At 69.7% G+C, this 113,177-nt stretch carries 92 protein-coding genes and 30 pseudogenes (2 of these 122 cut by a window edge); 60 read left to right on the forward strand and 62 right to left on the reverse strand.

The genetic code is table 11. The features are described from left to right. From HK415_RS26210 to typA, 14 genes and pseudogenes are all read left to right on the forward strand, one after another. On the forward strand, positions 1-450 hold the final stretch of the coding sequence (locus tag HK415_RS26210; protein ID WP_309246812.1) for a molybdopterin cofactor-binding domain-containing protein. 624 nt of this gene lie to the left of the window's left edge; 450 of the gene's 1,074 nt are visible here — the last part of the coding sequence; the start codon falls outside the window, past its left edge; the stop codon is at positions 448-450. A gap of 9 nt (positions 451-459) precedes the next feature. Continuing rightward, a pseudogene (locus tag HK415_RS26920) lies at positions 460-846 on the forward strand (SRPBCC family protein); the annotation flags it as partial. A gap of 204 nt (positions 847-1,050) precedes the next feature. Further along, complete coding sequence (locus tag HK415_RS26925) at positions 1,051-1,944, forward strand: AAA family ATPase (protein WP_171557707.1); 894 nt, start codon at positions 1,051-1,053, stop codon at positions 1,942-1,944. Continuing rightward, positions 1,938-2,420 carry a hypothetical protein gene (locus HK415_RS24680; protein WP_253261800.1) on the forward strand — a complete coding sequence of 161 codons (483 nt, stop codon included), beginning with the start codon at positions 1,938-1,940 and terminating at the stop codon, positions 2,418-2,420. The genes HK415_RS26925 and HK415_RS24680 overlap by 7 nt, the downstream gene beginning before the upstream one ends. Then, positions 2,420-2,914 (forward strand): annotated as a pseudogene (locus HK415_RS26930) (VWA domain-containing protein); the annotation flags it as partial. The gene HK415_RS24680 and the pseudogene HK415_RS26930, both read left to right, overlap by 1 nt. 59 nt (positions 2,915-2,973) lie before the next feature. Then, on the forward strand, positions 2,974-3,108 hold the full coding sequence (locus HK415_RS25870) for a hypothetical protein (protein ID WP_256373043.1): 135 nt from the start codon (positions 2,974-2,976) through the stop codon (positions 3,106-3,108). Then, positions 3,105-3,740, forward strand: a complete 636-nt coding sequence (locus HK415_RS07160; protein ID WP_171557709.1) for a nucleotidyltransferase family protein — start codon at positions 3,105-3,107, stop codon at positions 3,738-3,740. The genes HK415_RS25870 and HK415_RS07160 overlap by 4 nt, the downstream gene beginning before the upstream one ends. Position 3,741: 1 nt before the next feature. Beyond that, positions 3,742-4,311, forward strand: coding sequence for a hypothetical protein (locus tag HK415_RS07165; RefSeq protein WP_171557712.1), 570 nt, complete (start codon positions 3,742-3,744; stop codon positions 4,309-4,311). A gap of 162 nt (positions 4,312-4,473) precedes the next feature. Continuing rightward, positions 4,474-5,054, forward strand: a pseudogene (rimP, locus tag HK415_RS07170) (ribosome maturation factor RimP). Continuing rightward, complete coding sequence (nusA, locus tag HK415_RS07175) at positions 5,051-6,553, forward strand: transcription termination factor NusA (protein ID WP_171557714.1); 1,503 nt, start codon at positions 5,051-5,053, stop codon at positions 6,551-6,553. Before rimP ends, nusA begins: the two are co-directional and overlap by 4 nt. Before the next feature lie 19 nt (positions 6,554-6,572). Continuing rightward, positions 6,573-9,463: pseudogene (gene infB / locus HK415_RS07180) on the forward strand (translation initiation factor IF-2). Between the two features lie 2 nt (positions 9,464-9,465). Continuing rightward, a complete protein-coding gene (gene rbfA, locus HK415_RS07185) occupies positions 9,466-9,834 on the forward strand; it encodes a 30S ribosome-binding factor RbfA (RefSeq protein ID WP_171557716.1) in 369 nt (122 codons plus the stop codon). Between the two features lie 3 nt (positions 9,835-9,837). Then, the gene (truB, locus tag HK415_RS07190) at positions 9,838-10,791 is read left to right on the forward strand and encodes a tRNA pseudouridine(55) synthase TruB (RefSeq protein WP_171557719.1); all 954 of its coding nucleotides are present in this window, start codon (positions 9,838-9,840) and stop codon (positions 10,789-10,791) included. Beyond that, positions 10,788-12,614 (forward strand): translational GTPase TypA, encoded by a 1,827-nt coding sequence (typA, locus tag HK415_RS07195; protein ID WP_171557721.1) that lies wholly within the window; start codon positions 10,788-10,790, stop codon positions 12,612-12,614. The genes truB and typA overlap by 4 nt, the downstream gene beginning before the upstream one ends. Before the next feature lie 26 nt (positions 12,615-12,640). Here the strand turns inward: typA and HK415_RS07200 are convergent, their stop codons facing one another. Then, on the reverse strand, positions 12,641-13,063 hold the full coding sequence (locus HK415_RS07200) for a hypothetical protein (protein WP_171557723.1): 423 nt from the start codon (positions 13,061-13,063) through the stop codon (positions 12,641-12,643). An 85-nt stretch (positions 13,064-13,148) separates the two neighbouring features. Here HK415_RS07200 and HK415_RS07205 point away from each other — a divergent pair, with 85 nt between their 5' ends. Next, positions 13,149-14,021 (forward strand): DMT family transporter, encoded by an 873-nt coding sequence (locus HK415_RS07205; protein ID WP_309246612.1) that lies wholly within the window; start codon positions 13,149-13,151, stop codon positions 14,019-14,021. Next, a complete protein-coding gene (locus tag HK415_RS07210; protein WP_253261802.1) occupies positions 14,018-15,100 on the forward strand; it encodes an enoyl-CoA hydratase/isomerase family protein in 1,083 nt (360 codons plus the stop codon). Before HK415_RS07205 ends, HK415_RS07210 begins: the two co-directional genes overlap by 4 nt. 7 nt (positions 15,101-15,107) lie before the next feature. On the opposite strand, the gene HK415_RS07215 is transcribed toward HK415_RS07210, so the two are convergent. The 4 genes from HK415_RS07215 to smpB form a co-directional block, all read right to left on the reverse strand. Continuing rightward, a complete protein-coding gene (locus HK415_RS07215) occupies positions 15,108-15,923 on the reverse strand; it encodes an anti-sigma factor family protein (RefSeq protein ID WP_253261803.1) in 816 nt (271 codons plus the stop codon). Continuing rightward, a complete protein-coding gene (locus HK415_RS07220; protein ID WP_171557729.1) occupies positions 15,923-16,456 on the reverse strand; it encodes an RNA polymerase sigma factor in 534 nt (177 codons plus the stop codon). The genes HK415_RS07215 and HK415_RS07220 overlap by 1 nt, the downstream gene beginning before the upstream one ends. Before the next feature lie 61 nt (positions 16,457-16,517). Next, a complete protein-coding gene (locus HK415_RS07225; protein ID WP_171557732.1) occupies positions 16,518-16,886 on the reverse strand; it encodes a COG4315 family predicted lipoprotein in 369 nt (122 codons plus the stop codon). 80 nt (positions 16,887-16,966) lie between these two features. After that, on the reverse strand, positions 16,967-17,440 hold the full coding sequence (gene smpB, locus HK415_RS07230; RefSeq protein WP_171557734.1) for an SsrA-binding protein SmpB: 474 nt from the start codon (positions 17,438-17,440) through the stop codon (positions 16,967-16,969). A 60-nt stretch (positions 17,441-17,500) separates the two neighbouring features. Here smpB and HK415_RS07235 point away from each other — a divergent pair. Next, positions 17,501-17,940, forward strand: a pseudogene (locus HK415_RS07235) (type II toxin-antitoxin system RatA family toxin). A gap of 4 nt (positions 17,941-17,944) precedes the next feature. Beyond that, positions 17,945-18,271 (forward strand): RnfH family protein, encoded by a 327-nt coding sequence (locus HK415_RS07240; protein WP_171557737.1) that lies wholly within the window; start codon positions 17,945-17,947, stop codon positions 18,269-18,271. On the opposite strand, the gene HK415_RS07245 is transcribed toward HK415_RS07240, so the two are convergent. Then, positions 18,265-18,780, reverse strand: a complete 516-nt coding sequence (locus HK415_RS07245) for a DUF4124 domain-containing protein (protein ID WP_171557739.1) — start codon at positions 18,778-18,780, stop codon at positions 18,265-18,267. The two genes, HK415_RS07240 and HK415_RS07245, sit on opposite strands and share 7 nt — an antisense overlap. Positions 18,781-18,903: 123 nt before the next feature. Here HK415_RS07245 and guaB point away from each other — a divergent pair, with 123 nt between their 5' ends. From guaB to HK415_RS07285, 8 genes and pseudogenes are all read left to right on the forward strand, one after another. Next, the gene (gene guaB, locus HK415_RS07250) at positions 18,904-20,373 is read left to right on the forward strand and encodes an IMP dehydrogenase (protein WP_171557742.1); all 1,470 of its coding nucleotides are present in this window, start codon (positions 18,904-18,906) and stop codon (positions 20,371-20,373) included. A gap of 68 nt (positions 20,374-20,441) precedes the next feature. Further along, positions 20,442-20,711, forward strand: a complete 270-nt coding sequence (locus tag HK415_RS07255) for a type II toxin-antitoxin system Phd/YefM family antitoxin (protein WP_171557745.1) — start codon at positions 20,442-20,444, stop codon at positions 20,709-20,711. Then, positions 20,708-21,130, forward strand: a complete 423-nt coding sequence (locus HK415_RS07260; protein ID WP_171557747.1) for a type II toxin-antitoxin system VapC family toxin — start codon at positions 20,708-20,710, stop codon at positions 21,128-21,130. The genes HK415_RS07255 and HK415_RS07260 overlap by 4 nt, the downstream gene beginning before the upstream one ends. 8 nt (positions 21,131-21,138) lie before the next feature. Next, positions 21,139-22,752: a glutamine-hydrolyzing GMP synthase gene (guaA, locus tag HK415_RS07265; protein ID WP_171557749.1), complete on the forward strand. Its 1,614-nt coding sequence runs from the start codon at positions 21,139-21,141 to the stop codon at positions 22,750-22,752. Positions 22,753-22,953: 201 nt separating this feature from the next. Continuing rightward, positions 22,954-23,572, forward strand: a pseudogene (locus HK415_RS07270) (FMN-binding negative transcriptional regulator). Beyond that, on the forward strand, positions 23,572-23,787 hold the full coding sequence (locus HK415_RS07275; RefSeq protein WP_171557751.1) for a hypothetical protein: 216 nt from the start codon (positions 23,572-23,574) through the stop codon (positions 23,785-23,787). The pseudogene HK415_RS07270 and the gene HK415_RS07275 overlap by 1 nt, the downstream one beginning before the upstream one ends. Positions 23,788-23,816: 29 nt before the next feature. Beyond that, positions 23,817-25,171: pseudogene (gene tadA / locus HK415_RS07280) on the forward strand (tRNA adenosine(34) deaminase TadA). A 39-nt stretch (positions 25,172-25,210) separates the two neighbouring features. Beyond that, on the forward strand, positions 25,211-26,086 hold the full coding sequence (locus HK415_RS07285; RefSeq protein WP_171557752.1) for an LD-carboxypeptidase: 876 nt from the start codon (positions 25,211-25,213) through the stop codon (positions 26,084-26,086). Positions 26,087-26,146: 60 nt separating this feature from the next. Here the strand turns inward: HK415_RS07285 and HK415_RS07290 are convergent, their stop codons facing one another. Then, positions 26,147-26,491 carry a hypothetical protein gene (locus HK415_RS07290; protein WP_171557753.1) on the reverse strand — a complete coding sequence of 115 codons (345 nt, stop codon included), beginning with the start codon at positions 26,489-26,491 and terminating at the stop codon, positions 26,147-26,149. 265 nt (positions 26,492-26,756) lie between these two features. On the opposite strand from HK415_RS07290, the gene HK415_RS07295 reads away from it, so the two are divergent. After that, on the forward strand, positions 26,757-27,329 hold the full coding sequence (locus tag HK415_RS07295) for a hypothetical protein (protein WP_171557754.1): 573 nt from the start codon (positions 26,757-26,759) through the stop codon (positions 27,327-27,329). A gap of 15 nt (positions 27,330-27,344) precedes the next feature. Here the strand turns inward: HK415_RS07295 and HK415_RS07300 are convergent, their stop codons facing one another. Continuing rightward, entirely contained in the window at positions 27,345-27,794 is a 450-nt protein-coding gene (locus HK415_RS07300) for a universal stress protein (RefSeq protein ID WP_171557755.1), read from the reverse strand. 218 nt (positions 27,795-28,012) lie between these two features. Between HK415_RS07300 and HK415_RS07305 the strand changes: the two genes are divergently transcribed. The 4 genes from HK415_RS07305 to HK415_RS07320 are packed head-to-tail and all read left to right on the forward strand — an operon-like array spanning position 28,013 to position 30,518. Beyond that, complete coding sequence (locus tag HK415_RS07305) at positions 28,013-28,402, forward strand: response regulator (RefSeq protein ID WP_171557757.1); 390 nt, start codon at positions 28,013-28,015, stop codon at positions 28,400-28,402. A gap of 23 nt (positions 28,403-28,425) precedes the next feature. Continuing rightward, positions 28,426-29,217, forward strand: a complete 792-nt coding sequence (gene fnr, locus HK415_RS07310) for a fumarate/nitrate reduction transcriptional regulator Fnr (RefSeq protein ID WP_171557760.1) — start codon at positions 28,426-28,428, stop codon at positions 29,215-29,217. Between the two features lie 25 nt (positions 29,218-29,242). Beyond that, positions 29,243-30,160 carry a DnaJ C-terminal domain-containing protein gene (locus HK415_RS07315; protein ID WP_171557762.1) on the forward strand — a complete coding sequence of 306 codons (918 nt, stop codon included), beginning with the start codon at positions 29,243-29,245 and terminating at the stop codon, positions 30,158-30,160. After that, the gene (locus HK415_RS07320; protein ID WP_171557765.1) at positions 30,150-30,518 is read left to right on the forward strand and encodes a chaperone modulator CbpM; all 369 of its coding nucleotides are present in this window, start codon (positions 30,150-30,152) and stop codon (positions 30,516-30,518) included. The genes HK415_RS07315 and HK415_RS07320 overlap by 11 nt, the downstream gene beginning before the upstream one ends. 6 nt (positions 30,519-30,524) lie before the next feature. On the opposite strand, the gene HK415_RS07325 is transcribed toward HK415_RS07320, so the two are convergent. The 5 genes and pseudogenes from HK415_RS07325 to HK415_RS07340 all read right to left on the reverse strand — a co-directional run bounded on the left by HK415_RS07325 (position 30,525) and on the right by HK415_RS07340 (position 33,790). Continuing rightward, a complete protein-coding gene (locus HK415_RS07325) occupies positions 30,525-31,109 on the reverse strand; it encodes an NAD(P)H-dependent oxidoreductase (protein ID WP_171557768.1) in 585 nt (194 codons plus the stop codon). Further along, the gene (gene prs, locus HK415_RS07330) at positions 31,106-31,720 is read right to left on the reverse strand and encodes a ribose-phosphate diphosphokinase (RefSeq protein ID WP_444965406.1); all 615 of its coding nucleotides are present in this window, start codon (positions 31,718-31,720) and stop codon (positions 31,106-31,108) included. Before prs ends, HK415_RS07325 begins: the two co-directional genes overlap by 4 nt. A gap of 103 nt (positions 31,721-31,823) precedes the next feature. Next, positions 31,824-31,997: pseudogene (locus tag HK415_RS27435) on the reverse strand (ribose-phosphate pyrophosphokinase-like domain-containing protein); the annotation flags it as partial. Beyond that, a pseudogene (locus tag HK415_RS07335) lies at positions 31,994-33,516 on the reverse strand (thymidine phosphorylase family protein). The pseudogenes HK415_RS27435 and HK415_RS07335, both read right to left, overlap by 4 nt. Positions 33,517-33,547: 31 nt before the next feature. Continuing rightward, entirely contained in the window at positions 33,548-33,790 is a 243-nt protein-coding gene (locus HK415_RS07340; protein WP_309246813.1) for an HPF/RaiA family ribosome-associated protein, read from the reverse strand. Between the two features lie 264 nt (positions 33,791-34,054). On the opposite strand from HK415_RS07340, the gene HK415_RS07345 reads away from it, so the two are divergent. From HK415_RS07345 to HK415_RS07360, 4 genes are all read left to right on the forward strand, one after another. Continuing rightward, complete coding sequence (locus HK415_RS07345; protein WP_171563223.1) at positions 34,055-34,660, forward strand: phosphoribosyltransferase; 606 nt, start codon at positions 34,055-34,057, stop codon at positions 34,658-34,660. Further along, positions 34,657-35,616: an acetyltransferase gene (locus HK415_RS07350; RefSeq protein WP_171557773.1), complete on the forward strand. Its 960-nt coding sequence runs from the start codon at positions 34,657-34,659 to the stop codon at positions 35,614-35,616. Before HK415_RS07345 ends, HK415_RS07350 begins: the two co-directional genes overlap by 4 nt. A 67-nt stretch (positions 35,617-35,683) precedes the next feature. Further along, positions 35,684-36,565, forward strand: a complete 882-nt coding sequence (locus tag HK415_RS07355) for a hypothetical protein (protein WP_171557775.1) — start codon at positions 35,684-35,686, stop codon at positions 36,563-36,565. A 130-nt stretch (positions 36,566-36,695) separates the two neighbouring features. Then, a complete protein-coding gene (locus tag HK415_RS07360; protein ID WP_171557777.1) occupies positions 36,696-37,025 on the forward strand; it encodes a hypothetical protein in 330 nt (109 codons plus the stop codon). Positions 37,026-37,069: 44 nt separating this feature from the next. Here HK415_RS07360 and HK415_RS24690 read toward each other — a convergent pair whose 3' ends face one another. The 5 genes from HK415_RS24690 to HK415_RS07385 form a co-directional block, all read right to left on the reverse strand. Then, positions 37,070-37,390, reverse strand: coding sequence for a P-loop nucleotide/nucleoside kinase family protein (locus tag HK415_RS24690; RefSeq protein ID WP_309246814.1), 321 nt, complete (start codon positions 37,388-37,390; stop codon positions 37,070-37,072). Next, positions 37,285-37,941, reverse strand: coding sequence for a bifunctional aminoglycoside phosphotransferase/ATP-binding protein (locus tag HK415_RS24695; protein ID WP_309246613.1), 657 nt, complete (start codon positions 37,939-37,941; stop codon positions 37,285-37,287). Before HK415_RS24695 ends, HK415_RS24690 begins: the two co-directional genes overlap by 106 nt. A gap of 563 nt (positions 37,942-38,504) precedes the next feature. Continuing rightward, a complete protein-coding gene (locus HK415_RS07370) occupies positions 38,505-39,695 on the reverse strand; it encodes an efflux RND transporter periplasmic adaptor subunit (RefSeq protein ID WP_171557780.1) in 1,191 nt (396 codons plus the stop codon). 1,105 nt (positions 39,696-40,800) lie between these two features. Next, positions 40,801-42,066: an ABC transporter permease gene (locus HK415_RS26225; RefSeq protein ID WP_309246615.1), complete on the reverse strand. Its 1,266-nt coding sequence runs from the start codon at positions 42,064-42,066 to the stop codon at positions 40,801-40,803. Positions 42,067-42,070: 4 nt separating this feature from the next. Next, on the reverse strand, positions 42,071-42,805 hold the full coding sequence (locus HK415_RS07385) for an ABC transporter ATP-binding protein (RefSeq protein WP_171557784.1): 735 nt from the start codon (positions 42,803-42,805) through the stop codon (positions 42,071-42,073). 134 nt (positions 42,806-42,939) lie between these two features. On the opposite strand from HK415_RS07385, the gene HK415_RS07390 reads away from it, so the two are divergent. Together HK415_RS07390 and HK415_RS24700 are read left to right on the forward strand one after the other, a co-directional pair. After that, complete coding sequence (locus HK415_RS07390; protein WP_253261804.1) at positions 42,940-44,154, forward strand: PHA/PHB synthase family protein; 1,215 nt, start codon at positions 42,940-42,942, stop codon at positions 44,152-44,154. Then, positions 44,151-44,684: a polyhydroxyalkanoate synthase family protein gene (locus tag HK415_RS24700; protein ID WP_253261805.1), complete on the forward strand. Its 534-nt coding sequence runs from the start codon at positions 44,151-44,153 to the stop codon at positions 44,682-44,684. Before HK415_RS07390 ends, HK415_RS24700 begins: the two co-directional genes overlap by 4 nt. Here HK415_RS24700 and HK415_RS07395 read toward each other — a convergent pair. After that, positions 44,675-45,094, reverse strand: coding sequence for a phasin family protein (locus tag HK415_RS07395; protein ID WP_171557787.1), 420 nt, complete (start codon positions 45,092-45,094; stop codon positions 44,675-44,677). The genes HK415_RS24700 and HK415_RS07395 overlap by 10 nt on opposite strands. Before the next feature lie 26 nt (positions 45,095-45,120). Then, on the reverse strand, positions 45,121-45,501 hold the full coding sequence (locus tag HK415_RS07400) for a TraR/DksA family transcriptional regulator (protein WP_171557789.1): 381 nt from the start codon (positions 45,499-45,501) through the stop codon (positions 45,121-45,123). A 105-nt stretch (positions 45,502-45,606) separates the two neighbouring features. Between HK415_RS07400 and HK415_RS07405 the strand changes: the two are divergent. After that, a pseudogene (locus HK415_RS07405) lies at positions 45,607-47,658 on the forward strand (acetate--CoA ligase family protein); the annotation flags it as partial. Between the two features lie 131 nt (positions 47,659-47,789). Further along, positions 47,790-48,272: a GNAT family N-acetyltransferase gene (locus tag HK415_RS24705; RefSeq protein ID WP_309246616.1), complete on the forward strand. Its 483-nt coding sequence runs from the start codon at positions 47,790-47,792 to the stop codon at positions 48,270-48,272. A 16-nt stretch (positions 48,273-48,288) separates the two neighbouring features. On the opposite strand, the pseudogene gntR reads toward HK415_RS24705, so the two are convergent. Further along, positions 48,289-49,310, reverse strand: a pseudogene (gene gntR, locus HK415_RS07410) (HTH-type transcriptional regulator GntR). Positions 49,311-49,499: 189 nt separating this feature from the next. Between gntR and HK415_RS07415 the strand changes: the two are divergent. From HK415_RS07415 to HK415_RS07430, 4 genes and pseudogenes are all read left to right on the forward strand, one after another. After that, a complete protein-coding gene (locus HK415_RS07415; protein ID WP_171563227.1) occupies positions 49,500-49,982 on the forward strand; it encodes a gluconokinase in 483 nt (160 codons plus the stop codon). Next, a complete protein-coding gene (locus tag HK415_RS07420) occupies positions 49,979-50,479 on the forward strand; it encodes a TRAP transporter small permease subunit (protein ID WP_171557791.1) in 501 nt (166 codons plus the stop codon). Before HK415_RS07415 ends, HK415_RS07420 begins: the two co-directional genes overlap by 4 nt. A gap of 46 nt (positions 50,480-50,525) precedes the next feature. After that, positions 50,526-51,775, forward strand: a pseudogene (locus HK415_RS07425) (TRAP transporter large permease). A gap of 38 nt (positions 51,776-51,813) precedes the next feature. Beyond that, positions 51,814-52,836 (forward strand): TRAP transporter substrate-binding protein, encoded by a 1,023-nt coding sequence (locus HK415_RS07430; RefSeq protein ID WP_171557793.1) that lies wholly within the window; start codon positions 51,814-51,816, stop codon positions 52,834-52,836. A gap of 6 nt (positions 52,837-52,842) precedes the next feature. Here HK415_RS07430 and HK415_RS07435 read toward each other — a convergent pair whose 3' ends face one another. Continuing rightward, complete coding sequence (locus HK415_RS07435; RefSeq protein WP_216369750.1) at positions 52,843-53,871, reverse strand: RNA methyltransferase; 1,029 nt, start codon at positions 53,869-53,871, stop codon at positions 52,843-52,845. A gap of 115 nt (positions 53,872-53,986) precedes the next feature. Between HK415_RS07435 and HK415_RS07440 the strand changes: the two genes are divergently transcribed. Then, entirely contained in the window at positions 53,987-54,352 is a 366-nt protein-coding gene (locus HK415_RS07440; protein ID WP_171557795.1) for a hypothetical protein, read from the forward strand. Between the two features lie 34 nt (positions 54,353-54,386). On the opposite strand, the gene HK415_RS07445 is transcribed toward HK415_RS07440, so the two are convergent. The 6 genes and pseudogenes from HK415_RS07445 to mltG form a co-directional block, all read right to left on the reverse strand. Further along, entirely contained in the window at positions 54,387-54,998 is a 612-nt protein-coding gene (locus HK415_RS07445) for an ankyrin repeat domain-containing protein (protein WP_309246817.1), read from the reverse strand. 43 nt (positions 54,999-55,041) lie between these two features. Continuing rightward, a pseudogene (locus HK415_RS07450) lies at positions 55,042-55,849 on the reverse strand (TatD family hydrolase). A 69-nt stretch (positions 55,850-55,918) separates the two neighbouring features. Next, the gene (locus HK415_RS07455) at positions 55,919-56,281 is read right to left on the reverse strand and encodes a PilZ domain-containing protein (RefSeq protein ID WP_171557798.1); all 363 of its coding nucleotides are present in this window, start codon (positions 56,279-56,281) and stop codon (positions 55,919-55,921) included. Between the two features lie 2 nt (positions 56,282-56,283). Then, positions 56,284-57,272, reverse strand: a pseudogene (locus HK415_RS07460) (DNA polymerase III delta subunit-related protein). Beyond that, positions 57,269-57,909, reverse strand: a pseudogene (gene tmk, locus HK415_RS07465) (dTMP kinase). The pseudogenes HK415_RS07460 and tmk overlap by 4 nt, the downstream one beginning before the upstream one ends. Further along, positions 57,906-58,899: pseudogene (mltG, locus tag HK415_RS07470) on the reverse strand (endolytic transglycosylase MltG). Before mltG ends, tmk begins: the two co-directional pseudogenes overlap by 4 nt. A 46-nt stretch (positions 58,900-58,945) precedes the next feature. On the opposite strand from mltG, the gene ygfZ reads away from it, so the two are divergent. Continuing rightward, complete coding sequence (gene ygfZ / locus HK415_RS07475; RefSeq protein WP_171557801.1) at positions 58,946-59,851, forward strand: CAF17-like 4Fe-4S cluster assembly/insertion protein YgfZ; 906 nt, start codon at positions 58,946-58,948, stop codon at positions 59,849-59,851. Here ygfZ and HK415_RS07480 read toward each other — a convergent pair. From HK415_RS07480 to HK415_RS07490, 3 genes are read right to left on the reverse strand one after another with little or no spacing between them, the layout of a single operon-like run. Next, complete coding sequence (locus tag HK415_RS07480) at positions 59,848-61,890, reverse strand: O-antigen ligase family protein (RefSeq protein ID WP_171557803.1); 2,043 nt, start codon at positions 61,888-61,890, stop codon at positions 59,848-59,850. The two genes, ygfZ and HK415_RS07480, sit on opposite strands and share 4 nt — an antisense overlap. Before the next feature lie 5 nt (positions 61,891-61,895). Further along, a complete protein-coding gene (locus HK415_RS07485) occupies positions 61,896-62,765 on the reverse strand; it encodes a YbgC/FadM family acyl-CoA thioesterase (protein WP_171557806.1) in 870 nt (289 codons plus the stop codon). Next, complete coding sequence (locus HK415_RS07490) at positions 62,762-63,670, reverse strand: alpha/beta hydrolase (RefSeq protein WP_171557808.1); 909 nt, start codon at positions 63,668-63,670, stop codon at positions 62,762-62,764. The genes HK415_RS07485 and HK415_RS07490 overlap by 4 nt, the downstream gene beginning before the upstream one ends. 106 nt (positions 63,671-63,776) lie before the next feature. Here HK415_RS07490 and gbd point away from each other — a divergent pair, with 106 nt between their 5' ends. Further along, a complete protein-coding gene (gene gbd, locus HK415_RS07495) occupies positions 63,777-64,913 on the forward strand; it encodes a 4-hydroxybutyrate dehydrogenase (protein WP_171557811.1) in 1,137 nt (378 codons plus the stop codon). A gap of 39 nt (positions 64,914-64,952) precedes the next feature. On the opposite strand, the gene HK415_RS07500 is transcribed toward gbd, so the two are convergent. The 4 genes and pseudogenes from HK415_RS07500 to HK415_RS07515 all read right to left on the reverse strand — a co-directional run bounded on the left by HK415_RS07500 (position 64,953) and on the right by HK415_RS07515 (position 70,527). After that, positions 64,953-66,041 (reverse strand): phospholipase, encoded by a 1,089-nt coding sequence (locus HK415_RS07500; RefSeq protein ID WP_171557813.1) that lies wholly within the window; start codon positions 66,039-66,041, stop codon positions 64,953-64,955. Positions 66,042-66,076: 35 nt separating this feature from the next. Continuing rightward, a complete protein-coding gene (locus tag HK415_RS07505; protein WP_171557816.1) occupies positions 66,077-67,207 on the reverse strand; it encodes a serine/threonine-protein kinase in 1,131 nt (376 codons plus the stop codon). Then, positions 67,207-68,145 carry a PEGA domain-containing protein gene (locus tag HK415_RS07510; protein ID WP_171557818.1) on the reverse strand — a complete coding sequence of 313 codons (939 nt, stop codon included), beginning with the start codon at positions 68,143-68,145 and terminating at the stop codon, positions 67,207-67,209. The genes HK415_RS07505 and HK415_RS07510 overlap by 1 nt, the downstream gene beginning before the upstream one ends. Before the next feature lie 62 nt (positions 68,146-68,207). Then, positions 68,208-70,527: pseudogene (locus HK415_RS07515) on the reverse strand (Tex family protein). 130 nt (positions 70,528-70,657) lie between these two features. Here HK415_RS07515 and HK415_RS07520 point away from each other — a divergent pair. Together HK415_RS07520 and HK415_RS07525 are read left to right on the forward strand one after the other, a co-directional pair. Then, complete coding sequence (locus tag HK415_RS07520) at positions 70,658-70,825, forward strand: hypothetical protein (protein ID WP_171557821.1); 168 nt, start codon at positions 70,658-70,660, stop codon at positions 70,823-70,825. A 135-nt stretch (positions 70,826-70,960) separates the two neighbouring features. Continuing rightward, on the forward strand, positions 70,961-71,416 hold the full coding sequence (locus tag HK415_RS07525; protein WP_171557823.1) for a hypothetical protein: 456 nt from the start codon (positions 70,961-70,963) through the stop codon (positions 71,414-71,416). Between the two features lie 16 nt (positions 71,417-71,432). Here the strand turns inward: HK415_RS07525 and HK415_RS07530 are convergent, their stop codons facing one another. The 22 genes and pseudogenes from HK415_RS07530 to HK415_RS07630 all read right to left on the reverse strand — a co-directional run bounded on the left by HK415_RS07530 (position 71,433) and on the right by HK415_RS07630 (position 95,385). After that, complete coding sequence (locus tag HK415_RS07530; RefSeq protein ID WP_171557826.1) at positions 71,433-71,978, reverse strand: methylated-DNA--[protein]-cysteine S-methyltransferase; 546 nt, start codon at positions 71,976-71,978, stop codon at positions 71,433-71,435. Between the two features lie 8 nt (positions 71,979-71,986). Then, positions 71,987-72,939, reverse strand: a pseudogene (locus HK415_RS07535) (glutathione S-transferase family protein). 11 nt (positions 72,940-72,950) lie between these two features. Then, on the reverse strand, positions 72,951-74,591 hold the full coding sequence (locus tag HK415_RS07540; protein ID WP_171557828.1) for an isovaleryl-CoA dehydrogenase: 1,641 nt from the start codon (positions 74,589-74,591) through the stop codon (positions 72,951-72,953). 52 nt (positions 74,592-74,643) lie between these two features. Then, positions 74,644-75,660, reverse strand: a complete 1,017-nt coding sequence (locus HK415_RS07545) for an NADP-dependent oxidoreductase (RefSeq protein WP_171557831.1) — start codon at positions 75,658-75,660, stop codon at positions 74,644-74,646. Between the two features lie 9 nt (positions 75,661-75,669). Beyond that, complete coding sequence (locus tag HK415_RS07550) at positions 75,670-76,098, reverse strand: PaaI family thioesterase (RefSeq protein WP_171557833.1); 429 nt, start codon at positions 76,096-76,098, stop codon at positions 75,670-75,672. Positions 76,099-76,102: 4 nt separating this feature from the next. Further along, the gene (locus HK415_RS07555) at positions 76,103-76,894 is read right to left on the reverse strand and encodes an SDR family oxidoreductase (protein ID WP_171557835.1); all 792 of its coding nucleotides are present in this window, start codon (positions 76,892-76,894) and stop codon (positions 76,103-76,105) included. Continuing rightward, the gene (locus tag HK415_RS07560) at positions 76,891-77,136 is read right to left on the reverse strand and encodes a hypothetical protein (protein WP_171557837.1); all 246 of its coding nucleotides are present in this window, start codon (positions 77,134-77,136) and stop codon (positions 76,891-76,893) included. Before HK415_RS07560 ends, HK415_RS07555 begins: the two co-directional genes overlap by 4 nt. Next, positions 77,136-78,962, reverse strand: coding sequence for an acyl-CoA dehydrogenase (locus HK415_RS07565; protein WP_171557839.1), 1,827 nt, complete (start codon positions 78,960-78,962; stop codon positions 77,136-77,138). Before HK415_RS07565 ends, HK415_RS07560 begins: the two co-directional genes overlap by 1 nt. A gap of 97 nt (positions 78,963-79,059) precedes the next feature. Next, positions 79,060-80,234, reverse strand: a pseudogene (locus HK415_RS07570) (acetyl-CoA C-acyltransferase). A 29-nt stretch (positions 80,235-80,263) separates the two neighbouring features. Continuing rightward, on the reverse strand, positions 80,264-81,739 hold the full coding sequence (locus tag HK415_RS07575; protein ID WP_171557843.1) for a M20 family peptidase: 1,476 nt from the start codon (positions 81,737-81,739) through the stop codon (positions 80,264-80,266). 13 nt (positions 81,740-81,752) lie between these two features. Next, positions 81,753-83,852: pseudogene (locus HK415_RS07580) on the reverse strand (3-hydroxyacyl-CoA dehydrogenase NAD-binding domain-containing protein). A 114-nt stretch (positions 83,853-83,966) separates the two neighbouring features. Further along, positions 83,967-84,662 (reverse strand): ABC transporter ATP-binding protein, encoded by a 696-nt coding sequence (locus tag HK415_RS07585; protein ID WP_171557845.1) that lies wholly within the window; start codon positions 84,660-84,662, stop codon positions 83,967-83,969. Continuing rightward, a pseudogene (locus HK415_RS07590) lies at positions 84,662-85,484 on the reverse strand (ABC transporter ATP-binding protein). Before HK415_RS07590 ends, HK415_RS07585 begins: the two are co-directional and overlap by 1 nt. After that, the gene (locus tag HK415_RS07595) at positions 85,427-86,764 is read right to left on the reverse strand and encodes a branched-chain amino acid ABC transporter permease (RefSeq protein ID WP_171563231.1); all 1,338 of its coding nucleotides are present in this window, start codon (positions 86,762-86,764) and stop codon (positions 85,427-85,429) included. The pseudogene HK415_RS07590 and the gene HK415_RS07595 overlap by 58 nt, the downstream one beginning before the upstream one ends. A gap of 73 nt (positions 86,765-86,837) precedes the next feature. Then, a pseudogene (locus HK415_RS07600) lies at positions 86,838-87,784 on the reverse strand (branched-chain amino acid ABC transporter permease). 108 nt (positions 87,785-87,892) lie between these two features. Beyond that, the gene (locus HK415_RS07605; protein WP_171557847.1) at positions 87,893-89,122 is read right to left on the reverse strand and encodes a branched-chain amino acid ABC transporter substrate-binding protein; all 1,230 of its coding nucleotides are present in this window, start codon (positions 89,120-89,122) and stop codon (positions 87,893-87,895) included. Between the two features lie 154 nt (positions 89,123-89,276). Beyond that, positions 89,277-90,920, reverse strand: coding sequence for a 3-(methylthio)propionyl-CoA ligase (locus HK415_RS07610; RefSeq protein WP_171557850.1), 1,644 nt, complete (start codon positions 90,918-90,920; stop codon positions 89,277-89,279). 61 nt (positions 90,921-90,981) lie between these two features. After that, the gene (locus HK415_RS24710) at positions 90,982-91,479 is read right to left on the reverse strand and encodes an ATP-binding protein (protein WP_253262118.1); all 498 of its coding nucleotides are present in this window, start codon (positions 91,477-91,479) and stop codon (positions 90,982-90,984) included. A gap of 364 nt (positions 91,480-91,843) precedes the next feature. Then, positions 91,844-92,152 (reverse strand): annotated as a pseudogene (locus HK415_RS26935) (response regulator); the annotation flags it as partial. A 7-nt stretch (positions 92,153-92,159) separates the two neighbouring features. Then, the gene (locus tag HK415_RS07620) at positions 92,160-94,676 is read right to left on the reverse strand and encodes an ATP-binding response regulator (protein WP_171557852.1); all 2,517 of its coding nucleotides are present in this window, start codon (positions 94,674-94,676) and stop codon (positions 92,160-92,162) included. After that, positions 94,670-94,831 (reverse strand): hypothetical protein, encoded by a 162-nt coding sequence (locus tag HK415_RS07625; protein ID WP_171557854.1) that lies wholly within the window; start codon positions 94,829-94,831, stop codon positions 94,670-94,672. The genes HK415_RS07620 and HK415_RS07625 overlap by 7 nt, the downstream gene beginning before the upstream one ends. A 29-nt stretch (positions 94,832-94,860) precedes the next feature. After that, positions 94,861-95,385: a hypothetical protein gene (locus HK415_RS07630; protein WP_171557857.1), complete on the reverse strand. Its 525-nt coding sequence runs from the start codon at positions 95,383-95,385 to the stop codon at positions 94,861-94,863. Positions 95,386-95,508: 123 nt separating this feature from the next. Here HK415_RS07630 and HK415_RS07635 point away from each other — a divergent pair. From HK415_RS07635 to HK415_RS07655, 5 genes and pseudogenes are all read left to right on the forward strand, one after another. Next, a pseudogene (locus tag HK415_RS07635) lies at positions 95,509-96,998 on the forward strand (protein adenylyltransferase SelO). After that, positions 96,995-97,420: a peptide-methionine (R)-S-oxide reductase MsrB gene (gene msrB / locus HK415_RS07640; RefSeq protein WP_171557859.1), complete on the forward strand. Its 426-nt coding sequence runs from the start codon at positions 96,995-96,997 to the stop codon at positions 97,418-97,420. Before HK415_RS07635 ends, msrB begins: the two are co-directional and overlap by 4 nt. After that, a pseudogene (locus HK415_RS07645) lies at positions 97,420-97,972 on the forward strand (septation protein A). The gene msrB and the pseudogene HK415_RS07645 overlap by 1 nt, the downstream one beginning before the upstream one ends. Then, entirely contained in the window at positions 97,969-98,247 is a 279-nt protein-coding gene (locus HK415_RS07650; RefSeq protein WP_171557861.1) for a BolA family protein, read from the forward strand. The pseudogene HK415_RS07645 and the gene HK415_RS07650 overlap by 4 nt, the downstream one beginning before the upstream one ends. 35 nt (positions 98,248-98,282) lie before the next feature. Further along, positions 98,283-99,062, forward strand: a complete 780-nt coding sequence (locus HK415_RS07655; RefSeq protein WP_171557864.1) for a peptidylprolyl isomerase — start codon at positions 98,283-98,285, stop codon at positions 99,060-99,062. Positions 99,063-99,177: 115 nt separating this feature from the next. Here HK415_RS07655 and HK415_RS07660 read toward each other — a convergent pair whose 3' ends face one another. From HK415_RS07660 to HK415_RS07670, 3 genes are all read right to left on the reverse strand, one after another. Then, a complete protein-coding gene (locus HK415_RS07660; RefSeq protein ID WP_171557866.1) occupies positions 99,178-99,639 on the reverse strand; it encodes a hemerythrin domain-containing protein in 462 nt (153 codons plus the stop codon). A 27-nt stretch (positions 99,640-99,666) separates the two neighbouring features. Then, positions 99,667-102,096, reverse strand: a complete 2,430-nt coding sequence (locus HK415_RS07665) for a catalase (RefSeq protein ID WP_171557869.1) — start codon at positions 102,094-102,096, stop codon at positions 99,667-99,669. Between the two features lie 103 nt (positions 102,097-102,199). Next, positions 102,200-102,937, reverse strand: a complete 738-nt coding sequence (locus tag HK415_RS07670) for a heparan-alpha-glucosaminide N-acetyltransferase (protein ID WP_373684543.1) — start codon at positions 102,935-102,937, stop codon at positions 102,200-102,202. A 107-nt stretch (positions 102,938-103,044) separates the two neighbouring features. On the opposite strand from HK415_RS07670, the pseudogene HK415_RS07675 reads away from it, so the two are divergent. From HK415_RS07675 to HK415_RS07690, 4 genes and pseudogenes are all read left to right on the forward strand, one after another. Beyond that, positions 103,045-103,922, forward strand: a pseudogene (locus HK415_RS07675) (metal-dependent hydrolase). Next, positions 103,922-104,717 (forward strand): annotated as a pseudogene (locus HK415_RS07680) (ABC transporter substrate-binding protein). Before HK415_RS07675 ends, HK415_RS07680 begins: the two co-directional pseudogenes overlap by 1 nt. Then, entirely contained in the window at positions 104,615-105,769 is a 1,155-nt protein-coding gene (locus HK415_RS07685) for a Bug family tripartite tricarboxylate transporter substrate binding protein (protein WP_373684636.1), read from the forward strand. The pseudogene HK415_RS07680 and the gene HK415_RS07685 overlap by 103 nt, the downstream one beginning before the upstream one ends. Before the next feature lie 118 nt (positions 105,770-105,887). After that, positions 105,888-107,374, forward strand: a pseudogene (locus tag HK415_RS07690) (gamma-glutamyltransferase family protein). Between the two features lie 2 nt (positions 107,375-107,376). Here the strand turns inward: HK415_RS07690 and HK415_RS07695 are convergent. Beyond that, complete coding sequence (locus tag HK415_RS07695) at positions 107,377-108,351, reverse strand: Bug family tripartite tricarboxylate transporter substrate binding protein (RefSeq protein ID WP_171563235.1); 975 nt, start codon at positions 108,349-108,351, stop codon at positions 107,377-107,379. Between the two features lie 72 nt (positions 108,352-108,423). Between HK415_RS07695 and HK415_RS07700 the strand changes: the two are divergent. From HK415_RS07700 to HK415_RS07705, 3 genes and pseudogenes are all read left to right on the forward strand, one after another. After that, positions 108,424-110,456, forward strand: a pseudogene (locus HK415_RS07700) (peptidase U32 family protein). 45 nt (positions 110,457-110,501) lie between these two features. Further along, positions 110,502-111,311 carry an HAD-IC family P-type ATPase gene (locus HK415_RS27530; protein WP_507236448.1) on the forward strand — a complete coding sequence of 270 codons (810 nt, stop codon included), beginning with the start codon at positions 110,502-110,504 and terminating at the stop codon, positions 111,309-111,311. Then, positions 111,245-113,155: a cation-translocating P-type ATPase gene (locus HK415_RS07705; protein ID WP_507236460.1), complete on the forward strand. Its 1,911-nt coding sequence runs from the start codon at positions 111,245-111,247 to the stop codon at positions 113,153-113,155. Before HK415_RS27530 ends, HK415_RS07705 begins: the two co-directional genes overlap by 67 nt. Before the next feature lie 13 nt (positions 113,156-113,168). Here the strand turns inward: HK415_RS07705 and purL are convergent. Continuing rightward, a pseudogene (gene purL / locus HK415_RS07710) lies at positions 113,169-113,177 on the reverse strand (phosphoribosylformylglycinamidine synthase); it runs 3,958 nt beyond the window's last position.

Raw genomic sequence — 113,177 nt, forward strand, 5'->3', positions numbered from 1 at the left:
TATGTCTGCGTGGTGGACGTCGACAGGTTCACCGGCGAGGTCAAGGTGCGGCGCTTCTACGCGCTGGACGACTGCGGCACGCGCATCAACCCGATGATCATCGAAGGCCAGATCCACGGCGGCCTCACCGAGGCCTTCGCGGTGGCGTTGGGCCAGCAGGTCCCCTTCGACGAGAACGGCAACCACCTGGGCAACAGCCTGATGGACTACTTCCTGCCGACGGCGGTGGAAACGCCCAAGTGGGAGACCGACCACACCGTCACGCCGTCGCCGCACCACCCGCTGGGCGCCAAGGGGGTGGCCGAGTCGCCGCACGTGGGCGGCATCCCCTGCATCAGCAACGCGGTGGTCGATGCCTTCGCGCACCTGGGCGTGACCCACATGGACATGCCGCACAGCGCGTACCGCGTCTGGCAGCAGTGCCATGCGCTGGGGATCGACCGCCACTGAGGGAGGACCATGAAAGTCCAGCTGGAGAAGTCCTTTCCACTGCCGGCCACTGCGGACGCCGCCTGGGTGCTGCTGCAGGACGTCGAAGCGGTGGCCGGCTGCATGCCCGGCGCGCGCATCACCGAACGCGTCGACGAAAGCCACTACCGCGGCACGGTCACGGTGAAGCTGGGGCCGGCGAGCCTGGCCTTCCGGGGCGAGGTGGAGGTCAGGGAGGTCGATCCCGCCGCGCGCGCCCTGCGGCTGGTGGGACGCGGCACCGACACCACCGGCACCTCGGGCGCGGGGATGGACCTGCACGCGCGCATCGAGGCGGTGGATGCCGCCTCGTGCCGCCTGCAGGGCAACGCCGAGGTCTCCGTCAGCGGCAAGGCCGCGACCTTCGGCGGCCGCCTGATGCAGGGCGTGGCCGACCAGGTGCTGCAGCAGTTCGTCGCCAACTTCTCCGCCCGCCTGCCGACCGTGCAGGCGGGTGAGGCCGTCGTGGCAGAGTCCGCCGCGGCCTGGGTGCAGCCTCCCCCACGCTCAACGGGCTGGCGCTTCTCTGGGCGATGGTGCGCGACTGGTTCCACCAGCTGTTCGCGGCCAAGCGGGCGTGACATGGACGGCGGCCGGATGTCCGAACTCGCCGGCCTGCAGCACGCGCTGGCCGCGGCGGGCTACATCGCCGAGCCGGCGCTGGCCGCGGCGCTGCTGCTGATGCTGGATCTCGAGCGGCCGCTGCTGCTCGAAGGCGACGCCGGCGTCGGCAAGACCGAGGTGGCCAAGGCCCTGGCCACGGTGCGCGGCACCCGCCTGATCCGGCTGCAGTGCTACGAGGGCCTGGACGCGCATTCGGCGATGTACGAGTGGAACTACCAGCGCCAGCTGCTGGCCATCAAGCTGCTGGAGCAGGACGGCCGCAGCATCGCGCAGAAGGAGCAGGACATCTTCTCCGAGCGCTACCTCCTGAAGCGCCCGCTGCTGGAGGCGATCAGCTGCGAGCAGCCGCCGGTGCTGCTGATCGACGAGGTGGACCGCGCCGATGAGGCCTTCGAGGCCTACCTGCTGGAGCTGCTGTCGGACTTCCAGCTGTCGATCCCCGAGCTGGGAACGGTGCGTGCGACCAGCCGGCCGCTGGTGGTGATCACCTCCAACGGCACGCGCGAGCTGTCCGATGCGCTGCGCCGGCGCTGCCTCTATCAATACATCGACTACCCCGACCACGAGAAGGAACTGGCGATCGTGCGCATGAAGGCGCCGCAGGCAGCGCCCGGCTTCGCGCGCCAGATCGTCGCCTTCGTGCAATCCGTGCGGCAGATGGACCTGCAGAAGAAGCCGGGCATCGCCGAAACGCTGGACTGGACGGCGGCGCTGCTGCGCCTGGGCATCTCCGCCATCGACCGCGACGGCACCGAACGCATCCTGCAAACGCTGGGCGCGCTGATCAAGACGCGCGACGACCGCGCCGCCTTCCCGCGCGAAGCGGTCGCGCGACTGGCGGCCGCATGTTGAACACGGCCGTCATCCCCGCGGAGGCGGGGACCCAAGGCGTCCTTCCCTTCGAGAGCCGCGCCGGCGATCGCCTCGCCGGCTTCCCCCGCTTCCTGCGCGCCAACGGCTTCGGCGTGGGCGCCGGCGACGGCGCCGAAGTGCTGCGCGTGGCCGATGCGGTCGGCGTGCTGGACCCCTCCCTCCTGCGCTGGAGCCTCAAGGCCTTGCTGTGCGGGCGCTGCGATGAATGGCGGCGCTTCGACTCGCTGTTCGACGCCTGGTTCCTGCCCGCCAACCGCTGGGCAGCCCCCAGCGGCGAACCGTGGAGGCCCACCGTAGCGGGCAGGGCGCCCTGGCCCACGCCGCCGGACGCCACGCGGCCGACGATCGGGACACGCTGCGCCCGCGCGACGTCGCCAGCCGCGCCGAGTCGCTGGCCACGACGGACTTCCGCGCGCTCGACGACCGGGAGCACCTGCTGGATATCGAAGCCCTGATGCGCCGCTTCGCCCGGCGGCTGCACGCCATCCGCACGCGTCGCCAGGCGCCCGCGCGGCACGGCAACCGGCTGGCGCTGCCGGCCACCATCCGCCGCAGCGTCGCCACCGGCGGCGTGCCCTTCCACCTGTGCTGGCGGTCGCCGCGCCGGGTGCGGCCGCGGCTGGTGCTGCTGCTGGACGTGAGCCGCTCGATGGCGCCCTACAGCTTCTTCTACCTGCGCCTGGCGCGCGCCCTGGCCGCCGAGCTGGCGGACGTGCACAGCTTCATCTTCCACACGCGCATCACCGGCGTGTCGGAGGCTTTGCGCGACCCCGACCCCTGGCGCGCGCAGGAGCGGCTGCACCTGCTGGCGCAGGGCTGGGGCGGCGGCACGCGCATCGGCGAAAGCCTGGCGCAGTTCAATCGCGAGCATGCGCCGCGGCTGGTGCATTCGCGCACGGCGATCCTGGTCCTGAGCGACGGCTACGACACCGGCGACCACGCGCAGCTGGGGCAGGCCCTGGCGCAGCTGCGCCGGCGGGCCCGCCGCCTCGTCTGGCTGAACCCCTGGTGGGCCAGCCGGGCTACGCGCCGGTCAGCGCCGGCATGCAGGCCGCCTTGCCGCACCTGGACCTGCTGGCGCCCGGCGCCAGCCTCGCGGCGATCGCCGCCGTGCTGCCCGAACTCCTGGAGGCTCTCCGATGAACGCCGAACCTGCCTTCCGCTGCTCCGCCGTCGTCCTTGCCGCGGGCCAGTCGTCCCGCATGGGCGGCCCCAACAAGCTGCTGCTGCCGCTGGATGGCGAGCCGCTCGTTCGCCGCACCGTGCGGACCGTGCTCGAGTCCGGCGTGCAGGAGACCGTGGTGGTCACCGGGCACCAGGCCCGCGAGGTGACGCGCGCGGTCTTCGACCTGCCCGTGACCGTGCAGCCCAACCTGCGGCACGAGGACGGCCAGATGCGCTCGGTGGCTGCGGGCGTGGCGGCGCTGGCCCGTGCCACCGACGCGATCCTGGTGTGTCCCGGCGACATGCCGCTGCTGACCGCGGAGGACCTGCTGGCGCTCATCGCCGCCTACCGGGCGCACCCTGACGCGTCCATCGTGATTCCCAGGCACGAAGGCGCGCGCGGCAACCCCATCGTGTTCGCGGCAGCCTATGCCCCCGAAGTCGCGGCGGGCCGGCGCCTGATCGGCTGCCGCAAGCTGGCCCAGCAATATCCCGAGGAGACCTGGTACTTCGAGGCGTCCCACGACCGCTACACGACCGACCTCGACACGCCCGAGGACTACCGGCGCGTGTTGCAGCGGCTGGCCCTGCCGCAGGAAGCGGAGGCCTGAGATGGCCGGCAGCGCCTGGGCGGCCCTGGGCCTGGCCCTGATCCTGGCCGGCCTGTTCGCGCTTTCCCGGCTGCGGCCGGCGCGGGGCGGGCTGACCTCGCCGCAATGGATGCTGCTGCTGGGCGCGGTGGGCATGGCGGCGGGCATGGCGTGGGACGCCCGCCTGGGCGGCCTGGAGACCCTGGCGGCCCTGTGTTCCGGGCCCGTCGACCTGGGCGGCATGCTGGCCTTGCACCTGGCGCAGCTGCCGCTGGCGCACGCCGGCATGCTCGCCGGCGGGCTGGTGGTCGTGCCGCTGATGCCCCGCCTGCGGCGCGGCTGCCGCCGCCAGCTCTGCGCCCAGCTGGGCCAGAACCTGCTGTGCTCGGGCTGGATGGTCGTCGGCATGGCGGCCGGCTCGCTGGTGTTCCTGGAGTTGGCGGGCTGGGCGGGCGCGGTGCGGGAGCCGGCGGCGGTGCTGGCGGGCATGTTCGCCGGCATGGTATGGGGCATGGTTGCCAGCGTCAGCCTGGTGCAGGCCGTGATCCGCCTGAGCTACGGGCCGCCGGCCCGGCCGCGCGCAGGACCTTGAATCCGCGGCCGGCGGCGCCAAGTTGGACGAGGCCGGGGGCGCTTTCACCGCCGCGCAACGATCGGAGCATTGCGAAGCCATGCTTTGGCCGCTACAATACCGGCTTCACGACCAAACGGGCGGGTACCAACCGCCCGTTTTTTTGGCTGATCCATTCCCAACTTGGCACTGCAAGACATCGTCGCACAAACCGTCGCCGGACTCGGCTACGAGCTGGTGGAGCTCGAACGCACCGCCGGGGCACGCTGCGCGTGACGATCGACTTTCCGTGGGAGCCGGCGCAGGGCGAGGAAAAGCTGGTCAACGTCGAGGATTGCGAACGCGTCACGCGCCAGCTGCAGTACACGCTGGAAGTCGAGGAAGTCGACTACAAGCGGCTGGAAGTGTCGTCGCCGGGCATCGATCGCCCGTTGCGCAGCGAGAAGGATTTCGAGCGTTATGCCGGCGAGGTGGTGGACATCACGCTGAAGGCCCCGATGGGGGCGGCCGCGGCCGGCCAGGTCGCCGCCAACCGCCGCAAGTTCCGCGGCTCGCTCGAACGGGCGCCTGACGGAAAGGGCTGGCAGGTCACCTGGAGTGACGCGCCCGAGCCCAAGCCGGGCCAGAAGGTTTCGAAGAAGAAGGAGCCTGCACCGCTGCAGGCCCTGGGTTTCACGCTGGACGAACTGAAGGAAGCGCGTCTGGCACCCATTGTCGATTTCAAGGGGCGCAGACGCGCCGGGGTTCAGGAGCAAGGGAAATGAATCGCGAACTGTTGATGCTGGTGGACGCCATCTCGCGCGAGAAGAACGTCGAACGCGACGTCGTCTTCGGCGCGGTGGAAGCCGCGCTGGCGCAGGCGACCAAGAAGCTGTACCAGGGCGAGGTGGACATCCGCGTGGCGATCGACCGCGACACGGGCGACTACGAGACCTTCCGCCGCTGGCTGGTCGTGCCCGACGAGCAGGGCCTGCAGAACCCCGACGCCGAGGAACTGCTGATGGACGCCAAGGAGCGCGTGGCGGACGCCGAGGCCGGCGAGCACATCGAGGAAGGCATCGAGTCGCTGCCGATCGGCCGCATCGGCGCGATGGCGGCCAAGCAGGTGATCCTGCAGAAGATCCGCGACGCCGAGCGCGAGATGCTGCTGAACGACTTCATGTCGCGCGGCGACAAGATCTTCGTGGGCACCGTCAAGCGCATGGACAAGGGCGACATCATCGTCGAGAGCGGCCGCGTCGAAGGGCGCCTGCGCCGCGGCGAGATGATCCCCAAGGAAAACCTGCGCAACGGCGACCGCGTCCGCGCCATGATCATGGAAGTGGACCTGACGCTGCGCGGCGCGCCCATCATCCTGTCGCGCGCGGCCCCCGAGTTCATGATCGAGCTGTTCCGCCAGGAAGTGCCCGAGATCGAGCAGGGCCTGCTGGAGATCAAGAGCTGCGCCCGCGATCCCGGCAGCCGCGCCAAGATCGCCGTGGTCTCGCACGACAAGCGCGTCGACCCGATCGGCACCTGCGTCGGCGTGCGCGGTTCGCGCGTCAACGCCGTCACCAACGAGCTGGCCGGCGAGCGCGTCGACATCGTGCTGTGGTCGGAAGACCCCGCGCAGTTCGTGATCGGCGCCCTGGCGCCCGCCAACGTGTCTTCCATCGTCGTCGACGAGGAGAAGCACGCGATGGACGTGGTGGTGGACGAGGAGAACCTCGCCATCGCCATCGGCCGCGGCGGCCAGAACGTGCGCCTGGCTTCCGAGCTGACCGGCTGGAAGATCAACATCATGGACGCCAACGAGTCCGCCCAGAAGCAGGCCGAGGAGCAGTCCACGATCCGCGCCCTGTTCATGGAGAAGCTGGACGTCGACGAGGAGATCGCCGACATCCTGATCGTGGAAGGCTTCACCAGCCTGGAGGAAGTGGCCTACGTGCCCATCTCCGAGATGCTGGAGATCGAGTCCTTCGACGAGGACACGGTCAACGAACTGCGTTCGCGCGCCAAGGATGCGCTGCTGACGATGGAGATCGCCCGGGAAGAGAGCGTCGAGGAAGTCTCGCAGGACCTGCGCGACCTCGAAGGCCTGAACCCGCAGCTGATCGCCAAGCTGGCCGACGCCGGCGTGCATACGCGAGACGACCTGGCCGACCTGGCCGTCGACGAACTTACGGACATCACTGGCCAGTCCGCTGAAGAGGCCAAGACCCTGATCATGAAGGCGCGTGAACACTGGTTCACCTCCGCTGCGGCCACGGCCGCCCATGAGTGATGGGAGGAACTGAGAGCACATGTCTAGTACCACCGTCGCCGAGTTCGCCAACGAACTCAAGAAATCGACCGAGACGCTGCTGGAACAGCTGAAGAGCGCCGGCGTGGCCAAGTCCGCGCCGACCGATCCCCTCTCGGATGCGGACAAGCAGAAGCTGCTGGGTTATCTCCAGGCCAGCCACGGCACCGCCTCGCCCGAACGCAAGAAGATCACCCTGGTGAAGAAGTCCACCAGCGAGATCAAGCAGGCGGATTCGACGGGCAAGGCCCGCACGATCCAGGTGGAAGTGCGCAAGAAGCGCACCTTCATCAAGCGCGACGAGGGCTCCGACACGGCCGTCGTGGAGGCGCCGGAGACGGCCGCCTCGGCGCAGCAGTCCGCCGAGGAGGCCGAACTCGCCCGCCGCGAGGAGGAAGCCCGCCGCCAGGCCGAACTGATCCGCCGCCAGGAGGAAGAACTGGCCGCCAAGCGCCGCGAGCGCGAGGAGCAGGAAGCCCGCCAGCGCGCCGAGGAAGAAGCGCGTGCCGCCGCCGAGAAGGCCGCCGAGCAGCGCGCGGAAGCCTATTCCGCGGCCCAGGCCGGCGCCAGCGCCGCCAAGGCCGCCGAAGCGGAAGCCGCCCAGGCCGTGGCCAAGGCGCAGACCGAAGCCCGCGACAAGGCCGCCGCCGAAGCGCGCGAGAAGGCCGCCGCCGAATCGAAGGCCCGTGCCGACGAGGAAGCCGTGCGCGCCCGCGACCTGCAGGAACGCCGCCGCAAGGCCGAAGCCGAGGCCGCCGCCATCCGTTCCATGATGGCCACGCCCAAGAAGGTGCTGGTCGCCAAGAAGCCGGAAGAAGCCAAGCCGGTCGCCAAGGCGCCGGAACCCGGCAAGCCGGGCGTCAAGGGCACGCTGCACAAGCCGCCGGCACAGCCGCCGCGGCCGGGCGCGCCCGGCACCGCCGCGCCCGCCGCCCCCGGCGCCGGCAAGGAAGTGAAGTCCGCCAAGCTGTCCTCCAGCTGGGCGAACGATCCGGCCAAGAAGAAGGAAATCAAGACCCGCGGCGACACGTCCGGCGGCGTCGGCCGCAATTCGTGGCGCGGCGGCCCCCGTGGCGGCCGGCGCGACCACCGCGACCGCGACGACCACCACGCGCAGGCCGCGCCGGTGGAGCAGCGCGTCATCGAAGTGCACGTGCCGGAAACCATCACGGTGTCCGAGCTGGCGCACAAGATGGCCGTCAAGGCCTCCGAAGTGATCAAGGCGCTGATGAAGATGGGCCAGCTGGTCACCATCAACCAGTCGCTGGACCAGGACACGGCCATGATCGTGGTCGAGGAACTGGGCCACAAGGCGGTCACGGCCGCCCTGGACGACCCGGAAGCCTTCACCGAGGAAGACACCGCCGCGACCACGGCGGAGTCGCTGCCGCGCGCTCCCGTGGTGACCGTCATGGGCCACGTCGACCACGGCAAGACCTCGCTGCTGGACTACATCCGCCGCGCCAAGGTGGCGGCGGGCGAAGCCGGCGGCATCACGCAGCACATCGGCGCCTACCACGTGGAAACGCCGCGCGGGATGATCTCCTTCCTGGACACCCCGGGCCACGAGGCGTTCACCGCCATGCGTGCCCGCGGCGCCCAGGCGACCGACATCGTGATCCTGGTGGTGGCCGCGGACGACGGCGTCATGCCGCAGACCAAGGAAGCCATCAAGCACGCGAAGGCGGCCGGCGTTCCCATCGTCGTGGCCATCAACAAGATGGACAAGCCGGATGCCAACCAGGACCGCGTCCGCCAGGAACTGGTGGTCGAGGAAGTGGTGCCGGAAGAGTACGGCGGCGAGTCGCCGTTCGTGCCGGTGTCCGCCAAGACCGGCCAGGGCATCGACGACCTGCTGGAGCAGGTGCTGCTGCAGGCCGAAGTGCTGGAACTGAAGGCGCCGGTGGACGCGATGGCCAAGGGCCTCGTGATCGAGGCGCAGCTGGACAAGGGCCGCGGCCCGGTCGCCACCGTGCTGGTGCAGTCCGGCACGCTGAAGACCGGCGACGTGGTGCTGGCCGGCCAGACCTTCGGCCGCGTGCGCGCCATGCTGGACGAGAACGGCAAGAGCATCAAGTCGGCCGGTCCCTCCATCCCGGTGGAGATCCAGGGCCTGACGGAAGTGCCGCAGGCGGGCGACGAGTTCATGGTGATGGGCGACGAGCGCCGCGCGCGCGAGATCGCCACCTACCGTGCCGGCAAGTTCCGCAACACGAAGCTGGCCCGCCAGCAGGCCGCCAAGCTGGAGAACATGTTCTCCGACATGACGGCGGGCGCGGTCAAGACGGTGCCCATCATCATCAAGGCCGACGTGCAGGGTTCGCAGGAAGCGCTGGCGCAGTCGCTGCTGAAGCTGTCGACCGAAGAGGTCAAGGTGCAGTGGTGTATGCGGGCGTGGGCGGCATCAGCGAGTCCGACGTCAACCTGGCGATCGCCGCCAAGGGCGTGATCATCGGCTTCAACGTGCGTGCCGATGCCGGCGCGCGCAAGCTGGCCGAAGGCAACGGCATCGACATCCGCTACTACAACATCATCTACGACGCGGTCGACGAGCTGAAGGCCGCGATGTCGGGCATGCTGGCACCGGAGAAGCGCGAAGAGGTGATCGGCTCCGCCGAGATCCGCACGGTGTTCGTGGCCTCCAAGATCGGCACGGTGGCCGGTTGCATGGTCACCTCCGGCACCGTCACCCGCAGCGCGCATTTCCGCCTGCTGCGCGACAACGTGGTGATCTACACCGGCGAGCTCGAGTCGCTCAAGCGCCTCAAGGACGACGTGCGCGAAGTCAAGGAAGGCTTCGAGTGCGGCATCAAGCTGAAGAACTACAACGACATCAAGGAAGGCGACCAGCTCGAGTTCTTCGAAGTCAAGGAAATCGCCCGCACGCTGTAACGATGAAGCGCAAGGCAGCCACCCCCAACCGCGGCTTCAAGGTCGCCGACCAGATCCAGCGCGACCTGTCGGAGCTGATCGCGCGCGAGCTGAAGGACCCGCGGGTGGGGATGGTGACGATCAACGCCGTGGAGGTGACGCCGGACTATGCGCACGCCAAGGTGTTCTTCAGCATCCTGGTGGGCGACCCCGAGGAGACCACGGAGGCCCTGAACCAGGCCGCCGGCTTCCTGCGCAACCACCTGTTCAAGCGCCTGCACATCCACACCGTGCCGACGCTGCATTTCCAGTTCGACCGCACGACCGAGCGCGCGGCCGACATGAACGCCCTGATCGCCAAGGCCGTTTCCTCCCGTTCCAAGGAGGAGTAGGCTATGCAAGCGCCACGCACCAGGGTGCAGCGGCGCCCTGTGCATGGGGTGTTGCTGCTCGACAAGCCGCTGGGTCTCTCCAGCAACGACGCGCTGCAGAAGGCCAAGTGGCTGCTGCGCGCGGAAAAGGCCGGCCACACCGGCACGCTCGATCCCATGGCCACCGGCGTGCTGCCGCTGTGCTTCGGGGCGGCGACGAAATTCAGCCAGCTGCACCTGGATGCGGACAAGGCTTACGAGGCGGTGGCGCAGCTGGGCGTGCGGACGGCCTCGGCGGACAGTGAAGGCGAAGTGATCGCGCGGCGGGACGTGCCGGCGATCACGGCGGAAACGCTCGCCGAAGTGCAGCATCGGTTCACCGGCGCGATCGCGCAGGTGCCGCCGATGCACAGTGCATTGAAGAAGGACGGCAAGGCGCTGTACGAGTACGCGCGCGCCGGCATCGAGGTGGAGCGCGAGGCGCGCCAGGTCACGGTGTCCGGGCTGGAGCTGTCCCTGCTGGACGCCACGCGGCTGAAGATCGTCGCGCGCGTCAGCAAGGGAACCTACATCCGGACGCTCGGCGAGGACATCGGCCAGGCGCTGGGATGCGGCGCGCACCTGCTGTCGCTGCGAAGGATTGCCACCGGGCCCTTCGAGCTTCCGCAATGCATCACGCTGGCGGAACTCGAGGCCCTGGACGAGTCTGAGAGACAGGCGCGCCTGCTGCCCGTCGAGTCCCTGCTGCCCGGCCACGTGCGTGTCACGCTGGGGCCGGAAGATGCGGGGCGCTTCCTGAGCGGCCTGCGCCGCCGGGGCGGCTGGCGCGATGCAGAACAGGTTGCCGTGTTCGGGGAGTCGCCGCCGGCGCTCCTGGGCACCGCCCATGTGAAGGCCGGCGAACTGATCCCGTCGCGCCTGTTGAGCCCGATCGAAATCCAGCAAATCCTCGGGGTGCCCGAGCCAGAGAACGTATGACGCAAATCCGAAACATCGCCATCATCGCCCACGTCGACCACGGCAAGACCACCATGGTCGACCAGCTCCTGCGCCAGTCCGGCACCTTCGCCGAGCACGAGAAGGTGGTCGACACGGTCATGGACAACAACGCCATCGAGCGCGAGCGCGGCATCACCATCCTGGCCAAGAACTGCGCCGTGAGCTGGAAGGGCACGCACATCAACATCGTCGACACCCCCGGCCACGCGGACTTCGGCGGCGAGGTGGAGCGCGCGCTGTCGATGGTCGACGGCGTGGTGCTGCTGATCGACGCCCAGGAAGGCCCGATGCCGCAGACCCGCTTCGTCACCAAGAAGGCTCTGGCCCTGGGCCTGCGGCCCATCCTGGTGGTGAACAAGGTCGACAAGCCCGGCGCGAACCCCGACAAGGTGGTCAATGCCGCCTTCGACCTGTTCGACAAGCTCGGCGCCACCGACGACCAGCTGGACTTCCCGGTGGTCTACGCCTCCGGCATCAACGGCTGGTCCTCGCTGGAAGAGGGCGCGCCGGGCGAGCAGTGGGGCAAGGACATGTCGGCCCTGTTCGACACCATCCTGTCGCACGTGCCCGAGCACGAGGGCGACAAGGACGCGCCGCTGCAGCTGCAGATCTCCGCGCTGGACTACTCCAGCTTCGTCGGCCGCATCGGCGTGGGCCGCGTCAACGCCGGAACCATCCGCCCGATGATGGAAGTGATGGTCATGGAAGGCCCGGACGGCAAGGCCATCAAGGGCAAGGTCAACCAGGTGCTGACCTTCGAGGGCCTGACGCGCGTGCAGGTGAAGGAAGCCGGCCCCGGCGACATCGTCCTGATCAACGGCATCGAGGACATCGGCATCGGCGTGACCATCACCGATCCGCTCAATCCGCAGCCGCTGCCGATGCTGAAGATCGACGAGCCGACGCTGACGATGAACTTCTGCGTCAACACCAGCCCGCTGGCCGGCCGCGAAGGCAAGTACGTCACCAGCCGCCAGATCTGGGACCGCCTGCAGAAGGAACTGCAGTCCAACGTGGCGCTGCGCGTCAAGGAAACCGACGAAGAGGGCGTGTTCGAGGTGATGGGTCGCGGTGAACTGCACCTGACCATCCTGGTGGAGAACATGCGCCGCGAGGGCTACGAACTGGCCGTGTCCAAGCCGCGCGTGGTGTTCCGCACCGTCAACGGCGAGAAGCACGAGCCGATCGAGCTGGTCACGGCCGACATCGAGGACCAGCACCAGGGCGGCGTGATGCAGGCGCTGGGCGAGCGCAAGGGCGAACTGGTGAACATGGAACCGGACGGCCGCGGCCGCGTGCGCCTGGAATACCGCATCCCGGCACGGGGCCTGATCGGCTTCTCCAACGAGTTCATGAACCTCACGCGCGGCTCGGGCCTGATCTCCAACATCTTCGACGGCTACGAGCCCTTCAAGGGCGAGATCGCCAGCCGCAAGAACGGCGTGCTGATCTCCATGGACGACGGCGAGATCTTCACCTACGCGCTGGGCAAGCTGGACGATCGCGGCCGCATGTTCGTCAAGCCCAACGACCCGGTGTACGAAGGCATGATCGTCGGCATCCACAACCGCGACAACGACCTGGTGGTCAACGCCACCCGCACCAAGCAGCTGACCAACTTCCGCGTGTCCGGCAAGGAAGACGCGATCAAGGTCACGCCGCCGATCGACCTCACGCTGGAATACGGCGTGGAGTTCATCGAGGACGACGAGCTGGTGGAGATCACGCCCAAGTCGGTGCGCCTGCGCAAGCGCTTCCTGAAGGAGCACGATCGCAAGCGCGCCCTGCGCGAAGCGGCGTAAGGACGGGCGCTGCAGGGACCGGCGCTTCAGGGCGCCAGGTTTTCCCGTTCCTCGGCGGCGCGGGCCTTGGGGCCGCCGATCAGCAGCACCCGCTCGCCGGCGCGCCAGCGCCCCGTGGTGCTCTCGCTCGACTCGCGGGCGGAGCCGTCGCGCATGCGCACCGTGAATTCGTAGACCGGCAGGCCGGTCGCCGGATCGGTGTGCCGGATGCTCTCCACCGACCCGCAGGAAGCGCAGTCTTCCGCCGAGCGGGTCCGCGTGCCCGGAGCCACCACCGGGACACCCGCGGGCGCGACGACGATCGTGACGCCTTCCGGCCAGAGAACGAAGACGACCACGGCGACCGCCGCGACCACCGTGGTGAGGGCGGTGGCGGCGATGACCAGGGGCAGGGCCAGGCGGCTGCGCCGCGGCGGGGCGGCTGGGGAGGGGGCGATGTCGGGAACCATCCCGCAGGATGGGGCCTGCCGCAGCCCTTGTCTGTACGGCAGCGGACGCGTTGATAACATCCGGGCGAACGAAAACAAGAACGAAGTGAAACTCACCCACACCCAGGCCGTGTTCCTCATGGTCGCCGTGACCCTCATGTGGTCCATCGCCGGCGTGATCACGCGCCACCTCGAGCACGCGCGCAGCTTCGAAGTCACCTTCTGGCGCAGCTTCTTCACCATGCTGTCCCTGCTGGTGATCCTGCCCTTCTTCCAGGGCCGCGTCGTGTTCGCGAAGATCCGCGACGGCGGCTGGGCGCTGTGGCTGTCCGGCCTGTGCTGGAGCGTGATGTTCACCGCCTTCATGGTGGCGCTCACGCTCACCAGCGTCGCCAACGTGCTGGTGACCATGGCGCTCGGGCCCTTCCTCACCGCGCTGATCGCGCGCATCTTCATCGGCCACCGCATCCCGGCCCGCACCTGGGCGGCCATCCTGGTGGCCGGCGCCGGCATCGCCTGGATGTACGGCGCGCAGCTGGAAGGGGGCCAGCTGGCCGGCACGCTGGTGGCGCTGTTCGTGCCCCTGGCCAGCGGGGTGAACTGGACGATCACGCAGCGCGCGCACGCGCAGGGCCGCAACGTGGACCTGGTGCCCGCCGTGCTGGTGGGCGCGGTGATCTCCTCGCTCGTCACGCTGCCGCTGGCGATGCCGCTGCGCGCGTCCGCCCACGACGTCGGCCTGCTGGCGATCCTCGGCTTGGTGCAGCTCGCGATCCCGTGCGCGCTGGCGGTGGTCTGCGCCCGGGTGCTGAAGGCGCCCGAGATCGCGCTGCTGGCGCTGCTGGAGATCATCTTCGGCATCGTGCTGGCCTGGGTGGGCGCCAACGAGATTCCGAGCCAGACCGTGCTGGCGGGCGGCGCGCTGGTCCTGGGCGCGCTGGTGGTCAACGAACTGGTGGGATGGAGGCAGAGGGCATGAGCGACGTTGTTTCGGAAGTGCGCGGCAGCGCGGGATTGATCACCCTGAACCGGCCCAAGGCGCTCAATGCGCTGTCGCTCGGCATGATCCGCGACCTGACCGCGGCACTGCTCGCCTGGCGCGACGATCCGCGGGTGGAACGCGTCGGCGTGCGCGGCATGGGCAAGGAAGGCCCGTTCGGCGCCTTCTGCGCCGGCGGCGACATCCGCTTCTTCCACCAGGCGGTGCTGGCCGGCGATCCGCGGCTGGAGGACTTCTTCACCGAGGAATACTCGCTCAACCACCTGATCCACGCCTACCCGAAGCCCTACGTCGTCTTCATGGACGGCATCTGCATGGGCGGCGGCATGGGGATCTCGGCGCACGGCAGCGACTACGGGCTGCGCATCGCCACCGAGCGCACGAAGATGGCCATGCCGGAGACCAACATCGGCCTGTTCCCCGACGTCGGCGGCGGCTGGTTCCTCGCGCGCTGCCCGGGCCGCATCGGCGAGTACCTCGCGCTTACGGGGCAGCTGATCGCCGGTGCCGACGCGGTCGCCGCGCGCCTGGCAGACGGCGTGCTGCCTTCCGCGGAGCTGCCCACGGTATGGGAGAGCCTGGCCGACGGCGAGCGCTTCGAGCGGGTGCGCGAGGCGCTGCGGGCCGCTCCGCCGCCGGCGAGCATCTTCGCCGCACGGCGCGCCGACATCGATCATTTCTTCGCGCTGCCTTCGGTGCCGGACATCGTTCGGGCGCTGGAGGCCGATGCGGGCAGCTGGGCCGCCGAAACCGCGGCCTTGCTGCGCAAGCGCTCGCCGCTGATGCTGCAGGTCACGCTGGAACACCTGCGGCGCGCGCGGCACATGACCCTGGCGGCCGACCTGCGCATGGAGCGCGACATGGTGCGGCAGTGCTTCCACCTGCGTCCCGGCACGGCGAGCGAGACCTTCGAAGGCATCCGCGCACTGGCCATCGACAAGGACCATGCGCCGCGATGGAATCCCGCGCGCATCGAGGACGTGACGCCGGAGATGGTGGCCGCGTTCTTCGCCAGCCCGTGGCCGGCGCACGCGCACCCGCTGCGCGGATTGGGGTGAGGCGCCCTTACAGCTGCTTGTAGACGCTCTCCGCCAGCACCAGCAGCCCCTGCCGCGGCAGCCGGCCCGTGAGGGCATAGCCGAAGCCCTGGTCGACCCAGTAGAAGCTCGCCACGCCGGACTCGCTGGTGAAGCGGAAGGCGGTCTCGCCCACGCCCTTGGCCGCCGCGCCCTCGATCGCGCCCACGTAGAGCGTGACGCGCTCGCCGGCCGTGTTCTGGTACATGAACTGCGCCCGCGCGCCGCCTTCGCCGGGCAGCAGGCGTCCGCCCACGAGCTCATAGCCGGCCGGTGCCAGGTTGGGGACCTTCAGCTGCCGGTTCAGGCGCTTGGAGAGCCACTGCACCAGGTGCTGCTGCTGCGAGGCCTCGACCTCCACCGGGTGCCGCACCTCGGGCATGTAGACCACGTGCGCCGTGACGGCCTGGCGCGCGAAGGTGCGCACGCCGGAGCCGCTGTTGACCACCTGCGTCTGCCATTGCGAGTGCGCGCCCCAGCCGAGGCCGAAGGACAGCAGCACGGCGGCGGCCATCCCGCCCCAGCGCTGCCACTGGGCGAAGCGGTTGCTGCGCTGGTGCAGCTGCATCGCCGCGTGCAGCAGGTGGGCGGGCACCGGTTCGAGCAGCATCTCCGGGTGCAGCGTGCGCAGCGCGTGGCGCTGCAGCTTCCAGTCACGCACGCGCTGGGCGGCTTCCGGGTCGTTCGCCAGCCGGGCCTCGACGTCCGCGCGGCGCGACCGGTCCAGCCGGCCGTCGACGTAGGCATGCAGTTCTGCTTCGCCGTCCGGCAGCAGGTCGTTGTCGTCCATCATCGTCTTTTCCATCACTTCAGCCTCCGCAACGCCGTCGCCTGCGCCGCCGCGGCGGGTGCGCGCCCGTCCATCAGGTCCCGCAGGCGCGCGCGGGCCCGCGAAAGCCTGGACATCACGGTGCCGATCGGCACGCCCGTGATGCGTGCCGCTTCCTCGTAGCCCAGGTCCTGGAGCGTCACGAGGAGCAGCACCTCCCTTTGTTCCGGTGGCAGCCGCAGCAGGCAGCGCTGCAGGTCCATCGCCTGGTCCGGCACGCCTGCCGGCGACTGCAGTTCATGCGCGACGTCGTCCACGTCCACCTGCTGGCTCGCCTGCTGCCGCACCGCGCGCCGCGCGGAGTCCACGAACAGGTTGTGCATCAGCGTGAACAGCCAGGCGCGCAGGTCGCTGCCGGCGGACCACAGCTGCCAGCGTTCGCAGGCGCGTTCCAGCGTGTCCTGCACCAGGTCGTCCGCGGCCCAGGCATCGCCGGTGAGCGAACGGGCGTAACGGCGCAGGTCCGGGATGTGCACGACCAGGCTGTTGGTGGCGGATGGACTGTTCATGCGTGGAGACTAGCCCAGGAACGCCGTCAGCGAAACTGGGGCTTCCGGCCGGCCGGTACTTTCAGGGCCGCGCGAGGCGCCACACGTTGTTGACGCCGTCGCCGGTGCGGTCGCCAGGCCGGGTGTCCTTCACCCAGTAGTAGACCGGCTTGCCACGGTACGCCCACTGGCGGCTGCCGTCGTCGCGCACCACGATCGTCCAGTCGCCATATGGCGTGGCGGTCGCGCCGGCCATCAGGGGCGGCCAGTTCGCGGCGCAAGGGCCGTTGCACACCGACTTGCCGGAGGCCGCCACGTCGCGGTCGAACGTGTACAGCGTCATGTTGTTGGGACCGACGAACACGCCGTCGGCCACGCGCGCCGGTCCGGGCGACATGACGGCACAGGCGGCAAGCAGGGCGGTGCAGGCGAGGGCGGCAAGGCGGCGCATGGGGATCTCCTGTTGGAATGGTTCTCCCTGCATGAACGCGGCCCGTGCGCCCTTTATTCCGCCCCGCCGCCGGTCGGGGATCAGCGGTGGCGCTGCTTCATGGCGCGCTCGACCTCGCGCTTGCCTTCGCGGTCCTTGATCACGTCGCGCTTGTCGTGCGTGGCCTTGCCCTTGGCCAGCGCGATCTCGCACTTGACCTTGCCCGCTTTCCAGTACATCTGGATCGGCACGAGCGTATGCCCCTTCTGCTCCACCTTGCCGATCAGGCGGCGGATTTCGTCCTTGTGCATCAGCAGCTTCTTGGTGCGCTGCTGTTCCGGGTTGACGTGGGTGGACGCGGTCTTCAGCGGGGTGATCTGGCAACCGATCAGGAACAGCTCGCCGTCGCGGATGACGACGTAGCCGTCGGTGAGCTGGGCCTTCCCCTCGCGGGCCGCCTTCACCTCCCAGCCTTGCAGCACCACGCCGGCCTCGAACCGCTCCTCGAAGAAGTAGTTGAAGGCCGCTTTCTTGTTGTCGGCGATGCGGGAGGGTGTTTCTTTCTTTTGCGCCATGAACTGACAGGTTGGGTCGACGGCGGCTCTCTACAATCCCGCGCGGGCCCGCAATTCTCCATGAAAACCGTCCACAAGTCCGTGCTCATCTGGTACAGCGCCGAAGAGATGTTCGCGCTGGTCACCGACGTCGCGAAGTACAGCGAATTCCTGCCCTGGTGCGACCGCTCCCACGTGATCGCGCTGGAGCCTGACGGCATGAAGGCGGAGATCGGCATCAATTTCTCCGGCATCCACCAGACCTTCACCACGCGCAACTCGCACGTGGCGGGGCGCGAGGTGCGCATGAAGCTGGTGGACGGGCCCTTCTCCAACCTGGACGGATGCTGGAAGTTCCACCCCTGGGCGAGGGCGGCCAGCGCGCCTGCAAGGTCACGCTGGAACTGCAATACGCCTTCAAGAGCCAGGCGCTCGCCACCCTGGTGGGACCGGTGTTCGACCGCATCGCGGGCAACCTGGTGGATGCCTTCGTGAAACGGGCCGAACAGGTCTACGGCTGAAGCGATGCCGCGCGTGACCGTTTCCTTTTCCCCGCGGCCGCGCGAGGTGCTGGAGTGGGCGCTGGACGTGCCCGAAGGCAGCACCGCGCGGGAAGCGGTGCTGGCCAGCGGCTGGCAGGACTGCTGCCCCGGCGCGGAGCCGGCCGATCTGGGCATCTGGGGTCGCCGCTGCACGGGGCAGCAGGCGGTGCGCGAAGGGGACCGGATCGAGGTGTACCGGCCGCTGGTGGTGGACCCGAAAGTGGCCCGCCGCGAACGCTTCCGCAAGCAGGGCGCCCGCGCCGCCGGCCTGTTCGCACAGCGGCGCCCGGGCGCGAAACCGGGTTACTGACGGTCGGACTTGCAGTCGCGGGCGATCACCCCGTCGAGGTGCTTGAGCTCCGCGGTCCGCTGCTTGTCGTCCAGGATCTCGCGCTCGCCCTTGTCGTTCACGCGCGAGATGCGCACGCCGGTGTCGTAGGTGGCCTTCGCGGACCTGGCGCGCGTGCAGTTCTCGGCCCGCATCGCGGCGACCTTTTCCTCCTGCGCCTTCTTCTTCTCGGCCTCGGCGGCGTCCATCTGCTTCTTCTTTTCGTCCAGGACCTTGTCCTTGCCGGTGACCTTGGGCAGCGCGGGGGCGGCCGCGGCGGTTGCGGCCGCGGTTTCCGCCGCGGGCTGCGCATCGACCGAGCGGCCGCGCGGGCCGGGGCGCTTGAGGATCTTGTCCGCCGCGATCTCGGGCGGCGGTGCCTGGTCGCTGAAGACCTTGCGGCCCGACTTGTCGATCCATTGCCACTGGGCCGAGGCAAGCAGCGGCACGAGGCAGGCGAGGGCGAGCAGGGCGGTACGTGCGGATTTCATCGCTTCAGTTTAGCTCGGCGGCGCACGGGCGCACCCTGGCGATTCCCTCAGCGTGGCGCCGCAGCCCCACGCGGGTCGTGCGAAATTGCACACGGGTACAATCCTTCTTTTGGAGCCTTCACGATGCGCCTTCTCGGAAAAGCGCTCACCTTCGACGACGTGTTGCTGGTGCCGGCGTTCTCCCAGGTCCTGCCCAAGGACACCTCCCTCTCCACCCAGCTCTCCCGCAACATCCAGCTGAACCTGCCGCTGGTGTCCGCCGCGATGGACACGGTGACGGAAGCCCGCCTGGCGATCTCCATCGCCCAGGAAGGCGGCATCGGCATCGTCCACAAGAACCTCACGCCGCAGCAGCAGGCCGCCGAGGTGGCGCGGGTGAAGCGCTACGAATCCGGCGTGCTGCGCGACCCCGTCGTGATCACGCCGCAGCACACGGTGCGCCAAGTCCTCGCCATGCAGGAGCAGCTGGGCATCTCCGGCTTCCCGGTGATCGATGGCGGCCGGGTGGTGGGCATCGTCACCGGCCGCGACCTGCGCTTCGAGACGCGCTACGACGTGCCGGTCAGCCAGATCATGACGCCGCGCGACAAGCTGGTGACGGTGCGCGAAGGCACCAGCGCCGCCGAGGCCAAGGCGCTCCTGAACAAGCACAAGCTGGAACGCCTGCTGGTGATCAATGACGCCTTCGAGCTCAAGGGCCTGATCACCGTCAAGGACATCACCAAGCAGACCAGCTTCCCGAACGCCGCGCGCGACGCCAGCGGCCGCCTGCGCGTGGGCGCCGCGGTCGGCGTGGGCGAGGGCACCGAGGAACGCGTGGAAGCGCTGGTGAAGGCCGGCGTCGACGTGATCGTGGTGGACACCGCGCACGGCCACAGCAAGGGCGTGATCGACCGCGTGCGCTGGGTCAAGCAGAACTACCCGCAGGTGGACGTGATCGGCGGCAACATCGCCACCGGCGCCGCGGCCAAGGCCCTGGTGGAAGCCGGCGCCGACGCGGTGAAGGTGGGCATCGGCCCCGGCTCCATCTGCACCACGCGCATCGTCGCCGGCGTCGGCGTGCCGCAGATCACCGCCATCGACAACGTCGCGACGTCATTGGCCGGCAGCGGCGTGCCGCTGATCGCCGACGGCGGCATCCGCTACTCGGGCGACATCGCCAAGGCCATTGCCGCGGGCGCCAGCAGCGTGATGATGGGCGGCATGTTCGCCGGCACCGAGGAGGCGCCGGGTGAGACCGTGCTGTTCCAGGGCCGCAGCTACAAGAGCTACCGTGGCATGGGCTCCATCGGCGCCATGCAGCAGGGCAGCGCCGACCGCTACTTCCAGGAAGCGACCACCGGCAACCCGAACGCCGACAAGCTGGTGCCCGAAGGCATCGAGGGCCGGGTTCCCTACAAGGGCTCGCTGGTCGCCATCGTGTACCAGATGGCCGGCGGCGTGCGTGCCGCCATGGGCTACTGCGGCTGCGCCAGCATCGAGGAGATGCGCTCGCGGGCGGAGTTCGTCCAGATCACCGCGGCGGGCATGCGCGAGAGCCACGTGCACGACGTGCAGATCACCAAGGAAGCGCCGAACTACCGGGCGGATTGATCTGGCCAGATTTGCGGATTCAGGCCTGATCGAGTAAACTGGCCTAAACTCAATTTCTGGCCAGACTCATGCAGACCATTCCCGTTCACCAGGCGAAGGACCGCTTTTCCGCCCTGCTGCAGGCGGTGGAAGAGGGCGAGGAGATCGTCATCACCCGCCACGGCAGGAAGATCGCCCGCATCGTCCGCGAGACCGAGGAAGGGCCCGATGCCGCCGAGCAGCAGCGGCTGCGGCAGCAGGCACTGGCCGATCTGCGGGCCTTCCAGGCTCAGGTGAAGCCGCCGGTCGAAGGCTACTCGGACTGGAAGAGCCTGCGCGACGCCGGCCGCAAGGTGTGAAGCCCATCGTCATCGACTCCTCGGCTGCGGGAGCGTGGGTGATGCCCGACGAGCCCAACGCGGCGGCCCACGAGCTGTACGTGCAGGCACGCACCACCCCCGACCTGTTCCATGCTCCCGCGCTGTGGCTGTGGGAGATGGGCAACATGCTCGTGATGGGCCACGCGCGCAAGCGCATTTCCGCCGAACTCGTCGAGCAGGGCCTTGGGGTGCTGGCGCAAGCCCGGATCCAGTTCGACGCGGCCCCCAACGCGCATCGCCAGGGACAGGTGGCGCGCCTCGCGGCCACGCACGGCCTCACTTTCTACGACGCGAGCTATCTCGAACTGGTCCTGCGGCTGAACGGGCAGCTCGCCTCGCTGGACCGGCAACTCCTGGACGCGGCGCGCGCCTGCGGCATCGTCTGTCTCAGTTTCTGAATTCCATCATGCAACACGACAAGATCCTCATCCTGGACTTCGGCTCGCAGGTCACGCAGCTGATCGCCCGCCGCGTGCGCGAGGCGCACGTGTACTCGGAAGTGCATCCCTGCGACGTCAGCGACGAATGGGTGCGGCAGTACGCCGCCGACGGCCGCCTGAAGGGCGTGATCCTCTCCGGCAGCCACGCCAGCGTGTACGAGGAAACGACCGACAAGGCGCCGCAGGCGGTGTTCGAGCTGGGCGTGCCGGTGCTGGGCATCTGCTACGGCATGCAGACCATGGCGCACCAGCTCGGTGGCAAGGTGGAAAGCGGCCACAAGCGCGAATTCGGCTTCGCCGCCGTGCGCGCGCGCGGCCACACCGCGCTGCTGCGCGAGATCGCCGACTACACCACGCCGGACGGCCACGGCATGCTGAACGTGTGGATGTCGCACGGCGACAAGGTCGTCGACATGCCGCCCGGCTTCAAGCTGATGGCTTCGACCGAGAGCTGCCCGATCGCCGGCATGGCCGACGAGGCGCGGCGCTTCTACGCGGTGCAGTTCCACCCCGAAGTGACGCACACCGTGCAGGGCCGCGCGATCATCGAACGCTTCGTGCACGGCATCTGCAACGCGCGTCCCGACTGGGTGATGCGCGACCACGTGGCCGAGGCGGTGGAGGCGATCCGCAAGCAGGTCGGCGACGAGGAAGTGATCCTGGGCCTGTCCGGCGGCGTCGATTCCTCGGTGGCGGCGGCACTGATCCATCGCGCCATCGGCGACCAGCTCACCTGCGTGTTCGTCGACCACGGCCTGCTGCGCCTGAACGAGGGCGACATGGTGATGGACATGTTCGCGGGCAAGCTGCATGCGAAGGTGATCCGGGTGGACGCCGCCGACCTGTTCCTCGGCAAGCTGGCCGGCGTGAGCGAGCCGGAGGCCAAGCGGAAGATCATCGGCGGCCTGTTCGTCGACGTGTTCAAGGCCGAGGCCGCCAGGATCAAGCAGACCCATTCCCGCCACGTCGCCTGGCTGGCCCAGGGCACGATCTACCCGGACGTCATCGAGTCGGGCGGCGCCAAGAGCAAGAAGGCCGTCACGATCAAGAGCCACCACAACGTGGGCGGCCTGCCGGAGCAGCTCGGGCTGAAGCTGCTGGAGCCGCTGCGCGACCTGTTCAAGGACGAAGTGCGCGAACTGGGCGTGGCGCTCGGCCTGCCGCCCGAGATGGTGTACCGCCATCCCTTCCCGGGGCCCGGCCTGGGCGTGCGCATCCTGGGCGAGGTGAAGCGCGAATACGCGGAGCTGCTGCGCCGCGCCGACGACATCTTCATCCAGGAACTGCGCAACTTCCGCGACGAACACACCGGCAAGTCCTGGTACGACCTCACCAGCCAGGCCTTCACCGTCTTCCTGCCGGTCAAGAGCGTGGGCGTGATGGGCGACGGCCGCACCTACGACTACGTGGTGGCGCTGCGCGCCGTGCAGACCAGCGACTTCATGACGGCTGACTGGGCCGAGCTGCCCTACGCTCTGCTCAAGAAGGTCTCCAGCCGCATCATCAACGAGGTCCGCGGCATCAACCGTGTCACCTACGACGTGAGCAGCAAGCCGCCGGCGACGATCGAGTGGGAGTGAGGCTCTCCCGTACCGCGCGGTGCAGGAGCGGCAAGGAACTGTCCGACTCGGCGAGGTAAAGGAGGAGGCGCGGGCTTGCCCGCGCCGGGGGACACTCGCAGAGGCGGACAGTTTCTTGCCGCTCCGGCCCGGAGGGCACCGACGCCACGACGGACGTGCCGCACCGGGGCGTTCCCCGACCTCCCGGTGCACAATTCGGCCATGTACCAGCCGCCGCAGTTCAAGTCCGACGATGCCGCGACCGCCGCGGAGCTGATGCGCTCGCATCCCTTCGCCAGCCTGATCTCCAACGACGACACCGGCTTTCCCTTCGTCACGCACCTGCCGCTGCACCTCGAGCAGCGTGACGCCGGCTTCGTGCTGCTTGGCCACTGCGCCAAGCCCAATCCGCACTGGCGCTACCTGCAGGCGCGGCCCGATGCGCTGGTCACCTTCTTGGGGCCGCACGCCTATCTCTCGCCCTCGGTCTACCCCGACCTGCAGCGCGTCCCCACCTGGAACTACCTCACCGTGCATTGCCGCGTGCGCGCGCGCCTGGTGGAGGATCCACTGGCCAAGGACAGGCTGCTGAAGAAGCTGATCGGAGACCACGAGCCCGCGTACGCGGAGCAGTGGCGCAGCCTCGGCGAGGAGTTCGCCCACAAGATGCTGGCCGGCATCGTCGGCTTCGAGCTGGACGTGGTGGAATGGTCCTGCAAGCTGAAGCTGAACCAGCACCGGCGCGAGGCGCATCTGCGCATGCGCGAGGTCTATGCCGCCGGCAGCCAGGACGAAGCAGCTCGCCGCATGGATGGAGCGGCTCGGAATGGAGGGCAAGTGATGCGCGCAGTCTTCGGGATCGTCGGCCTGCTGGCCGTGGTGCTGGTCGTCGGCATGCTGGCGAAGAAGCAGCTGGGCGCGGGCGTGGCCCCCGCCGGCGCCGGCACGGAGGGCAGTGTGCCCGTCGCCACGCCGAAACAGCAGGTGCAGCAGTTCGAGCAGGCCGTGCAGGGCGTGATGCAGCAGGCGCGTCCCATGCCCGAGAACGACAAGTGAGCACCGCGCCGGCGCGCGACGAGCGTTTCATGCGCGAGGCGCTGGCGCAGGCGCAGCTGGCGCTGCAGGCGGGCGAAGTCCCGGTCGGTGCCGTCGTCGTGCACGGCGACGCCATCGTGGGCCGCGGCCACAACGCGCCCGTTTCCAGCCACGATCCCACGGCGCACGCCGAGATCCGCGCGTTGCAGGATGCCGCGCGGACGCTCGGCAACTACCGCCTGGACGGCTGCGAGCTGTTCGTGACCCTGGAGCCCTGCGCGATGTGCAGCGGTGCCATGCTGCACGCGCGCCTCGCGCGCGTGGTTTACGGCGCTGCGGATCCCAAGACGGGTGCGGCAGGGTCGGTGCTCGACCTCTTTGCGCAGCAGCGCCTGAACCACCAGACCGCCCTCAGCGGCGGCGTGCTTGCGGCCGATTGCGCGGAACTGCTCACGGGCTTCTTCCGGCAACGCCGGCAGGAAGCCCGCCTCAATGCACAGCCGCTGCGCGAGGACGCCCTGCGCCCGCCGGAAGATCGTTTCCGCGACCTGCCGGGCTACCCCTGGCCGCCGCACTACGTGAACGACCTGCCTTCGCTTGCCGGCCTGCGCATGCACTACCTGGACGAAGGCCCGCGCGATGCGCCGCTGACCTGGCTGTGCCTGCACGGCAACCCGGCGTGAGCTACCTGTACCGCCGCATGCTGCCCGTGTTCGTCGAGGCCGGCGGCCGCGTGGTCGCGCCCGACATGATCGGCTTCGGCAAGAGCGACAAGCCCAAGCGCGAAGCCGCGCACGGCTTCGAGTGGCACCGGCAGGTGCTGCTGGAATTCGTGGAGCGGCTGGACCTGCGCAACATCGTGCTGGCCGTGCAGGACTGGGGCGGGCTGCTCGGGCTCACGCTGCCGATGGAGGACCCCGCGCGCTATCGCGGCCTGCTGGTGATGAACACCACGCTGGGCACCGGCGACGCGCCCTTGAGTCCCGGTTTCCTCGCCTGGCGCGAGATGTGCGCGAAGAACCCCGAGTTCGACCTCGGCCGCCTGTTCGCGCGCGGCAACCCGCACCTGCGCCCGGAGGAGTGCGCCGCCTACAACGCGCCCTTTCCGGACGGCGGCCACCGGGCCGCGCTGCGCGCCTTCCCGCCGATGGTGCCGGACCGGCACGACGCGAACGGCGCGGCCATCTCCCGGCAGGCGCGCGAGTTCCTGTCGCAGCGCTGGGAGGGGCAGAGCTTCATGGCCGTCGGCGCGCAGGACCCGGTGCTGGGCACCTTCGTGATGCAGGCGCTGCGCGAGCAGATCCGCGGCTGCCCCGAGCCCATGGTGCTGCCCCAGGCCGGCCACTTCGTGCAGGAGCACGGCGAGGAAATCGCGCGCAGGGCAGTGGGATACTTCCGCCCGTGACGCAGAAAAACGCATCTACATCTTCTCCCCTCCAGTGCCGTGCGCAACAAGGCCGCCGTCCGCCGGGCGACGGCGCGGCTGAAGGCCCTGGGCCATGAAGTCGAACTCGACCCCGCGGTGTTCGCCACGCACATGCGCTTCGCCGGCGACGACGAAACGCGGCTGGCGGCGGTCGAACGCGCCGCGGCCAGCGGCGCCGACGTGGCCATCATCACCCGCGGAGGCTACGGGCTCACGCGCCTGCTGCCCAGGCTGCCGTACAAGGCGATCGCCAAGGCGATCGACCGGGGCACGGAGTTCGTCGGCCTGAGCGACTTCACGGCCTTCCAGAACGCCGTGCTGGCGGAGACCGGCCGCATCACCTGGTCGGGCCCGGCCATCGGCGAGGACTTCGGCGTCGAGGCCGAGCCCGACGAGATCATGCAGGCCTGCTTCGAGGACCTGGTGTGCGGCCAGGGCGAAGGCACCGGCTGGCAACTGCCCGCCGCCGAACGCAGGGACGCGCCGCTGCAGGAAAAGGGCGTGCTGTGGGGCGGCAACCTGGCGATCGTCGCGGCGCTGGCCGGCACGCCCTGGATGCCCAAGGTCAAGGGCGGCATCCTGTTCCTGGAGGACGTGCACGAGCACCCCTACCGCGTGGAACGCATGCTGACCCAGCTGCTCTACACCGGCGTGCTGCAGAAGCAGAAGGCCATCCTGCTCGGCCACTTCACCAACTGGCTGCCGGTGCCGCACGACAAGGGCTTCAAGCTCAGGACGGTGATCGACTGGCTGCGCACGCAGGTGAAGGCGCCGGTGCTCACCGGGCTGCCCTTCGGCCACGTGCCCACCAAGGTGTGCCTGCCGGTGGGCGCCAAGGTGACGCTGGCCACGGAAGGCCGCGATGCCTTCGTGCTCTGGGGCCACCGGCACTAGGCAAGAGGCGCCAGGCAACAAAAAAGCGCGGCAGGCCGCGCTTCGTCGGGGATGCGGCGTTCAGCCCATGAGCGGGCTGGGGCGCGAGGTGAGGCTGCCGGGCAGCAGGCCGTCGAACATGCGCGTGATCTGCTGGATCTTCTGGCGGGCGGCCATCTCGCCATGCGTGGCTGCCAGGGCCGCGAGCACGTCGCCCCGCAGGTACCAGAGCGCCTGGATGTCGTTCGCATAGCGCACGCGGCGCGTCACGTTGGCGAACTGCTTGGCGCCCGCCTGACCGAGCAGGGCGAGCATGGCTTCGCGGATGTCCTCCGTGCCCGTTTCCAGCACCGAATCGCTCGGCGTCACGGGGTTGCCGAGAAGGCCGTAGATGCTGTTGCGGAGGGTGCCTTTGAAGAAACGCATGGTCAGGCTTGTTGTACCAACGACTTTTTCGATTCGGGCTGGGAAAGTTATTCCCATTGTCCTCGGTTGACAAGCACCTTGCGTGACGGAGTTCACGAAGAGCGGCACTGAAAACGTGGGCTTCGTTACCGAAGGTCAGCCGTTGCTTCCGCCCGCCGCGTGTCTGTAGTCCTTTCTATTTAATCGGGGCTGTCGTTGCGGGGACCGCCTGTCGGGCTTGACGTGCATCAACCGTGGGGCCGTGCTTTGTTTGCACATTTGGGCCATGCATGCACGAATCCTTGCCACCGCCGCCGTGGCAGCCCTGCTCGCCGGCTGCACCGCGATGCTTCCGCGCGGCAGCACCGACGCGCCGTCGCCCTTCCCGACCTTCAAGGACGCCCAGGAGGCCGCGGAGAAGATCGTGCCCTTCAAGACGCCCAGCTCCGAGCTGTCGAAGCTCGGTTTCGATGCCGTGCACGGCCGCAACGTCACGGTGATCCCGTACCCGGACATCGTGGCGCGCCTGGCGCCGTATTCCGGCGTGCCCCTGGACCAGCTCGACCCCGGCATCCGCACCTGCATCCTGGCCAAGACGGCCTGCCGCGGCTACGTGTTCCGCTTCGCGAAGGAAGACCGCAGCCGCGAAGGCGGCTTCTGGGCCGACTTCCTCAATGTGACGCGCGAAACGCACGTGCGCGGCTGGTGGTTCGAGGCCCTGGTGGTCGTCAACGACGGCACGGTGCTGTTCCGCAATGTCTCCGGCCAGCCGCACGTGGAACGGCTGGTCAGGGAGAGGAACCCGCTGGGTCCGTTCCAGCCGGCAGGCGAGGGCGCCGGCGCGGTGCTCCTGCGCTGACCCTGCCAGGCCGGCTCAGTGGGCCGGCGACTCCTGCGAGCGGATCGTCAGCACCGGCACCGGTGCCAGCCGCAGGACCTGCTCCGCGCCGCTTCCCAGCAGCACCCGGCCCACGCCGCGGCGGCCGTGGGTGCCCGTGACGATGAGGTCGGCTTCCCAGCTGCGCGCTTCGTCGGCCACCACTTCGCCGATGCGGGCGCCGGGCGCTTCCGCCAGCTTGGTGTCGGCCGGCACGCCCGCCGATTTCGCCATGTCCAGGGCGTCGTCCAGCACCTTCACGGCGTAGTCGCGGGCGATCTTCAGCAGGTCGCCGCCGATCTCGTAGCCGCTCAGGTAGGCCAGTTCGTCGAGGACGTGGACCAGGCGCACGCGCCCGCCGTTCTCGCGCGCCATCTGCAGGGCCGCCACCACGGCCTTGTTGGAGGTTTCGCTGCCGTCCACCGGCACCAGGATGCGCTTGTACATGGTGTGCTCCTTGCAAACGTGAGAGGGGTAGCCCCATCGTGGTCCATCGGCGCGAAGGCCCCTTGAGGGGGATCAAGCGGACGCGCTTTGGCGCTGCGGGGCTAGGACGATTCCTAGGCCGCCTCGGCGGCACGGCCGGTCCGATTCGGACTCCTCCGAGCCTGAGATTCAGCCGCCGCCGATGTTGCGCGAAGCCGCCTTCCGCGATAGTTCAGTCCATGATTTCGAAGGCTTCCTCCCTCAAGGTGTTCCTCGCGGACGACTCGCAGCAGATCCGCCAGCGCGTGAACGACCTGCTGTCCACCGCCGAAATGGCCGTGGTCGGCGAAGCGGCGACGCCCGACACCTGCATCTCCGGCATCCTGGATTCGCATCCCGATGTCGTGGTGCTCGACGTGCAACTCGAAGGCGGCAGCGGCCTGCAGGTGCTCAAGGCGGTGCGTTCCGCCGACCCTGAAGTCGCCTTCGTCGTGTTCAGCAACAACTCCGCGCCTGCCTACCGCAAGCGCTACCTGGGCGAGGGCGCGGTGCGCTTCCTCGACAAGAGCACCGAATTCGACCAGCTCGCGCAGGCCGTCGCCACGGCCGGCCGCCGCTCCGTTCATTGAATCCAGAGGAAGAGGGAACCACCATGCAAGCCACGCAACGCGCCATCGCCACCGCCCCCGTGCACATCGTTGCCCGCCAGCAGCGCATCGACCTGGACGGCACCCCGGCGCCGATCAAGACCCAGTGCTCCACCTGCCACCTGAAGGACCTGTGCCTGCCCTGCGGCCTCACGGGCACCGACGTGGAACGCCTGGACAGCCTCAAGTTCGCCCGCCGCCGCGTCAAGGAAGGCCAGGCGCTGTACCACGAAGGCGAGAAGTTCCAGTTCATCTACGCCGTGCGCAGCGGCACCTTCAAGTCGCACCTGACCCTGAAGGACGGCCGCGAGCAGGTCACCGGCTTCCAGATGGCCGGCGAACTGCTGGGCCTGGACGGGCTGGCCTCCGGCAAGCACGCCAGCAGCGCCATGGCCCTGGAAGACGCGGAGATCTGCGCCATCCCCTACGCCCACCTGAGCGAGCTGGCCGCCGGCAGCCCCGACCTGCAGCACGTGATCTCCCGCCTGATGAGCCGCGAGATCGTGCGCGAGCACAGCCTGATGATGCTCCTGGGCAGCATGAACGCCGAGGAGCGCCTGGCCGCCTTCCTGCTGAACATCTCCCAGCGGATGAAGGCCCGCGGCTACTCGCCCAGCGAATTCCACCTGCGCATGTCGCGTGCCGAGATCGGCAGCTACCTGGGCATGAAGCTCGAGACCGTCAGCCGCACCTTCTCCGCCTTCGCCCAGCAGCGCCTGCTGGAAGTGGACAAGAAGCACGTGCGCATCACGGACCTCGACGGCCTGCAACAGGCCTTCGACATGCGGGTGCAGTAAGCTGCGAGGCCCACACCGGCCCGCCGTGAAATACAAGGATTACTACGCCGCACTCGGCGTGCCGCGCGACGCCGATGCGGAGGCCATCAAGAAGGCCTACCGCAAGCTCGCCCGGCAGCACCACCCCGACGTGTCCAAGGACGCCGGGGCCGAGGCGCGTTTCAAGGACGTCGCCGAGGCCTACGCCACGCTCAAGGACCCGGAAAAGCGCGCGGCCTACGACGCCCTGGGGCGCCGCGGCGGCGAGGAATTCAGCCCGCCGCCGCAATGGCAGCACGACTTCGCGGGTGGCGCCGCCTTCCAGGACCTGGACCTGGCCGACCTGCTGGATGCGCTCGCGCGCGGGCGCGGCCGCCCGCGCCGGGCCCAGAGCGTGCCCCTGCGCGGGCAGGACTTCGAGACCAGCGCGCGCGTCTCGCTGGAAGACGCCCACCGCGGCACCACCCTCAGCCTGGACGTCACCCACGAGGACGGCACGCGCACGCTCGCGGTGACCGTGCCGGCCGGCGTCACCGACGGCCAGCGGCTGCGCCTGCGCGGCCGGGGCGGCCCCGGCCGCCATGGCGGGCCCGCCGGCGACATCTACCTGCACATCCAGCTCGCCCCGCATCCGGTGTTCCGCACCGACGGCCACGACCTCTACTTCGACCTGGCGCTGGCGCCCTGGGAAGCAGTGCTCGGCGCCGACGTCGAAGTCCCCACCCTGGACGGCCCGGTGCTGTTGACGGTCCCCCACGGCACCCAGTCCGGGCGTAAGCTGCGGCTGCGGGGACGCGGCCTGGCCAACGGACACGGCGGCCGCGGCGACCTCTATGCGCTGGCGCGCATTGACGTGCCGGCCAGCCTCACCCCGCGCGAGCGCGAACTGTTCCAGGAGCTTGCGCGCGAGTCGCGCTTCGACCCGCGTGCCACCGTTGCCAAGGAGGCCGGACATGGCCACTGACGTCACTGACCTGCACTGGCTGGACCCGCACCGGAGCATCGAGCAGGGCGAGCTGGCGACCATGTGCAGCCTGACCATCGCCGAACTCGACGAACTGGTGGAGTACGGCGCGCTGCTGCCGGTGGCCGCGGATGCCGCGCCGCGCCAGTTCAGCGCGGCCTGCGTCGCGCCCCTGCGCGAAGCGGTGCGCCTGCGCGGCTACTACGACCTGGACCTGTTCACCGTCAGCCTGCTGCTGGGCTACCTGCAGCGCATCGACCACCTGGAGCACCAGCTGCGCGCGCTGCACGCCCACGTGCCGCATCCGCAGGTTCTGCCGCGCGAAGGGCCCACGCCCTGGCGCGAACCGCACGCCTGAACCGGCTCAGTGCGCCTCGCGCCCGAGGCGCCGCATCCGCTCCATCCAGTCCCCCACGCGCGCGGCGGACAGCTGCCCGACGCCGCCGATCAGGGTGGCGCGCACGGGCGCGATGCCCACGAAATTCAGCACGTTGCGCCTGAGCGAGCGGATGCTGTGCGCCGCGAACCACCAGCGGTAGACGAAGGCCGGCATGCCCATGGTCACCACCAGCCGCGCGGAGCGGCCGGTGAGCCCCTTGCTGGTGAACGCGGTGCGTGCGCCCTCGCCGAACGCGAAGCCCGGGCGCGCCACCTGCTCCAGGAAGCCCTTGAGCAGCGCCGGCATGTCGCCCAGCCAGAGCGGGAAGAAGAACACGATGTGCTGCGCCCAGGCGATGTCCTGCTGCGCCTGCGCCAGTCCGGCCGGCACCGGCTCCTGTTCCCAGGCGTGCTGGCTGCGCAGCAGCGGGAAGTCCAGCCGCGCGACCTCCAGCAGTCGCACCTCGCTGGCCGTCTGGCGGGCGCCTTCGGCATAGGCGCCGGCGAGGGCGTGGCACAGGTGGGCCGCGCCGGCATCCGGGTGGCCCTGGACGATCAGGATGCGCGTCATGCGGTGCCGATCGCCCGCACGCCCTCGGCCAGCAGGGCGGCCACGCCGATCGCGTTGGTGGGATGCGGAACGGTGTCGCAGCTGGCGACGCGCGCGATGCCCGCACGGTGCAGCATGTCGAGCGCGGCGGCGTCCATCAGCGCATGCACGCCCACGCACAGAGGCCGGCCCCAGCCGGCGCCGCGCAGCACGTGGGCGGCGGCCGCCATGGTGTGGCCGCTGGAGATGATGTCGTCCACCAGCACCGGCGTGCGGCCCTCGTGCGGCACGCCCTGCGGCAGGCGAACCTGCACGTCGCGGTCACCGCGCCTTTCCTTGGTCATGACGACGTAGGGCACGCCGACGCGGCCGGCGACGTCGGCCACCCACTGCTCGCTCTCGCTGTCGGGGCCCACCAGGATCGCCTGCGGCACCTCGCGTCGCAGCCAGTCGGCGATGGCGGGTGCGGCGGCCACCACGTGGCTGCGGATGCTGTAGATCGCGTCCAGGCTGGGCCAGCGGTGCAGGTGCGGGTCCACCGTCACCAGCCAGTCGATCGTGGAGGAGAGCAGCCGCGCGTAGCTGCGCGAGGTGATCGCCTCGCCGGGCCGGAAGCGGTCGTCCTGGCGCATGTAGGGCAGGTAGGGCGCCACCAGGCCGACCTGCAGCGCACCCAGCTCGCGCGCGTCGGTCGGCGGCGAACACCAGCGCCAGCGTCTTGTCGTCCGGGCGGTCCAGGTGCCCCACCAGCAGCACGCGCTGGCCGGTGACCCCGGTGCGCAGCCGCACCACCACTTCGCCGTCGGGAAAGCGGTGCGCTTCCACGGTGCTCGCCGCGCAGTGGAGTTGCTGCGCAAGGGTCTCGGCCAGTCGCTCCGCCCCGGGCAGGGCCAGGATGATCGTGTTCATGCGTCCTCGCTGACGTGCACCGTCTCCGCTTGCGCGCAGGCGTAATCCAGAGCGTACGCCAGTTCCCCGGCGAATCCGCATGCAATGTGAACAGCGGCTGGCCGCGCTCCACGAAGTCGCCCACGCGCACGTGCAGGTCGATCCCCGCGCAAGGAGCCTGGGGCGCGCCTGCGAGCTTGGCGATGCGCGCGAGCCGCCGGTTGTCGACGCCGAGGACGGAGCCGGAGCGCTGCGCCACGAGCTCGTGCCGGAAGGCGGCCACCGGCGGCGCGCGCAGTCCGCCCTGCGCCTCGCAGATCTCCTCGAACTTGCGCCAGGCGCGGCCGTCGGCGAGCACCTGGGCGGCGGTCGGCAGGCCCATGCCGGCCGGAACCACGCCGCCCATTTCCAGCAGGTGTCCCGCCAGCAGCAGCGAGCGCTCGGCCAGGTCCGGCGGCGCCAGCGGCTCATTGCGCAGCACGGCCAGCACGTCGCGCGCTTCCAGCGCCGGGCCGATGCCGCGGCCGACGGGCGCGCTGCCGTCGGTCTGCACCACGCGCAGCCTGAGGCCCATCGCGTGCGCGGTGGCTTCGAGCTGGTGCGTGAGGGTGGTGGCCGCGGCGGCACTGCGCACCTTGGCCGTGGGGCCCACGGGAATGTCGATCAGGACGTGCGTGGAGCCCGCCGCCACCTTCTTCGACAGCACCGAGGCCACCAGCTGGCCCTGGCTGTCGAGGTCCAGCGGGCGCTCGACGCGGATCAGGATGTCGTCGGCCGGGCTCAGGCGCACCGAGCCGCCCCACACGATGCAGCCGCCGGTGCGCTCCACGATGCGTCGGATCGCGGCCACGTCGTGGTCCACCGGCGCCACGGTCTCCATCGCGTCGGCGGTGCCCGCCGGCGAGGTGATCGCGCGCGACGAGGTCTTGGGCATGCGCAGCCCGCAGGCCGCCACGATGGGCACCACGATCATGGTGGTGCGGTTGCCGGGCAGGCCGCCGACGCAGTGCTTGTCCATCACCAGGCCCGGCCCCCAGGCGATGCGCTCGCCGACGTCCACCATGGCGCGGGTGAGCGACACCGTCTCCTCCAGGTCCAGCCGTTCGCCCGCGCAGGCGGTGACGAAGGCAGCGAGCTGGAGTTCCGAATAGCGCCCGGCGGCCACGTCGGTGATCACCGCCCGCAATGCGCTTTCGGTCAGCTTGCGGCCGTAGACCTTGGCGCGCACGTGGCCCAGGGACTCGAGCGGCGGCGGATGCCGCAGCGACACCGGGGCGCCCTCGGGCGCGCGCAGCAGGCGCCACGCCGCCTCGGAAACGCCGGCCTCGGCGACGTCGAGGAAATCGTCGTGGACCACGTTGAGGGTGGCCACGATGGTGCGGCCGTCGACGGTGAGTTCCACCCGCGACTGCGCCTCGAAGCCTTCCGAGTGGCACACGGGGCAGTCGCGGTGCATGTAGAGCACCGGCTCCTGGTAGGTGTCGATGCCCAGCCGGCGCAGCCGCAGCAGCGCGGGCGGGGCGGCGGGTGCGGCGGTCATGTCGGCTCCGGCGTGCCTGCCGCCGCGGCGATCAGGAATGCCGCTGGGCCTCGCGCCGCACGCGCACGAAGTCCTCCAGCTTGCGCTGGGCGGCGTCGAAGGCATCGCGCAGGGCGACATACACGTCCTCGTCGTGCGCCCGCGTGATGGCCAGCTCCTGCCCCGGCACCGTGATGTCCACGCGCACGGAGAAGGGACGTCCCTGGCGCTGGTGCTTGTGTTCCTGGTCGATGGTGACGCGCCATGCCGTCACGTCGGGGCACATGCGCTCGATGTGGGAGACGCGCGTGCACGGCGGCTTCGACGGCCTGGGAGGGAGTGAGTCCGAGGAAACGGAGGTCGAGTGGAATCTTCATGGGGTCCACGATGGCGCATGGCGGGTTCTGATGAGTTGAGCTGCCTCAAGGTGAGGGCGGAAGGGAGCGTGGGCCGCGTACGCGGCGATTGGCGGCAGCGGCGGGAAGGTGTACGGTACGTGGCGCCGGCACTTCGGGCAAGCCGGAACGGGGTGGACGCTTTGGTCCTGTTCGAAGACCGCATGGATGCCGCCGGCCAGCTGGCCGAGGCCCTGGCGCACCTGCGCGGCACGCGCCCGCTGGTGCTCGCCATCCCGCGCGGTGCCGTGCCCATGGCGGCACTGGTCGCGCAGAAGCTGCAGGGCGACCTGGACCTCGTGCTGGTGCGCAAGCTGCACGCACCGGGCGCACCCGAGTTCGCGATCGGCGCCGTCGACGAGGCGGGCTGGGTGTACCTCGCGCCGCATGCTTCCGCGGTGGGAGCCACGGCGGCCTACGTCGCCGAGGAGAAGGCGGCGCAGATGCAGGAGCTGCGCCGGCGCCGCCAGCTGTACACGCCCGGCCGCTCGGCACCGGACGTGGCGGGCCGCACGGTGATCGTCGTCGACGACGGGCTGGCCACCGGCGCCACCATGGTGGCCGCCCTGCATGCCGTGCGCCAGCGCGGCCCGGCGAAACTGGTCTGCGCGGTGCCGGTGGCTTCCGAGGAAAGCGTGAAACTCGTGCGGCAGCATGCCGACGAGGTCGTGTGTCCCAACGTGCCGAGGCGCTTTTCCGCCGTGGGGCAGTTCTATCGAACCTTTCCGCAGCTGGAGGACGAGGAGGTGATCCGGCTGCTGCATTCATGACCCACTTCGATGTCTTCAACGGCGACGCGGACGGGATCTGCGCGCTGCAGCAGCTTCGCCTGCAGCGGCCGTGCGATGCCGTGGCTGTCACCGGCGTCAAGCGGGACATCGCGCTGCTGAAGCGCGTGCCGGCCCGCGCGGGCGACAGCGTCACGGTGCTCGACGTCTCGCTGGCGCGCAACCGCGACGCGCTGCAGGACCTGCTGTCCCTGGGCGTCGCCGTCGAATACTTCGACCATCACTTCGCCGGCGAGATCCCCGCGCATCCGAAGCTCGCCGCCCACATCGATCCGGATCCGGCCGTCTGCACCAGCGTGCTGGTGGACCGCCATTTGCAGGGCCGCCACCGCGCCTGGGCCGTGGCCGGCGCCTTCGGCGACAACCTGCCGTGCACCGCCACCACACTGGCGCGCAGCCTGGCCCTCGGTGCGCGCGAGTGCGAAACCTTGCGGGCGCTCGGCGAGGCCATCAACTACAACGCCTACGGCGAAAGCGAAGAGGACCTGCAGGTGGCGCCGGCGCGGCTGGCGGCGCTGGTGCGGCCCTACCAGGACCCGCTGGCCTTCGCCGCGGACTCCCCAGTCGCGCAAGCCCTGGTGGCCGGCAAGGAGCAGGACCTGGCCGTGGCGCTCGCCGTCCGGCCCGGGCACGTGCTGGCCGGCGCTTCCGTCTACCTGCTGCCGGACGCGGCCTGGGCGCGGCGCGTGCACGGCGCCTTCGCCAATGCGCTCAGCCAGCGCGAGCCGGCGCGCGCGCATGCCGTGCTGTGCCCGCGTCCGGGTGGGCACTTCGTGGCCAGCGTGCGGGCGCCGCGCGATGCTCCCCAGGGCGCGGATGCGCTGTGCCTGGCCTTTCCCACCGGTGGCGGCCGCGCCGGGTCGGCCGGCATCGATGCCTTGCCCGCCGCCCGCGTGGACGATTTCCTGCGCGCGCTGGCCGGCGCCTGGCCCGGATGAGCGCCTCTGCCGTGAGGGCATTGACGGGCGTCAAGCCCGCTTTACACGCTGCTCCTATCGTTGCGGCATGAACCGACTCTTCCTGTGCGCCTCCCTGGCGCTGGCCTTGCTCCTGCCCGTCGCTTCGCACGCCGCCGGCGCTCTGGGTCCGGCGGGCCTGCGCAGCCATCACTCGGCCATCGGCGCCCAGCTGGCCAACAACTCCTTCGGCGGCCCGCTGGTGCTGCAGTCCGAGGAGGTGTCCCGGCGCGTCGACGGCGATGTGTACGCCGTCCTCGAGCACCCGTTTCCCGCGGTCGCGGCCGCCCTGAAGGACCCCGGCCAGTGGTGCGAGATTCTCATCCTGCACCTCAACACCAAGTTCTGCCGCCGCTCCGAGGAGCAGGGCGCCACCCGGGTGGAAGTGCGCGTGGGCAAGAAGCAGCCGCAATCCGTGCAGGCGGCCTCGCTGCTCGCGTTCACCTGGCGGCCGCCCCGCATGCAGTCCGACTACGTGGCCGTGCAGATGGATGCCGCCGACGGCCCCTACGACACGCGCGACTACCGGCTGCTGGCCGAGGCCATCCCGCTCGAGGGCGGACGCACCTTCCTGCACATGGGGTACGCCCTGAGCTACGGCGGCGCGAGCGACTTCGCCATGCAGCTCTACCTGGGCACGATCGGCCGCGACAAGGTGGGCTTCACCCGCATCAAGGCGCCGCGCGCGGACGACGACGGCTTCGTGGGCGGCATGCGCGGCGTGGTGGAGCGCAACACAATGCGTTACTACCTGGCGATCGATGCCTATCTCGATTCGCTGTCGGCCCCCGCGGGGCAGCAGCTGGAGAAGCGCCTGCAGGCCTGGTTCGACGCGACCGAGAAGTACCCGCGCCAGCTGCACGAGGTAGCACGGGAAGATTACCTGCAGATGAAGCGCAGCGAGGTGCAGCGGCAAAGCGTCGCGCGGTAGCGGCAACACGGATGTGGTTGACGAAAGTCAAGTTCATTTCCCGGGCGGCATGAATACTCATCCCAGGATCTGATTGTTTTCAGCTCCCCGAGAGAAACCCTCATTCGTCACCCCCGGAGGATCCATCCTTATGAAGAAACCCCTGCTGACCCTGAGCATCGCGCTCGCTTCCCTCTTCGCCGCCAGCGCCTTCGCGCAGAAGGACGTTCCGGGTGAAGGCCGTGCCGCCCCCGCCGCCAAGGCGACCCCGGCCGAGAAGGCTGCCGCCAAGGACGCCCGCAAGGCCGAAGGCGCGGCTGCCGCCAAGGCCGACCAGCCGGGCGAGAAGCCCAGCAACGCCGCGAGCAAGAAGGTCGCCAAGACCGACAAGGAAGCTGCCAAGGCCAAGCGCAAGGCAGCCGGCGCCGCTGCCGCCAAGTCGAAGAAGGACGCCACCGCCGCCGGCGGCCCCGCTTCCTGATCGCGAACTTGCGCAAGACAAGGCGGACCTGCGGGTCCGCTTTTTCATGGGTGCGCCACGAAGGCGCGTTCTGCGTCGTCCAGCGCTTCGGCCACTGCGCCCAGCTTCGCCAGCACGGCCAGGTCGGCTTCGGACGCATCGCCCCGGCGTGAGCGCAGCCGCTCCTGCAGGACGGCCTGGGGTGCCTCGCAGGCCAGGATGGTGAAGGGCACGCCCTCGGCGTCCGCCAGCGCACGTGCGGCGGAACGCTCCTCGCGTTTCAGGAAAGCAGCGTCCAGGACGACGGGCCAGCCCGCCCGCAGGGCGATGCGGGCCAGCGCGAACAGGCGCTGGTAGGTCCGGCCGGTCGCATCGGCCGTGTAGATCTCGACGCCCTGTCCGCGCGAGGAAGCCAGCGCCTCCAGGCCGAAGAGCCGCTGCGCTCCACGTCCGAGCGGATGCGGATCGCCCCCTCGTGCTCCAGCAGGCGCTGCGAAGCGAAGGTCTTGCCGGACCCGGGCAGGCCGTGGGTGATGACGAGCCGCGGCGCAGCGCGGCGGCGCCACGCGAGCGCCTGGCCCGCGTAGGCCAGGGCGGCCTCGGAGCGCCGCGTGCGCAGGTTCTCCACCATCGCCCGCACCAGCGCCCGGTACGCCAGGCACAGGCGCAAGCCGGCCACGCCCTCGTATTCGCCGGTGTGTTCCAGCCAGGCATTGAGGAAGCGGGAGGCCAGGGCCGGCGTCGCGCGGGCGGCGAGGTCCATCTGCGTGAAGGCCACGTCCTCGACCACGTCGATGCAGCGCAGCGCGTCGTCGAACTCGATGCAGTCGAAGGCCGCGATGGCGCCGTCCAGCTCCAGGATGTTGGCCAGGTGCAGGTCGCCGTGGCATTCCCGGGTGTGCCCCGCGGCCCGGCGGGCCTGCCACAGCGGCGTCACCGCGCCGCCTGTCCCGTGATCCAGGCCCGCAGCTCGGTGGCTTCGCCTGCCGCCAGCAGCTCGGCGCATCCCTCCAGCGCTGCGAGCGCGCGGTGCGCCAGCGGGCGCCGGTGGCGGGCTGCGTCACGGGAGGGGCCGCCAGGTGGAAGCCGGCCAGGCGCTGCGCGAGGCGATCGACGTCCGCCGGGGCGAGGGTCCCGGCGAGCGCGCGTTCGCTGAAGAGGGCGCCGTCCGGGAAGCGGCGCATGCGCACGGCGTAATCCAGCGTTTCACCGCTGCCATCGAACCCGGGCGCGTCAGGGGGACCGGTGATGCGCGAGACACCGAGGTAGAGGGAGGGCGCCAGCCGCCGGTTCAGCCGCAGCTCCTCCTCGCAGAAGTGCCGCCGCAATTCGATCGTGGAGTAATCCAGGAAGGGCAGCCGCACCGGCTTCTTCAGCTTGTAGGCCAAGCCTTCCGCCAGCAGCACCCAGGAGATGTGGGTCTCGATCACGCGCGCGCGAGGCGGCGGGCGAGGGCGTCGACCAGGTCGGAAGCGGCGTGCGGCATGGACCCCGCGGATGCTAAGGCCTGCGCGCCTGGACCCGCTTGCCCTCGGCGACCGCGGGCGGCGGATAGACGATCACCTTCTGGCCCGCCTGCAGTCCGCCGCGCACCCAGGCCTCGTTGCCGTTGCGCCCGCCCAGTTCCACCGGCTGCAGCTTCGCCTTGCCGTCCTGCACGACGTACACCCCGGTGCCCCCATCGCCGATGGGGAACAGCGCGCCGACCGGTGCCAGCAGAGCCTGGTCCACGCTCTGCGTGATCACGCGCAGCGTGACGCGGTAGCCGTCCCCCATGGCCTGCCAGCCGGGCGGCGGGCTGTCCAGGTCGACGATGACCTTCACCCGCTGCTCCTCGATGCCCAGTGCGGAGACCTTGGTGAAGGCCGCGGGCTCGACGCGGCGCACGCGCCCCTCCACCGGCGGGCCGCCCCAGCGTTCCACGACCGCGCGGCGGCCGGGTTGCGCCTGCACCGCGTCGGTCGTCAGCAGCTCGGCGATCACTTCCATGCGGGCCGGGTCGCCCACGTCCAGGAGTGCCGTGCCGGCAGGGACCGTGCCCTCGCTGGCCTGCGGGACCTTCAGGACCACACCCGGCACCGGGGACTTCACGTTCAGCGGCTTGCCGCCCTGCGCGCCGTTGGCGGGCAGCAGGGCGGCGGCGGCCTGCGCCTCGTCGTGCCCCGCGGCGTCGCGCTCGGCACGCGCGGCATCCACCTCGCGGCGCGCGCCGGACAGGGCGAGCCGCGCGCTGTCCAGGCGGGAGGCGGACAGGAAGCCCTCGCGCGCCAGCTTCTCGACCCGGTGCAGTTCCAGCTGCGCTTCCTCGGCGCCCAGCTGCGCCCGCGCCACCCGGGCCGCCGCGCGCGTGACGTTCGCCTTCGCCGCATGGTGGCGCTCGGTGGCTTCGCGGTTGCTGCGCGCATCCACCATCGCCGACATCGCCGGCAGCAGCACCGCCACCGTGTCGCCGGCGGCCACGCGGTCGCCTTCGCGCAGGCTGATGCGCAGCACCCGCGCCGCCACCGGGGCGGACACCGTGTAGCGGTCCTTCAGCCGCGTGCGCCCGTCCTCCTCGATGGCCTGTTCGTAGCGGCCGTTGACGATGGTGGCCGTCTCCACCGGCACCGGCTTGGGCGAGAACGCCCAGGCCAGCAGGCCGGCGGCGGCGACGGCGGTCACGCCCAGCAGCAGGTATTTCTTGCGGAACATTGCTTCACTCCCGTGTCTTGAGGGCCGCGACCATGTCGAGGCGGTCGATGCGCCGGCGCACCACCAGCGCGCTGGCGACGCCGGCGGCGACCACGCAGATGGCGGCCCAGGCATAGGTGCGCGGCTGGATCACCACCGGAAAGGCGAACTGGTCGGAGCGCATCAGCTCCACCACCGAATGCGTCAGCGCCCAGCCGAGGAACATGCCCAGCGGCAGGGCCACCGCGATGCCGATGGCCAGCTCGGCCCAGCAGCAGCACCGAGACCTCGGTGCGCGTGAACCCCAGCACGCGCAGGCTGGCCAGCTCCCAGGTCCGTTCGGCCAGCGCGATGCGCGCGTTGTTGTAGACGACGCCGACGGCGATCACCGCCGCGAACAGGGTGAGGATCGTGCTCATGATCCGCACGTTGCGGGCGCTGATCTCCTGCATGTTGCGCAGCATCGTCGCCTTGCTGAACGCGCCCGCCACGCGCGGCAGCCCCTGCGTGGCCTCCAGCACACGGGGCAGGTCGCTGCCGCTCACGCGCAGGCTGAAGAAATTGGCCACGTCGCCGTCGCCCAGCGCCCGGTTCAGCGCATCGCGCTGCATGAAGGCGTTCAGGCCCATCATGTCGCTGACGGTCGCCTGCACCCGCATCTCGACGAAGCCGCGCTTGCCCTCGCGCAGTTCCACGGTCACGCGGTCGCCCGGCTTCAGGCCCAGTTTCTCGGCCAGGCGGTCGGTCATCAGCAGCCCGTCGGCCGGCGCGAGCGCCGGCTGCCGTTGCGCATCGATCACGCGCTGCAGCCTGGCCACCGCGGCATGGCCGTCGATCAGGCCCTTCTCGCTGCGCGCGCCGTGGATGAAGCGCACGGCCAGCCGGCGGCCGGTTTCCACCTCCATCACGCCGGGCAGGCGCGCGAGTTCGCGGCCGGCGGCGGCATCGACCTGGTCCGTCATCCAGACGATCACGTCCGATCGCATGCCCAGGTTGAACTGCGAGTCGACGATGGCGTCGATGGCGTCGCGGAAGAAATTGCCCATGATCACGATTGCCACCGAGGCCGCGATGCCGCCCACCGTGAGCGCTGAGCGCAGCGGCCGGCGTTCGATGTTGCGCAGGATCATGCGCAGCGCGGGGTCCAGCCGCAGCCGCGGGATGCGCTCCAGCAGGGCCTGGCGGTAGCTGCCCGGCGCCGGCGGCCGCATGGCTTCCGCCGGGGACAGGCGCACCGTGGCGGCGATCGCGGTGAGCGTGCCCAGCACCGCCGTCGCGGCCACGATCGCCAGGCCGATCCAGGCCAGCGCCGGGGGATGTCGTGTTCGAAGGCGGGAAAGCGGAAGAACTCGGCGTACAGGCCGGTGATCAGCGTGCCCATCCAGCTTCCCAGCATCAGGCCGAGCAGGTAGCCGCCCGCCACCATAGGCGTGACCAGCTTCAGGTAGTGCAGGGCGATGGCGCCGTCGCGGTAGCCCAGGGCCTTGAGCGCCGCCACCTGTTCGCGCTGCGTGGCCACCAGGCGCGCGGTCACCACGTGCAACAGGAAGCCGGCCACGGCCAGGAAGATCGCGGGCAGCACGGTGCCCAGCACGCGCTGCTCGCGGATCTCGTTGCCCAGCATGGCGTGCGAACCCTGCTCGTCGCGCGCATGGGCCGGCATGCCGCCCAGGGACTGCAGGCGGCGGTTCAGCGCATCGAGCACGGCGGGCTCGGACGCATTCGGCGACAGCTTCAGCGCCACGCGGGTGAAGGCGCCGCGCATGTCCATCGCCGCGGCCAGTTCGTCCTTGTCGGTCCAGAAGACGCCGAAGGCGCGCAGGTCCGGCATGCCCATGATGCCGCCGAAGATGTACTCGGGCGACAGCGCGGTACCCGTGATGCGCAGCGTGCGCCGCTTGCCGTTCACCAGCGCCGAGACCGCGGAGCCGGGACGCAGCTTGTGCGCCTCGGCGAAGCTCACGTTGACCACCGCTTCCAGCTCGCCGCCCGCGCGCGACCCGGCTTCCGGCCAGCGGCCGCTGCGCAGCTGCACCTGGTTCAGGCGCTGGGGCCGGCGCGCGTCCCGGCCGATCAGTTGGCCGATGACGGGGTCGACCGTGCCGGGCACGCTCACGCGCGCGACCGCCTCGACCGTCGTCTGCACGTCGACCACGCCCGGGACCTCGGCCAGCCGCGAGGCCATCGCATCGGGCGCCCGCCGGACCACGGCGAACACGTCGGCGAACTGGCCGGACGCGTAGAACGCGTCGCGCGCGCCCTCCAGCGAGGAGACCGCCGACAGCGTGGCGATGAAGCCGCCGATGCCGCTGGCCACGACCAGCGCGATGGTGAGCGCCTGGCTCCAGAGCAGGCGCAGGTCGCGCAGCACCTTGCGATCGAGGGCCTTCATGGGCTCACCAGGAGAGCTCCGCCGGGCTGAGGCGGCGTTCCGGCACTTCCACGCTGGCGATGCGCCCGTCGGCCACCCGCACGACGCGGTCCGCCATGCCGGCGATCGCCGCGTTGTGCGTGATGACCAGCGCAGTGGTGCCCAGCTCGCGGTTGATCCGCGCGATGACCTCCAGCACCAGCTTGCCGGTGGCGTAGTCGAGGGCGCCGGTCGGCTCGTCGCACAGCAGCAGCTGCGGCCGCTTGGCGATGGCGCGTGCGATGGCCACGCGCTGCTGCTCGCCGCCGGAGAGCTGGGAGGGGAAATGGTTGCGGCGCGGCATGAGCGCCACCAGCTCCAGCGCCTCGTCCACCGGCATCGGGTGCGCCGAGATGTCGGTCACCAGCGCCACGTTCTCGGCCACGGTGAGGCTGGGGATCAGGTTGTAGAACTGGAACACGAAGCCGACGTGCTCGCGCCGGTATTCGGTCAGCACGTCGTCGGCCGCGCCGTGCAGGGCATGGTCCTCGAAGAAGATCTCGCCGGACGTTGGGGTGTCGAGGCCGCCGAGGATGTTCAGCAGCGTGGACTTGCCGCTGCCGGAGGCCCCGAGCAGCACCACGAACTCGCCGCGGGCCACTTCCAGGTCCACCGCGCGCAGCGCATGGACGGCGGAGTCGCCACTGCCGTAGACCTTGGCCAGCGATTTCGCGCGCAGGACCGGCGTACCCGCTTCCTTGCCCCTGGACTCGTCTGACATGTGCTCCCTTCCGGCGACGCGGACAATTTAGGCCCGTGCACCACGGACACGTTGATCTGTCTCAACTGGGCACCGATGCCGCACGCTTGACCTGACGCAAGCCACGGCCGGGGCAGTCGGCGGACGATTTCGCCATGACCCTCGACCGTCAACGCCCCGCCGCTCCCCATCCCGATCCGCTGGACCTGCCGCTGAAGGCCGCACTCGCGCGGATGGCCAGCGGCATCTCGCCCGCCGCCCTGGCCATGGCGCACTTCGACTGGCTCGCGCACCTGGCCGTTTCCCCGTCCAAGCAGGCCGAGCTCTCCGCGAGCGCGCTGCACAAGTGGCTGCAGTGGCTGCAGTTCGCAGCCCGGGCCGGGCAGGGCACGCAGTCCCTCGAACCGCCGGCGGACGACAAGCGCTTCGTGCGGCCTGAGTGGCAGGTGCCGCCCTTCAGCGTGCTGGCCCAGGCCTTCCTGCTCACCCAGCAATGGTGGCAGGAGGCCAGCACCGGCGTGCGCGGCGTGTCGCGGCACCACGAGGAGGTGGCCTCCTTCACCGTGCGCCAGCTGCTGGACATGCTCTCGCCCTCGAACTCGCCGCTGCTGAACCCGCAGGTGCTGCACGAGACCGCCACCTCCGCCGGCGTCAACCTGGTCAAGGGCTACGCGAACTGGTGGCGCGACGCGCTCGCCGTCGGCGCCGGCGGCAAGCCGCGCGGCGTGGAGGAGTTCCGGCCCGGCACCGGCGTCGCGCTCACGCCCGGAAAGGTGGTGTATCGCAATGCGCTGGTCGAACTCCTGATGTACGCGCCGGCCACGAAGACGGTGGCGAAGGAGCCGGTGCTGATCGTCCCCTCCTGGATCATGAAGTACTACATCCTCGACCTGACGCCCGAGGACTCGCTGGTGAAGTTCCTCGTGGACCGGGGGCACACGGTGTTCATGGTGTCCTGGCGCAACCCGGGCGCCGCCGACCGCCAGCTCTCGCTGGACGACTACCTGCAATGCGGCGTGCTCGATGCCGTCAAGGCGGTGCAGGGCCTGTGCCCCGGCGCGGGCATCCACGCCGCGGGCTACTGCCTGGGCGGCACGCTGCTGGCCATGGGCGCGGCGGTGCTGGGCGGGCGCAAGGACACGTCGCTGAAGACGGTCTCCGTCCTCGCGGGGCAGGTGGACTTCGAGGAGCCGGGCGAACTGGGCCTGTTCATGGACGAGAGCCAGGTCGCCTTCCTCGAGGACCTGATGGCCGAATCGGGCTACCTGGACGGGCGCCGCATGGCGGGCGCCTTCCAGTTGATCAACTCCAAGGACCTGGTCTGGTCCAAGCTGCTGCACGAGTACCTGATGGGGCGCACACGCCCATGACGCCGATGCGCGCCTGGAACGCCGACGCCACCCGCATGCCCGCGCGCATGCACAGCGAATACCTGCGGCGCCTCTACATGGACAACCAGCTCGCCCAGGACGCCTACCGCTTCGACGGCCAGCACGTCGCGCTGCGCGCCATCCACCCGCCGCTGTTCGTGGTGGCGACGGAGCGCGACCACGTGTCACCCTGGACCTCCGTCTACAAGATCCTGCGGCTGGTGCACACGCGCGCCCGCTTCGTGCTGGTCTCGGGCGGGCACAACGTGGGCATCGTCAGCCCGCCGTCCGGGCCCTCGGCGCACCCGCAGGCGGGCTACCGCTGGGCCGACCACGAGCCGCACGAGGCGCCCGCGGATCCGCTGGCGTGGCGCGAGCATGCCGCCCAGGTGCAGGGCTCCTGGTGGACCTGCTGGGAGGCGTGGCTGCGCGAGCACGGCACGACCGAGGTCCCGGCACGCGTGGTGCCGGACCTGCGCTTCGAGGGCAAGGTGGTGCCGGCCCCCGGCACCCACGTCTTTCAGGAGTGAAGGAAGCGCGCCGAGGTGGCGGCCATCAGGTCCTCGGTGTCGACCAGCTTCGAGGCGCTGGTCAGCAGCTCGGTGTTCATCTCGATGACGGCACTGGCCAGGTCCTGCCAGTACCTGGTCGCGGCCGTCACGTCCTCGCGCAGCAGTTCGCCCTGCACGAACGCGAGGTCGACGCCGCTTTCCGGCTTGCGCAGCTTCTGCGCCACGGCCGCGTGGCGCTCGGCGGCGGCGCGGGCCGCCTGTTCCTGGATGCGGCGCAGGGCCTCGAAGCCGCGGTAGACGGTGCAGGCGTTCTCGCTGGCCACCGCCATCTGCTGCCGGCTCCATTCGCCCATCCAGTCCGCCGGTGCGCGCGCCTCCGTGGTCTGCGCCTTCGCGGGCGCGTGGCTGCGGCTGGTCCTGGTGGCCATGGTGTTCTCCCTGTGATGTGGTTTCGTCAGCGGCGCGGCGTGCCCGGTCGCTCGTGGATGGTCTGGCAGGCGGTGCAGAAGGGCGTGGCAGGCAGCGCGCGCAGGCGGCGCTCGTCGATCGCTTCGCCGCAGTCCTCGCACAGGCCGTAGGTGCCGTCCTCGACGCGGCGCAGCGCCAGCACGATGCGCGAGAGTTCGTCCGTGGCGTGCGCATAGGCTGCCTCGTCGACCACTGCGCGCGTTTCCTCCGCGGCCACGTCCTTGAAGTCCAGCACCTCGGGCGGGTTGTCGCCCGCGATGTTCGCGCCGGCGGCCTCCTGCAGCATCGCGCGCAGTTCCGCCTGCCGCAGCCGCAGCTTCTCGGCGAGCTCGCGGGTGAGGGGATTCGATGCGGCGATCAGCGTCATGGGCGGCCCTGCAGTGAAAGGTTCGCTTCATTCTGGAGAGGCTCGCCGCGAGCGACCTTGATCCAGGACAAGTGATGCGCGGGGCCGCGGCCTAACCTGCCTGCCATGAGCGTGCGCCACCTCGACACCCTGTTCGCCCCGCGTTCCGTCGCCGTCATCGGCGTTTCCGCCAGGCCGGGCAACCTGGGCGCGATCGTGCTGCGCAACCTGCGTGCCGGCGGCTTCGCCGGCCCCGTGTGGGCCGTCAACAAGCACGCCACCGAAGTCGACGGCCTGCCCGTGCTGCCCGGCGTGGCCGCGCTGCCGTCCGCGCCGGACCTGGCGGTGATCTGCACGCCGGCGGCCACTGTCGCGCAACTGGTGGAAGAGCTCGGCCGCAGGGGCACGCGGGCGGTGATCGTGCTCACCGCCGGACTCAAGCAGGCGGCAGGCGACTCCGGCGAGAGCATCGAGCAGGCCATGCTGGCCGCGGCACGTCCCTACGTGCTGCGCATCCTCGGGCCCAACTGCATAGGCGCGCTGGTGCCCGGCATCGGCCTGAACGCCAGCTTCGCACCGGGCCATGCCGCGCCCGGGCAGCTGGCCTTCGTCACGCAGTCGGGCGCATTGGCCACCGCCATGCTCGACTGGGCCAATGCGCAGGGCATCGGCTTTTCGCACTTCATCTCGCTGGGCGACAGCGCGGACGTCGATTTCGGCGACGTGCTCGACTACCTGGGCAGCGACCGCGACACCCGCGCCATCCTCGTGTACGCCGAGTCGGTGAAGCACGCGCGCAAGTTCATGTCGGCCGCGCGCGCCGCGGCGCGCAACAAGCCGGTGATCGTGGTGAAGTCGGGCCGGGCGCCCGAAGGCGCGCGGGCCGCGGCCTCGCACACGGGCGCGCTCGCCGGCTCCGACGCCGTGTTCGACGCGGCCGTGCGGCGCGCCGGCATGGTACGGGTGGACACGCTGGAGGCGCTGTTCGACGCCGCGCAGACCCTGGCGCGGTTGCAGCGCTGGCGCGGCGAGCGCCTGGCCATCCTCACCAACGGCGGCGGCGCCGGCGTGCTGGCGGCCGATGCGCTCTCGCTCGGCCAGGGGCAGCTCGCCGCGCTCTCGCCCGAAACGGTGGCACGGCTCGACGCCGTGTTGCCGCCCAACTGGTCGCGCGGCAACCCCGTGGACATCATCGGCGACGCGCCGGTGGAACGCTACACCCAGGCGCTGGACATCCTGCTGCACGCGCCGGAGGTGGACGGCGTGCTGTTCATGCATGCGCCCACCGCGATCGTGTCGGCGGCGCAGATCGCCGCCGCCTGCGCGCCGCTGCTGCGCGAGGCCGCCACGCCGGTCCTGAGCTGCTGGCTCGGGGGCACCGTCGTCGAGCCCGCGCGCAGGCTGTTCGCCGAGGCCGGGCTGGCGAGCTACACGACACCGGAACACGCGGTGGCGGGCTGGCTGCAACTGGTGCAGTACCACCGCAACCAGGCGGCCCTGCTGCAGCTGCCGGACGCGCAGCCACCGCAGCTGCGGGTGGAGCGGGAAGAAGCGCGCCAGGTGCTGCGGCAGGCGCTGGCCTCCGGCCGCGAGTGGCTGGAGGAGCAGGAAGCCAAGCAGGTGCTGCAGGCCTACGGCATCCCCACGGTGCGCACCGAGCGCGTGCGCGACGCCGAGGAGGCGGCCGCCGCGGCCGAGGACATCGGCTTCCCGGTGGTGCTCAAGGTGCTGTCGCCCCAGATCGTGCACAAGAGCGACGTCGGCGGCGTTGCGCTGAACCTCGCCTCGGCCTCGGAAGTGCGGGCCGCCGCCGTGCACATGCGCCAGGAGGTGGCGCGCAAGAGCCCGCAGGCCCACGTCACCGGCTTCACGGTGCAGGCCATGGCGCAGCGCCCGCGCGCGCACGAGCTGATCGTGGGCATCGCGGACGACGCCGTGTTCGGCCCGGTGGTCCTGTTCGGGGCCGGCGGGACAGCCGTGGAGATCCGCAAGGACCGGGCGGTGGCCTTGCCGCCGCTCAATGACGCGCTGGTGCGCGACCTGATCGCGCGCACGCAGGTCGGCCCGCTCCTGGCCGGCTACCGCGGGCATGCCGGCGTGCACCAGGCGGCCCTGGCCGATGCGGTGCTGCGCGTGTCGCAGATGGCCTGCGACCTGGCGGAGCTGTCCGAGCTGGACATCAACCCCCTGCTGGCCGATGCCGACGGGGTGCTGGCGGTGGATGCGCGGATCCGCCTGCGCCGCCCCCAGCCGGGGAGGGCAACCGGCTGGCGCTGCGGCCCTATCCCTCCGAGCTGGAGGAAAGCTTCGTGCTGGAGGGGCAGGAACTGCAGGTACGGCCGATCCGGCCCGAGGACGGCGCGCGGCTCGCGGCCTTCTATGCGGAGGCGACGCCCGCCGACCTGCGGCTGCGCTTCTTCATGGCGCGCCGCGAGGTGCCCCGCTCCGAGCTGGCGCGCTACTGCCAGATCGACTACGAGCGTGAGATGACCTTCGTGGCCCTGGAGGGCGGCAAGATGGCCGGCGAGGTGCGCGCCGTGTGCGACCCCGACAACCGCGAAGCGGAGTTCGCGCTGCAGGTCGCCTCGGCCTGGCAGCACCGCGGCCTGGGCCGCCTGCTGCTGGACAAGCTCATCGCCTACCTGCGCGCGCGGGGCACCGTCGAAGTGGTGGGGACCTGCCTGCAGGAGAACGGCGTGATGGTCACGCTCGCGCGGGAAGCCGGGTTCAGCATCGGCAGCGCCGCCGACGGCACAGTGCGCCTGCGCCTGCGCCTGGCGACGCCGGACTGAAGGATCGCGGCCGTGCTCAGGTGCTCGCGCGCGGCACCAGCGCGAATCCCAGATCGATGCAGGGCGAAGGCACCGGCTCGCCGCGGATCAGAGCCAGCAGCATCTGCGCCGCCGCCGTGCCGATCTCGCCGCGGGGCGTGCGCACCGTGGTCAGCGGCGGCAGCATCTGGTCGCTGCCGGTCAGGTCGTTGAAGCCCGCCACCGCCACCCGCTGCGGCACCGGGATGCCCAGGCGCAAGGCCGCCAGCAGCGCACCCTGCGCCAGGTCGTCGTTGCAGAAGAAGACGGCGTCCACCGGCGGCGACTGGCCCATGATCTGCTCGAACATCACCCCGCCCAGCGCAATGGAAGAGGGCGCCGGGTTCAGCCACTCCAGGGTCGGCGCGTACAGGCCCGCCTCGCGCATCGCGTTGCGCCAGCCTTCCAGGCGCTGCAGCGTGCGCGGATCCAGCTGCGCCGCGGCGAAGGCGATGCGCTTGCGTCCGCGTTCCAGCAGGTGCCGCGTCATCGCCGCACTGGCCTCGGTCTGCGACAGGCCGACACAATAGACACCGGGCTCGCTGGAAGTCTCCATCACGTGCACGCAGGGCACGCCGCTGGCCGCGATCAGCGCGCGGCTGCTCTCCGTGCGGTCGAAGCCGGTCACGAGGATGCCGGCGGGACGGTGCAGCAGCTGGCTGCGCAGCAGCTGTTCCTCCTCCGCGGGGTCGTAGTGCGTGACGCCGATGAGGGTCTGGTAGCCGGCGCGCGCCAGCGTCCCCTGCGCCGCTTCCATCAGGTCGACGAACAAGGCGTTCGACAGCGCCGGCACCAGCAGCGCCACCTGCGTCCCCTGCCGGGAGGCGAGGGCGCGGGCGGCAGGGTCCGGCACGTAGCCCAGTCGCGTGGCCGCCGACTGCACCCGTGCGACCAGCTCCGGGTCCACGGCGCGCTCACCCGCAGCGCGCGCGAGGCCGTGATCGGGCTGACCTGGGCAGCCTGGGCCACGTCGGCGAGCGTGACGCGGCCGGTGGCACGGGAGCGGACGGGTTTGTGCATCGGATCAGGGAAAACCCGCATCGAAATGGTGCGGACGCCATTTAGGATAGCGCTATCCAACGGCGTTTGGCAAGGGCCGGACCCTCCGGATCGCAAACATGCGACGGTGAGTCCCGGACGATCCCGGCCAGCGCCTTTTTCTTCGATTGTTTTGGACAGCGCTATCCAGTGGGTTTCCGGATCGTGATCATGGGCGTGGCAGGCTGCGGCAAGTCCACCGTCGGGGCGGCCATCGCCGCGGGGGAAGGCTTGCCGCTGATCGAGGGCGACGACTTCCACAGCACCGAGAGCCGCGACAAGATGGCGCGCGGCACGGCGCTGACCGATACCGACCGCGCGCAGTGGCTCGTCACGTTGGGCCGGCAGCTCGCCGGCCATCCGCAGGGCGTGGTGCTCACCTGTTCCGCACTCAAGCGCGCCTACCGCGACCAGCTGCGCCAGGCTGCGCCGGGCCTGCGATTCGTGTTCCTGGATATCGCCCCCGAGGCCGCGCAGCAGCGCGTGGCCGCCCGCGGCTCCCATTTCTTCTCCGCGAGCCTGGTGGCCAGCCAGTTCGCGACGCTCGAATCGCCCGCTGGCGAAGACGGCGTGCTCGAGGTCGACGCCCTCCAGCCGATCGACAGCCTGCAGCGCCGCGTCCACGCGTGGCTCACCGAAGGGGATGCGGCATGAACCTGCCGATCGCGCATGGCCGCTTCCAGCGGCTGACCCACGTGCTGATGGCCGCCTGCCTGGCGGTGATGGCGGTGGCCGTGTTCATCAACGTGGTGCTGCGCTACGGCTTCGGCAGCGGCATCGCCGCCAGCGAGGAGCTGTCGCGGCTGCTGTTCGTGTGGATGGTGTTCATCGGCGCGGCGGCAGCCTATCCGGCCGGCGAGCACATGGCCTTCACTTCGCTGGTGGGCATGCTGCAGAAGCGGCCGGCGGCTTTCGCGGCGATGACCGCGCTGATCCGCGTACTCGTCATCCTCGCCTGCGTCCTGGTGGCCTGGGGCGCCTGGCAGCAGGTGGTCGTGGGCATGGACAGCCGCTCCGTCGTGCTGCGCTATCCCTCGGCCCTGCTGCCGCTGCCCGCCTTGCTGGCCGCCGTGGCGATCGGCGTCATGGCGCTGGTGGAACTGGTGAAGCGCGAGCCGCTGGACCTGGGCCACACGGCGGAAGTGGAGTGAGGCCGTGAGTCCCGAAGCCCAGGCCTTCTTCGTCTTTTCCGCCGGCATGCTGGTGCTCATGGGCATCGGCATGAACATGGCGCTGGCCCTCGTGCTGACCGGCGCCGCGATGGCCTGGGTGCTGGGTTTCTGGGACACCCAGCTGCTGGCGCAGAACCTGGTGGCCGGCATCGACAGCTTCCCGCTGCTGGCCGTGCCCTTCTTCATCCTGGCCGGCGAGCTGATGAACTCGGGCGGCATCAGCAAGCGCATCATCGACATGGCGCAGGCCTGGGTCGGCCACATCCGCGGCGGCCTGGGCTTCGTCGCGATCGGCGCGGCGGTGCTGATGGCCAGCATGAGCGGTTCGGCGCTGGCCGACACCGCGGCCCTGGCCACCATCCTGCTGCCGATGATGAAGCGGCAGGGCTATCCGATGGCGACCTCCGCCGGCCTGCTGGCCTCGGGCGGCATCATCGCCCCATCATCCCGCCGTCGATGCCCTTCGTGATCTACGGCGTCACCACCAACACCTCGATCTCGGCGCTGTTCCTCTCCGGCATCGTGCCCGGGCTGATCATGGGCGTGGGCCTGGTGATCGCGTGGAAGCTGGTGCTGCGCAGGATCGAGCTGCCCGCCGGCGAGCCGCAGCCGATGAAGGAACGCCTGCGCGCCACCGGCAAGGCCTTCTGGGCGCTGCTGATGCCGCTGATCATCATCGGCGGCATGAAGACCGGCGTGTTCACGCCCACCGAAGCCGCCGTGGTGGCCGCCTTCTACGCGCTGGTGGTGGCCCTGTTCATCCACCGCGAGATGCGCATCGCCGAGATCGGCCCGGTTCTGGTGCGCGCCGCCAAGACCACCGCCATCGTGATGTTCCTGTGCGCCGGCGCGCAGGTGGCCAGCTACATGATCACGCTGGCCGACCTGCCGGCCACGCTCACCGGCTGGCTGGGCCCGCTGGTGGAGAACCCGCGCCTGCTGATGGCCGTGATGATGGTCGTGCTGGTGCTGATAGGCACAGCCCTGGACCTCACGCCCACCATCCTGATCTTCGCACCGGTGATGCTGCCGATCGCGGTCAAGGCCGGCATCGACCCCGTCTACTTCGGCCTCATGTTCGTGCTGAACGGCGCCATCGGCCTGATCACGCCGCCGGTGGGCACCGTGCTGAACGTCGTCGCCGGGGTGGGGCGCCTGTCGCTGCACCAGGTGATCAGGGGCGTGAATCCCTTCCTCATCACCTACATCCTGATCCTCGCCCTGTTCGTCGTCTTCCCGCAGATCGTCATCGCGCCGGTGGCGTGGATGCGCTGAGCTTTTTTCCTCCCACTGTTCCTTCGAAAGAGACACACGTGAACTTCCTCCGTCGCTTCATCCTCGCGGCCGCCGCCGGCGCCGCGCTGCTCGCCTCCACCGCGAGCCTCGCCGCCGACATCAAGCCGCGCCTGATCCGCTTCGGCTACGGCCTCAACGAGCAGAGCAACCAGGGCCGCGCCGCCAAGTTCTTCGCCGAGCAGGTGGAGAAGGCCTCCGGCGGCAAGATGAAGGTGCGCGCCATCGGCGCCGCCGCCCTCGGCCCGGACGTGCAGATGCAGCAGGCGCTGATCGGCGGCGCGCAGGAAATGATGGTGGGCTCCACCGCGACCCTGGTGGGCATCACCAAGGAAATGGCCCTGTGGGATACGCCCTTCCTGTTCAACAACGCCAAGGAAGCCGACACCGTGCTGGACGGCGCCATCGGCACCAAGGTGATGGACAAGCTGCAGGACAAGGGCCTGGTCGGCCTGGCCTATTGGGAAAACGGCTTCCGCAACCTGACCAACAGCAAGCGCCCGGTCACCAAGATGGAAGACCTGGACGGCATCAAGCTGCGCGTGATGCAGAACAACGTCTACCTGGACTCCTTCAAGACCCTGGGCGCCAACGCGATCCCGCTGCCCTTCTCGGAGCTGTTCAGCGCGCTGGAGACCAAGACGGTGGACGGCCAGGAGAACCCGTACAACACCATCCTGTCCTCCAAGTTCTACGAGGTGCAGAAGTACCTGAGCGTCACCAACCACGTGTACAGCCCGTGGATCGTGCTGGTGTCCAAGAAGTGGTGGGACGGCCTGTCCAAGGACGAACAGAAGATCCTGTCCGACGCCGCCAAGTCCAGCCGCGACTTCGAGCGCAAGGACACGCGGGAAGAGGGCGCCAAGGCGCTGGCCGACCTGAAGGCCAAGGGCATGCAGATCAACGAGCTGCCCGCCTCCGAATCGGCCCGCATGCGCGACAAGCTGACCAAGGTGAACGGCGAGATCGCCGCCAACGTCGGCATGGACCTGTGGAAGGAAACGCAGGCCGAGCTGGCGAAGATCCGCGGCGCGAAGAAGTAAGCGGCCTCAGGCGGCTGCGATGCGGATGCTGCGCGCGCGCAGCTGCCCGCAGCCGCCTTCCACGTCCTGCCCGGCGGACTGGCGCAGCTTGGTCAGGATGCCGCGGCGGTGCAGGGTGCGCGCGATTTCCGCGGCGCGCTCCCAGGAGGGACGGCGAAAGTCGATCCCGTCCACCTTGTTGAACGGGATCATGTTCAGCACCCCGTACTTGCCGGACAGCAGGCGCACGATGCCTTCGATCTCGTCGGCGCCGTCGTTCACGCCTTCCAGCAGCGTCCACTGGTACTGGATCGGGTAGCCGGTCGTGCGGGCGTAGTGCTCGCCGGCGTCCACCAGTTCCTCCGGTGTCAGGCGCGGCGCCTTGGGCAGCAGCTGTTCGCGCAGTTCCGGCTTGGTCGTGTGCAGGGAAAGCGCCAGTGCCGGCTTCACGGTCCCTTGCGGCAGCCGCTCGAACACGCGCGGGTCGCCCACCGTCGAAAACACCAGGTTCTTGTGGCCGATGTTGCCGGCGGTGCCGAGCAGCTCGATCGCCTCCAGCACGTTGTCCAGGTTGTGGGCGGGCTCGCCCATGCCCATGAAGACGACCTTCCTGACGGTCCGCCGGGCCCGGGCCAGGGCCACCTGGGCAACCATCTCGGCGCTTCCCAGCTGGCGGATGAGGCCCTCGCGGCCCGTCATGCAGAAGACGCAGCGCACCGCGCAGCCGACCTGGGACGAGATGCACAGGCCGTCGCGCGGCAGCAGCACGCTTTCGACGGTCTGGCCGTCGCCCAGTTCGACCAGCAGGCGTTCGGATCCGTCCTCGCCCGCATGGGCGGAGCGCAGCCGGGCCAGTCCCTGCAGTTCGGCCTCGATTCCGGGCAAGGCGGCGCGCAGGCTGGCCGGCAGGAAATCCTCGGGCCGTCGCTTGCCGGCATCCTGAGGCAGGGCGTTGGACCACAAGCGCAGGACCCGGCGTTCATGGGTGGGTCCCGCTCCGGCAGCCCGGAGCCTCTGCCGGACATCCTCCACCGTCACACCCAAGGTATTTGACATAATACGCATCGTATCAGTGTGATGGGAAGTTACCGTGAGCCCCCGGCAGGACCAAACCCCTGTAAAACCCTTGGCGCCGAGGCATCACGCCGGCGGCCAAGACAAGGGAGATTCCATGCATTTGATCACGCGACTCGCCACCGTCGCAGCTTTCGCGGTCCTCGCGGGCTGCGCTTCCCAGTCCACCGTCCCCGCGGGACCGCCCGGCAAGCACCTCGTTTACCGCGACAACAACGGCCAGGTGATCCGCCAGTTCAGCTATCCGGACGATGCCTTCTGCCGCCGCGTCGAGGCGATGGCGGGCCGCAGCGCCCGCTGCCAGGCCGAATCGGCCACCGGCATGCAGGCGCGCGCCACGCTGCGCTACAACCCGCCGGGCGTGCTGGTCGAGGGCCACTACGCCGACATGGCGCGCTGCCGCGCCGACACCAGCTCGATGTCGCCCGGCGTGCAGCTGGTCAATCCCTGCACCGCGCCCTGAGCTGAGCACTTGAAGTTCCGAAGGCAAGTGGTTGTCACCACTTGCCTTTCGGCGACATCTTCCGGATCGCGGCGGTGATCAGCGCGACCGCGTCGTGCCGGTTCGCGCGCCTCGCGAAATCCACCGCGGACAGGCCCAGCTCGTTGCGCAGGGTCGGATCCGCCCCGGCTTCCAGCAGCAGTTTCACCGCCTGCGGGCTGCCGTACTCGGCGGCCATCATCAGCGGCGTCGTCTTGTTGGGCGACTCGGCGTCGATGAAGGCGTGCTCCTCCAGCAGGATCTCCATGATCTCCAGGTGGCCGCCCGTGGCCGCGTAATGAAGCGGCGCCCAGCCCGGCTTGCTCACGTCCGCATCGCGGGCGATCAGCTTGCGCACCATCTCCTTGTGGCCCTTCAGGGCGGCGATCATCAGCGGGCTTTCGTCCTTGGCGCTGCGCCATTCCACCTTGGTCTGGGGCCAGGCGACCAGCACCTCGGCGGCCTGCAGCGAGCCGTCCTGCAGCGCGATGAACAGGCCGTGGCGGCCGGACGGGTCGATCGTGTTCGCATCGAAACCGCGCTTGAGCAGCTCGAGATGGTCCTGGGATCGTCCCGCTTCAGCGCCGCGAACCAGTCTTCGTAGGACCCGGCATGGGCCGAAGAAAATGCAATGGTCAGAACGAGATAAAGGAGGAACTTCAGGTGATTTCTCATGATTTCACGCCGCTGAACAGCGTCTCGAAATTGCGGCTGGTGAGCTCCGCCACCGCTTCCGTGGTCATGCCGCGCAGCTCTCGCGACCTGCTTCGCCACGAAGGGCACGTACGAGGGGTTGTTCACCTTGCCGCGGTAAGGCACCGGCGCCAGGTAGGGACTGTCGGTCTCGATCAGCAGGCGGTCCTGCGGCACGAAGCGGGCCACCTCGCGCAGGTCAGCGGCGCTCTTGAAGGTGAGGATGCCGGAAAAGGAGATGTAGAAGCCCAGGTCCAGGGCGGCCCGGGCGACCTGCGCCGTCTCGGTGAAGCAGTGGAAGACGCCGCCTGCGGACCCGGGGGAGCCGTCCTCGCCCTCCTCCTTCAGGATCGCGATGGTGTCGTCCGAGGACGCCCGCGTGTGGATGATCAGCGGCTTGCGGCATGCGTGCGCCGCCCGGATGTGGGTGCGGAAGCGATCCCGCTGCCACTCGAGGTCGGCGATGCTGCGGCCGCCCTTGCGCTCGTCCATCTGGTAGTAGTCCAGGCCGGTTTCGCCGATCGCCACGACCTTGGGCCGGGCCGCCAGTTCCAGCAGCTTGTCCACCGTGGGTTCGGCGATGCCCTCGTTGTCCGGATGCACGCCGGCCGAGGCCCAGAAGTTGTCGTAGCGCATGGCCAGCGCATGGACTTCCTCGAACTCCTCCAGCGTGGTGCAGATGCACAGGGCGCGGTCCACGCCGGCCTGCGCCATCGCCTCGCGGATCTGGGGCAGCTGGGAGGCGAGCTCGGGAAATGTGAGGTGGCAGTGGGAATCGACGAACATGGCGCGAAGGCATGCGCGCCGCGCGGCCGGTGGCCCGCGGCGCCAAGGACAAACAGGGATTCTAGGGACTCAGATGGTCTGCGTCGGGCGCTCGGAAGCCAGGTGGCCGCCAAGGATTTCCTCGATCTTGACCTTGAGCAGCTTGGACTTGTCGTCCGAGGGGAAACGCACGCCCACGCCCTGGGTGCGGTTGGCGGCGGCCCGCGGCGGCGTCACCCAGGCCACCTTGCCGGCCACCGGGTAGCGCTGCGGGTCGTCCGGCAGCGACAGCAGCACGTACACGTCGTCGCCCAGCTTGTAGTCGCGCGTGGTCGGGATGAACACGCCGCCGTCCGAGAACAGCGGGATGTAGGCGGCATACAGCGCGGCCTTTTCCTTGATGGCCAGCTGGATGACGCTCGGGCGCGGGGTGTTGGGGGACGCGGTGCTCATGCTCAGGGTTTCGAGTGTAGGGCGGTCCGCGCCCGGGCCACAAGGTCTTCCATCATCAGGCCGGCGTTGAACGGGTGTTCTACCGTCCGGGCCGTGTCGGCCAGGCTGCGCCACCACCCCGTCAGGGAGGGGACGGAACCCGCCGATGGCAAGTCGGCGGGCTCGAAAAAGCGCGGCGCGGCCCCGGATTGCACCGCCAGCAGGTCGTGGCAGAGCTTTTGCAGGCCCTCGACCAGCTGCGCCGGGCTCCAGTCGGCCAGCAGCACCGTGTCGCCCCGAACCAACGCCTTGGGCCACTGGGACCAGGTTTTCGCGTCCAGGCCGACGCGGTGCAGGCGCAAGGCGTCCTCGGGCCGGCCCCCGCCGCCTTGAGCAGGCCGGCCGCGGCGGGCGCCGGAACGCCCTCTTCCTGCAGCCAGGACGCGGCTTGGTCCGCCGCCGGCCAGTCCAGCGCATGGCCCAGGCAGCGGCTGCGGATGGTGGGCAGCAGCTGGTGCGCGGCCTCGGTGGCCAGCACGAAGCGCACGTCCCCCGGCGGCTCCTCCAGCGTCTTGAGCAGCGCGTTGGCGGTGACCTGGTTCATGCGCTCGGCGGGATGGACCAGCACCACCTTGCCGCGGCCGCGGCCGCTGGTGCGCTGGGCGAATTCGAGGGCGTCGCGCATGGCGTCCACCCGGATCTCGCGGCTCGGCTTGCGCTTCTTGTCGTCGATGTCGGCCTGCGCCTTTTCGGACAGCGGCCATTCGAGCTCCATCATGACCGTCTCGGGCATCAGCACGGCCAGGTCGGTATGGGAGCGCACCGCCACCTGGTGGCAGCTGTCGCATGCGCCGCAGGCGCCGTCGGGCGAGGGTCGGTCGCACAACCAGGCCTGGGCCAGCGACAGGGCCAACTTGTACTGTCCAAGTCCGGACGGGCCGTGCAGCAGCCAGGCGTGTCCGCGCTGGGCCAGCAGCTGGCGCAGCTGCGCGGCGATCCAGGGGGCGGTCATCGCAGGAAGCCCTTCGCGCGCACGCCGGCCTCGACCGCGCGCCAGACCGCCTCGCGGCTCTGGTCGGCGTCCACGCGCAGGAAGCGACTTGGATCGGCCGTGGCCCGCGCCGCGTAGCCCGAGGCCACCCGGGCGAAGAAGTCCTGCGGCTGCGACTCGAACTTGTCCGGCACCCGGGCACCGGCCAGCCGCTGCGCCGCCACCACCGGATCGAGGTCGAACCAGACCGTCAGGTCCGGCTGGCGGATGCGGCCGGCGCCGAGCGCGTCGACCGACTGCACCCAGCGCTCCAGCGTCGCCAGCACCTGCAGGTCGAAGCCGCGGCCGGCCCCTGGTAGGCGAAGGTGGCGTCGGTGAAGCGGTCGCACAGCACCGCGTCGCCCCGGGCCAGCGCCGGCTCGATCACCTGCTGCAGGTGGTCGCGGCGGGCGGCGAACATCAGCAGCGCCTCGGTGAGCGGGTCCATGGGGTCGTTCAGGGCCAGCGCGCGCAGCTTCTCGGCCAGAGGCGTGCCACCCGGCTCGCGCGTGAGCACCACGGTGCGCCCCTGGGTGCGCAGCGCCGCCGCCAGCGCGTTGATGTGCGTGGACTTGCCGGCACCGTCGATGCCTTCGAAGCTGACGAAGAGTCCGCTCATTGGCCCCGCTGGTACTTGTTGACGGCGCGGTTGTGCTCGTCCAGCGAGGCGCTGAAATGGCTGCTGCCGTCGCCCTTGGCGACGAAGTACAGGAAGTTGCCGGGCGCCGGCTGCACGGCGGCCAGCAGCGAGGCCTTGCCGGGCATGGCGATCGGCGTGGGCGGCAGGCCGGAGCGCATGTAGGTGTTGAAGGGCGTGTCGGTCTGCAGGTCCACCTTGCGCAGGTTGCCGTCGAAGCGCTCGCCGATGCCGTAGATGACCGTGGGATCCGTCTGCAGCGGCATGCCGATGCGCAGGCGGTTGTTGAACACCGTGGCGATCAGCGTGCGCTCGGCGGCCTTGCCGGTTTCCTTTTCGACGATGCTGGCCAGGACCAGCGCATCGTCCGGCGTCTTCAGGACGGACTGCGGCGACTTCTGCGACCAGGCCTGCGCCAGGCGCTTGTCCATGGCGCGCATCGCCCGCTGCAGCACCTTCACGTCGCTGGTGCCCTTGCCGTAGGTGTAGGTGTCGGGAAAGAAGCGCCCTTCCGGTGCCACGCCTTCGCGACCCAGCAGCTTCATCAGGTCCGCATCGGTCAGGTTGGCCGTGTCGGGCTTCAGCGCCTCGGCCTTCGCCAGCGCAGCGCACCTGGCGCCAGTTCCAGCCTTCCACCAGGGTCACCGCCCGCAGCGAGACGTCACCGCGCGCCAGCTTGTCCAGCAGGCGCTCCGGCGTGATGCCGCGTTCCAGCTCGTAGCTGCCGGCCTTGATCCGGTGGCCCTGGCCCGAGATGCGGAACCAGGCATAGAGCAGGCGCGGGTCGACGTCGACGCCGGCGTCCCGCACCGCCACGGCCACCGCGCGCGGCAAGGTCCCCGGTTCGATCGAGAGATCGACGGTGGCCGCGGGCAGGCGCAGCGGCTGCTGCACCCACCACCAGGCGGCCGCGCCGGTGGCCAGCGCCGCCAGCAGGGCCAGCATGAAGAGGGTGGTGAAAAGTCTGCGCACGTCCCTGCTTCGTCTGTGGAATGTGGCGGCCATGATAATTCAGCCCATGTCGCATCCCTTCCACGGTGTCGCTCCGCTACCTCACCTGGGCGTCATCCGCGCCCAGGGCGAGGAGGCGGCCAAGTTCCTGCACGGCCAGCTGACCCAGGATTTCGCCCTCCTGGGCCCTCACGAGGCCCGGCTGGCGGCCTTCTGCAACGCCAAGGGGCGGATGCTGGCCAGCTTCGTCGCCTTCCAGCGCAGCCCCGACGAGATCCTGCTCGTGTGCAGCCGGGACCTGCTGCCCGGCGCGCTCAAGCGCCTGTCCATGTTCGTGCTGCGCAGCAAGGCCAAGCTCAGCGACGCGAGCGCAGATGTCGCGCTGTACGGCCTGGCCGGCGACGCGGTGCCCTCTCCCGCGTCCGCGCCCTGGACGCTGGGACAGCACTCAGGCGGCCACGTCGTGCACCTGTATCCCGCCGACGGCAGTCCGCGCGCGCTGTGGGCCGGTCCTGCGGGGACGGTTCCGGAGGGCGCCGCCATGGATCCTGCCCTGTGGCAGTGGGGCGAGGTGCGCAGCGGCATCGCCACGCTCACGACGCCGGTGGTGGAAGCCTTCGTGCCGCAGATGCTGAACTACGAGTCGGTGGGCGGCGTGAACTTCAAGAAGGGCTGCTATCCGGGCCAGGAAGTCGTGGCGCGCAGCCAGTTCCGCGGCACGCTCAAGCGCCGCGCCTTCGTCGCACACGCCGATGCGGAGCTCGCGACCGGGCAGGAGGTGTTCCAGGCGGCGGATCCGGAGCAGCCGGCCGGCGTCGTGGCCGAGGCCGCGCGCGCCCCGGGTGGCGGCTGGGACGCGATCGTCTCGCTGCAGCTCACGGCCGCCGAAGCGGGGGACCTGCATGCGGGCACTGCGGGAGGCCCCGCATTGAAGCTGCTGCCGCTGCCTTACCCGCTGCTGGCCGACATCTAGCGTGCCTGGCGCCGTTCCTCGTCGAGGGTCCCGAGCTGCACCAGCCCGCGCGCGTGCGTCTCGGGCCAGCGCCGCATGCGCTCGCGCAAGAGCTGTTCCGCCAGCGGGTAGTCGCGGGCGCGCCAGGCGAGGATGAAATAGGTGTTCACCAGTTCCTGGTCGGCGATGCCCTCGGCCATCGCTTCGCGCGCGCGCTGCATCGCCGCCGCTTCGTCGCCCTGGCGGGCCAGCAGCAGCACTTCCAGCGCGCGCACCGATGCACCGCGCGGCTGCAGGGCCCGCGCCCGCGCCAGGTAGGCCAGCGACTGTTCCCGGTTGCCCATCGCGTCGTGGCCGCGGGCGGCATTGCCCAGGATCGCCACGACATGCGGCCGTGACTGCAGCACGCTCTCCCAGATCCAGGTGGCACGGGCCCAGTCGCCCCAGCGCGCCAGTTCGTCGGCGACCATGGGCGTGATCTTCCGGTAATGGGGGTTGATCGCGATGCCCTCGCGCACGAGCTGCAGCATCGCCTCCTTCGCTTCGGAAAAGCGCGGATCGTCCGGCCTGCCCGAGGCCGTGATCTCCAGCGCCATCTGCACCGCGCCCACCAGCTTGTACTCCGCCTCGGCGGCCCGCTGGGTGATGAAGGCCGCCAGCGCGAGGCAGGCCGCGCTCGCCGCCAGCGCCGCCTGGCCCACGCGCGGCGACCAGGGCAGCGGCCGCGCGAGGCGATGCCATCCGAGCCGTGCATCCGATGCGGCCAGGCCGCCCAGGCAGGCGGCGAACAGCGCGCCGGTGGCGGCCAGCCGCCAGGGGAAGCCGATGTTGCTGACCACCATGAGCGCCAGCAGGCTGCACAGGAACACGGCGCGCCACGGCCGCTCCGCGTCGGCTTCGGTGCCCTGTTCGCTCCAGGTTCGCCACGCGGCCAGCAACAGGTAGGCGGCGAGCAGCAGCAGGAACAACCAGCCGATCACCCCGTACTCGGCGACGAGCTGCAGGAACTCGTTGTGCACGTAATAGTCGGTTTCCAGCTGGGCGCCCTCCTCCTGGTAGCGCGGGATTTCGCTCTCCCAGGCACCTGCTCCCATGCCGGCGAGCGGACGGTCGGCGATGGCACGCAACGTGGCGCGCCACATCACCATGCGGATGCCGAGGGAGTGGTCGGCAGGGCCGATCGCCCTGGCGCGCTGCAGGCCGCGGGCGAGCGCGCTCGCGCCGTGGCCTTCTTCCACGATCCTGGGGTTGCCGCTGGGAATCGCACCGAGAGCGAGGACCGTGCCGGCCAGCACCGCGACCGCCATCGCCCGGACCCGGCGACTCCATCCTGGCAACGCGAGCTCACGCCGGCAGCGCCACGCGACCCCCGGCAGCACCAGCAACAGCACTCCCACCGCCAGCAGCGCGCCGCGCGTGCCGGTCATGAGGATGGCGACCAGCACGAACCCCACGCTCGCCGCCAGAACCGCGATGACCGCCGGCCGCCGGGCGCGCAACAGCAGCAGCCCGCCGAAGGGCAGCGTGCACGCCGCGAACTCGGCGAAGAAGTTGCGGTTGACGAAGGTCGATGCCGGCGCCGGCCCCTGCGGGAACAGCCCGAAATCGGTCCAGAACTGCAGCGCCGCCCACAGCGACGCGATCACCGCGCCCAGGTGCACGCAGCCCGCGAGCAGCGGCAGGCCTTGCCTGTGGAAGGTGTTCAGCGCCAGCCACGCGATTACGTAGAAGACGAACCAGCGCACGGCCTCCACGCCCGCCAGGTAGGTATGCGACCAGGCCATGCTGCCCTGGGCGTAGGCCATCAACAGCATGGGCAGCCACAGCACGTGGTGCCAGCGCGGCGGCTCCTGGCGCCGGCGTTGGGCCAGCAGGAACACGAAGGTCGCCGCCAGGGTGAACAGCGAGACGATCGCGGACTTGAGCGTGTCCTGCAGCATCAGCTCGCCCGGCACGCCCAGCGCGGGTGCCAGCAGGAGCATCAGCGGCAGCAGCCAGGGCGCCGCCGCGTCGTCCCCGGCCTGGTGCGGCGCCGCCGCGGGAGGACGCCGGGCCGCCACCGGCGTCAGCGCCGCAAGGGCAGCGCGCTGGTCATGGCGATGTGCGGGATGCCGGCTTCCTCGAAGGGCTCGCCCTGCGGCACGAAGCCCAGCCGCGCGTAGAAATCGCTGGCCGTGCGCTGCGCGTGCAGTTCGATCGCGCGGTCGCCGCGTTCCTGCGCCCGCGCCGCCAGTGCGCGCAGGACCTGCTCGCCAAAGCCGCAGCCGCGCAGCACCTGGTGCACGGCCATGCGGCCGATCTTGGCGGTGCCGCCGCTGCCCGCAAGCAATCGGCCGGTCGCCACCGGGCGCCCCATCCGGTTGTAGCCGACGGCGTGGACCGCGGTCTCGTCCGCCTCGTCCCATTCCAGTTCGGCCGGGATCCGCTGTTCCTGCACGAACACTTCGGTGCGGATGCGGCGCGCGTCGGCACCGAGTTCGGCCCAGCTGCCGGTCTTGACACGCAGCATGGCCTCGCCCGCTTCGAAGCCGGTGAGCATCTCGCGCAGCAGCGCCGGCACCGGCCGCGACGTCTGCGTGGCCGGATCGGCGAACACGTAGACCAGTTCGCAGGTGATCAGCAGTTCCTCGCCGCGGAAGATGGCGCCCAGGAACTGCATCGACGAATTGCCGATGCGCGCGCACTTCAGGCCGATGTCCAGCCGGTCGTCCATGCGCGCCGAGGCGTTGAACTCCACCGTCGCCTTCTTCACGTAGAGGTCGCCCTCCAGCTGGTGCATGCCCTCCTCGTAAGGCATCGCCAGCGCCCGCCAGTAGTCCGCCACCGCCGTGTCGAAGTACATGAGGTAGTGGGCGTTGAAGACGATCTTCTGCATGTCCACCTCCGCCCAGCGGACGCGCAGCCTGTGGAAGAAACGGAAGTCTTCTCTTTTCATTGCCATGCCTGTGCGAGGGCCGCCGCCGCGTCCGCGTGCGCCTGCCTGGCTTGCGGGAGCGCACGGCCCATCTTGATGAATTCGTGGGTGACGCCGCGGTAGATCTCCAGCTGCACCGCGACGCCGGCTGCGCGCAGTTTATCCGCGTACTGCACGCCGTCGTCCACCAGCGGGTCGCATTCGGCCAGCCCGAACCAGGCGGGCGCCACGCCCTCGACCTCGGGCGTGTTCAGCGGCGCGAAGCGCCAGTCCTCGCGGTCGGCGTCGTTGATGTACTGCCCGAAGAAGTACTCGATGTGCGCCTGCTCCAGCACCAGGCCCTGGTGATAGCGGCGGTGCGAGGCCGAGGTCTGCCAGGCCGCACAGCCCGGGTAGAACAGCAGCTGCAGCGCGAGGGGCAGGCCCGCGTCGCGCGCGAGGGTGGCGCAGACGGTGGCCAGGGTGCCACCGGCACTGTCGCCGCCCACGGCAAGGCGCGAGGTGTCGAGGCCCAGCGCCCCGCCCTGCCGCGCGACCCACTGCAGGGCGGCCCACGCGTCGTCGGCGGCAGTCGGGAATCGGTGCTCCGGGGCCAGCCGGTAGCCCACGGAAACGACCGCGCAACCGGCGCGCTGGGCGAGCGTGCGGCACAGCGTGTCGTGCGAGTCGATACTGCCGATGGTGAAGCCGCCGCCGTGGAAGTAGACCAGCACCGGCAGGCGTTCCGCCGAGGGCGCGACCAGCCTTGCCGGGACCTCGACGCCGGGCGCGACCGGGATGCGCAGGTCCTGCACCCGGGCCAGGTGCGGCCGCGGAACCTCCAGCACACCGGCACCGGCCTCGTAGGCGGCGCGCGCCCGCTGGGGCGACAGCTCGTACAGCGGGACGTGCCCGGAGCGCGCCACGCGCTCGAGCACGGAACGCATGGCCGGGGCCAGTTCGGGAAACTGCGGAAGAAATGTCACGCCTGGGGCAGCGCCGGTGGTGCGGCTGGCTTACAGTGAAGCTCCCCATCGTAAGCGACGCGACGCCATGGCCTTCATCTACTACGTCACCCAGATCCAGTTCGACTTCGGCGCCATCCAGCTGCTCAAGCAGGAATGCCAGCGCGTCGGCATCAGCAAACCCCTGATCGTCACCGACCAGGGCGTCAAGGCGGCCGGCGTGCTGCAGAAGGCGCTAACCGCCCTCGAAGGCGTGCCCTACGCCGTGTACGACCAGACGCCCTCCAACCCCACCGAAGCGGCGGTGCGCGCGGCCACCGAGATCTACAAGGCGCAACGCTGCGACGGCCTGGTCGCCGTCGGCGGCGGCTCGGCGATCGACTGCGCCAAGGGCGTGGCCATCGCCGCCACCCACGAGGGCCCGCTGACGCACTACGCCACCATCGAAGGCGGCTCGCCGCGCATCACCGACAAGGTCGCGCCCCTGATCGCGGTGCCCACCACCAGCGGCACCGGCAGCGAGGTCGCGCGCGGCGCGATCATCATCGTGGACGACCACCGCAAGCTGGGCTTCCACTCCTGGCACCTGGTGCCCAAGACGGCGATCTGCGACCCCGAACTCACCATGGGCCTGCCGCCCAAGCTGACCGCGGCCACCGGCATGGACGCCATCGCGCACTGCATGGAGACCTTCATGGCCGCGGCCTTCAATCCGCCGGCCGACGGCATCGCGCTCGACGGCCTGGAGCGCGGCTGGGGCGCCATCGAACGCGCCACGCGCGACGGCAGCGACCGCGAGGCGCGACTGAACCTGATGGCGGCGTCCATGCAGGGCGCGATGGCCTTCCAGAAAGGCCTGGGCTGCGTGCACTCGCTGAGCCATAGCCTGGGTGGCGTCGATCCGAGGCTGCACCACGGCACGCTCAACGCGATGTTCCTGCCCGCCGTCGTGCGCTTCAACGCGCAAGCTCCGTCGGTGCAGAAGGACCGGCGGCTGGAGCGCATGGCGCACGCGATGGGCCTGAAGTCCGGCAGCGAGATCCCGGACGCGATCCGCGACATGAATGCGCGGCTCGGGCTGGCATCGGGCCTGGCCGCATTGGGCGTGCAGCGCAGCCAGTTCGACGACATCATCAAGGGCGCGCTGGCGGACCACTGCCACAAGACGAATCCGCGGGAGGCGAGCCGGGAGGATTACGTGCGGATGCTGGAGGAGTCGATGTAGGCGCCGGGTGTCGCGGCTCGCCTGCGGGCTCACCGCGACCTACAAGGGCTCGATCCGTCCCGGGTCGGGACGATCCAGCCACGCCGAGAATTCCGCCGCGAGTTCGTCTCCCGCCCTCGCCGCAACCGTCCAGTCGCGCATCCTTCCTGCCAGGTCTCCCGCATAGCGCGTGAAATCGGAGCGGTCCGGCAGCTTGCCATTGGGCAGCTTGCGCACCCACTCGCGGTCCGGCGCGAGGACCACCATGCGATCGAGGAAGGACGTGGCGCGGTGCCGCCACTTCAGGCCCTTGTCGAGCCAGCCGGGCACCACCGCCTGCTGGAAGTGCGGGTACAGCACCAGGCCCGGGCCCGGGCCGCAGTCGTACTTCAGGTGCAGGTGGTAGTCGGTGATGCCGCCGTCCCAGTAGGCCCCGCGCGGCGCGCCGGGGATGTCGTGCACCGCCTGCAGCAGGAAGGGAATCGAGCAGCTCGCCTGCAGCGCCGGCTGGAAGTTCTCCTCGGTCAGCGGCACCTGGCGCGTGGGGAAGTCGTCGGTCCCGAAGGGCAGCGGACAAGGCTGGCCCTGGTCCGCTGCCGAAAACACCACGCGCTCCAGCCAGGCGCCCATGGCCTTGCGGTGCAGCGTGTTGCTGACGAAGGCGCCGAAGTAGCCCAGCGGCGTGCCGATGCGGTGCTCGCGCCCCAGCAGGTGCCGCCCGCGCGCCGTGACGATGTGCAGGCGAAAGCGCGGATGCGCCAGCACCTCGCCGATGCGGCCGCCGTAGAAGGCCTGCAGCCCTTCTCCGAATCGCCGCGAGACATCGGCGGCGGTCCGGGCCTTCTGGCCCGGTGGCAGGTCGAAGTCCTGCGCGATGTAGTCGCGCTCCATGCGCTCGAAGGCCTGCACGGGCTCGTGCAGGCAGCCCGTGGCCATGCGCCAGCCGCCGATCGAGGCGCCGACGAGGTGGATGGTGTGGTCCGTGCGCGGCAGCCAGTCGCCGAACAGGAAGCGGTCGAGGCGGCCGAGGATCAGTCCCTTGGGGCCGCCCGCGGCGGCGGGAACGACGCCCACGTCGGCGGCCTGCAATCCGTGCCGGGCGATGTGTTCGCGCGCCAGGGGACCGGCGTAGATGCGCAAGGCGGGCATGCGCGAATTCTAGGAGGCGCGCAGCGCCCGGCCTGTCACCCGAGCGCGATCACCAGCGCGCCGGCCGCGGCCACCGCGTACGCGAGCGCCCAGCCGGCCCAGGCCTTCTTGCGCGCGGGCTGCGGCGCGACAGGCGTCACCTCGGCCCCGTTCTCCATCAGCCGCCGCAGGCCGGAACTGGAATCGAAGTCCGCCGAGGGCAGCAGGCCCTCCAGCGGCGGTGCGTCCGGCAGCTCGACGTCCTCCCGGTCCATCGCCGTCGCCGCGTAGGGATCCGTGGGCGCAGCCGAGGGTTCGGGCGGCGGCGCGGCCGGGGCCGCGCGCGGGCGGTGGATCGCATTGCGGCACTGCGCGAGATCGCGCGCCATTTCCGAGGCGTCCTGGTAGCGCGCCTGCGGGTTCTTCTGCATCGCCCGCGCGATGATCTCGTCCAGCGCCGCCGGCACGCCGGCGCGGAACTGCGTGGGCGGCGGCGGCGTGCCGTGCAGGATGGCGTTGAGCAGGTGCCCCAGGTTCTTGCCGCTGAAGGCCGGGATGCCCGCCACCATCTCGTACAGCATGGAGCCGAGCGAGAAGATGTCGCTGCGGTGGTCGATGGTGTGGCCGCCGACCTGTTCCGGCGACATGTACTTCGGCGAGCCCATCATGGTGCCGCTCTGCGTGCGCACGTCGGACTTCTGCATGCGCGCGATGCCGAAATCCATGATCTTCGCGTGGCCGTCGGCCAGCAGCATGATGTTGCCCGGCTTGATGTCGCGGTGCACGACCCCGCGCGCATGGGCCGCGCCGAGCGCCGCCGCCACCTGCGCGCCGATGTCCACCGCCTCGTGCAGCGCCAGCATGCCCTGCGCCATGCGGTCGCGCAGTTCCACGCCCTCGAGCAGCTCCATGGCGATGTAGAGCCAGTCGCCCTCGCGCCCGAGGTCGTGGATGGTGATGATGCCCGGGTGGTTCAGGCCGCCGGCCGCCTTGGCCTCCTGCAGGAAGCGCGCTTCCATGTGGCGCCGCTCGCCGGCGGCGTCGGGCAGCAGCAGCGTCTTGATCGCCACCTGGCGCTGCAGCGACTCGTCCTCCGCGAGGTAGACCACGCCCTGGGCGCCGCGCCCGAGCTCGCTCAGGACCTTGTAGCGCCCGAGGTGGGTGAAGGGTGGGGGAAGCGCGGCCATCACTGTCCCAGCAACCTGCCGATGCCTTCGCGCACGCGGTCCACGAAGCCGGGCTGCTCCTGCGGCACTTCCTTGGGCCGGGCCCGGCGCGGCGCCGTCGGGGCCGCGAACACGTGCCGCAGCTGCATCTCCTCGCCGGGCTGCAGCTGCACCTCCAGCCGCAGCGGCTGGAAGCGGCCGCTGCGCACCTCGATGCTGTGCGGCCCGGGCGGCAACTGCAGGTCCAGCACCGGCGGCGTCGTGCCCATGCTCTGGCCGTCCACGAAGATTTCGCCCGAGGGCTTGATGTCCAGGTGGATGGTGCCGGGGCGGCGCGCCGCTTCGTAGTACTCGCGCGTGGTGCGCACGGCCAGGCCGGCGCCGAGCAGCAGCACCAGGCCGCTGGCGGCCAGCACCGTGCGCCGCACCGAGCGGTCGCGCGCCGCTTCGGCGTCGAACAGGAAGATGGAGTGCTTGCGCAGGTGGTCGTCGACGATCTCGCCGGCCGGCCGCAGGTCCGCCGCATCGCGCGGTGCGCTGGCCGCCAGGGCCTCGCGGAAGGACTGCGAGGTGATGATGGAGCGCGCGTCCGAACAGCCCGCCAGCGCCGCCGCCATCTCCAGCCCTTCGCCACGCAGCCGCGGCGTGTCCCCGTCGTTCACGATCTCGACGCGGCCGTGGTGAAGCCCGATGCCCAGCGAGGCGCCGGCCGCCTCGCGCGCCGCGATGCTGGCGGCATCGAGGGCGACGGACGGGGGCACGTCGCCGACGAACGCGAGGCCGTCGGGTGACTCCAGCACCACACGGCGGCCCGGGTCCCAGGCCAGCACCGCCTTCTTCGCGGCGGCGAGGAGCTGCGCGCGGCGGCCATCCCGCTGCGCCGGGTCGGCGCCGACGCCCCGCATGCGCAGGGAAAGCACGCTCGCCGCCACGGCTTCCTGGCCGGTGGTCTCCGTCATGCGCTACAACGATTCGCCTGCATCCGACCTATTTTGCGCGACCCGCAGGGGCTGCCTACGGGCTATTTGCGCAAGCCTTGCAGTTTGGCGAAGGCACCCTGCATTGCTCCACCGATGGCAGGGTTGTTTGTTGCGCGCTGGCCTCGTCCCGCGTTCTCGAAGCGGTTCTCGCGCGGGCCGTCGCGCCGCTGCGCCGGCGCCCCCAGCTTCATCGTGAGGCTGATGCGCTTGCGCGCGGCATCCACTTCCAGCACCTTGACCTTGACGATGTCGCCGGTCTTCACGACCTCGCGCGCATCGGTCACGAACTTGTGCGAGAGCTGGCTCACGTGCACCAGGCCGTCCTGGTGCACGCCCAGGTCCACGAAGGCGCCGAAGGCGGCGACGTTGCTCACCGTGCCTTCCAGCTCCATGCCGGGCTGCAGGTCGGCGATGTCGTCCACGCCGTCGTTGAAGCGCGCCACCTTGAAGTCCGGGCGCGGGTCGCGGCCGGGCTTCTCCAGCTCGCCCAGGATGTCCTTCACCGTGATCACGCCGAACTTCTCGTTGGCGAACAGCTCCGGCCGCAGTGTCTTGAGCATCTCGGCGCGGCCCATGATCTCCTGCACCGGCTTGCTGGCCGCCTGCAGGATCTTCTCCACCACCGGGTAGGTCTCCGGGTGCACGCCCGTCATGTCCAGCGGGTTGTCGCCGTCGCGGATGCGCAGGAAGCCGGCGCTCTGCTCGAAGGTCTTGGGGCCCAGGCCGCTGACCTGCAGCAGCTGCTGGCGATTGCGGAAGGCGCCGTTCGATTCGCGCCACTGCACCACCGCCTTGGCCACCGAGGGCGACAGGCCCGAGACGCGCGACAGCAGCGGCGCGCTGGCCGTGTTCAGGTCCACGCCGACGCGGTTCACGCAGTCCTCCACCACCGTGTCCAGCGTGCGTGCGAGCTCGCTCTGGTTCACGTCGTGCTGGTACTGGCCCACGCCGATGGACTTGGGATCGATCTTCACCAGTTCGGCCAGCGGGTCCTGCAGGCGGCGGGCGATGCTGGCCGCGCCACGCAGGCTGACGTCCACGTTGGGCATTTCCTGCGACGCGTACTCGCTCGCCGAATAGACCGAGGCGCCGGCCTCGCTCACCACGATGCGCTGCATGCCCTCGATGCGCTTCATCAGGTCGGCGGCCAGCTTGTCGGTCTCGCGGCTCGCCGTGCCATTGCCGATGGCGATCAGGTTCACGCCGTGCTTGCGGCACAAGGCGCCAAGCGTATGCAGCGAGCCTTCCCAGTCGCGGCGCGGCTCGTGGGGGGTACACCGTGGACGTGTCCACCAGCTTGCCCGTGGCATCGACCACCGCCACCTTCACGCCGGTGCGGATGCCGGGGTCCAGGCCCATCACCACGCGCGGGCCGGCCGGGGCGGCCAGCAGCAGGTCGCGCAGGTTCTCGGCGAACACCTTGATCGCCACCTTCTCGGCCTCCTCGCGCAGGCGCGAGAACAGGTCGCGTTCGGTGGACAGCGACAGCTTCACGCGCCAGGTCCAGGCCACGCACTTGCGCAGCAGGTCGTCGGCGGGACGCTTGACATGGCTCCACCCCAGGTGCAGCGCGATCCTGCCCTCGGCAATCGAGGGCTGGCCGGGCTCGGGCTCGACCGGCAAGGCGAGCTTCGCTTCCAGGATGTCCTGTGCGCGGCCGCGGAACACGGCCAGCGCGCGGTGCGAAGGCACGCGGCCGATCGGCTCGTCGTAGTCGAAGTAGTCGCGGAACTTGGCGACGTCGGGGTGGTTCTCGTCCTTGCCGGCGGCCAGCTTCGATTTCAGCAGGCCCTCGGTCCACAGCCACTCGCGCAGCGACTGCACCAGCGCCGCGTCTTCCGCCCAGCGCTCCGACAGGATGTCGCGCACGCCATCCAGCACGGCGGGCAGGGTCGTGAAATCGTCGCCGTTCTCGCCCTTTTCCTGCTTCACGAAGGCCGCGGCCTCGGTGGCGGGATCGCGCGCCGGATCGGACCACAGCAGGTCCGCCAGCGGCTCCAGGCCGGCCTCGCGCGCGATCTGGCCCTTGGTGCGGCGTTTCGGCTTGTAAGGAAGGTAGAGATCCTCGAGTTCCTGCTTGGTGGCGGCCGTTTCGACCGCCGCGCGCAGTTCGGGCGTGAGCTTGCCCTGCTCCTCGATGCTCTTGAGGACGGCCTCGCGCCGCTCCTCCAGCTCGCGCAGGTAGGAAAGGCGCGCTTCCAGTTCACGCAGGTGGATGTCGTCGAGGCCGCCGGTGGCCTCCTTGCGGTAGCGGGCGATGAAGGGGACGCTGGCGCCGCCGTCGAGGAGCTCGACCGCCGCGCGGACCTGGCCCTCCTGCACGCGGAGCTCGGCGGCGATCTGCCGCAGTATTTTTTGCATCGTGGTTACTGCCGGGGACGATGGGAGCGCGCGAGTTTGCCATACGCGCCGCACAGCCAGACAAGGCCATGGCTGACACGTGTTGCGCCCCCACTGCAGAGAATGGTTGACAACTTTCCAAGGAGACTCCATGCGCTCACGATTCATCCTGATGGTCGTGGCGATCCTGCTCATTGCCGGTTTCGCCGCCCTGAACTGGACGGAAATCATCCGTCCCACCCCCGTCGCCTTCGGTCCCCTCGTGATGGACGCCCCCTGGGCGCGATCCTGCTCGGCCTGCTGGCCCTCTCGGTCGTGATCTTCGCCGTGGCCGCCGCCTCGATGCGCACCAGCACGCTGCTGGAGTCGCGCCACCATTTCAAGGAACTGGAAGCGCAGCAGCGCGCTGGCCGACAAGGCGGAAGCGTCCCGCTTCACCGAACTGCGCACGCACATGGACACCCACATGCACACGCTGCGCGAGCGCGACACGATCGCGGCCACCGAGATGGAAAAGGCCAGGCTGGAGAACCAGCGCGAGCTGCGTACCCAGCTGGAACAGATCAACCGCACCCTGGCGGCGCGCATGACCGAGCTGGAGCACCGGCTGGAAAGCCGCTTCGAGCGCATGGGCCTCGGCGGCCGCGCCGCCCCCGCCCTGGGCACCGCGGTGCCGGTGCGCGACGAGGTCCTGCGCCCACAGGCGCCGCGCGAGCACGGCATGGCCGGCGACCCGGGCGACCCGCAGGCCCACCAGGCGCGCATGCGCGAGGAGGAACGCCTGCGCGAGGAGCGCGTGCGTGACGAACGCATCCGCGAGGAGCACGACCTGAAGCGCGACGAACGCGCACGGGCCGAGGACCGGCCGGCGGAGTCCGGAACCGCCTCCGGCTGGCGCCGCTGGTTCTGAGTCGCGCCGAGCTAAGCTATCCGAACAGGCCCGGTTCGCCGTCGAACCGGGCTTTTTCGATTTCGAGCATCCTGAGCTTGGTCTGCGCCCCGCCTTCGGCGGAGAAGCCGCCGGAGCGGCCGCCGGCCGCCAGCACGCGGTGGCAGGGGACCACGGGCGCGAAGGGATTGCGTCCCAGCGCCTGGCCCACCGCCCGCGAGGCCCCGGGATCGCCGACGCGGCGCGCCACTTCGCCATAGGTCAGCACCTCGCCCGGCGGGATCGCGCGCGTGATCTCGTAGACCTTGCGGTGGAAGGCCGGCACGCCCTCCAGGTCCAGCGGCAGGTCGCACAGGTCGTCGTGCGTCCCTTGCAGCAGGGCCTGGATGCGGGCGATGGCCGCTTGCACGAACTGCGGCGGCGTCGCCTCGGGCACCTCGCCGGTGGCGCGCAGCAGGCGCCGCCGCGTGCCGTCTTCGTCCGCCTCCGGCAACTGCACGGCCGAGAGCGCATCCCGAGTCCAGGCGATGCCGCAGGCGCCGATGGCGGTGTCGAACAGGCAGAAGCCCAGCGCGCGGGCCATGGGAGTGTTCAGGTGGGCGAGGCCGCGCGCAGCACGTAGCCGATGCGCGGGAAGTGCACGTGCACGGTGCCGGCGCGCGCATCCTCGCGCCGCAGGCTGTAGTGCGTGCGGGTGGCGGCGATCAGCTCGCCCTCGGTCGTTTCGTTGCCGAAGGATTCGGCGGCGACCGTCACGCGCGTGCCCAGCGCGATGCCGTGGTCGTCCTGGAAGGCGCTGTCGATCAGCAGGTTGGCACCGGCCGGCGCGGGATCCGCCCCTTGGCGATCGTGACCGCGTCCGCCGAAGTGAGCCGGGTCATGGCGCCGTGGCCGATCGCCTCCATCCGGTTGGCCCACTCGCCCACCGAGGGCGTGGCGTTCAGGATGTCCGCCAGCACCGGCACCTGGGCGCGCGTGTACCAGATGCCGTGGTAGGCCGCGAAGTCGGCGACGCAGGGCTCCATGCCGAACAGGAAGTCGTGCTCGTCGGCCATGTTGGCGATGCGCCGCAGGTAGGAACGGTAGGCGGACGTGGCGTCGCCGGGGCGCAGCCGCACCATGGTGCCGGACATGGCCTTGCGGTCGTCGCTGAAGGCCTTGGCGGCTTCCGGCGGCGCTTTCGCGAACACGTGCGCCGCGCCCCTGGGCTGCAGGTTGTAGCCCATGGCCGCCCAGAACAGCGCCGTGTCGGCCCACTGCGCGAAGATGCGGCAGGCACCCTTGAGGTGCGGCGGGTACAGCGTGGGATCGGGACGCACGTGTTCCAGCACGTCGCAGATCAGGGTCGTGTCGCAGTAGATGTCGGCGCCGACCTGCAGCACCGGCGTCTTGCGGTAGCCGCCGGTGAGCGCGAGCACGTCCGGCTTCGGCATGATCGGCGGCACCAGCACCGACTTCCACGGCAGCTTCTTGTGGCCCAGGACCAGGCGGATCTTTTCGGAGAACGGCGAGCTGGCGTAGTGGTGCAGGATCAGGTCGTTCATTCGGGCTCGTTTCAGTGCGGCAAGGCGCGCTGCAGGATGGTTTCGAAGTCGGTCCGGCCCGACAGCGTGCCGAAGGCCTGTCCCCAGTCGCCCTCCAGGCGCGATGCGCAGAAGGCGGCGAACACGGCCTCCGGCGCGGTCTGCCGCAGCAGCGCCGCCTGCACCGCCAGCGCGACGTCCTGCGCCAGGCGGCGCGCCTCGACTTCGGTGGCCATCGCCTCCACGCGCGCCGGCAGCGCCGCGGCCATGCGGTCCAGCGCCGGATGCGCGCCCTTGGCCGGCGCCAGTTCCTGCGCCAGCGCCGCGGCCGCGTCGGCCTTGCGGATGGCGCGCAGCAGGTCCAGCGCCATGATGTTGCCCGCGCCTTCCCAGATGGAGTTGACCGGCATTTCGCGGTAGATCCGCGCCATCACGCCTTCGCCGCCCTCTTCCACGTAGCCGTTGCCGCCCAGGCACTCCATCGCCTCCTGGGCGAAGTGGCTGCCGCGCTTGCAGATCCAGAACTTGGCGATGGGCGTGAGCAGGCGCGCAATGGCGGACTCGTGTTCGTCCTCGCGGCGGTCGAAGGCCCGGGCCAGGCGCAGCGCCAGCGCCGTGGCCGCCTCGCTTTCCAGGGCCAGGTCGGCCAGCACGTTGCGCATCAGCGGCTGCTCGAACAGCGGCTTGCCGAAGGCGCTGCGCTGTTCGGTGTGATTGAGCGCCAGGGACAAGGCCTGGCGCATCAGGCCGCTGGTGCCCAGGGCGCAATCCAGCCGCGTCATGGTCCCCATCTCCAGGATCTTGGGCACGCCGCGGCCTTCCTCGCCCACCAGCCAGGCCGTGGCGCCGTGGAACTCCACTTCCGAGCTGGCGTTGGCCTTGTTGCCCATCTTGTCCTTCAGCCGCTGGATGCGCATGGCGTTGCGGCTGCCATCGGGCAGCACGCGCGGCATGAACAGGCAGCTGAGGCCCGAGCCGGTCTGCGCCAGCACCAGGAAGGCGTCGCACATGGGCGCGGAGAGGAACCACTTGTGGCCGGTGACGCGGTAGCGCTCGCCCCAGCCGTCGCTGCCCTCGCGTTCGGCCTGGGTGGTGTTGGTGCGGACGTCGGAGCCGCCCTGCTTCTCGGTCATGCCCATGCCCATGGTCAGGCCGGGCTTGTCGCTCCACAGCTTGAGTGCCGGGTCGTAGCAGCGGCTGGTGAGCCTGGGGCCCCAGTCGCGATGGATCGCCGGATTGGCGCGCAGGGCCGGCGTGACCGCATAGGTCATGGAGATCGGGCACAGGATGGAAGGCTCGAGCTCTGTGAACAGCATGAAGCCGGCGGCGCGGAGCACATGCGCCGACGCCCCGCCCGCCCAGGGCGTCCCGTGCAACCCGGCCTGCACCGCGGCGGCCATCAGCGCGTGGTAGCTCGGATGGAACTCCACTTCGTCGATGCGCCGGCCGAAGCGGTCGTGCGTACGCAGTTCCGGGGTGAGGGTGTTGGCCAGCCGCGCGTGCGCCTGCATCTCCGCCGTCCCCGCCAGGGCGCCCAGTGTGGCCAGCGGCGCGGTGTCGAGGCCGGGCGCATTGAACTTCAGCGCGTCGCGCAGCGGCCGGTTGGTTTCGAACAGGTTGTAGCCCACCAGCGGCTCGGGCTGGTTGAAGACTTCGTGGGTCTGGTCCGTCACGACGAGGCTCCTTTCCGAAGACACGAGTTTGCGCCGCCGCGGACAGGCCGCCTCAGGCCAGCTTGACCAGCTGCTTGCCGAAGTTCCGGCCCTTCAGCATGCCCAGGAAGGCCTCGGGCGCAGCCTCCAGGCCCTGCGCGACCGATTCGCGCGGCCGCAGCTTGCCGGTGCCGACCAGCGTGCCCAGTTCCTGCAGCGCCTGCGGCCACACGTCCATGTGCTCGCTGACGATGAAGCCCTGCACCAGCAGCCGGTTGGTCAGGATCAGCTGGGGATAGGCCATGGGGATGGGCTTGCCGTCGTAGCCGGCGATCATCCCGCACAGGGCGATGCGCCCGAAGGCGTTCATGCGCAGCATCACGGCGTCCATCACCATGCCGCCCACGTTCTCGAAGTAGCCGTCGATGCCTTGCGGGCAGGCTTCCTTGAGCGCGCGCGAGAGCGACTGCGCGTCGGCGTGCTGCTTGTAGTCGATGCAGGCGTCGAAGCCCAGGTCCGCGGTGACGTACTTGCACTTGTCCGGGCCGCCGGCAATGCCGACCGCGCGGCAGCCGCGTGCCTTGGCGAGCGCGCCGAGCGCGCTGCCGACCGCGCCGCTCGCAGCGCTGACGACCACGGTCTGGCCCGCCTTCGGCTCGATGATCTTGTTGAGGCCGTACCAGGCGGTCACGCCCGGCATGCCGACCGCACCCAGGTAGTGCGAGAGCGGCACGTGCGTGGTGTCCACCTTGCGCAAGGCGCCCGGCTGGTCGGCCGCGACCACCGCGTATTCCTGCCAGCCGCCCATGCCGACCACCTTGTCGCCGGCGGCGAACTTCGGGTGGCGGCTCTCCACCACCTCGCCCACCGTGCCGCCCTGCATCACCTTGCCCAGCTCCTGGGGCGCGGCATAGCTCTTGGCGTCGTTCATGCGCCCGCGCATGTAGGGGTCGAGGCTGAGGAAATGGTGGCGCACCAGCACCTCGCCGTCCTTCAGCGCGGGCGTTTCGCTCGTCACCAGCTTGAAGTTGGAGGCCTTGGCTTCGCCCTCGGGGCGGTTGTCCAGCAGGATCTGCTTGTTCTTGGGCATGGTGGCTCCCTAGTCGGTGGAAATGGTGTTGGCCGGCGCGGTGGGCGCGGGCCGCCGGACGTACTTGAAGGTGCCGGTGGCATGGGCGCAGGCCTTGCCCTCGGTGTCGTAGATGGTCCCTTCGGTGAAGGCCATCGACTTCGTGCGGTGCATCAGCCGGCCCTTGCCGGTCAGCAGGCCCTTGCAGGGCTGCATGAAGGTCGTCTTCATCTCGATGGTGACGACGCCCGTCTCCAGGTCGATGCTGCGCGCGGCGGTCGCCAGGGTCACGTCCAGCAGCGTCATGATCGCGCCGCCGTGCGTCACCAGGAAGGAGTTCATGTGCTCGTGCCTGGGCAGGTAGCGCAGTTCCGATTCACCGCCTTCCATCTTCACCAGCTCGAAACCGAGGTGGCTGACGAAGGGGATCTCGACGCCGAACAGCTTGGGAGTCGCCACCGCTTCAGCCTCCCGTCACGACCGAGACGCCGCCGTCCACGGCGAGCCACTGGCCGGTGATGTGCTTGCCGGCATCCGAGGCATAGAGCAGCGTGATGCCCTTCAAGTCCTCGTCGTCGCCCAGGCGGCGCAGCGGCGCGTTCTGCGCCAGCTTGTCCTCGCCGATGCGCTCCAGCGTGCCCTTGGTCATCCGGCTCGGGAAGAAGCCGGGGCAGATGGCGTTGACGTTGATGCCGTACTTGCCCCATTCGCAGGCCAGCGCCTGCGTGAAGGTGATCACGGCGCCCTTGGAGGTGTTGTAGGCCAGCGTGTTCATCTCCGGCGGGTTGCCGCCCAGGCCGGCGATGGAGGCGATGTTGACGATGCGGCCGGCCTTGCGCGGGATCATGCTGCGCTTGGCGACCAGCTGGCTGAGGATGAAATAGCCGCGCACGTTCAGGTTCATCACCTTGTCCCAGGCTTCCACCGGGTGGTCTTCGGCGGGTGCGCCCCAGGCGGCGCCGGCATTGTTCACCAGGATGTCGACGTCGCCCATGCGTTCGAAGGTTTGCTCGGCGAGCCTGCGGATGTCCTCTTCGCGCGAGCAGTCGGCGGCGATCCAGCGCGCGTCGATGCCGGCCGCCTGCAGGTCGCCCGCGGCTTCCTCCAGGTCGCCCGCCTTGCGCGAACTGAGCATGATCTTCGCGCCCGCCTCGCCCAGGGCATGCGCCATCTGCAGCCCGAGGCCGCGCGAGCCTCCGGTGACGAGGGCCGTCTTGCCCGTGAGGTCGAACAGTTGCTGCACCGTGCGCGTCATGCGGAAGTCTCCTTGTCCTTGTCGGAAGCCGATTGTGCGCCGGTCGGCTCGCCCATCCGCGCCCTCACCACGATCAGCACCACGCCGGCGACGGCGGCGATGATGCCGAGCACGGAAAGGCTCCAGCCGCCGATGACCGTCTGGTCGTGCGAGGCGATGCCCAGCACCAGTGCGAACAGGCCGCCGTAGATCAGGGTCCAGGCCAGCGCGTCCAGGCGCGCGAGCGTGCGCTGCGTCGCCATCAGAAGGCGTCCTCGGGCATGGTGGCGCAGGTGGGGTCGCGCATCTCGACGACCCGCAGCCAGGCCGGGATCCTGGGCAGCTCGTAGTGGAAGAAGTAGCGGGCGGCGCGCACGCGGCCTTCGTCCGCCGGGCTTGCACTGCCGGCAGGCAGCACCAGCAGCACGTCCAGCCAGGTCCAGGCGACCACCAGGTGGCCGAAGGCCTGCATGTAGGGCACGGCGTTGGCCAGCGCGTCCGAGGGGTTGCCGGTGGCCCACGCCGACTTGGTGGCGGCGCCGACCTTCTGCAGGGCTTGCCCCAGCGCATTGGCATGTTCCGCCAGCTCCGGCCGCTGGATCGCCTGCTCGATGGTGGCGTTGATGCGCGCGGCGAGCAGTTGCAGGCCCTTGCCGCCTTCCATCACCACCTTGCGTCCGAGCAGGTCGGCGGCCTGGATGCCGTGGGTGCCCTCGTGGATCATGCTCAGGCGGTTGTCGCGCCAGTACTGCTCCACCGGGAAGTCGCGCGTGTAGCCGTAGCCGCCGTGGACCTGGATCGCCAGCGAATTGGCTTCCAGGCAGAACTCGCTGGGCCAGCTCTTGGCCACCGGCGTCAGCACTTCGAGCAGCAGGCGCGCCTCCTCGGCAGCTTCGGGCGTGCCGGTGTGCTGTTCGTCCACCAGCCGCGCGCACTGCAGCAGCAGCGCCAGCGCGCCTTCGCAATAGGACTTCTGCGCCAGCAGCATGCGCTTGATGTCGGCGTGCTCGATGATGCGGATCTGCGGCTGCGACGGGTCCTTGCCGGCCGGCCCGACCGGACGGCCTTGCGGCCGGTTCTTCGCGTACTCCAGCGAGGCGTAGTAGCCGGCCAGTCCCAATGCGGTGGCCGCGAGGCCGATGCCGATGCGCGCCTCGTTCATCATGTGGAACATGCAGCGCAGGCCCTCGTGCGGCCTGCCCACCAGGTAGCCGATGGCGCCGGCGCCGCCGCGCACCGGGTACTTGCCTTCGCCGAAATTCAGCAGCGTGTTGGTGGTGCCGCGCCAACCCAGCTTGTGGTTCAGGCCCGCCAGCGCCACGTCGTTGCGTTCACCGGTGAGCTGGCCGTCGGTGCCCACCAGATTCTTGGGGACGATGAACAGCGAGATGCCGCGGGTGCCGGGAATCAGCTTGCCATCCGGCCCGGGGATCTTGGCCAGCACCAGGTGCACGATGTTCTCGGACAGCTCGTGCTCGCCCGCCGAGATCCACATCTTGTTGCCCTTGATGCGGTAGCGCGGGCCGAGCGGATCGCTCTCGAAGTCCGCGCCATCGGGTGTCGCGCGCGTGGCGATGTCGGACAGCGAGGAGCCGGCCTGCGGTTCCGACAGGGCCATGGTGCCGGAAAAGCGGCCGCCGAATTCGTTGCGCGCGAAGACTTCCTTCTGCAGCTCGGTGCCGTGCACCATCAGCAGGTTGGCATTGCCCTTGGTGAGCAGGCCGCCGCCGATGCTGACCGAGGCCGTGGCGAAGAAGGTCCCCGCGGCGGCCTCGATGGTGTAGGGCAGCTGCATGCCGCCCTCCTCGTAGTCCTGCGCGGCACTGAGCATGCCGGAGGCGACGTAGGCCTCGTGCGCCTCGTGCGTCGCGCGCGGCAGGATCACTTTCTCGCCGTCGAAGCGCGGCTCCTCGGTGTCCACGAGGCGATTGAAGGGCGCGTACTTCTCGCGCGCGATGCGCTCGCAGGTGTCGAGGACGGCGCCGAAGGTTTCGCGGGAGTGGTCGGCGAAGCGCGGGCGCCGGGTCAGCGACTCGGCGTGGAGCCAGTCGTGGAGGAGGAAGTCGATCGTGGGGCGCAGCGAGGACATGTGGCTCTCCGGAACGCTGGGGTTCGCCTGCGGGCTCACCCCAGCCTACGAGTCGCGCCCACCGTAGGCTGGTGGTGAGCGCAGCGAACCCCAGCGCTTACAGGACCTCGAACACCCCCGCCGCCCCCATCCCGCCGCCGATGCACATGGTGACCACCACGCGCTTGGCGCCGCGGCGCTTGCCTTCGATCAGTGCATGGCCGGTCAGGCGCTGGCCCGACACGCCGTAGGGGTGGCCGACGGCGATCGCGCCGCCGTTGACGTTCAGGCGGTCGTCCGGGATGCCCAGCTTGTCGCGGCAGTACATGACCTGCACGGCGAAGGCCTCGTTCAGCTCCCACAGGTCGATGTCCTGCACCGTCAGGCCCAGGCGCTTGAGCACCTTGGGCACGGCGAACACCGGGCCGATGCCCATCTCGTCGGGCTCGCAGCCGGCCACCGCGAAACCGAGGAAGCGGCCCAGGGGCTTGAGGTTGTTGCGGCTGGCGTAGTCCTCGCTCACCACCACGCAGGCGCCCGCGCCGTCGGAGAACTGGCTGGCATTGCCGGCCGTGATGACGCCGCCGGGCAGCGCCGGCTTGATGCCGCTGATGCCTTCCTTGGTGGTGCCCGGGCGCAGGCCTTCATCCTGCGACACGGTCACCTCCTTGGTGATCAGGCCCATCACCGCGTCGGCCACGCCGGCCTTGACCGTGATCGGTGCGATCTCGTCCTTGAACTTGCCGGCTTCCAGCGCGGCGCAGGCGCGCTGCTGGCTGCGGGCGCCGTATTCGTCCATGGCGTCGCGGCCGATGTTGTAGCGCTTGGCCACCTGCTCCGCCGTCTGCAGCATCGACCAGTAGATCTCCGGCTTCTTCTTCTCCAGTGCCGGGTCGCGCAGCATGTGCTGGTTCATTTCCTGCTGCACGCAGGAAATGCTTTCCACGCCGCCGGCCACGTAGACCTCGCCCTCGCCGGCGATGATGCGCTGCGACACCATGGCGATGGTCTGCAGGCCGGAGGAGCAGAAGCGGTTGACGGTGGCGCCCGACACGGTGATCGGCAGGTCGGCCATCAGCGCGATCTGGCGCGCGATGTTGGCCCCGGTGGCGCCTTCGGGATTGGCGCAGCCCATGAGCACGTCCTCGACGGCGTCGCCCGGCACGCCGGCGCGCTGCAGCGCGTTCTTGACGGCGTGGCCGCCCAGCGTCGCGCCGTGCGTCATGTTGAACGCGCCCTTCCAGCTCTTGGTGAGGGGGTGCGGGCGGTGGAGACGATGACGGCCTTGGTCATGGTGGATTGCCTTTCAGGACGGGTTCGGATCAGGGCGCCGGCGCGTTGAGGTTGCGCAGCAGCTGGTGGTAGAAGCGGACGAGCTCACCGAGGTTCGCCACGGCGATGCGTTCGTTGGTGCCGTGGAAGCGCGCCAGGTCTTCCGGCCTGGCGCGCACCGGCGAGAAGCGGTAGATGTGGTCCGACACGGGCGCGAAGTGGCGCGAGTCGGTGGCGGCGATCATCAGACCCGGCGCGACCAGCGTGCCGGGGAACAGGGAGCGCACGGTGCGGTTGATCAGCTGGTAGGACGCCGACTGCGTGGGCGACACCGGCGAAGGCTCGGACGCCGCCGGCAGCGCGATCAGCTCGAAGCGCTCGCCGGTCTTGCCGCGCACGTGCTGCATCACCGACTGCGTGGTGTCGCCGGGCAGCAGGCGGAAGTTGACGGTGGCCTGCGCCTCGCCGGGAATCACGTTGTCCTTGTTGCCGGCGTTCACGATGGTCAGCGCCGTGGTCGTGCGCAGCATGGCGTTGGTGCTGGCGGCCTTTTCCAGCTGCGATTGCACCAGCGGCCCGAACAGCCACAGGTTGGACAGCGCCACCCGCTGGAAGCCGCCCATCTCCGGCGCGATGGTCTCGAACATCTCGCGCGCGACGCCGCGGATGGTGCCGGGCAGCTGCTCGTCGTCGAGCCGCCGCAGCGCCGCACTCATCATGCCGATGGCGCTGGTGCCCTTGGGCGGCGGCATCGAGGAATGGCCGGGCGTGGCCGGCACCTTCAGCACCACCGACAGGTAGCCCTTCTCGGCGATGCCGACCAGCGCCGCCGGCTGCTTCAGCCCGGGCATCACGCCCTCGGTGATCAGCAGGCCCTCGTCGATGACGAAGTCCAGGCGCACCTTGCGTTCCTGCAGCAGCTTGACCACCTGCACCGCGCCGCGCAGGCCGCCGACTTCCTCGTCGGCGCCGAACACCAGGTACACGGTCTGGCGCGGCTTGAAGCCGCTGGCCAGCAGCATCTCCACCGCTTCCAGCTGCGCGATCAGGTTGGCCTTGTCGTCCCAGGCGCCGCGGCCCCAGACGTAGCCGTCCTTCACCTCGCCGGAGAAGGGAGCGGTCTGCCACTTGGCTTCGCTGCCCGGGGCGATCGGCACCACGTCCTGGTGCGCGAGCAAGGCGATGGGCTTGGCATTGGCATCGCTGCCGGGCCAGGTGTAGAGCAGCGTCAGGCCGCCCACCACCTCGCGCTGCAGGGAGGCATGCACGCGCGGGAAGCGTTCGCGCAGGTGGGCGTGCAGCTTCTGGAACTCGCCCGCGTTGAGCGAGGCGTCGTCGTGACTGGAGACCGTCTGGAAGCGGATCGCGGCCGACAGCTTGTTGGCCACGCCCTGCTCGTCGACGGCTATGGCGGGCGCGGGCGCGACCTCGAGCTGGCGCGAACCCTGGCGCAGGGTGTTGACGGCCACGGCCGCTGCCAGCAGCAGCAGCGCCGCCAGCAGGACCCACAGGAAGCGCTTGACCATGCCGCGCACCGCGTCAGCTGAAGGTCTTGCCTTCGCTGGCGAGCTTGAGCAGCAGCGGCGCCGGCTCCCAGAACTTCGCGTCGTCGCGCGGGTTCGCCTGGAAGCGCTTCATCGCATGGGCCACGTTGAACAGGCCGACCTGGTCCGCGTAGAGCATCGGGCCGCCGCGGTGGATCGGGAAGCCGTAGCCCGTGATGTAGACCATGTCGATGTCGCTGGCGCGGGCGGCGATGCCCTCTTCCACGATGCGCGCACCTTCGTTGACCAGCGCGAACACCAGGCGCTGCACGATCTCCTCGTCGGAGATCTTGCGCGGCTCGATGCCCAGCGACTTGCGGTGCTCCACGATCATGTCCTCGACCAGCTTGGACGGGATCGCGTCGCGCTTGCCTTCCTTGTAGTCGTACCAGCCGGCGCCGGTCTTCTGGCCGAAGCGGCCCAGCTCACACAGCTTGTCGGCGGTGCGGCTGTACAGCATGTTGGGACGCTCCTGCGCGCGGCGCTTGCGGATCGCCCAGCCGATGTCGTTGCCGGCCAGGTCGCCCATGCGGAACGGGCCCATGGCGAAGCCGAACTTCTCGATCGCGCGGTCCACCTGCTGCGGCGTAGCGCCTTCGTCCAGCAGGAAGCCGGCCTGGCGGCTGTACTGCTCGATCATGCGGTTGCCGATGAAGCCGTCGCAGACGCCGGAGACCACGGCCGTCTTCTTGATCTTCTTGGCCATGGCCATGACGGTGGCCATCACGTCCTTGCCGGTCTTCTTGCCGCGCACCACTTCCAGCAAGCTTCATCACGTTGGCCGGGCTGAAGAAGTGCAGGCCGACGACGTCCTCGGGCCGCTTGGTGAAGGCCGCGATCTTGTCGACGTCCAGCGTGGAAGTGTTGGAGGCGAGGATCGCGCCCTTCTTCATGACCTTGTCCAACTGCTCGAAGACCTTCTGCTTGACGCCCATCTCCTCGAACACGGCCTCGATCACGAGGTCGGCCTGGGCGATGTCCTCATAGGACAGCGTCGTCTTCAGCAGCGCCATGCGCTGCTCGTACTTGTCCTGCTTGAGCTTGCCCTTCTTGACCTGGCCTTCGTAGTTCTTGCGAATGGTGGCGATGCCGCGGTCCAGCGCATCCTGCTTCATCTCGAGGATGGTCACCGGGATGCCGGCGTTGAGGAAGTTCATGGAGATGCCGCCGCCCATGGTGCCGGCGCCTATCACCGCGACCGACTTGATCTCGCGCTGCGGCGTGTCTTCCGGCACGTCGGCGATCTTGCTGGCGGCGCGTTCGGCCATGAACAGGTGGCGCAGCGCGCGCGACTCGGGCGTGAACATCAGCGCGGTGAAGATCTCGCGCTCGTACACCATGCCCTCGTCGAACTTCTTCTTGGTCGACGCTTCCACGGCATCGACGCACTTGGCGGGAGCCGGGAAGTTCTTCGCCATGCCCTTGACCATGTTGCGCGCGAACTGGAAGTAGGCGTCGCCCAGGGGTGCTTGGCAGGCAGGTTGCGCACCAGCGGCAGCGGGCGCGTGGCGGCGACGGAACGCGCGAAGGCGACCGCCTCTTCCATCAGCGCGTCCGGCGAGGACGCCATCTTGTCGAACAGCTTCTGGCCGGGCAGCTGCGCGAGCATCTCGCTCTTCACGGCCTCGCCGCTGACGATCATGTTCAGCGCGGGCTCCACGCCCAGCACGCGCGGCAGGCGCATGGTGCCGCCGGCGCCGGGGATCAGGCCCAGCTTCACTTCGGGCAGCGCGATGTTGGCGCCGGGCGCGGCGATGCGGTAGTGGCAGCCGAGCGCGAGCTCCAGGCCGCCGCCCATGGCGACCGAGTGGATCGCGGCCACGATGGGCTTGGAGGAGTTCTCGCAGGTGAGGATGACGGACAGCAGGTTGGGCTCGGCGGTCGCCTTGGGCGAGCCGAACTCCTTGATGTCGGCGCCGCCCGAGAAGGCCTTGCCCGCGCCGGTGATGACGATGGCTTTGACGGCGGGATCGGCGTTCGCCTGGTCGATGCCCTGGGCGATCGCGGTGCGGGTCGCGTAGCCGAGGCCGTTGACCGGCGGGTTGTTCATCGTGATCACGGCGACGTCGCCGTTGACCTTGTATTCAGCCGTCATGCTGCTTCCTTTGGGGGATGAGGGAAAAGAACGGTCGTTCGCTTTTGCGATTGTAGGGGGCGATGCTGCGCCGCAATGCAGCCATGTCCGCTGGGGGACACGGGTTGCCGAAGGTTATACCTCCAGCCACTCCTTGCGGATATAGGCGTCGCCGCGCAGGGTGGCCGGGGTGCCCTGGAACACGATGCTGCCGTGCCCCATCACCAGCGCGCGGTCGGAGATCGCCATCGCGATGGTGAGTTTCTGTTCGATCAGCAGCACCGACACGCCGCGTGCCTTCAGCGTCTTCAGGTACTCGCCGACCAGCTCGACAATCTTGGGCGCCAGGCCCTCGGTCGGCTCGTCGATGATGATCAGCTCGGGGTCGCCCATGAGGGTGCGGCACAGCGTCAGCATCTGCTGCTCGCCGCCGGAGAGCACGCCGGCCTCGGTGTGCTGGCGCTCCTTCAGGCGCGGGAACATGTCGTACATGTCCTCGAAGCTCCAGCGGCCCTTCTGCTTGGCGCTCTTCTGCCCCAGCATCAGGTTCTGGTGCACCGTCAGCTTGGGGAAGATGTCGCGATTCTCGGGGACGTAGCCCAGCCCCAGGTGCGCGATCTCGTAGGGCTTGTGGCCGCCGATGGGCCGGCCCTTGAAGGTGACGTCGCCCGTGCATTCCACCATGCCCATGATGGCCTTGGCGGTGGTGGAGCGGCCCGAGCCGTTGCGGCCGAGCAGGGCAACGATCTCGCCCTGCCCCACCTCGAAATGCACGCCGTGCAGCACGTGGCTCTTGCCGTAGAAGGCGTGGAGGTTGTTGACGGCGAGCATCAGTGTCCCCCCACCTGCTGGTCGGCGATGGAGGAGCCGAGGTAGGCCTCCTGCACCCGCTGGTTGGCGCGCACCCGCTCGGGCGTGTCGAAGGCGATGATCTCGCCGTACACCACCACCGCGATCTTGTCGGCCAGGCCGAACACCACGCCCATGTCGTGCTCCACCGTGAGCAGCGTCTTGCCCACGGTCACTTCCTTGATGAGTTCGATGAAGCGGCGCGTCTCCTCGCGGCTCATGCCCGCCGTCGGTTCGTCCAGCAGGATGACGTTGGCGGCCGGCGATGGTGATGCCGACTTCCAGCGCGCGCTGCTCCGCGTAGGTGAGGTTCATGGCCAGCACGTCGCGCTTCTTGTGCAGGCGGATCATCTCCAGCAGCTGCTCGGCGCGCTCGTTGGCGTCGTGCAGGTCGGCCAGGAACTTCAGGAAGGTGTACTTGTAGCCCAGGCTCCAGAGCACGCCGCAGCGCAGGTTCTCGAACACCGACAGCTTGGGGAAGATGTTGGTGATCTGGAAGCTGCGCGACAGGCCCAGGCGGTTGATCTCGAAGGGCTTCTTGCCGTCGATCCGGTGGCCGTTGAGCAGCACCTGCCCGCTGGTGGGCGCGAAGCGCCCGCTGACCAGGTTAAATAGCGTCGACTTGCCGGCGCCGTTGGGGCCGATCACCGCGATGCGCTCGCCCGGGCTGACCTGCAGGCTGCAGCCGCGGATGATCTCGGTCTTGCCGAACGACTTGCGCAGGTCCTTCAGTTCGAGGGCGTAGCTCACAGCGTCTCCCTCCGCTTCATTTCCTTCTCGATGTATTCCTGGATCTCGCCCCATTGCTTCACGTAGTGCCTGCGTGCGATCTCGAACATGCCCAGGCCGGTGACCAGCACGAAGATGGCACCGAACCAGCTGTCCACGCTGTGCGCGTTGAGGCTGGCGCCCATGAACTTCAGCTGCGGGCCGAGCGCGGCATTGAGCTTCAGGTGGTAGACCATCTCGATCATGGCGCCGGCGCCCACCAGCGCGATCAGCGCCGTGACGGCCAGGGCGAGGTAGCTGACCCAGATCTCCTTCAGGCGCCCGAAGGAGGCCACCCGCAGGTTCATCATGATCAGGCTGGCGATGCCGCCGGGCGCGTACATCACCATGAACAGGAAGACCAGGCCCAGGTACAGCAGCCAGGCCTTGGTCAGCTCCGACAGCAGCACGCCGGCCAGCACCATCAGCACGCCGCCGATGACCGGCCCGAAGAAGAAGGTCGCGCCGCCCAGGAAGGTGAAGAGGAGGTAGGCCCCCGAGCGCGGCCCGCTCACCACCTCCGAGGTCACGATCTCGAAGTTCAGCGCCGCCAGGCCGCCGGAGATGCCGGCGAAGAAGGCGGAGATGATGAAGACGATGTAGCGGACCTTCTGCGTGTCGTAGCCGACGAACTCCACGCGTTCCGGGTTGTCGCGCACGGCATTGATCATGCGGCCCAGCGGCGTGCGCGTGAAGGCGAACATCAGCGCGGTGCAGGCGAAGGTGTAGACCGCGATCAGGTAGTACAGCTGGATCTGGGGACCGAAGGTGATGCCCAGCGGCTTGGGGCCGGTGACGCGGTTGCCCGAAATGCCGCCCTCGCCGCCGAAGAACTCGGGGAACATCAGCGAGGACGCCCACACCAGTTCGCCGATGCCCAGCGTGATCATCGCGAAGGGCGTGGCCGCCTTCTTGGTGGTCACCCAGCCGAAGATCACCGCGAACACCGCCGATGCGAAGCCGCCGACGATGGGGATCAGGCTCACCGGCACGGCCCACGCACCCTTGGCGACCAGGTTGAGCGTGTGGATCGCCAGGAAGGCGCCCATGCCGGAGTACACGGCGTGGCCGAAACTGAGCATGCCGCCCTGCCCGAGCAGCATGTTGTACGAGAGGCAGACGATGATCGCGATGCCCATCTGGCTGAGCATCGTGTGCGCCAGGCTGCTGGTGAACAGCATGGGCGCGATGGCCAGCAGCAGCGCGAAGCCGCCCCAGATCACCCAGCGGCCCACGTTGTAGGGCTTGAACTCGTAGTAGTCCTTCTTCGAGTGCCGGGCGGGCACGCGCGCGGGGACGGTTCCGGGCAGCGCCATGGGGATGCCCACGCGCCGGCTTTCGCGTTCGGCTTCCGAGCGTTCCTCGGTGTTGGAAAGGGTGTCGTTCATGTCAGCCTTCCCGCGTGCCGAGCAGGCCCTTGGGGCGGAAGATCAGGATCAGCACCAGGAACAGGTAGGGCAGGATGGGCGCGATCTGCGAGATCTTCAGCTTCCACACCGGATAGCCGAAGGTCTTGTCGGTGATGCCGAAGCCGATGCTGTTCAGGCCGTTGATCAGCGAGGCATCCACGCCGACCGCGAAGGTCTGGATGATGCCGATCGCCAGCGAGGCGACGAAGGCGCCGGCCAGCGAGCCCATGCCGCCCACCACCACCACCACGAAGATCACCGAGCCGACGGTGGCCGCCATGCCGGGCTCCGTCACGAAGGCATTGCCGCCGATCACGCCGGCCAGGGCGGCCAGCGCGCAGCCGCCGCCGAACACCAGCATGAACACCCGCGGCACGTTGTGGCCGAGCGCCTCCACCGTTTCCGGGTGCGTCAGCGCCGCCTGGATCACCAGGCCGATGCGGGTGCGCGTGAGCAGCAGCCACAGCGCCAGCAGCATGAGCAGCGCCACCAGCATCATGAAGCCGCGGTACATGGGGAACTGGGTGCCGAAGATCGTGAACAGCGGGCCGTCCAGCAGGGCCGGCACGCGGTAGTCGGCGGAGCTGGTGCCCCAGACCAGCTGCACCATCTCCAGGATGATGAAGGACAGGCCGAAGGTGATGAGCAGCTCCGGCACGTGCCCGAACTTGTGCACCCGGCGCAGCGCGTACTTCTCGAACAGCGCACCGATCAGCGCGACCAGCATCGGCGCGATCACGAGCGCGGGAAGAATCCGACCAGCTGCGTGGTCGTGTACGCGAAATACGCCCCCAGCATGTAGAAGCTGGCGTGCGCGAAGTTCAGCACGCCCATCATGCTGAAGATCAGCGTGAGGCCGGAACTGAGCATGAACAGGAGCAGCCCGTAGCTGATGCCGTTCAGCAGCGATATGGTGAAGAACTCCATCCGCGTCGTTTCTTTTCAGTGTTCTGTGGTGGCCGCATTCTGCCGGGTGCGGCGCACAAAAAAAAAGCCGGGACGCTCGCGGTCCCGGCTGGCGGTGACACCTGCGCGTCAGCCCGGACGCTTCATCTGGCAGCTGGTGGGCGTGCTGGAGACGTACGGATCCATCTTCTTGACCTCCACGAAGGTGTAGCCGGTGTTCTCCGGGCTGTACTCGCCGGGCTTGGCCTTCTGCCACTTGGAGATGAACAGCGACTGCTGCAGCTGGTGGTCGGACGCGCGCATGGTCACGTCGCCGGCGAAGCTCTTGACGGTCAGGCCTTCCAGCGCCCGGGCCACCTTCACCGGGTCGGTGCTCTTGGCCTTGGCCATGGCCGAGCCCAGCAGCGTGATGCCGTTGTAGGTGGCCAGCGTGTAGTAGTCGTCGTTGAACTTCTTCTTGAAGTCGTCGGCCATCTGCCGGATCTCGCCCGGGATGTTGGAGTGGGCGTAGGAGACGCCGTAGACCTCCAGGTCCTTGCTCGCGGCCAGCGCCGTGGGCGTGCCCGTGACGCCCGCGTAGTAGGCGAACAGGGGCGTCTTCATGCCCGCGTCGTTCATCGCCTTGACCAGCAGGGTCATGTCCTGGCCCCAGTTGCCGGTGACGATGGCGTCGGCGCCCGACTGCTTGATCTTGGCGATGTAGGGCGCGAAGTCCTTCACCTGGCCCAGCGGATGCAGGTCCTCGCCGGCGATCTTGACGTCGGGGCGCTTGCGCGCCATGGCGTCCTTGAAGTACTTGGCGACCTGGTGGCCGTGCGCGTAGTTCTGGTTGATCAGGTACACGCTCTTGATCTTGGCCTGGTCCTTCATGAAGGAGGTCAGCGCCTCCATCTTCATGGAGGTGTCCGCGTCCAGGCGGAAGTGCCAGAAGTCGCACTTCTCGTTGGTGAGCGAGGGGTCCACCGCGGCGTAATTCAGGTAGACGATCTCCTTGCCGGGGTTGCGCTCGTTGTGCTTGGCAACGGCGTCCAGGATGGCGGCGGCGGCGCCCGAGCCGTTGCCCTGGGTGACGTAGCGGAAGCCCTGGTCGATGGCGGCCTTGAGCGTGTTCAGGCTTTCCTGCGGCGAACCCTTGTTGTCGAAGCCCACCACCTCGAACTTCACGCCCGCGGGGTTCTTGCCCGAGAGGCGCTCGGCGGCGAACTGCCAGCTCTTGAGCTGGTTCTGGCCGACGTTGGCGAAGGGCCCGGACAGCGGGTCCATGAACGCGATCTTGACGGTCTCGCCCTTCTGCGCGAAAGCGGCGCCGGCAGCGGAAACGATCGCGGCGGCGGCGACGATCTTGAGCGTGGTCCTCATGGGCAGGTCTCCTGGGTTGGTGTGCAACGACAAATCGCAGGGTACAAGTATTTGTGCGGTGCAGCGGTCAGGGATTGCCCCTAAAGGCCTCATCGGCTTATCGCGCAGGTGACACGGCCCCTTCGTCATCCCCGCGCAGCCGGGACCCAAAGCGTCAGGCCGAAGGCAGCTTGTAATCCTTCAACTGCTCCCGCAGCCGCGTCTTGAGCATCTTGCCCGTCGCGCCGAGCGGGATGCTCTCGACGAACACCACGTCGTCCGGGACCTGCCACTTGGCGATCTTGCCTTCGTAGAACTTCAGCAACTCCTCGCGCGTGACCTGCGCGCCCGGCTTCTTCACCACCGCCACGATCGGGCGCTCGTCCCACTTGGGGTGGCGCATGCCGACGCAGGCGGCCATCTGGATGGCGGGGTGCGCCATCGCGATGTTCTCGATGTCGATCGAGGAGATCCACTCGCCGCCGGACTTGATCACGTCCTTGCTGCGGTCGGTGATCTGCATGTAGCCGTCGGCGTCGATGGTGGCGACGTCGCCGGTCGGGAACCAGCCCACGCCGTGGGCGTCCTTCACCAGCGGGTCGCCGCCCTCGCCCTTGAAGTACTCGCGCACCACCCACGGGCCCTTGACGTACAGGTCGCCGAAGGTCTTGCCGTCCCAGGGCAGTTCCTCGCCCTTGTCGCCGACGATCTTCATGTCGACGCCGTAGATCGCGCGGCCCTGCTTCATGCGGATCTTCATCTGCTCCTCGGGCGCCATCGTGCGGTGCTTGTTCTTCAGCGTGCACAGCGTGCCCAGCGGGCTCATCTCGGTCATGCCCCACGCATGCAGCACCTCGACGCCGTATTCCTCGCGGAAGGCATCGATCATCGCCGGCGGGCAGGCGGAGCCGCCGATCACCGTGCGCTGCAGGGAGGAGAAGCGCAGCCCACCGGGCTTCATGTGGCCCAGGAGCATCTGCCACACCGTCGGCACGCCGGCGGCATAGGTGACCTGCTCCGCCTCGATCAGTTCATAGATCGACTTGCCGTCCATGGCCCCACCCGGGAACACCAGCTTGCAGCCGGTCAGCGCCGCCGAATACGGGATGCCCCAGGCGTTGACGTGGAACATGGGCACCACCGGCAGCACGGCGTCGCGCGCCGACAGGCCCATCACGTCCGGCAGCGCCGCCGCATAGGCGTGCAGCGTCGTCGAGCGGTGGCTGTACAGGGCCGCCTTCGGGTGCCCCGTGGTGCCGCTCGTGTAGCACATGCTGGAGGCGGAGTTCTCGTCGAAGCTGGGCCAGTGGTAGCTGGCAGGCTGGCCGGCGATCCACTCCTCGTAGGCCACGAGGTTCGGGATGCCGGTGTCCCTGGGCAGCTTGTCGCCGTCGCACAGCGCCACGTACTGCTTGATGGTGGGGCACTTCGCATGGACGGCCTGCACCAGCGGCAGGAAGCTCATGTCGAAGCACAGGACCCGGTCCTCCGCATGGTTGGCGATCCAGGCGATCTGGTCGGGGTGCAGGCGCGGGTTGATGGTGTGCAGCACGCGGCCGGAACCGCTGACGCCGAAGTACAGCTCGAGGTGGCGGTAGCCGTTCCAGGCGAGCGTGGCCACCCGGTCCGAGAACAGCAGCTGCATGCCGTCGAGCGCGTTGGCCACCTGGCGCGCGCGCCGGGCGACGTCGCGCCACTGGTAGCGGTGGATGTCGCCCTCGACGCGCCGCGACACGATCTCGCCGTCGCCGTGGTGGCGCTCGGCATGCTCGATCAGTCCAGAAATGAGCAGCGGTTGGTTCTGCATCAGGCCCAGCATCTAGTTCTCCTCGGAAATGCAAAAAGGTCCGGGGCCGAATGCTAAACCGTTGCGCTGACGTTCAGGCGGAGGAGGACCCCATCGGCTGGAAGAAGAGTGTCACCATCGTGCCTTCGCCGACCGTGGAATGCACCTCGATCGCCCCGCCGATCGCCTGCATCACCCGCTGGCAGAACATCAGGCCCATGCCGCTGCCGCCCGCGCCGGCGCGGGTGGTCACCGGTTCCCGGGTCAGCTTGGCCAGCACCTCCGGCGGGATGCCCGGGCCGTTGTCGCGCACGCGGATCCAGGCGCGGCGGCCGGCGGGCGCGTCGGGCGCGGAGTCCACCTCGAGCCAGAGCCGCGCCTGCGGCTGCCCGCGCAGCGCGATCAGCGCGTTCTTGGCCAGCGTGCACAGCACCAGGTACAGCAGGTCGCGCCGGCCCGGCAGGCGGAAGTCGTGCCGCACGTCGAGCGTGACGCAGGAGCGTTCGTTCCCGTCGAAGGGAAATTCGTCCAGCAGCGCGCCGACCAGGACTGCTCGCGGTGATCGACTGCGGCACCGCGTCCGGATAGGCATCACGGGCGGACTGCACGAAGGTGGACACCAGGGACTGGCAGTACAGCGCGCGGCGCTCGGCACGCTCCAGCGCCGTCACCAGCTCGCCGGGGTGCGCCTCGCTGAAGCGCGCCACGCCCGCGGGTTCGTCCGGCGCCGGCGGGATGTAGCGCGCCGCGACCGTGCCGACGTAGCCGCGCACGGTGGCCAGCGGCGTGTTGAGTTCGTGCGCGAGGAAGCCCAGCGCCTCGCGCAGCGCCGCCACCCGGCCTTCGTTGACCACGCGCTCCAGAGCCTGCGTGCGGTACAGGGCCACGGCCTCGCGCAGCGCCTCGCGCGTCGCCTCGCCATCCAGCGGCTTCTCCAGGATGCGCAGCACCTTGCCCTGGTTGACGGCGGCGATCGCCACGTCCTTCTCGGCATAGGCGGTGGCCAGCAGGCGGATCACGTGGCGGAAGTCGCGCTGCACCGCGCGCAGCTTCATGCCGTCGCGCTCGGGCATGCGGTAGTCGGTGACCAGCACGCCGAACTCCGAGCTGCGCTCGCCCAGGATGGACAGCGCCTCGTCGGCGCCGCCGGCGGTCACCACGCGGAATTCGTCGCCGAACTCGCGGGCGAACCACTTGCGGGAATTCGGCTCGTCGTCGACGAAGAGGACCGACGGGGCCTCGCCGGATAGATCGGGAACCTGCATCGGGACTTCAGCTGGCGTCGGAACGTGTCTCCGTCGCGCAGTATGCCCTGAGCGCCTGCTCCGTCCGCGTCGCCAGGTCCTGCAGGTTCGGCAGCCAGGTGCTGCCGGTCGGCCATTCGCCCTGCTCCAGCAGCGGCACGTAGAGCTTGCGCACCTGCTGGTACAGCGCCTGGGCGCCGGCCTCTCCGCTCATTCCGAGCAGCGAATGCAGCGCGTCGATGCTGCCCTGCACGTCGGCGTTGTCCACGGCCTCGCGCAGGGTGTCGACCAGCCGCGCCATCTCGGGCACGTAGTCGTTCAGCAGCTCGTCCAGCATGCCCAGGCGCCGGTAGCTTTCCAGGCGCTGCACGTTGAGCAGCCCTTCCTGCGCCGCCGCCGGCTGCGGCTCGCGCGACCTGGCCGGCTCGGGCCCCGGGGTCATGCCGATGCCGCCGGAGATCAGGCGGGTGAGCGTGTCGTACAGCACGAGGGCATCGACCGGCTTGACCAGGAAGCCGTTCATGCCCGCCGCGGTGGCGGCCGCGACCGCCGGCTCGTCCGAGCGGGCGGTGAGCGCCACGATCGGCACGCCCGACCAGGGCTCGTGCGCGCCGCGGATGGCGCGCGCCGTCTCCAGGCCGTCCATGCCGGGCATGTGCAGGTCCACGATCACGGCGTGGATGCCTTCCTGCGAGTGCAGCTGCTCCAGCACCGCGGCGCCATGCTCCACCTCGATGACGATGGCGGCCGCGTTGCGCAGGTAGGCCGCGATGGCCTTGCGGTTGAAGGCGCTGTCGTCGGCCACGAGGATGCGGCGCCCGGCCAGCCGGCCGGCGACGTTGCCCGCCTGGCTGCCGGGCTGCTGCACCACGTGCTGCAGCGCCGCCAGCAGCGGCAGCTGCGCGCAGGGCTTGCTGACGAAGCCGTCCATGCCGCACTTCAGTGCCTTCGCGCGCGCCAGGTGGGCCGGCTCGCTGGTGTAGGCGACGATGTGCACGTTGCGGTTCGGGCTCCTGGCGGCGCGGATCTTCTCCGCCACCGCGTAGCCGTCCAGGCCCGGCATGTGCAGGTCCAGCAGCACGATGTCGTACTTGCGGCTGCCCAGGAGCCTGAGCGCGCTCTGCCCGTCCGCCGCCTCGTCGAGTTCGGTCGTCAGGGCCAGCGGCCCCAGCTTCTGCCGGGTCGCCACGCGCTGCACGGCGTCGTCTTCCACGATCAGCAGCCGCTTGCCCGCAAGCACGGTGCGCGCCTGCGCGATCGCGTCCAGGCGGTGCCGCTCGCTTTCCTCGGCGCTGATGGCCGGGAACTTCATGCGGAACTCGGTGAATTCGCCCTGCAGCGAATCGCACTCGATGCCGCCGCCGAAGGCGCGCATCACGCGCTGGCAGTAGGACAGGCCCAGCCCCGTGCCGCCCGACTTGGCGACCGAGCGGAAGGGCTCGAACAGTCCCTTGAGCACGTCCGGCGCGATGCCGGGCCCCGAGTCGCGCACCCTGACCTGCTGGTCGCCCACGAAGATGGTCACCCGGGTCTGCGGGTAGGCCGGCACGTAGTACAGGGCGTTCTTGATCAGGTTGAACAGCAGGAACAGGAAGGCCGTCTCGTCACCGCGGAAGGTGAAGTCCTCCTGCACCTGCACGATGACCCGGTCGCGCGCCTCCTCGGTGTCGTAGCTGTATTCCTCCACCGCCTGCTGCACGACTTCCGCCGCGGACAGGTAGCGGAAGGCCGAGGCATCGAGCGGCCGGGCGCTCACCTCGTCCAGCGTCATGGAGATGACCTGCAGGCCGCGCTGCACGGCCTGCTCGCCGCGCGCGAGGTGGCGGTACAGCGCCTGCACCTGCTGCGCATCCAGCCTGGCGGACTCGCGCGAGGCGCCCGGCGCCGGCAGCACGCCCTGCATGCCTTCCAGGCTGTGCTTCAGCTGCGCGAGCGGATGCCGCATCTCGTGCGCGATCGAGCCGGCCAGCGCCTGCGTCGCCCGCAGCTTGCGTTCGGCGTCGATCTTGTCGGTGTTGGACTTGAACAAGTTGCCGCCGATCACCACCAGCGCGAACGCCGGCAGCTGCATCACCAGGTCCATGGGCAGGCGCGGGTCGGGCGTGCCCAGCACGTAGATCGCCGCCGCGATGCCCGTGCCGCTGGCCAGCATGACCAGCGTGTTGCGCCAGTCGGTGAGCAGCACCAGGAAACACAGGATGATGAAGGCGTTGGAGATCGATGGCACGCCTCCGCCCCGCTGCAGCGCCACCAGCACGGTGAAACAGGGCAGGCAATAGAGCAGCGCGACGTACGAGTAGCGGATGTAGTAGGGCTTCAGCCGCTCCGGCCAGTGGTCCCGCAGGCCCATGAACACGAACAGCAGCACGGCCAGCACGCGGAAGGGGACGTCGTCCCACAGCGCGGGGTTGGGCCGCGTGAAGCGCAGGAAATAGAAGGCCACGTAGGTGATGGCCCCCACGTAGCCCATCGTCTTCAGCCGCGAAGGGCCGTAGGCGTGGTAGTCCTCGTAGTGCTGGAACAGCCGGCGCATCGCGTTCAGCATGGCACGGCTCCCGCGGCTTCCCGCAATGCGAGGATGTCCTCGGCCTGCTCCCTCTCGGCGGCGCTGCCCGCCAGCGCGCGCAGCACGTCGGGCACGGTGCCGTGGATCAGGTGGTAGGAGCCCTCGCCGTCGCTGCTCGCGTCCTTGACCAGCACGTTGAAGCCGAAGCGGCGGTACAGCCGGCTCAGCAGGGGGTGCAGGAGGCGAACAGGTTTTCTACGTTGGTGTTTTCTATGAGGTGCACCAGGGTGAGGAACAGGCAGCGCTTGAGCGATTCGGGGCCGCTGCGATAGCGCTCGGCGAGCACCAGGCGGCCCACCTCCCAGCTCTCATCGCGCAGTTCCCAGGGAATGCGGTGGCGCTCCAGCAGTTTTTCGCAAGGCGCCACGCCTTCGGTCATCGGAACGAGGCGGATCGTGCCGATCGCTTCGCCGAAACGCAGGAACGCACCGACGAGGCCGATTTCATCTTTTTTTTCGCGCGCGGCAAAGCCAGCGTCCGCCTGGACGGCGGCGGGCAGGCGGATCTCGTCGCGCAGGTGGAGGATGCGGGCGATTTCGTGCGCGCCGCGCAGGCGCAGGAAACCGACTTCGCGCGGCTGCAGTTCGGTCTTCGCCGGCGGCGGCTCGTAGGAAAGATCATCGAACAGCGCCATGGGCGGCATCGCCGCCAGCGCGAAGGACTGCTCCAGGCCCGAGAAATCGCTCATTCGTCTCCTCCCCGTCTTTGAGTTAAAGCTCTGCGGGATGATTATGGAATGTCCCCCCGCACCAGAACAGTAAGCCATTCCCCTAAGCCCACCCGGTATTGGAGGCGCGGCGGACAATGGGGCATGGACCAAGCCACCGCAGAGGCCGCAGCAGCCCTGGAACTCGGGCCCGCGTGGCGACATGGCTTCGCCGCGCTGGGACCTTCGTTCTACACAGAGCTTCGCCCGACGCCGCTGCCGGGCGCGCACCTGGTGTCGCTCAACGGACAGCTGGCGTCCGAGCTGGGCCTCGATCCCTCGGTGCTGGCCGGCGAGTCCGGTGTCGAAGCCTTCACCGGCAACCTGCCGCTGGCGGGCAGCCGGCCGCTGGCCTCGGTGTACAGCGGCCACCAGTTCGGGGTGTGGGCAGGCCAGCTGGGCGACGGGCGCGCGATCCTGCTGGGGGCATCGAAACGCCGGCCGGCCTGCAGGAGCTGCAGCTCAAGGGCGCTGGCCGCACGCCCTACTCCCGCATGGGCGACGGCCGCGCGGTGCTGCGTTCCAGCATCCGCGAATACCTCTGCTCCGAAGCGATCCGGGGCCTGGGCATCCCGACCACCCGCGCGCTGATGGTGACCGGCTCGCCGCAGCCGGTGCGGCGCGAGGAAGTCGAGACCGCCGCCGTGGTGACGCGGGTGGCCCCCAGCTTCGTGCGCTTCGGGCATTTCGAGCATTTCTCGGCCCGCGGCCAGCACGGGGAGCTGCGCGAGCTGGCCGACTACGTCCTGGACACCTTCTACCCGGAGTGCCGTGGCGGGGAGCGGCTGGCGGGCAACCCCTACGCCGCCTTGCTGGAAAGGGTCAGCGAGCGCACGGCGGCGATGGTGGCGCAATGGCAGGCCGTGGGCTTTTGCCATGGCGTGATGAACACGGACAACATGAGCATCCTGGGCCTGACCATCGACTACGGCCCCTTCCAGTTCCTGGATGCCTTCATCCCCAACCACGTCTGCAACCACAGCGACGAGACCGGCCGCTATGCGTACAACCGGCAGCCCAACGTCGCCTACTGGAACCTGTTCTGCCTGGGCCAGGCCCTGCTGCCGCTGATCGGCGACCAGGACGTCGCGCTGGCCGCGCTGGAGTCGTACAAGACCGTGTTCCCGCGCGAGCTCGAAGGGCGCATGCGCGAGAAGCTGGGACTGGAGGGCGAGCAAGCCGGCGACCGCGAACTGGTGGAAGGCATCCTCAAGCTGCTGAGCGCCGACCGCGTCGATTACCCGATCTTCTGGCGGCGCCTGTCGCGCTGCGTGGCCGGCGGCGACCCGGCCGAGGTGCGCGACCTGTTCCTCGACCGGCCCGGCTTCGACGGCTGGTTCGCACAGTACGAAGCGCGGCTGCCGCACGACCGCGCCGCCGCCGGCGGGCGCATGCTGGCAGCCAACCCGAAATACGTGCTGCGCAACCACCTGTGCGAACTGGCCATCCGGCAGGCGAAACTCGGGGACTTCTCCCAGGTCGAAGCGCTGCTGGGCCTGGTCCAGGCGCCGTACGACGAGCACCCGGCGCACGAGGACATGGCCGGCTTCCCGCCCGACTGGGCTTCCCACATCGAGATCAGCTGCTCTTCATGAAAGACGACTTCCCGATCCGCAAGACCGACGCCGAATGGAAGGCGCTGCTGGCCGACAAGGGCGCCGAACCCGGCGCCTACGAAGTCACGCGCCGTGCTTCCACCGAGCGGCCCTTCACCGGCAAGTACGAGCGGGTCTGGGCCGACGGCAGCTACCACTGCATCTGCTGCGGCTCGAAGCTGTTCGACTCCAACACCAAGTTCGACGCCGGCTGCGGCTGGCCCAGCTTCTCCGAGGCGCTGCCCGGCGCCATCCGCGCCTTCCGCGACACCAGCCACGGCATGGTCCGGATCGAGACGGTGTGTGCACAATGCGGGGCGCACCTGGGACACGTGTTCGAGGACGGCCCGGCACCGACCGGGTTGCGCTACTGCATGAACTCTGCCTCGCTGGACTTCCAGCCGGAAGACAAGAAAACCTGATGAAACTGCTGCTCGACTTCTTCCCCATCCTCCTGTTCTTCGCGGCCTTCAAGGTCTGGGGGATCTACGTCGCCACCGGCGTGGCGATCGTCGCCACCATCGCCCAGATCGCCTGGCTCAAGTATTCCAGCGGCAAGGTCGAGCCCATGCAATGGCTCAGCCTGGGGATCATCGTCGTCTTCGGCGGCGCGACCATCCTGGCCCACGACGAGACCTTCATCAAGTGGAAGCCGACCGTGCTGTACTGGCTGATGGGGGCGCGCTGGCCGTGGGCCTGCTGGTCTTCCGCAAGAACCTGCTGAAGTCGCTGATGGGCGCCCGCTGGACCTGCCCGAGCCTGCCTGGCGGGCCATGAGCTGGAGCTGGATCGCCTTCTTCGCCGTGATGGGCGTGCTGAACCTGTGGGTGGCCTTCAATTTCGACACCAACACCTGGGTCAACTTCAAGCTGTTCGGCGGGCTGGGCCTGATGGCCCTGTTCGTGGTGGCGCAGGCGCTCTACCTGGGGCGCTACGTGAAGGACACCAAGGAAGCGGGAGCGGGCGACTCATGAGCGAGGGCACCGGGATCACCGCCGAGGAACTGCGCGAGCGGCTGCAGGAACGGCTGGCGGCCACGCTGGTCGAAGTGGTGGACGAAAGCGCCGCGCACCTGGGGCACGCGGGGCAGGACGGCACCGGTGCCGGCACCCATTTCCGGGTGCGGATCGCCTCGCCCCTGTTCGCGGGCAAGGCCAAGGTAGCTCGGCATCGCCTTGTGTATGATGCCTTGCGCGACTATATAGCCCGGGACCGCGGCGTGCATGCCCTGGCGATCGAAACGCTCTGAAACCTGATTCCGATTCCGTCCCCAAGGGAAATCCCATGAAGAAAGTCCTCCTGACCGCGTTCACCGCGGCCGCCCTCGGCATGGCCCTGCCGGCCTTCGCCCAGAACGTCGCCATCGTGAACGGCAAGCCCGTTCCCAAGGCGCGTGTCGACATGCTGTCGCAGCAGCTCACCAAGGCCGGCCGGCCGGTGTCGCCCGAGATGGCGGGCCAGCTCAAGGACGAAGTGATCGCGCGCGAAATCTTCATGCAGGAAGCGCAGAAGCGCGGCCTGGACGCCACCGACGACTACAAGGCGCAGATGGAACTGGCCCGCCAGACCATCCTGATCCGCGAGCTGTTCGCCGACTACCAGAAGACCAACCCCGTGACCGATGCCGAGATCAAGGCCGAATACGACAAGTTCGTGGCGGCCAACGGCGGCAAGGAATTCAAGGCGCGCCACATCCTGGTGGAGAAGGAAGACGACGCCAAGAAGATCATCGCGGACCTGAAGAAGGGCGGCAAGTTCGAGGACATCGCCAAGAAGCAGTCCAAGGACCCGGGCTCCGGCGCCAACGGCGGCGACCTGGACTGGGCGACCGCGGCCAGCTACGTCCCCGAGTTCGCCGAAGCCATGATCAAGCTGAAGAAGGGCGAGACCACCGCCGCGCCGGTGAAGTCGCAGTTCGGCTGGCACGTGATCCGCGTGGACGACATCCGCGACGCGCAGCTGCCCAAGCTGGAGGAAGTCAAGCCGCAGATCGCCCAGCAGCTGCAGCAGCAGAAGCTGGCGCAGTTCCAGGAAACGCTGCGGAAATCGGCCAAGGTCGAATAAGCACCGTCATCCCCGCGCAGGCGGGGACCCAAGGCGTTCGAACAAGCGGCCCCCGCGGGGCCGCTTTTCTTTGCGTGGAAGCCTTGGGTTCCCGCCTGCGCGGGAATGACGAGACTCAGGACAACTGCTCCTGCCGCTCCCGCAGCTTCTCGCCCAACGCCTCCAGGTCCATCCCGCAGGACCGCGCCTTGGTGAACAGGTGGTCCCGCTCCTCCTTGACGTGGTGTTCGACCGAGCGGGCCAGCTGCGTGACCAGCTCGTCCTGCATCGCGTCGGCCTTGCGCAGACCCTGGATCTGCGCGATGAGTTGTTTCGCCTGCTGGTGCTCGGACTCGGCTTCGTCCAGCAGCTCCGCCGCATCGGTCGCCTCGCGCAGCGCCGGGTAGAAGATCTCCTCCTCGATCTGGGCGTGCACGGTGAGCTCGGCGCAGATCTTCTGCGCGATCGGCCGCCGCTCGGCCGCCGCAGCCGGTGCGGCCATCGCAAGCCGCGCGTACTCGACGAAGAGGTGCTTCACGGCGATGTGGTCCGCGTCGAGCAGGTCGCACGCGTCCTTGGTGGCAAGTTCCTGGGGCATGGCTCGTCCTGTGTTTCGTTGGCAGGCTCAGACCAGCGGCGGGTCCATCTCGCGGCCGAAGTGGCGGTGCTTCGCCAGCGCATCGATGAAGGCGGCGATCGCGCTGTCTTCCTGGCCCGGCTCGGCGACGATCAGGCCGGTGCCGCCCTGCACCAGGCTCTTGTCCATGGCCAGCGGGATGCCGGCGTGCGTCAGCAGCTGGCGGGAGGCGCCCAGCACCAGCATGGGCTTGCAGTGCCGGAACTGGTCCTTGATCGATTCGGCGGTGTGGCCGTCCTGCGCCAGGGCTGCGACCGCCTCGGCGCCGTCCGGCAGCACGATGCCGTCGAACAGGAAGCCCGGCTCGTTTTCGAGCGAAGCATCGGCATCCACCACATCGCCGTTGGCCGCCGGCATGGGCCCGATGCGCGGGCCGACCAGGCGGCCTACAGCGCCCCGTTCCGCCAGCATGGCCTGCACGCGCAGGATCGCCGCGGCCTCGACACCCGGCGCCACCAGCAACGCGACCTTTCGGCCCTTGATCGTCCCGTCGCCCGGCCGCGCCAGCAGCGACAGCGGCGGCGACTTCTGCACTTCCGGCGTGACCGGGTCCGGCAGCGCGCGCGGCAACGGAGACGGCAGCGGGTTCATGCCCAGGCCGTCGGCCACCTTCTGCGCCAGCTCCTCGGAGGCGTTGCGCAGCGAGGCCACCATGCGCTCGCGGATTGCCGGCACCGCCACCTTGCTCAGCTCGAAACGGAAGGCGTTGGCGATGTGGCACTGCTCCACCGGCGTCTGGCTTTCGTAGAACAGGCGCGCCTGCGTGTAGTGGTCGGCGAACTTCTCGGGCTTCGCCCGCACCTTGCCCTGCTCCTCGTCGGCGCGGATGCGCGCCGGGACCGAGACGAAGCCCTGCGCCGCACCCGCCTGGAAGGGGCAGCCGCCGCCCAGCGAGTTGGGTTCGTAGTTCACGCGGCCGCGGTGGATCGCCTGCCGGTGCATGCCGTCGCGCTGGTTGTTGTGCACCTGCACCAGCGGCGCGTTGATCGGCAGCTCGTGGAAGTTGGGCCCGCCCAGGCGCGAGATCTGCGTGTCCACGTAGGAGTGGATGCGGCCGGCCAGCAGCGGGTCATTGGAGAAGTCGATGCCCGGGATCACCTGCGCCGTGCAGAAGGCCACCTGCTCGGTCTCGGCGAAGAAGTTGTCGGGGTTGCGGTTCAGCACCATGCGGCCCACCGGCATCACCGGCACCAGTTCCTCGGGAACGAGCTTGGTGGCGTCGAGGATGTCGAAGCTGAATTCCTCGGCCTGTTCCTCGGTGAAGATCTGCACGCCCAGCTCGTATTCGGGATAGTTGCCCGACTCGATGCGCTCCCACAGGTCGCGCCGGTGGTAGTCGGGGTCGGCGCCGGAGATCTTCACCGCCTCGTCCCACACCAGCGAATGCGTGCCCGCCACCGGCGTCCAGTGGAACTTGCAGAAGACCGATTCGCCTTGCTCGTTGACCAGCCGGAAGGTGTGCACGCCGAAGCCCTGCATGGTGGCGAAGCTGCGCGGAATGGCGCGGTCCGACATCACCCACATCAGCATGTGCGTGGACTCGGGCATCAGCGACACGAAGTCCCAGAAGGTGTCGTGCGCGCTGGCCGCCTGCGGCATCTGGTGGTGCGGCTCGGGCTTCACCGCGTGCACGAGGTCGGGGAACTTCATCGCGTCCTGGATGAAGAACACCGGGATGTTGTTGCCCACCAGGTCCCAGTTGCCCTCGTCGGTATAGAACTTCACGGCGAAGCCGCGCACGTCGCGCGCCGTGTCCTTGGAGCCGCGCTCGCCCTGCACGGTGGAAAAGCGCACGAACACCGGCGTGACCTTGCCCGCCGCGCGGAAGGGCGCGGCCTTCGTGTACTTCGCCAGCGGCTGGTAGCACTCGAAGAAGCCGTGTGCGCCCGAGCCGCGGGCATGCACGATGCGCTCGGGGATCCGTTCGTGGTCGAAGTGGGTGACCTTCTCGCGCAGCACGAAGTCTTCCAGCAGCGCCGGCCCGCGCACGCCGTACTTCAGCGAGTTCTGGTTGTCGGCGATCGCCACGCCCTGGTTGGTGGTGAGCGCGCGGCCGGTCGAATCCACGCGCACGCGGTCCAGCGATTCGGTGGTGGCGTTCAGGCCGTCGAGCGCGGCGGTGCCGACCTTGTCGCTGCTGTTCTCCTCGGAGAGCGTGCTGCCGCCCACCAGCCGCGAGGGCGGCTCCACCGCGTGGCCGGGCGGCGGGTTGATGCCGTTGTCGAAGCCGTGCTCCTCGGCCTTGGTCTGGTTGTGCGGCATGGCGGCGACCATGGACTGCACTTCGGCCATCTTGCGGGCCGGCAGGTCACCGGATGCTTCGGGTGGGATGCGGCCGGGGCCACTGTCGGTGTTGCGGGCGGCGGCCGCGGCGGGGGACTTCTTGGCAGGCGGGTTCGCCTTGGAATTCTTGGGCATGGGACGGGCAGACACCAGAATGCGGCAACATCGCCGCACGACAAGGTAAAGCCCGGGAATAAACGAACCTGTAGGCGCAAACCGACGATGCGCCCGCAGCCGGCTATCGCACCAATAGCATGGCGCCGATGAGCAAGGGCTGGTGCAGCATGTACCAGCTGAGGCTCCAGCGGCCCATCCATGCGAGCGGAGCGAAGGCGCGCGGGATCGCGCCCGGGAGCAGCGCGGGCCGTTCGCGCAGCAACCACTGCCCGGCGGCCATGCCCCACCACATCACGCCCAGCCAGGGCAGCACCGGAACATAGTCCTGCGTGGCCGGCTTCATCGACACCATGCCGATCCAGTTGAGCGCGCGCCCGTTGAGCAGGTGCAGGTTGCCGGCCGCCACGTGCAGCGGCATCGCCGCCAGCGGCAGCAGGATGGCGGCCAGTCCCGCCAGCCACAGCCAGGCGCCCCAGTGCGCGGTGAGCCGCACGATCACCAGCATCACCGCGATGCCGTGCAGCACGCCGAAGTAGATGAAGGTGTCGCGAAACATGAGCCAGGAACCGGCCGACACCAGCAGCGCGCAACCCGCGACCTGCGCCCAGCGCCGCCAGAAGCGCGGCCAGCTCTGACCCTGCGTGAACGCCACGGCCTGGCCCAGTCCCGCGCAGAACAGGAACAGGCTCACGATCGCGGTGCGCTGCGTGGTCCAGAAGGGGTCGTACAGGAAATTCTGCCGGATCCAGCCGAAGTAGTTCAGGTCGAAGCAGAAGTGGAAGGCCGTCATCCACGCGATGGCGGCGCCGCGCAGGGCGTCGATGCGGTCGAAGCGGCGGCTGGGGTGGGCGGCGGGCACGAGGCGGGAGTGTAGTGGCCTGCCCGATTGACGCGGGCGTGTACCTTCGTTCCAATCGCGCGATGCCGGCCCTTTCGGTTGGCATGCCAACAACGATGGAGAAGGCCATGAGGAAACTCGGTTCCCTGCTGTTCACCGCCGCGGCGCTCGCGCTCGCCGGCTGCGCCGCCCCCACCCGGGTCACCGCCCCCGCACCTGCGGTGCAGGTCCAGGCCGGCACGCTGCCGATCGCGGCCGGCAAGACCGAGGTGCTGTGGCTCGGGCAGGCCAGCGTGCGCATCACCACGCCGGGCGGCAAGGTGATCATGATCGATCCCTGGCTCAAGACCAACCCGAAGACGCCGGCCAACTGGAAGGACCTGGGCGCGCTCGGCAAGATCGACCTGATCCTCGTCACCCACGCGCACTTCGACCACTTCGCCGACGCCCCCGAACTGGCGAAGATGCACAACGCGCCCATGTACGGCCCGGCCGGCATGAACCAGACCGTGTCCACCTACGGCATCCTGCCGGCCAACCTGGCGCCGCGCTTCGGCAAGGGGGCACCATCCTGCCCTTCGGCCCGACCGGCCCCAAGATCACCGCGGTGCGCGCCGAGCACTCCTCCGAACTGGCGTTCAAGGACGCCGCCGGCAAGGACATCGTGCTGCCCGGCGGCGAGCCGGTGGGTTTCATCATCGAGATGGAGAACGGCTTCAAGGTCTGGCACATGGGCGATACCGGCGTGTTCGGCGACATGCGCCTGATCGGCGACATGTACCGCCCCGACGTGGTGCTGATCCCGATCGGCAACCACTTCGTGATGAGCCCGCAGGACGCGGCCATGGCGCTGCGCGACATGATCCGGCCGCGCTATGCGATCCCGATCCATTACGGCACCACGCCGCAGCTGCGCGGCACGCCCGCCGAACTGCTCAACGCCATGGGCGGCGCGGCGGTGCCGATGATCCTGGTGCCCGAGCCCGGCCAGAAGTACGCGTTCTGATGACGACGCGCCGCATCTTCTGCGCGGCCGCGGCCGGCGTGCTCGCCGGCTGCGCTTCGACCCCGGGCTCGCCTTCCCCGGCCGCGCGGGCCGAGCTCGGTTCCACCGGCAAGCTGCGCGCCGCCATCAACTACGGCAACCCCATCCTCGCCTCGCGCGGCGAGGACGGCCAGCCGCGCGGCGTGTCGGTGGACCTGGCGCGCGAAGCCGCGCGCCGCCTGAACCTGCCGATCGAGCTGGTCACCTTCACCTCCGCCGGCAACGTGGTCGAGGCGGTGAAGGCGCGCACCGTGGACCTGGCCTTCGTCGCCATCGACCCCGTGCGCGGCGCCGACATGGAATACACCGCCCCCTACGTGATCATCGAAGGCGCCTACTTGGTGCGCAACGCCTCGCCGCTGCAGCGCAACGAGGACGTGGACCGCGCCGGCACCCGCATCGCCGTCGGCCGCGGCAGCGCCTACGACCTCTTCCTCACGCGCGAGGTCAAGGCCGCCACGCTGGTGCGCGTGCGACCTCGCGCCGGTGGTGGTCGACGAATTCCTCAAGCAGAACCTGGAAGTGGCCGCCGGGGTCAAGCAGCAGCTGGAAGCGGACGCGCGGCGCGTCGGCGGCCTGCGCCTGCTGCCGGGCCGCTTCATGGTGATCCAGCAGGCGATGGGCGTGCCCAAGGGCCGCACCGCCGCGCAGGCCTGGCTCAGTGCCTACATCGAGGAAATGAAGGCTTCGGGCCAAGTCGCCCAGGCCCTGCAACGCCACCGCATCGAAGGCGCCGCCGTGGCGCCGCTGTCCTGAGCCGCGCGGGCACGGACATTGCACAGAGACTGCTTTCCAGCCTCACCGAGGAAGCCATGAACCCGCTGAAGTCCCCCTCCTCCCGTGCCCGCGGCCTGCGCCGCATCGGCGCGGCCCTCGTGCTCGGCCTGTCCGCAATCGCGGCGAGCGCGCAGTTCCCCGACAAGCCGGTCACCATGGTGCTGTCCTTCCCGCCTGCCGGCGCGACCGACATCCTGGCGCGCGCGGTGGGCCAGGAGATGAGCAAGACGCTCAAGCAGTCGCTGGTCATCGACAACAAGCCCGGCGCCGGCGGCAACATCGGGCTGGCGGCGGCCGGACGCGCCGCACCCGACGGCTACACGGTGTACATGGCCGCCGTGACCAACGCCGCGATCGCTGCCGCGGCCTACCCGCCGCAGCAGGTGCACCTGATGAAGGACTTCGTGCCGGTGGCCGGCGTCGCCATCGTGCCGCACATGCTGGTGGTGCCGGCCACGCTGCCGGTGCGCAACGTCAGCCAGCTGGTCGCCCTGGTCCGGCAGGAGCCCGGAAAGCACAACTTCGCCTCGCAGGGCGTCGGCACGCTCTCGCACCTGGAATCCGAGATGCTCAAGGCCGCCGCCAACCTGGACATCGTGCACGTGCCCTACAAGGGCAGCTCGCTGGCACTGCCCGACCTGATCGCCGGCAACGCCAGCATGATGTTCGACAGCATCCCGGCGTCCATGCCGCACGTGAAGGCGGGCAAGCTGCGCGTGCTGGCGGTCGCCTCCAGCCAGCGCATGCCCATGCTGCCGGACGTGCCGACGGTGGAGGAAAGCGGCCTCAAGGGCTTCCGCGCGGACAACGTGTTCGGCGTGATGGCGCCCAAGGGCACGCCGCCGGCGGCGCTGGAAGCGCTCACGCGCGCGGTGCGCGCGGCGGTCGAGGCGCCCGAGCTGCGCCAGCGCCTGCAGGAACAGGGCGTGGAGCTGCGCTTCACGCCGCCGGCCGAATTCGCCAAGGTGGTGGACGAGGAATTCAAGACCTGGGCGCGCGCCGTGCAGCAGGCCAAGGTCAAGCTCGAGTGAACGCATGACCGGAACCTCCGCCTTCTGGGACTTCCCCTACACCTCGCAGCGCATGCCGCTGCTGGCCCGCAACGTGGTCAGCACCTCGCAGCCGCTGGCAGCCACCGCCGGCGCGCTGATGCTGGCACGCGGCGGCAATGCGGTCGATGCCGCCCTGGCGGCGGCCATCACGCTGACCGTGGTGGAGCCCTGCATGAACGGCATCGGCGGCGATGCCTTCGCGATCCTGTGGGACGGCCAGCGCCTGCATGGCCTCAATGCCTCGGGCCGGGCGCCGCGCCGCTGGACGCCGGAACATTTCGCCAAGTACGACGCCATGCCGCTGCGCGGCTGGGATTCGGTGACGGTGCCCGGGACGGTCTCCGCCTGGCGCGCGCTGTCCGACCGCTTCGGCACCCTCCCCTTCGCCGAACTGTTCGAACCGGCGCTGCGGCATGCGCGCGAAGGCTACCTGGTCTCGCCGACCGTGCAGCGCCAGTGGCAGGCTCAGGTGCCCGAGCTGCTGCCGCAACCGGGCTTTCGCGAGGCCTTTGCCCGCACCGGCGCGGCACCGCAGCCGGGGAAGTGTTCATCTGCCCCGGCCAGGCCGCGACGCTGGAGCGCATCGCCGCCAGCAAGGGCGAGGATTTCTACCGCGGCCGCCTGGCCAAGGCGATCGCCGACCACGCGCGCGCCACTGGTGGCCTGATCGACGAGGAGGACCTGGCGGCGCACGAGTGCGACTGGGTCGAGCCGCTCTCGATCGCCTACCGCGGGCTGGTGCTGCACGAGATCGGCCCCAGCGGCCAGGGCATCGCGGCGCTGATGGCGCTGGGCATGCTCGCGACCCTGGACCTCAAGGGGGCGGGATTCGACACCGCCCTGTCGCACCACCTGCAGATCGAGGCGATGAAGCTCGCCTTCGCCGACCTCCAGGCCTACGTGGCCGACCCTGATGCGATGCGCATCGTGACGGCGGAACAGCTGCTGTCGCCGCAGTACCTGGCCTCGCGCGCACGCCTGATCCATCCGGATCGCGCCGCTCCCGCCCGCGCCGGCGCTCCGCACAGCGGCGGCACGGTCTACCTGACCGCGGCGGACCAGAAGGGAATGATGGTTTCCTTCATCCAGTCCAACTTCAAGGGCTTCGGCTCCGGCGTGGTGGTGCCCGACACCGGCATCGCGCTGCACAACCGCGGCTGGGGCTTCACGCTCAAGCCCGGCCACCCGAACCAGGTGGCGCCGCGCAAGCGCCCCTTCCACACCATCATCCCCGGCTTCCTCACGCGTGGCGGCATGCCCCTCATGAGCTTCGGCCTGATGGGTGGTTCCATGCAGGCGCAGGGCCACCTGCAGGTCGTGGTGCGCGTGGCCGACCACGGCCAGAACCCGCAGGCGGCCAGCGACTCGCCCCGCTGGCGCATCCTGGACGACAACAGCACGGTGGCGGTGGAGTGGAATTTCCCGCCGGAAGCGGTCGAGGGATTGCGGGCCCGCGGCCACGAGGTGCGCATGGCCAAGCGCTTCGACACCGAGTTCGGCTCGGCGCAGCTCGCGCTGAAGACGGAGCACGGCTACATCGCGGCGTCGGACCACCGCAAGGACGGCTATCCGGTGGGCTTCTAGGCCTACTGCACGACCAGCTTCTTCTCGCTGATCAGCTTGCGCCACTTCGCCGTTTCGGCGGCGACGGTGGACGCCATCTGCTGCGGCGTGCCGCCGGTGGGCACCGCGCCCAGCTGCGCCATCCGCTTCTGCAGCTCAGGGTCCTTCAGTGCCGCGTTGTAGGCGGCGTTGACCTTGTTCACCACGTCCTGCGGCGTGCCGCGCGGGGCGTACAGGCCGAACCAGTTGCTCACGTCGAAGCCCTTCAAGCCCTGCTCGTGCAGCGTCGGCACCTCGGGCAGGAAAGGCAGGCGCTTGAGGCTGGTCACGCCCAGGATGCGCAGGCGCCCTTCCTTGATGTGCGGCATGGCGGTGACCACGTTGTCCATCAGCATGTGCACCTGCCCCGACACCATGTCGTTGAACACCAGCCCGGTGCCGCGGTAGGGGATGTGCGTCATGAAGACCCCGGCCTGCGCCTTGAACAGCTCGCCGGTCAGGTGGCTGTTGGTCCCGTTGCCGCTGGAGCCGAAGTTGAGCTGCCCCGGCTTGGCCTTCGCGACCCGGATGAACTCCTGCAGGTTCTCGGCCGGCACGGTCTTGGACACCATCATCACCGTCGTGGTGCTCGCCACGTCGATGATGGGCACGAAGTCGCGCTCCACGTTGTACGGCGTCTTCGGGTTGACGATCGGGCCGATGGAGTGCGTGCTGCCGGTGGCGATCAGCAGCGTGTAGCCGTCCGGGTCGGCCTTCGCCACGAATTCGGAGCCGATGGTGCCGCCCGCCCCCGGCTTGTTGTCGATGACGATGGCCTGGCCCAGCTTCTCCTGCGCGTACAGGCTCATCGCGCGCGCCAGCACGTCGGTAGCGCCGCCCGCCGGGAAGGGGACGACCAGTTTCACGGGGCGGGCGGGATAGGCCTGGGAGGCCGCGCTGCCGGCGGCGGCAGCCAGGCTCAGCGCGAACAGCAGGCGGGAAAAAGTGCGTTTCTTCATGGGCGCGGTGGAGTGGGCTTTCAGGATCATAGGTGCAGCAAGGGGCGTGCCCTCGTAAAATCCCGGGCTTCCATGTCCCTCCTGAACCACCAGCTGGAGCTGCTCGCTCCCGCCCGTGATGCCGAGATCGGCATCGAGGCGATCAACCATGGCGCGGACGCCGTCTACATCGGCGGCCCCGATTTCGGCGCGCGCGTGTCGGCGAGCAATTCCGTGCAGGACATCGAGCGGCTCGCCAGGCACGCGCACCGCTTCGGCAGCCGGATCTTCGTGACCCACAACACCATCCTGCGCGACGACGAACTGGAAGCGGCACGCAGGATGGCCTGGGACGTGTACCACGCCGGCGCCGACGTGCTGATCATCCAGGACATGGGCCTGCTGGAGCTGGACCTGCCCCCGATCCAGCTGCATGCCAGCACGCAGACCGACATCCGCACGGTGGAGAAGGCCAGGTTCCTGCAGGACGTGGGCTTCTCGCAGATGGTGCTGGCGCGCGAGCTGACGCTGGAGCAGATCCGCGAGATCCACGCCGCGCTGGACCCCGAACGCTGCAAGGTGGAGTTCTTCATCCACGGCGCGCTGTGCGTGGCCTACAGCGGCCAGTGCTACATCAGCCATGCCCACACCGGGCGCAGCGCCAACCGCGGCGACTGCTCGCAGGCCTGCCGCCTGCCCTACCACGTGGTGGACGCCCAGGGCCGCTTCGTGGCGCACGACAAGCACGTGCTGTCCATGAAGGACAACAACCAGAGCGCCAACCTGGCCGCCCTGGTGGACGCGGGCGTGCGCAGCTTCAAGATCGAGGGCCGCTACAAGGACATGGGCTACGTGAAGAACATCACCGCCCACTACCGCAAGCTGTTCGACGAACTGATCGAGGCGCGCGAAGGCTCGGACTTCCCGTTGGCACGGGCGTCCAGCGGCCGCACCACCTTCAGCTTCACGCCGGACCCCGACCAGAACTTCAACCGTGAGTTCACCGACTACTTCGTCAACGGCCGCAAGGACGACATCGGCGCCTTCGATTCGCCGAAGAACCCCGGCCGCGAGATCGGCTGGGTGACCAAGGTCGGCGCCGACTGGATCGAGCTGGAACTGGACGACGCGCACGCCCTGCTGCACAACGGCGACGGCCTGTGCTACTTCGACCTGCAGAAGGAACTGGTGGGCGTGGCCGTGAACCGGGCCGAGCCTCTTTCTCCCTCCCCCCTCCGGGGAGGGTCGGGGTGGGGCGCTGGCGCGTCTCGCCCAAGGACCCCATCGCCGCCCTGCGCGACCTGCGCAAGGGCACGCGCATCAACCGCAACCGCGACATGGACTGGGTGCGCACGCTGGAGAAGAAGTCCAGCGATCGCCGCATCGGCGTCTGGGCCAGCCTCGGCGAGACGGCCGACGGCTTCGTGCTGCAGCTCACCGACGAGGACGGCTTCGTCGGCGAAGCCTCCGCGGCCTTCGACAAGCAGCCGGCCCGGGGCGACGCCGCCCAGGCGCTGGCCGCGTTGCGCGAGCACCTCGGCCGCTTCGGCACCACGCTGTTCGCGCCGCTGGACCTGCAGGTGCAGCTCTCGCAGCCCTGGTTCGTGCCGCCCTCGCTGGTCAACAGCCTGCGCCGCGACGCCGTGGCCGCCCTCGAAGCGGCGCGCGCCGACGGCTACCGGCGCCCGCAGCGGGGCCGGCCGGTAGAGCCGCCGGTGCCCTACCCCGAGGACACCCTCAGCTACCTGGCCAACGTGTTCAACCAGAAGGCGCATGACTTCTATGCGAAGCACGGCGTGAAGGTGGTCGGCGCGGCCTACGAGAGCCACGAGGAGCTGGGCGAGGTCAGCCTGATGATCACCAAGCACTGCGTGCGCTGGTCCATGAGCCTGTGCCCCAAGCAGGCCAAGGGCGTGGTGGGCGTCAAGGGCACGGTCAAGGCCGAGCCCCTGCAGTTGATCAACGGCAGCGAGAAACTCACCTTGCGCTTCGACTGCAAGCCCTGCGAGATGCACGTGGTCGGCCGGATGAAGAAGTCCGTGCTGAACGAGCAGGCGCGCCAGGCACAGGCCGTGCCGCTGAAGTTCTACCGCACCCGCCCCGGCAAGCAGTCCGCGCAGGCTTGACGCTTCTCAAGCCCGGGCCCGGCGGCACGGGGATACTTCGGGCCCATGGAGAGCCCGGCTAGCCCACCGAACCACGACTGGCACCTGCGCGAGGCCGACGAGGTCGCGCGCGCGCACGGCGTGGACACCCACCTCGGCCTCGACCTCGAGGAGGTGCAGGCGCGCGCCGGTCGCCACGGACCCAACGAGCTGCCCGCAGCCCCGCCGCGCAGCCTGGGCGGGCTGGTGGCGGAGCAGTTCAAGGACCTGATGATCGTCGTGCTGATCGGCGCCGCGCTGCTCTCGGGCGTGCTGGGCGACTGGGTCGACACGATCGTGATCGTCATCATCATCGTGCTCAACGCCACCATCGGCGTGGTGCAGGCCTGGCGGGCGGACCGCGCGCTGGCCGCGCTGCGCAAGCTGGCGGCGGCGCAGGCCGTGGTGGTGCGCGCCGGCAGCACGCACAAGGTCGCGGCGCACGAGCTGGTGCCCGGCGACGTCGTGCTGCTGGAAGCCGGCAACCAGGTGCCCGCCGACCTGCGCCTGATCGAGGCCGCGCAACTGCGGGTGGACGAATCGGCGCTGACCGGCGAATCGGTGACCGTCGCCAAGCAGACCGCGGTCCCGTGCGGCGAGCTGCACGCGCTCGGCGACCGCCTGAACATGGCCTTCAAGGGCACCACGGCCACGCAGGGCGCGGGCGCGGGCTGGTCGTGGCGATCGGTCCGTCCACCGAACTGGGCAAGATGGCGGGCCTGCTGGCCGAAGGCGGCTGGGAGCCGACGCCCCTGCAGCGCCGCCTGGGCGTGTTCGGCAAGCGGCTGGCCGTCGCGGTGCTGGTGGTCTGCGCGATTGTGTTCGTGGTGGGACTGATGCGCGGCGAGCCGCCGCTGCTGATGCTGCTCACCGCCGTCAGCCTGGCGGTCGCGGGCATCCCGGAAGCGCTGCCGGCCGTCATCACGGTGCTGCTGGCGCTGGGCGCGCGGCGGATGGTGGAGTTCAACGCGCTGGTGCGCCGGCTCGCTTCGGTGGAGACGCTGGGATCGGTGACCTGGGTCTGCTCGGACAAGACCGGCACGCTGACGCAGAACCGCATGCGCGCGGAGGTCGCCGTGCACGCGCAGGGCCTCACCTGGCACGCCGGCGAGGCCGCACCGGCGGCTTCCGAGCTGCTGCGTGCCGCGGCGCTGTGCAACGACGCGCAGCCCGCCCCCGGGGGCGGCTGGCAGGGCGATCCGACCGAAACCTCGCTGGCCGAGCTGGCAGCGGCGGCCGGCCTGCAGCACGAGGCGCTCGATGCGGAACTGCCCCGCGTGGGCGAACAGCCCTTCGACTCCGTCCTCAAGCGCATGACCACCTACCACCAGGCCGCGGACGGCGTGGTGGCGTACACCAAGGGCGCCCCCGAGGCGGTGGTCCCGCTGTGCGAGGCGGCGTGGCACGCCGAAGGTCCGCGGCCGCTCGATGCGGGGGAATGGACACGGCAGGCCGAGGCGCTCGCCGCCCAGGGGCTGCGCGTGCTCGCCCTGGCGCGGCGCGACTTCGCCCGCGTCCCGGACGACGACACGCCTGCGTCGGAGGTGGAAGGCCGCTTGCAGCTGCTCGGGCTCGTCGGCCTGATCGATCCGCCCCGCGCGGAAGCCGCCGCCTCCGTGCGCGAATGCCTGCAGGCGGGCATCGCGGTGGCCATGATCACGGGCGACCACCCGGCGACTGCGCGGGCGATCGCGCTGCGCCTGGGGATCGTGTCCGATGCCCATGCCACGGTGCTCACCGGCGCGCAGCTGGCGAAACTGGACGACGCGACGCTCGCCGCGCGCGCCCGCCAGGTGCGCGTGTACGCACGCGTCGACCCGGCGCAGAAGATCCGCATCGTGCAGGCCCTGCAGTCCCAGGGCGAACTGGTCGCGATGACGGGCGACGGCGTCAACGACGCGCCTGCCCTGCAGCGCGCCGACATCGGCGTGGCCATGGGCCGTGGCGGCACCGACGTGGCACGCGAGGCTTCCAGCCTGGTCCTGCTGGACGACAATTTCGCCACCATCGCCGCCGCCGTGCGCGAGGGCCGGCGCATCTACGACAACATCCGCAAGTTCGTGCGCTATGCGATGACGGGCAATTCCGCCGAGATCGGCGTGATCTTCCTGGCGCCCCTGGTGGGCTTGCCGCTGCCGCTGCTGCCGATCCACATCCTCTGGGTCAACCTGGTCACCGACGGCCTGCCCGGCCTGGCGCTGGCCGCGGAACCGGCGGAGGAAGGCGTGATGCAGCGCCCGCCCCGCCCGCCTACGGAGAGCCTGTTCGCGCGCGGCCTGTGGCAGCACGTGCTGCTGGTGGGGCTGCTGCTGACGGGCCTGTGCCTGGGCGTGCAGGCCTGGGCGCTGCGCAGCGGCAACATGCACTGGCAGACCATGGTCTTCACCGTGCTCACCCTCGGGCAGATGGCGCACGTGCTGGCGATCCGCTCGGAAGCGACGCCCCTGTGGCGCCTGGGCCTGCGCAGCAACCTGCCGCTGCTGCTGGCGGTGCTGCTCACCTTCCTGTTGCAGCTGGCGACGATCTACCTGCCCGTGCTCAATCCGGTGTTCCGCACCGAGCCGCTGTCGCTGGGCGAACTGGCGATCTGCCTGGCCGCCGCCTCGCTGGTGTGGGTGGCGGTGGAATTGGAGAAGGCCTGGCGGCGACGGCACGCGCCGGCGCGGCTGCAGCCGGCCTGAGCCGGCCGCGCCCTCAGCCGAC

Origin of the sequence: Ramlibacter montanisoli, from assembly GCF_013087525.1 — a bacterium.
Classification (GTDB): Bacteria; Pseudomonadota; Gammaproteobacteria; order Burkholderiales; family Burkholderiaceae_C; genus Ramlibacter; species Ramlibacter montanisoli.

Coding starts and splice junctions, on each gene's coding strand:
- HK415_RS26925 (WP_171557707.1), top strand. CDS start 1,051: ATGGACGGCGGCCGGATGTCCGAACTCGCCGGCCTGCAGCACGCGCTG.
- HK415_RS24680 (WP_253261800.1), top strand. CDS start 1,938: ATGTTGAACACGGCCGTCATCCCCGCGGAGGCGGGGACCCAAGGCGTC.
- HK415_RS07160 (WP_171557709.1), top strand. CDS start 3,105: ATGAACGCCGAACCTGCCTTCCGCTGCTCCGCCGTCGTCCTTGCCGCG.
- HK415_RS07165 (WP_171557712.1), top strand. CDS start 3,742: ATGGCCGGCAGCGCCTGGGCGGCCCTGGGCCTGGCCCTGATCCTGGCC.
- nusA (WP_171557714.1), top strand. CDS start 5,051: ATGAATCGCGAACTGTTGATGCTGGTGGACGCCATCTCGCGCGAGAAG.
- rbfA (WP_171557716.1), top strand. CDS start 9,466: ATGAAGCGCAAGGCAGCCACCCCCAACCGCGGCTTCAAGGTCGCCGAC.
- truB (WP_171557719.1), top strand. CDS start 9,838: ATGCAAGCGCCACGCACCAGGGTGCAGCGGCGCCCTGTGCATGGGGTG.
- typA (WP_171557721.1), top strand. CDS start 10,788: ATGACGCAAATCCGAAACATCGCCATCATCGCCCACGTCGACCACGGC.
- HK415_RS07200 (WP_171557723.1), bottom strand. CDS start 13,063: ATGGTTCCCGACATCGCCCCCTCCCCAGCCGCCCCGCCGCGGCGCAGC.
- HK415_RS07210 (WP_253261802.1), top strand. CDS start 14,018: ATGAGCGACGTTGTTTCGGAAGTGCGCGGCAGCGCGGGATTGATCACC.
- HK415_RS07215 (WP_253261803.1), bottom strand. CDS start 15,923: ATGGAAAAGACGATGATGGACGACAACGACCTGCTGCCGGACGGCGAA.
- HK415_RS07220 (WP_171557729.1), bottom strand. CDS start 16,456: ATGAACAGTCCATCCGCCACCAACAGCCTGGTCGTGCACATCCCGGAC.
- HK415_RS07225 (WP_171557732.1), bottom strand. CDS start 16,886: ATGCGCCGCCTTGCCGCCCTCGCCTGCACCGCCCTGCTTGCCGCCTGT.
- smpB (WP_171557734.1), bottom strand. CDS start 17,440: ATGGCGCAAAAGAAAGAAACACCCTCCCGCATCGCCGACAACAAGAAA.
- HK415_RS07240 (WP_171557737.1), top strand. CDS start 17,945: ATGCCGCGCGTGACCGTTTCCTTTTCCCCGCGGCCGCGCGAGGTGCTG.
- HK415_RS07245 (WP_171557739.1), bottom strand. CDS start 18,780: ATGAAATCCGCACGTACCGCCCTGCTCGCCCTCGCCTGCCTCGTGCCG.
- guaB (WP_171557742.1), top strand. CDS start 18,904: ATGCGCCTTCTCGGAAAAGCGCTCACCTTCGACGACGTGTTGCTGGTG.
- HK415_RS07255 (WP_171557745.1), top strand. CDS start 20,442: ATGCAGACCATTCCCGTTCACCAGGCGAAGGACCGCTTTTCCGCCCTG.
- guaA (WP_171557749.1), top strand. CDS start 21,139: ATGCAACACGACAAGATCCTCATCCTGGACTTCGGCTCGCAGGTCACG.
- HK415_RS07275 (WP_171557751.1), top strand. CDS start 23,572: ATGCGCGCAGTCTTCGGGATCGTCGGCCTGCTGGCCGTGGTGCTGGTC.
- HK415_RS07290 (WP_171557753.1), bottom strand. CDS start 26,491: ATGCGTTTCTTCAAAGGCACCCTCCGCAACAGCATCTACGGCCTTCTC.
- HK415_RS07295 (WP_171557754.1), top strand. CDS start 26,757: ATGCATGCACGAATCCTTGCCACCGCCGCCGTGGCAGCCCTGCTCGCC.
- HK415_RS07300 (WP_171557755.1), bottom strand. CDS start 27,794: ATGTACAAGCGCATCCTGGTGCCGGTGGACGGCAGCGAAACCTCCAAC.
- HK415_RS07305 (WP_171557757.1), top strand. CDS start 28,013: ATGATTTCGAAGGCTTCCTCCCTCAAGGTGTTCCTCGCGGACGACTCG.
- fnr (WP_171557760.1), top strand. CDS start 28,426: ATGCAAGCCACGCAACGCGCCATCGCCACCGCCCCCGTGCACATCGTT.
- HK415_RS07320 (WP_171557765.1), top strand. CDS start 30,150: ATGGCCACTGACGTCACTGACCTGCACTGGCTGGACCCGCACCGGAGC.
- HK415_RS07325 (WP_171557768.1), bottom strand. CDS start 31,109: ATGACGCGCATCCTGATCGTCCAGGGCCACCCGGATGCCGGCGCGGCC.
- prs (WP_444965406.1), bottom strand. CDS start 31,720: ATGCGCCAGGACGACCGCTTCCGGCCCGGCGAGGCGATCACCTCGCGC.
- HK415_RS07345 (WP_171563223.1), top strand. CDS start 34,055: ATGGATGCCGCCGGCCAGCTGGCCGAGGCCCTGGCGCACCTGCGCGGC.
- HK415_RS07350 (WP_171557773.1), top strand. CDS start 34,657: ATGACCCACTTCGATGTCTTCAACGGCGACGCGGACGGGATCTGCGCG.
- HK415_RS07355 (WP_171557775.1), top strand. CDS start 35,684: ATGAACCGACTCTTCCTGTGCGCCTCCCTGGCGCTGGCCTTGCTCCTG.
- HK415_RS07360 (WP_171557777.1), top strand. CDS start 36,696: ATGAAGAAACCCCTGCTGACCCTGAGCATCGCGCTCGCTTCCCTCTTC.
- HK415_RS07370 (WP_171557780.1), bottom strand. CDS start 39,695: ATGTTCCGCAAGAAATACCTGCTGCTGGGCGTGACCGCCGTCGCCGCC.
- HK415_RS26225 (WP_309246615.1), bottom strand. CDS start 42,066: ATGAAGGCCCTCGATCGCAAGGTGCTGCGCGACCTGCGCCTGCTCTGG.
- HK415_RS07385 (WP_171557784.1), bottom strand. CDS start 42,805: ATGTCAGACGAGTCCAGGGGCAAGGAAGCGGGTACGCCGGTCCTGCGC.
- HK415_RS07390 (WP_253261804.1), top strand. CDS start 42,940: ATGACCCTCGACCGTCAACGCCCCGCCGCTCCCCATCCCGATCCGCTG.
- HK415_RS24700 (WP_253261805.1), top strand. CDS start 44,151: ATGACGCCGATGCGCGCCTGGAACGCCGACGCCACCCGCATGCCCGCG.
- HK415_RS07395 (WP_171557787.1), bottom strand. CDS start 45,094: ATGGCCACCAGGACCAGCCGCAGCCACGCGCCCGCGAAGGCGCAGACC.
- HK415_RS07400 (WP_171557789.1), bottom strand. CDS start 45,501: ATGACGCTGATCGCCGCATCGAATCCCCTCACCCGCGAGCTCGCCGAG.
- HK415_RS07415 (WP_171563227.1), top strand. CDS start 49,500: ATGGGCGTGGCAGGCTGCGGCAAGTCCACCGTCGGGGCGGCCATCGCC.
- HK415_RS07420 (WP_171557791.1), top strand. CDS start 49,979: ATGAACCTGCCGATCGCGCATGGCCGCTTCCAGCGGCTGACCCACGTG.
- HK415_RS07435 (WP_216369750.1), bottom strand. CDS start 53,871: ATGTCAAATACCTTGGGTGTGACGGTGGAGGATGTCCGGCAGAGGCTC.
- HK415_RS07440 (WP_171557795.1), top strand. CDS start 53,987: ATGCATTTGATCACGCGACTCGCCACCGTCGCAGCTTTCGCGGTCCTC.
- HK415_RS07455 (WP_171557798.1), bottom strand. CDS start 56,281: ATGAGCACCGCGTCCCCCAACACCCCGCGCCCGAGCGTCATCCAGCTG.
- ygfZ (WP_171557801.1), top strand. CDS start 58,946: ATGTCGCATCCCTTCCACGGTGTCGCTCCGCTACCTCACCTGGGCGTC.
- HK415_RS07485 (WP_171557806.1), bottom strand. CDS start 62,765: ATGAAAAGAGAAGACTTCCGTTTCTTCCACAGGCTGCGCGTCCGCTGG.
- HK415_RS07490 (WP_171557808.1), bottom strand. CDS start 63,670: ATGCGTTCCGTGCTCGAGCGCGTGGCGCGCTCCGGGCACGTCCCGCTG.
- gbd (WP_171557811.1), top strand. CDS start 63,777: ATGGCCTTCATCTACTACGTCACCCAGATCCAGTTCGACTTCGGCGCC.
- HK415_RS07500 (WP_171557813.1), bottom strand. CDS start 66,041: ATGCCCGCCTTGCGCATCTACGCCGGTCCCCTGGCGCGCGAACACATC.
- HK415_RS07505 (WP_171557816.1), bottom strand. CDS start 67,207: ATGGCCGCGCTTCCCCCACCCTTCACCCACCTCGGGCGCTACAAGGTC.
- HK415_RS07510 (WP_171557818.1), bottom strand. CDS start 68,145: ATGACGGAGACCACCGGCCAGGAAGCCGTGGCGGCGAGCGTGCTTTCC.
- HK415_RS07520 (WP_171557821.1), top strand. CDS start 70,658: ATGCGCTCACGATTCATCCTGATGGTCGTGGCGATCCTGCTCATTGCC.
- HK415_RS07525 (WP_171557823.1), top strand. CDS start 70,961: ATGGACACCCACATGCACACGCTGCGCGAGCGCGACACGATCGCGGCC.
- HK415_RS07530 (WP_171557826.1), bottom strand. CDS start 71,978: ATGGCCCGCGCGCTGGGCTTCTGCCTGTTCGACACCGCCATCGGCGCC.
- HK415_RS07545 (WP_171557831.1), bottom strand. CDS start 75,660: ATGCCCAAGAACAAGCAGATCCTGCTGGACAACCGCCCCGAGGGCGAA.
- HK415_RS07555 (WP_171557835.1), bottom strand. CDS start 76,894: ATGACGCGCACGGTGCAGCAACTGTTCGACCTCACGGGCAAGACGGCC.
- HK415_RS07560 (WP_171557837.1), bottom strand. CDS start 77,136: ATGGCGACGCAGCGCACGCTCGCGCGCCTGGACGCGCTGGCCTGGACC.
- HK415_RS07565 (WP_171557839.1), bottom strand. CDS start 78,962: ATGTCCTCGCTGCGCCCCACGATCGACTTCCTCCTCCACGACTGGCTC.
- HK415_RS07575 (WP_171557843.1), bottom strand. CDS start 81,739: ATGGTCAAGCGCTTCCTGTGGGTCCTGCTGGCGGCGCTGCTGCTGCTG.
- HK415_RS07585 (WP_171557845.1), bottom strand. CDS start 84,662: ATGCTCGCCGTCAACAACCTCCACGCCTTCTACGGCAAGAGCCACGTG.
- HK415_RS07595 (WP_171563231.1), bottom strand. CDS start 86,764: ATGGCGCTGCCCGGAACCGTCCCCGCGCGCGTGCCCGCCCGGCACTCG.
- HK415_RS07605 (WP_171557847.1), bottom strand. CDS start 89,122: ATGAGGACCACGCTCAAGATCGTCGCCGCCGCCGCGATCGTTTCCGCT.
- HK415_RS07610 (WP_171557850.1), bottom strand. CDS start 90,920: ATGCTGGGCCTGATGCAGAACCAACCGCTGCTCATTTCTGGACTGATC.
- HK415_RS24710 (WP_253262118.1), bottom strand. CDS start 91,479: ATGCCTATCCGGACGCGGTGCCGCAGTCGATCACCGCGAGCAGTCCTG.
- HK415_RS07620 (WP_171557852.1), bottom strand. CDS start 94,676: ATGCTGAACGCGATGCGCCGGCTGTTCCAGCACTACGAGGACTACCAC.
- HK415_RS07630 (WP_171557857.1), bottom strand. CDS start 95,385: ATGAGCGATTTCTCGGGCCTGGAGCAGTCCTTCGCGCTGGCGGCGATG.
- msrB (WP_171557859.1), top strand. CDS start 96,995: ATGAAAGACGACTTCCCGATCCGCAAGACCGACGCCGAATGGAAGGCG.
- HK415_RS07650 (WP_171557861.1), top strand. CDS start 97,969: ATGAGCGAGGGCACCGGGATCACCGCCGAGGAACTGCGCGAGCGGCTG.
- HK415_RS07655 (WP_171557864.1), top strand. CDS start 98,283: ATGAAGAAAGTCCTCCTGACCGCGTTCACCGCGGCCGCCCTCGGCATG.
- HK415_RS07660 (WP_171557866.1), bottom strand. CDS start 99,639: ATGCCCCAGGAACTTGCCACCAAGGACGCGTGCGACCTGCTCGACGCG.
- HK415_RS07665 (WP_171557869.1), bottom strand. CDS start 102,096: ATGCCCAAGAATTCCAAGGCGAACCCGCCTGCCAAGAAGTCCCCCGCC.
- HK415_RS07695 (WP_171563235.1), bottom strand. CDS start 108,351: ATGAAGAAACGCACTTTTTCCCGCCTGCTGTTCGCGCTGAGCCTGGCT.
- HK415_RS27530 (WP_507236448.1), top strand. CDS start 110,502: ATGGAGAGCCCGGCTAGCCCACCGAACCACGACTGGCACCTGCGCGAG.